The 97,355-nt window shown below is 70.2% G+C and carries 84 protein-coding genes and 11 pseudogenes; 44 read left to right on the top strand and 51 right to left on the bottom strand.

Features of this window, described 5'->3' with window-relative positions:
• Both ACZ6KO_RS32995 and ACZ6KO_RS32990 read left to right on the top strand, forming a co-directional pair.
• Positions 1–388: DUF6000 family protein (locus tag ACZ6KO_RS32995; RefSeq protein ID WP_469307647.1), on the top strand; the 388-nt coding region annotated here is incomplete at its 5' end.
• A gap of 482 nt (positions 389–870) precedes the next feature.
• Positions 871–1,011 (top strand): hypothetical protein, encoded by a 141-nt coding sequence (locus tag ACZ6KO_RS32990; protein ID WP_469307646.1) that lies wholly within the window; start codon positions 871–873, stop codon positions 1,009–1,011.
• Between the two features lie 12 nt (positions 1,012–1,023).
• Here the strand turns inward: ACZ6KO_RS32990 and ACZ6KO_RS32985 are convergent, their stop codons facing one another.
• Positions 1,024–1,407 carry a barstar family protein gene (locus ACZ6KO_RS32985; protein ID WP_469307645.1) on the bottom strand — a complete coding sequence of 128 codons (384 nt, stop codon included), beginning with the start codon at positions 1,405–1,407 and terminating at the stop codon, positions 1,024–1,026.
• A gap of 96 nt (positions 1,408–1,503) precedes the next feature.
• Positions 1,504–1,789, bottom strand: a pseudogene (locus tag ACZ6KO_RS32980) (ATP-binding protein); the annotation flags it as partial.
• A gap of 3 nt (positions 1,790–1,792) precedes the next feature.
• Here ACZ6KO_RS32980 and ACZ6KO_RS32975 point away from each other — a divergent pair.
• Entirely contained in the window at positions 1,793–1,963 is a 171-nt protein-coding gene (locus ACZ6KO_RS32975; protein ID WP_469307644.1) for a hypothetical protein, read from the top strand.
• A 30-nt stretch (positions 1,964–1,993) separates the two neighbouring features.
• On the opposite strand, the gene ACZ6KO_RS32970 is transcribed toward ACZ6KO_RS32975, so the two are convergent.
• The 3 genes and pseudogenes from ACZ6KO_RS32970 to ACZ6KO_RS32960 form a co-directional block, all read right to left on the bottom strand.
• Complete coding sequence (locus ACZ6KO_RS32970) at positions 1,994–2,260, bottom strand: helix-turn-helix domain-containing protein (protein ID WP_469307643.1); 267 nt, start codon at positions 2,258–2,260, stop codon at positions 1,994–1,996.
• A 515-nt stretch (positions 2,261–2,775) separates the two neighbouring features.
• Positions 2,776–3,132, bottom strand: coding sequence for a VOC family protein (locus ACZ6KO_RS32965; protein WP_469307651.1), 357 nt, complete (start codon positions 3,130–3,132; stop codon positions 2,776–2,778).
• Positions 3,133–3,224: 92 nt separating this feature from the next.
• A pseudogene (locus tag ACZ6KO_RS32960) lies at positions 3,225–3,560 on the bottom strand (ATP-binding protein); the annotation flags it as partial.
• 108 nt (positions 3,561–3,668) lie between these two features.
• On the opposite strand from ACZ6KO_RS32960, the gene ACZ6KO_RS32955 reads away from it, so the two are divergent.
• Positions 3,669–4,277 carry an SMI1/KNR4 family protein gene (locus tag ACZ6KO_RS32955; protein WP_469307642.1) on the top strand — a complete coding sequence of 203 codons (609 nt, stop codon included), beginning with the start codon at positions 3,669–3,671 and terminating at the stop codon, positions 4,275–4,277.
• Positions 4,278–4,322: 45 nt separating this feature from the next.
• Here the strand turns inward: ACZ6KO_RS32955 and ACZ6KO_RS32950 are convergent, their stop codons facing one another.
• Complete coding sequence (locus tag ACZ6KO_RS32950) at positions 4,323–5,333, bottom strand: helix-turn-helix transcriptional regulator (protein WP_469307641.1); 1,011 nt, start codon at positions 5,331–5,333, stop codon at positions 4,323–4,325.
• A 126-nt stretch (positions 5,334–5,459) separates the two neighbouring features.
• On the opposite strand from ACZ6KO_RS32950, the gene ACZ6KO_RS32945 reads away from it, so the two are divergent.
• Positions 5,460–5,894: a VOC family protein gene (locus tag ACZ6KO_RS32945; protein WP_469307640.1), complete on the top strand. Its 435-nt coding sequence runs from the start codon at positions 5,460–5,462 to the stop codon at positions 5,892–5,894.
• A 339-nt stretch (positions 5,895–6,233) separates the two neighbouring features.
• Positions 6,234–6,521 (top strand): hypothetical protein, encoded by a 288-nt coding sequence (locus tag ACZ6KO_RS32940; protein WP_469307639.1) that lies wholly within the window; start codon positions 6,234–6,236, stop codon positions 6,519–6,521.
• Positions 6,522–6,561: 40 nt separating this feature from the next.
• Here the strand turns inward: ACZ6KO_RS32940 and ACZ6KO_RS32935 are convergent, their stop codons facing one another.
• From ACZ6KO_RS32935 to ACZ6KO_RS32915, 5 genes and pseudogenes are all read right to left on the bottom strand, one after another.
• Positions 6,562–6,705: a hypothetical protein gene (locus ACZ6KO_RS32935; protein ID WP_469307638.1), complete on the bottom strand. Its 144-nt coding sequence runs from the start codon at positions 6,703–6,705 to the stop codon at positions 6,562–6,564.
• A 428-nt stretch (positions 6,706–7,133) separates the two neighbouring features.
• Positions 7,134–7,667: a GNAT family N-acetyltransferase gene (locus tag ACZ6KO_RS32930; RefSeq protein WP_469307637.1), complete on the bottom strand. Its 534-nt coding sequence runs from the start codon at positions 7,665–7,667 to the stop codon at positions 7,134–7,136.
• 300 nt (positions 7,668–7,967) lie between these two features.
• Positions 7,968–8,763 (bottom strand): annotated as a pseudogene (locus ACZ6KO_RS32925) (IS5 family transposase); the annotation flags it as partial.
• A gap of 26 nt (positions 8,764–8,789) precedes the next feature.
• Positions 8,790–9,478, bottom strand: a pseudogene (locus ACZ6KO_RS32920) (IS5 family transposase); the annotation flags it as partial.
• Between the two features lie 310 nt (positions 9,479–9,788).
• A complete protein-coding gene (locus ACZ6KO_RS32915; protein ID WP_469307636.1) occupies positions 9,789–10,190 on the bottom strand; it encodes a winged helix-turn-helix transcriptional regulator in 402 nt (133 codons plus the stop codon).
• Here ACZ6KO_RS32915 and ACZ6KO_RS32910 point away from each other — a divergent pair.
• Positions 10,189–11,055: an NAD(P)-dependent oxidoreductase gene (locus ACZ6KO_RS32910; protein ID WP_469307635.1), complete on the top strand. Its 867-nt coding sequence runs from the start codon at positions 10,189–10,191 to the stop codon at positions 11,053–11,055. The genes ACZ6KO_RS32915 and ACZ6KO_RS32910 overlap by 2 nt on opposite strands.
• A gap of 211 nt (positions 11,056–11,266) precedes the next feature.
• Here the strand turns inward: ACZ6KO_RS32910 and ACZ6KO_RS32905 are convergent, their stop codons facing one another.
• Complete coding sequence (locus tag ACZ6KO_RS32905) at positions 11,267–11,428, bottom strand: hypothetical protein (protein ID WP_469307634.1); 162 nt, start codon at positions 11,426–11,428, stop codon at positions 11,267–11,269.
• A gap of 1,352 nt (positions 11,429–12,780) precedes the next feature.
• On the bottom strand, positions 12,781–13,662 hold the full coding sequence (locus tag ACZ6KO_RS32900; RefSeq protein ID WP_469307633.1) for an AraC family transcriptional regulator: 882 nt from the start codon (positions 13,660–13,662) through the stop codon (positions 12,781–12,783).
• 259 nt (positions 13,663–13,921) lie between these two features.
• Between ACZ6KO_RS32900 and ACZ6KO_RS32895 the strand changes: the two genes are divergently transcribed.
• On the top strand, positions 13,922–15,037 hold the full coding sequence (locus ACZ6KO_RS32895) for a serine hydrolase domain-containing protein (protein WP_469307632.1): 1,116 nt from the start codon (positions 13,922–13,924) through the stop codon (positions 15,035–15,037).
• A gap of 243 nt (positions 15,038–15,280) precedes the next feature.
• Here ACZ6KO_RS32895 and ACZ6KO_RS32890 read toward each other — a convergent pair whose 3' ends face one another.
• Positions 15,281–16,423, bottom strand: coding sequence for an FAD-dependent oxidoreductase (locus ACZ6KO_RS32890; RefSeq protein WP_469307631.1), 1,143 nt, complete (start codon positions 16,421–16,423; stop codon positions 15,281–15,283).
• Positions 16,424–16,547: 124 nt separating this feature from the next.
• On the opposite strand from ACZ6KO_RS32890, the gene ACZ6KO_RS32885 reads away from it, so the two are divergent.
• On the top strand, positions 16,548–17,123 hold the full coding sequence (locus ACZ6KO_RS32885; protein WP_469307630.1) for a TetR/AcrR family transcriptional regulator: 576 nt from the start codon (positions 16,548–16,550) through the stop codon (positions 17,121–17,123).
• A 393-nt stretch (positions 17,124–17,516) separates the two neighbouring features.
• Here the strand turns inward: ACZ6KO_RS32885 and ACZ6KO_RS32880 are convergent.
• The 3 genes and pseudogenes from ACZ6KO_RS32880 to ACZ6KO_RS32870 form a co-directional block, all read right to left on the bottom strand.
• Positions 17,517–17,663 (bottom strand): annotated as a pseudogene (locus ACZ6KO_RS32880) (carboxymuconolactone decarboxylase family protein); the annotation flags it as partial.
• A 39-nt stretch (positions 17,664–17,702) separates the two neighbouring features.
• Positions 17,703–18,518: a hypothetical protein gene (locus tag ACZ6KO_RS32875; RefSeq protein WP_469307629.1), complete on the bottom strand. Its 816-nt coding sequence runs from the start codon at positions 18,516–18,518 to the stop codon at positions 17,703–17,705.
• 430 nt (positions 18,519–18,948) lie between these two features.
• A complete protein-coding gene (locus tag ACZ6KO_RS32870) occupies positions 18,949–19,071 on the bottom strand; it encodes a hypothetical protein (protein ID WP_469307628.1) in 123 nt (40 codons plus the stop codon).
• Positions 19,072–19,333: 262 nt separating this feature from the next.
• On the opposite strand from ACZ6KO_RS32870, the pseudogene ACZ6KO_RS32865 reads away from it, so the two are divergent.
• Positions 19,334–20,647: pseudogene (locus ACZ6KO_RS32865) on the top strand (S41 family peptidase).
• Between the two features lie 47 nt (positions 20,648–20,694).
• Here the strand turns inward: ACZ6KO_RS32865 and ACZ6KO_RS32860 are convergent.
• Complete coding sequence (locus ACZ6KO_RS32860; RefSeq protein WP_469307627.1) at positions 20,695–21,771, bottom strand: oxidoreductase; 1,077 nt, start codon at positions 21,769–21,771, stop codon at positions 20,695–20,697.
• A 182-nt stretch (positions 21,772–21,953) separates the two neighbouring features.
• Here ACZ6KO_RS32860 and ACZ6KO_RS32855 point away from each other — a divergent pair, with 182 nt between their 5' ends.
• The 3 genes from ACZ6KO_RS32855 (at position 21,954) to ACZ6KO_RS32845 (ending at position 25,321) form a co-directional block, all read left to right on the top strand.
• The gene (locus ACZ6KO_RS32855) at positions 21,954–22,511 is read left to right on the top strand and encodes a TetR/AcrR family transcriptional regulator (RefSeq protein WP_469307626.1); all 558 of its coding nucleotides are present in this window, start codon (positions 21,954–21,956) and stop codon (positions 22,509–22,511) included.
• Positions 22,512–22,730: 219 nt separating this feature from the next.
• A complete protein-coding gene (locus ACZ6KO_RS32850; RefSeq protein ID WP_469307625.1) occupies positions 22,731–24,005 on the top strand; it encodes a hypothetical protein in 1,275 nt (424 codons plus the stop codon).
• A gap of 347 nt (positions 24,006–24,352) precedes the next feature.
• On the top strand, positions 24,353–25,321 hold the full coding sequence (locus ACZ6KO_RS32845; RefSeq protein WP_469307624.1) for a hypothetical protein: 969 nt from the start codon (positions 24,353–24,355) through the stop codon (positions 25,319–25,321).
• Positions 25,322–25,425: 104 nt separating this feature from the next.
• Here ACZ6KO_RS32845 and ACZ6KO_RS32840 read toward each other — a convergent pair whose 3' ends face one another.
• Entirely contained in the window at positions 25,426–26,241 is an 816-nt protein-coding gene (locus ACZ6KO_RS32840; protein WP_469307623.1) for a sulfite exporter TauE/SafE family protein, read from the bottom strand.
• Positions 26,242–26,436: 195 nt separating this feature from the next.
• Entirely contained in the window at positions 26,437–26,679 is a 243-nt protein-coding gene (locus ACZ6KO_RS32835; protein WP_469307622.1) for a hypothetical protein, read from the bottom strand.
• 41 nt (positions 26,680–26,720) lie between these two features.
• Here ACZ6KO_RS32835 and ACZ6KO_RS32830 point away from each other — a divergent pair, with 41 nt between their 5' ends.
• The gene (locus tag ACZ6KO_RS32830) at positions 26,721–27,608 is read left to right on the top strand and encodes a hypothetical protein (protein WP_469307621.1); all 888 of its coding nucleotides are present in this window, start codon (positions 26,721–26,723) and stop codon (positions 27,606–27,608) included.
• Positions 27,609–27,712: 104 nt separating this feature from the next.
• On the opposite strand, the gene ACZ6KO_RS32825 is transcribed toward ACZ6KO_RS32830, so the two are convergent.
• From ACZ6KO_RS32825 to ACZ6KO_RS32815, 3 genes and pseudogenes are all read right to left on the bottom strand, one after another.
• Complete coding sequence (locus ACZ6KO_RS32825) at positions 27,713–27,838, bottom strand: hypothetical protein (protein WP_469307620.1); 126 nt, start codon at positions 27,836–27,838, stop codon at positions 27,713–27,715.
• Between the two features lie 347 nt (positions 27,839–28,185).
• Positions 28,186–29,349, bottom strand: a complete 1,164-nt coding sequence (locus ACZ6KO_RS32820) for an ATP-binding protein (protein ID WP_469307619.1) — start codon at positions 29,347–29,349, stop codon at positions 28,186–28,188.
• Between the two features lie 307 nt (positions 29,350–29,656).
• Positions 29,657–29,808, bottom strand: a pseudogene (locus ACZ6KO_RS32815) (Tn3 family transposase); the annotation flags it as partial.
• Positions 29,809–30,394: 586 nt separating this feature from the next.
• On the opposite strand from ACZ6KO_RS32815, the pseudogene ACZ6KO_RS32810 reads away from it, so the two are divergent.
• Positions 30,395–30,586, top strand: a pseudogene (locus ACZ6KO_RS32810) (ATP-dependent Clp protease proteolytic subunit); the annotation flags it as partial.
• 156 nt (positions 30,587–30,742) lie between these two features.
• Here the strand turns inward: ACZ6KO_RS32810 and ACZ6KO_RS32805 are convergent.
• Entirely contained in the window at positions 30,743–32,827 is a 2,085-nt protein-coding gene (locus ACZ6KO_RS32805) for a tetratricopeptide repeat protein (RefSeq protein ID WP_469307618.1), read from the bottom strand.
• Positions 32,828–34,026: 1,199 nt separating this feature from the next.
• On the opposite strand from ACZ6KO_RS32805, the gene ACZ6KO_RS32800 reads away from it, so the two are divergent.
• Positions 34,027–34,338, top strand: coding sequence for a hypothetical protein (locus tag ACZ6KO_RS32800; RefSeq protein ID WP_469307617.1), 312 nt, complete (start codon positions 34,027–34,029; stop codon positions 34,336–34,338).
• A 44-nt stretch (positions 34,339–34,382) separates the two neighbouring features.
• Here ACZ6KO_RS32800 and ACZ6KO_RS32795 read toward each other — a convergent pair whose 3' ends face one another.
• Positions 34,383–35,027, bottom strand: a complete 645-nt coding sequence (locus ACZ6KO_RS32795) for a hypothetical protein (protein WP_469307616.1) — start codon at positions 35,025–35,027, stop codon at positions 34,383–34,385.
• A gap of 214 nt (positions 35,028–35,241) precedes the next feature.
• Between ACZ6KO_RS32795 and ACZ6KO_RS32790 the strand changes: the two genes are divergently transcribed.
• From ACZ6KO_RS32790 to ACZ6KO_RS32770, 5 genes and pseudogenes are all read left to right on the top strand, one after another.
• Positions 35,242–35,652 (top strand): hypothetical protein, encoded by a 411-nt coding sequence (locus tag ACZ6KO_RS32790; protein WP_469307615.1) that lies wholly within the window; start codon positions 35,242–35,244, stop codon positions 35,650–35,652.
• A complete protein-coding gene (locus ACZ6KO_RS32785; RefSeq protein ID WP_469307614.1) occupies positions 35,649–37,175 on the top strand; it encodes an NB-ARC domain-containing protein in 1,527 nt (508 codons plus the stop codon). Before ACZ6KO_RS32790 ends, ACZ6KO_RS32785 begins: the two co-directional genes overlap by 4 nt.
• Entirely contained in the window at positions 37,144–37,863 is a 720-nt protein-coding gene (locus tag ACZ6KO_RS32780) for a tetratricopeptide repeat protein (RefSeq protein ID WP_469307613.1), read from the top strand. The genes ACZ6KO_RS32785 and ACZ6KO_RS32780 overlap by 32 nt, the downstream gene beginning before the upstream one ends.
• Positions 37,824–37,955 (top strand): annotated as a pseudogene (locus ACZ6KO_RS32775) (tetratricopeptide repeat protein); the annotation flags it as partial. The gene ACZ6KO_RS32780 and the pseudogene ACZ6KO_RS32775, both read left to right, overlap by 40 nt.
• A 90-nt stretch (positions 37,956–38,045) precedes the next feature.
• Entirely contained in the window at positions 38,046–38,222 is a 177-nt protein-coding gene (locus tag ACZ6KO_RS32770) for a hypothetical protein (protein WP_469307650.1), read from the top strand.
• A gap of 280 nt (positions 38,223–38,502) precedes the next feature.
• Here ACZ6KO_RS32770 and ACZ6KO_RS32765 read toward each other — a convergent pair whose 3' ends face one another.
• From ACZ6KO_RS32765 to ACZ6KO_RS32730, 8 genes and pseudogenes are all read right to left on the bottom strand, one after another.
• Positions 38,503–38,958, bottom strand: coding sequence for a hypothetical protein (locus tag ACZ6KO_RS32765; RefSeq protein WP_469307612.1), 456 nt, complete (start codon positions 38,956–38,958; stop codon positions 38,503–38,505).
• Between the two features lie 489 nt (positions 38,959–39,447).
• Complete coding sequence (locus tag ACZ6KO_RS32760; protein WP_469307611.1) at positions 39,448–41,538, bottom strand: heavy metal translocating P-type ATPase; 2,091 nt, start codon at positions 41,536–41,538, stop codon at positions 39,448–39,450.
• Positions 41,531–41,938, bottom strand: a complete 408-nt coding sequence (locus ACZ6KO_RS32755; RefSeq protein WP_469307610.1) for a helix-turn-helix domain-containing protein — start codon at positions 41,936–41,938, stop codon at positions 41,531–41,533. Before ACZ6KO_RS32755 ends, ACZ6KO_RS32760 begins: the two co-directional genes overlap by 8 nt.
• Before the next feature lie 51 nt (positions 41,939–41,989).
• Entirely contained in the window at positions 41,990–42,820 is an 831-nt protein-coding gene (locus tag ACZ6KO_RS32750; RefSeq protein ID WP_469307609.1) for a ZIP family metal transporter, read from the bottom strand.
• Between the two features lie 265 nt (positions 42,821–43,085).
• Entirely contained in the window at positions 43,086–43,565 is a 480-nt protein-coding gene (locus tag ACZ6KO_RS32745) for an SCO family protein (RefSeq protein ID WP_469307608.1), read from the bottom strand.
• A 191-nt stretch (positions 43,566–43,756) separates the two neighbouring features.
• Entirely contained in the window at positions 43,757–44,182 is a 426-nt protein-coding gene (locus ACZ6KO_RS32740; RefSeq protein ID WP_469307607.1) for an ArsR/SmtB family transcription factor, read from the bottom strand.
• 37 nt (positions 44,183–44,219) lie between these two features.
• Complete coding sequence (locus tag ACZ6KO_RS32735; RefSeq protein WP_469307606.1) at positions 44,220–44,780, bottom strand: vitamin K epoxide reductase family protein; 561 nt, start codon at positions 44,778–44,780, stop codon at positions 44,220–44,222.
• Positions 44,781–44,860: 80 nt separating this feature from the next.
• Positions 44,861–46,090, bottom strand: a pseudogene (locus ACZ6KO_RS32730) (DsbA family protein); the annotation flags it as partial.
• Positions 46,091–46,307: 217 nt separating this feature from the next.
• On the opposite strand from ACZ6KO_RS32730, the gene ACZ6KO_RS32725 reads away from it, so the two are divergent.
• Positions 46,308–47,525, top strand: a complete 1,218-nt coding sequence (locus ACZ6KO_RS32725; RefSeq protein WP_469307605.1) for a hypothetical protein — start codon at positions 46,308–46,310, stop codon at positions 47,523–47,525.
• A 188-nt stretch (positions 47,526–47,713) separates the two neighbouring features.
• Here the strand turns inward: ACZ6KO_RS32725 and ACZ6KO_RS32720 are convergent, their stop codons facing one another.
• The gene (locus ACZ6KO_RS32720) at positions 47,714–48,115 is read right to left on the bottom strand and encodes a VOC family protein (protein ID WP_469307604.1); all 402 of its coding nucleotides are present in this window, start codon (positions 48,113–48,115) and stop codon (positions 47,714–47,716) included.
• Positions 48,116–48,348: 233 nt separating this feature from the next.
• The gene (locus ACZ6KO_RS32715; protein WP_469307603.1) at positions 48,349–48,942 is read right to left on the bottom strand and encodes a TetR/AcrR family transcriptional regulator; all 594 of its coding nucleotides are present in this window, start codon (positions 48,940–48,942) and stop codon (positions 48,349–48,351) included.
• A gap of 342 nt (positions 48,943–49,284) precedes the next feature.
• Between ACZ6KO_RS32715 and ACZ6KO_RS32710 the strand changes: the two genes are divergently transcribed.
• Both ACZ6KO_RS32710 and ACZ6KO_RS32705 read left to right on the top strand, forming a co-directional pair.
• Positions 49,285–49,608 carry a TfoX/Sxy family protein gene (locus ACZ6KO_RS32710; RefSeq protein ID WP_469307602.1) on the top strand — a complete coding sequence of 108 codons (324 nt, stop codon included), beginning with the start codon at positions 49,285–49,287 and terminating at the stop codon, positions 49,606–49,608.
• Positions 49,609–49,684: 76 nt separating this feature from the next.
• Positions 49,685–49,822 carry a hypothetical protein gene (locus ACZ6KO_RS32705; protein WP_469307601.1) on the top strand — a complete coding sequence of 46 codons (138 nt, stop codon included), beginning with the start codon at positions 49,685–49,687 and terminating at the stop codon, positions 49,820–49,822.
• A gap of 106 nt (positions 49,823–49,928) precedes the next feature.
• Here ACZ6KO_RS32705 and ACZ6KO_RS32700 read toward each other — a convergent pair whose 3' ends face one another.
• Positions 49,929–50,237, bottom strand: a complete 309-nt coding sequence (locus tag ACZ6KO_RS32700; RefSeq protein ID WP_469307600.1) for a hypothetical protein — start codon at positions 50,235–50,237, stop codon at positions 49,929–49,931.
• A 205-nt stretch (positions 50,238–50,442) separates the two neighbouring features.
• Here ACZ6KO_RS32700 and ACZ6KO_RS32695 point away from each other — a divergent pair, with 205 nt between their 5' ends.
• The 9 genes from ACZ6KO_RS32695 (at position 50,443) to ACZ6KO_RS32655 (ending at position 57,276) form a co-directional block, all read left to right on the top strand.
• Entirely contained in the window at positions 50,443–51,261 is an 819-nt protein-coding gene (locus tag ACZ6KO_RS32695) for a hypothetical protein (protein WP_469307599.1), read from the top strand.
• Positions 51,258–52,709: a hypothetical protein gene (locus ACZ6KO_RS32690; protein ID WP_469307598.1), complete on the top strand. Its 1,452-nt coding sequence runs from the start codon at positions 51,258–51,260 to the stop codon at positions 52,707–52,709. Before ACZ6KO_RS32695 ends, ACZ6KO_RS32690 begins: the two co-directional genes overlap by 4 nt.
• A 403-nt stretch (positions 52,710–53,112) precedes the next feature.
• Positions 53,113–53,922: a hypothetical protein gene (locus tag ACZ6KO_RS32685; RefSeq protein WP_469307597.1), complete on the top strand. Its 810-nt coding sequence runs from the start codon at positions 53,113–53,115 to the stop codon at positions 53,920–53,922.
• Positions 53,923–54,028: 106 nt separating this feature from the next.
• Positions 54,029–54,346, top strand: coding sequence for a hypothetical protein (locus ACZ6KO_RS32680; RefSeq protein ID WP_469307596.1), 318 nt, complete (start codon positions 54,029–54,031; stop codon positions 54,344–54,346).
• A gap of 47 nt (positions 54,347–54,393) precedes the next feature.
• Positions 54,394–55,320, top strand: a complete 927-nt coding sequence (locus ACZ6KO_RS32675; RefSeq protein WP_469307595.1) for a DUF2199 domain-containing protein — start codon at positions 54,394–54,396, stop codon at positions 55,318–55,320.
• Between the two features lie 70 nt (positions 55,321–55,390).
• A complete protein-coding gene (locus ACZ6KO_RS32670; protein WP_469307594.1) occupies positions 55,391–55,843 on the top strand; it encodes a hypothetical protein in 453 nt (150 codons plus the stop codon).
• A 111-nt stretch (positions 55,844–55,954) separates the two neighbouring features.
• Entirely contained in the window at positions 55,955–56,215 is a 261-nt protein-coding gene (locus ACZ6KO_RS32665) for a hypothetical protein (protein WP_469307593.1), read from the top strand.
• 196 nt (positions 56,216–56,411) lie between these two features.
• Entirely contained in the window at positions 56,412–56,552 is a 141-nt protein-coding gene (locus tag ACZ6KO_RS32660) for a hypothetical protein (protein WP_469307592.1), read from the top strand.
• Positions 56,553–56,871: 319 nt separating this feature from the next.
• On the top strand, positions 56,872–57,276 hold the full coding sequence (locus ACZ6KO_RS32655; RefSeq protein WP_469307591.1) for a hypothetical protein: 405 nt from the start codon (positions 56,872–56,874) through the stop codon (positions 57,274–57,276).
• A gap of 98 nt (positions 57,277–57,374) precedes the next feature.
• Here ACZ6KO_RS32655 and ACZ6KO_RS32650 read toward each other — a convergent pair whose 3' ends face one another.
• The 4 genes from ACZ6KO_RS32650 to ACZ6KO_RS32635 all read right to left on the bottom strand — a co-directional run bounded on the left by ACZ6KO_RS32650 (position 57,375) and on the right by ACZ6KO_RS32635 (position 61,030).
• A complete protein-coding gene (locus ACZ6KO_RS32650) occupies positions 57,375–57,938 on the bottom strand; it encodes a hypothetical protein (RefSeq protein WP_469307590.1) in 564 nt (187 codons plus the stop codon).
• A gap of 855 nt (positions 57,939–58,793) precedes the next feature.
• On the bottom strand, positions 58,794–59,189 hold the full coding sequence (locus ACZ6KO_RS32645) for a hypothetical protein (RefSeq protein ID WP_469307589.1): 396 nt from the start codon (positions 59,187–59,189) through the stop codon (positions 58,794–58,796).
• A gap of 162 nt (positions 59,190–59,351) precedes the next feature.
• Positions 59,352–60,173: a hypothetical protein gene (locus ACZ6KO_RS32640; RefSeq protein ID WP_469307588.1), complete on the bottom strand. Its 822-nt coding sequence runs from the start codon at positions 60,171–60,173 to the stop codon at positions 59,352–59,354.
• A gap of 677 nt (positions 60,174–60,850) precedes the next feature.
• Positions 60,851–61,030 (bottom strand): hypothetical protein, encoded by a 180-nt coding sequence (locus ACZ6KO_RS32635; protein ID WP_469307587.1) that lies wholly within the window; start codon positions 61,028–61,030, stop codon positions 60,851–60,853.
• Between the two features lie 124 nt (positions 61,031–61,154).
• Between ACZ6KO_RS32635 and ACZ6KO_RS32630 the strand changes: the two genes are divergently transcribed.
• Positions 61,155–61,628 carry a diadenosine tetraphosphate hydrolase gene (locus ACZ6KO_RS32630; RefSeq protein WP_469307586.1) on the top strand — a complete coding sequence of 158 codons (474 nt, stop codon included), beginning with the start codon at positions 61,155–61,157 and terminating at the stop codon, positions 61,626–61,628.
• Between the two features lie 33 nt (positions 61,629–61,661).
• Here the strand turns inward: ACZ6KO_RS32630 and ACZ6KO_RS32625 are convergent.
• Positions 61,662–62,296 (bottom strand): annotated as a pseudogene (locus tag ACZ6KO_RS32625) (transposase family protein); the annotation flags it as partial.
• A 172-nt stretch (positions 62,297–62,468) separates the two neighbouring features.
• Between ACZ6KO_RS32625 and ACZ6KO_RS32620 the strand changes: the two are divergent.
• Positions 62,469–62,918 (top strand): hypothetical protein, encoded by a 450-nt coding sequence (locus ACZ6KO_RS32620; protein ID WP_469307585.1) that lies wholly within the window; start codon positions 62,469–62,471, stop codon positions 62,916–62,918.
• A gap of 176 nt (positions 62,919–63,094) precedes the next feature.
• Here ACZ6KO_RS32620 and ACZ6KO_RS32615 read toward each other — a convergent pair whose 3' ends face one another.
• A complete protein-coding gene (locus tag ACZ6KO_RS32615) occupies positions 63,095–63,778 on the bottom strand; it encodes a TetR/AcrR family transcriptional regulator (RefSeq protein ID WP_469307584.1) in 684 nt (227 codons plus the stop codon).
• A gap of 91 nt (positions 63,779–63,869) precedes the next feature.
• Between ACZ6KO_RS32615 and ACZ6KO_RS32610 the strand changes: the two genes are divergently transcribed.
• Positions 63,870–64,295 carry a DUF4345 domain-containing protein gene (locus tag ACZ6KO_RS32610; protein WP_469307583.1) on the top strand — a complete coding sequence of 142 codons (426 nt, stop codon included), beginning with the start codon at positions 63,870–63,872 and terminating at the stop codon, positions 64,293–64,295.
• A 1,248-nt stretch (positions 64,296–65,543) separates the two neighbouring features.
• On the opposite strand, the gene ACZ6KO_RS32605 is transcribed toward ACZ6KO_RS32610, so the two are convergent.
• On the bottom strand, positions 65,544–66,326 hold the full coding sequence (locus ACZ6KO_RS32605) for a sporulation protein (protein WP_469307582.1): 783 nt from the start codon (positions 66,324–66,326) through the stop codon (positions 65,544–65,546).
• A 289-nt stretch (positions 66,327–66,615) separates the two neighbouring features.
• On the opposite strand from ACZ6KO_RS32605, the gene ACZ6KO_RS32600 reads away from it, so the two are divergent.
• A complete protein-coding gene (locus tag ACZ6KO_RS32600; RefSeq protein WP_469307581.1) occupies positions 66,616–67,182 on the top strand; it encodes a hypothetical protein in 567 nt (188 codons plus the stop codon).
• A 174-nt stretch (positions 67,183–67,356) separates the two neighbouring features.
• Here the strand turns inward: ACZ6KO_RS32600 and ACZ6KO_RS32595 are convergent, their stop codons facing one another.
• Positions 67,357–67,725, bottom strand: a complete 369-nt coding sequence (locus ACZ6KO_RS32595; protein ID WP_469307580.1) for an Mth938-like domain-containing protein — start codon at positions 67,723–67,725, stop codon at positions 67,357–67,359.
• A 261-nt stretch (positions 67,726–67,986) separates the two neighbouring features.
• On the opposite strand from ACZ6KO_RS32595, the gene ACZ6KO_RS32590 reads away from it, so the two are divergent.
• The gene (locus ACZ6KO_RS32590; RefSeq protein WP_469307579.1) at positions 67,987–69,108 is read left to right on the top strand and encodes a hypothetical protein; all 1,122 of its coding nucleotides are present in this window, start codon (positions 67,987–67,989) and stop codon (positions 69,106–69,108) included.
• A 375-nt stretch (positions 69,109–69,483) separates the two neighbouring features.
• Positions 69,484–70,281, top strand: coding sequence for a maleylpyruvate isomerase family mycothiol-dependent enzyme (locus tag ACZ6KO_RS32585; protein ID WP_469307578.1), 798 nt, complete (start codon positions 69,484–69,486; stop codon positions 70,279–70,281).
• A 260-nt stretch (positions 70,282–70,541) separates the two neighbouring features.
• On the opposite strand, the gene ACZ6KO_RS32580 is transcribed toward ACZ6KO_RS32585, so the two are convergent.
• Positions 70,542–70,724 carry a hypothetical protein gene (locus tag ACZ6KO_RS32580; RefSeq protein WP_469307577.1) on the bottom strand — a complete coding sequence of 61 codons (183 nt, stop codon included), beginning with the start codon at positions 70,722–70,724 and terminating at the stop codon, positions 70,542–70,544.
• Positions 70,721–71,095, bottom strand: a complete 375-nt coding sequence (locus ACZ6KO_RS32575; protein ID WP_469307652.1) for a hypothetical protein — start codon at positions 71,093–71,095, stop codon at positions 70,721–70,723. The genes ACZ6KO_RS32580 and ACZ6KO_RS32575 overlap by 4 nt, the downstream gene beginning before the upstream one ends.
• Before the next feature lie 255 nt (positions 71,096–71,350).
• On the opposite strand from ACZ6KO_RS32575, the gene ACZ6KO_RS32570 reads away from it, so the two are divergent.
• The 3 genes from ACZ6KO_RS32570 (at position 71,351) to ACZ6KO_RS32560 (ending at position 78,646) form a co-directional block, all read left to right on the top strand.
• On the top strand, positions 71,351–76,105 hold the full coding sequence (locus ACZ6KO_RS32570; RefSeq protein WP_469307576.1) for an RHS repeat-associated core domain-containing protein: 4,755 nt from the start codon (positions 71,351–71,353) through the stop codon (positions 76,103–76,105).
• Positions 76,102–76,776, top strand: a complete 675-nt coding sequence (locus ACZ6KO_RS32565; RefSeq protein ID WP_469307575.1) for an Lsr2 family DNA-binding protein — start codon at positions 76,102–76,104, stop codon at positions 76,774–76,776. The genes ACZ6KO_RS32570 and ACZ6KO_RS32565 overlap by 4 nt, the downstream gene beginning before the upstream one ends.
• 133 nt (positions 76,777–76,909) lie before the next feature.
• The gene (locus ACZ6KO_RS32560) at positions 76,910–78,646 is read left to right on the top strand and encodes an immunity 49 family protein (RefSeq protein WP_469307649.1); all 1,737 of its coding nucleotides are present in this window, start codon (positions 76,910–76,912) and stop codon (positions 78,644–78,646) included.
• A 79-nt stretch (positions 78,647–78,725) separates the two neighbouring features.
• Here ACZ6KO_RS32560 and ACZ6KO_RS32555 read toward each other — a convergent pair whose 3' ends face one another.
• The 3 genes from ACZ6KO_RS32555 to ACZ6KO_RS32545 form a co-directional block, all read right to left on the bottom strand.
• Positions 78,726–78,989: an Imm32 family immunity protein gene (locus ACZ6KO_RS32555; protein WP_469307574.1), complete on the bottom strand. Its 264-nt coding sequence runs from the start codon at positions 78,987–78,989 to the stop codon at positions 78,726–78,728.
• An 83-nt stretch (positions 78,990–79,072) separates the two neighbouring features.
• The gene (locus ACZ6KO_RS32550; RefSeq protein WP_469307573.1) at positions 79,073–86,035 is read right to left on the bottom strand and encodes a polymorphic toxin-type HINT domain-containing protein; all 6,963 of its coding nucleotides are present in this window, start codon (positions 86,033–86,035) and stop codon (positions 79,073–79,075) included.
• 116 nt (positions 86,036–86,151) lie between these two features.
• Positions 86,152–90,537, bottom strand: a complete 4,386-nt coding sequence (locus ACZ6KO_RS32545; RefSeq protein ID WP_469307572.1) for a LamG domain-containing protein — start codon at positions 90,535–90,537, stop codon at positions 86,152–86,154.
• Between the two features lie 473 nt (positions 90,538–91,010).
• Between ACZ6KO_RS32545 and ACZ6KO_RS32540 the strand changes: the two genes are divergently transcribed.
• Positions 91,011–91,751 (top strand): ATP-grasp domain-containing protein, encoded by a 741-nt coding sequence (locus tag ACZ6KO_RS32540; RefSeq protein ID WP_469307648.1) that lies wholly within the window; start codon positions 91,011–91,013, stop codon positions 91,749–91,751.
• Between the two features lie 86 nt (positions 91,752–91,837).
• Here the strand turns inward: ACZ6KO_RS32540 and ACZ6KO_RS32535 are convergent, their stop codons facing one another.
• A complete protein-coding gene (locus tag ACZ6KO_RS32535) occupies positions 91,838–94,561 on the bottom strand; it encodes a DNRLRE domain-containing protein (RefSeq protein ID WP_469307571.1) in 2,724 nt (907 codons plus the stop codon).
• Positions 94,562–95,113: 552 nt separating this feature from the next.
• Positions 95,114–95,995, bottom strand: a complete 882-nt coding sequence (locus ACZ6KO_RS32530; RefSeq protein WP_469307570.1) for an NAD(P)H-binding protein — start codon at positions 95,993–95,995, stop codon at positions 95,114–95,116.
• A gap of 85 nt (positions 95,996–96,080) precedes the next feature.
• On the opposite strand from ACZ6KO_RS32530, the gene ACZ6KO_RS32525 reads away from it, so the two are divergent.
• Positions 96,081–97,079: an AraC family transcriptional regulator gene (locus ACZ6KO_RS32525; RefSeq protein ID WP_469307569.1), complete on the top strand. Its 999-nt coding sequence runs from the start codon at positions 96,081–96,083 to the stop codon at positions 97,077–97,079.
• The last annotated feature ends 276 nt before the right edge of the window (positions 97,080–97,355 follow it).

Genomic DNA, 97,355 nt, shown 5'->3' with positions numbered 1-97,355 from the left:
CGTCGCCCGCAGAACTGAGTTCCGCGAACGCCTCGGCGAACTCCTGCTTGCCAGCGAGGTCTGCTACGCGGGCACCGCCTACTGCGTCACCTTCGGCACCCCTGCCGACGCGGACCTGTTGGCTGCCTACCTCGATCGCTACCTGCGACGCCCCGATCTCTACTACGACCAGCCAGCCGCCATGGGTGCACTCCTGCACCTCGATGCCAAGCTCCGTGCCGATCAAGCGGCCCGATTCCTGGCCCGAGACGGCCTCTGGCATCAGTGGATCGACGGACCACCGCGCAAGGAGCACCACGGCACGCCGGACAGCTATCGCGAGATCATCAGCCAGTTCTGCGTCCTCGCCGATGAGGGCACCGAGCACTGCACGGCAAGGAAGCGATGACACCGCCCCCAGCAGAGTGACACCTGATCGGAGGAACCCACCGCCGCACAACTCGAAGTTGTCCAGATAAACGTCCTTTTGATTCTGCCGCTTGTGCGTAACGTCTTCGCCTTCGCTCATTCTTCCCCCTCGGATCGCCGAGCGACCTCCAGGGTGACCGGTCCGAATCGCCCCCGGAAGCCCCTGTGCGCATCACGGCCTCTGACCAACCCGCACAGCGAACAGCTGCTGGAGTACTACGCAGCGAGGGCGTCTGCGATGACGATCACCGATGTCGAGTCGACCGAGCAGTCGGACTCGAGGTGCGGGTGAGTACGTTATCCGCAACGGAGCTGAGCACGCTCAGCTGTACCTCGTTGAGCATTTACTTGGGTACGCGGACACCCGCCGACGCGGGGGTGAACCGGTGGCGACCTCCCCAACGCTGCCCAACGACCGGTGCTCCCCGCCGACGCGGGGACGACTGCGGCTGCCCGCCCCGGGTGATCCGCAGCACCCGTCTGGTCGACCTGGTGAACACCCTGGATCCCAAACTCGTCGCCGCCTCGTTCGGCATGGACCCGCAGGCCGCGCTGATCTATCTCGCCGACCACGTCGACGAGGTCCGATTGCCAGCCTTTTGACGAGTGGCCCGGCTAGCGAAGACTCAGCCCGCCCGGGAGTTCTTCTTCGATGATCTCGACCAGCCAATCGAAGACGGTCGGGCCACGTCCGGCACGGGCCTCTGCGAGCCTGGCTCCCACGCTGGACCTGTGCGTCGGATGACACCGCCCGAGCATCAGCTCAAGCTGCCGCGCGGTCTCGGGGTGTCCGAGATTCTGACGGGAGGCTTCGTGGTCACACCACTCGATCAGATAGTCGCCGTCGTCGGGTGTCCCGAAGCCGCCGCGGAGGCAGTCAGCGAATGCATCGAGGTTCCGGCCGAAGTAACCGCCGCAGCCGATGCTCTCGCCGGCAACCCGCCAGAAGTCCTCCAGCGCCCTGACCTGGCTGCCGTCCAACACGTATCTCACCGTCACAGCCCGCAGACTACGTCCGCTCTGGCGGCCTGCCTATCCGTTTCGAACCCGTGCTGTTCAGGCAGCACCTCGCACGGGTTCGCCAGAACATGTGCGCTTACTGAAGGGCTTGTTCGAGGTCAGGATGATCGAGCCCTTTTTCATACCGCTGTGAGATCACCTGGAACACCAGGTTGGCCTCGGCTCGCTCCAAGGGCTGGTAGCCGACCTCGTCAACAACGAGGACGCCCGGCCGAAGGTACGTCCGGAGCTTGCTGTTGAGCCGGCCGGCAGCTTCGGCGGCCTTCAGCCGGCGGACCATGCCGTCGAGGCTTGTGAAGTAGACAGAGAAGCCAGCTCGGTAGGCGGCGACGGAGAGAGCCACGGCGATGTGTGTCTTCCCGCGGTGTTCGCCCAGGCAGACGGTCCGCAGTGGGCACGGGGCGTGTGCGAGGCGATGGACCTGGACCCGGCTCCGAACAACATCAACAACGTCCGTTTAAAGCTCAAGCGCCTGACCGCGCGCAACATCCTGGCCGAGGCCGAACCGGGCCTGTTCGCCCTGCCGCGACCGTAGCGGTCCGGCAAGCAGCCCTGACCAGCGCGCCTACTCGAGGGCTGAGTTCGAATCGGCCGATGACTCAAGGCCCGTCGCCTCGGGCGGCGTGGCCTTGATGCTCCCCGGAGCCCAGCCGAGGACTTCCTCGAACCTGCGGGCAACGGTCGGAGTGGGCAGGTCCCCACGGTCGCGTTCGAAGGTCCTGATGGTCGCGTGACTCAGCCAGGTGCGTCGTGCGAGCTCGCGCTCCGAGATACCTTCGGCTTCACGGAACTCGACGAGGGCTCGCGCCAGCCGTGCCGATTCCTCACTCATGACCGCAGTATGTCGCAGAGCCCTGGTTGTGACAGCCTTCTGTCTCGATCCCAGGCCGCGAGGGCAGCGGGAGTCCCGCTAACTGCCCTGCCCTGCACGTCGATCCCGCGACAGAGAGAAATCCGGCAAATCTTTGCTTGCCGCACTATAGGTCGACGCGGGGGTGAACCGTCCACGGCGTCGGGGTTGCCGACGATGCCGCCGTGCTCCCCGCCGACGCTGGGGTGAACCGGAACTGGCGGACGAGGGCCTCGTCGTGACGATGTGCTCCCCGCCGACGTGGGGGTGAACTGATCGCCGGGGCGTGCCGGGCACGGCATGTGTCGGTGTACGGCCTAAGCTTCCCAGCTGCGTACGGATGAACGTCCCCAGCTATGTCGTGGGCAGGAGCACGGCTGAGGATCCTGGTTGTCCTGTTTCCGCGGTGCAGGCGCCCTTTCGAGTTGCCGGCCGCGCATTGCTCAGTACGACCCTTGAGGCCACAGCCCGACGCATCGAGACCTTCTTGTCCCCAGTCAGCCCCTGACGATGCAGAAGGGATGTCCAGCCGGATCGGTGAGGACCCGCCACCTGTCCTCATGCGGCTGGTGATCCGACTTGTCTGCGCCCAACTCCAGCAACCGGGCTTCCGCCTCGTCCAGGTCCACGACGCCGAAGCAGAGGTGAAGCTGCTGGGGAACGGCCTGATCAGGCCAGCTCGGCGCCTGGTAGTCGTCGACCCGTTGAAAGCCGATGAGGAGACCACCCTCACGGTTGAGACCGGCAAAGTCGGCGTCCGACTTCGGGTGGGCTTCAAGAGCGGTGGCCTGCTGATAGAACGCTACCAGAGCCAACGGATCAGGGCAGTCGAATGCTATCGCGCTCAACTTCATCCGCAAGGGCACGGCACCTCCGAGCTGATCAACAGACTTCCCTGATGCACACCCTAGAGGTACTGCCCCGGTAGGTTTCACGAAATGGCCTGTCAGGCCAGGTCTGTGTCCCGCTCGATGGCCCTGAGCCGGTTCTTGAGCCGGCGGCTTGGTCCGTTGATGGAGATTACGTCGCAGTGGTGCAGGAGACGGTCGAGGATGACGGTGGCGAGGACCTCGTCGCCGAACACCTGTCCCCATTCACTGAAGGTCTTGTTCGAGGTCAGAGTGATCGAGCCCTTTTCATGCCGCTTTGAGATGACCTGAAAGACCAGGTTCGCCTCTCCACGTTCAAGGATCTCGTAGCCCACCTCGTCGACCACGAGGACGCCCAGCCGCAGGTAGGTGCCCAGCTTGTTGGCCAGGCGCCCGGCGGCTTCAGCGGTGCGCCGACGCGGGGGTGAACCTTGGACGGTGAATGGTTCCAACACAGAGGGCGGGTGTTCCCGCGTGAGCGCGCACGCCCATAAGGCGTCCGCGACGAGAGAAGCAACCCAATGGATTCCCGTATACCCCGCGTGCGACGCAAGCTGGCCGCCGCCCCGTTCCAGCCCCTCCGCAGCCACTCCTTCGGAGAGGAACAACATCAGTTCCGCCTCGGGCCACGGCTGACCGAAGCCCGGATTGCAGAGTTCGAGTCCGAGCACGCCATCGCTCTACCCTGTCCGTACCGGCAGTTTCTCCAGCATGTTGGCGGATCGGGAGCTGGCCCCTTCTACGGCTTCATGCCGCTGGAGAAGTGCACTGTGCTTGTCATGCAGCCCAGCCTGGGTTCCGGTGCCCCGCGCGGCTTCGACGACGCGGGCCCCGGGGAGGAAGGCGACCTGTTCCTCCACGTCATCGAGAGGGGGTGTATGGACGTCTGCGTCGTGGGTCTCACGGGCCCCCTTACCGGCCGCGTTGTGATCGGCAACAGCGACGGGCACCGGGGACCCAACGTCCATTCAGGCAGTCCTCACCACGACCTACACGTCCGGAGTCGTGGCAGGAGAAGTCCTCGACGACGACGTCCTGGACGACTGGCTGGAACGGGGCCGGGAAGCCGCTGCCGGACTTCCGCCGAAGTAGCCCCTCCACGATCACCAGGTGCCCCGACCGGGAGGTGACCCCAGCGGTCGGCTGTGGACGCCCGGAGCGCCGCGGGTGGCCGCTCAGCGGTTCTCCGTGGTGGAGGGCTCGGCCGGCTCGCCGGCGGTGAGCGCGCGGGCCACGTCCTGCAGGAGCTGCGCGAACGCCTCCAGGTGCGGGGCGAGGTCGGGGCTTCCCTCGAAAGTGCTGCCGGGGCCGGGGGCGAGGTCGAAGAGCTGGAGGGCGATGCGGCGGGGAGTGTCGGCGGCCAGGTTGATGGTGCTGGTGTGCGTGCCGGTGCTCCGTACGCGGTCGGGCAGGACCTGGGTGCGGGCGAGAACGGTGGCGGCGTCGGCGGGGACGGTGACGCTCAGGGTGTAGCGGGCGGGGGCGGCGGCGACGCGTGCGGCGAGGAAGGCGACGGGGTCGGTAGCGGGCAGCTCGCGGGGGGTGACGCGGTGGCCGGTGGGGGCGGGTTCGGTGAGCCGGTCCACGCGGAAGGTGCGCCAGTCATTGTGGCCGGTGTCGTAGGCGATCAGGTACCAGCGTGTGCCCGCGACGACCAGGCTGTGCGGCTCGACTCGCCGGGGCGCGCTGCCGCCGCTCCTGGACGCGTAGGTGAAGGCGACGATCTCGTGGTCGCGGCAGGCCGCGGCCAGGACGGCCAGCGCGGAGGGGTCGGCCCCCGGTCCTCTGTCCCAGGGGACGGTGGCGGTGGCGGCATGGATCGCGGCGACCTGGTGGCGCAGCCGGGCGGGCAGCACCTGTTCCAGTTTGGCCAGGGCGCGCACCGCGCTCTCGGCGATGCCGCTGACGCCGCTGGTGGCGGTGCGCAGGGCGGTGGCGATGGCGACGGCTTCCTCGTCGTCGAGGAGCAGCGGCGGCAGGTCGGCCCCGGCGGCCAGGCGGTAGCCGCCGGTGCGGCCGGTGGTGCTCTGGACGGGGTAGCCGAGCTCACGCAGCCGGTCGATGTCGCGGCGGACGGTGCGCAGGGTGACACCGAGGCGGTCGGCGAGCTCGCCGCCGGTCCAGGCGCGGCGGGTCTGCAGCAGGGCCAGCAGGCGCAGCATGCGGGCGGGCAGGTCCAAGGTCATGGCTTTGAGACTGCCAGGAAAGGGTGACACGAGCTGTCCTCATAGGGACCTACCGTCGAAGACGTCCAAGCGGTCAAGGGACCGCCTCGCGGACGTTCGGATGTACCTCACACAAGGAGAGAAGTCATGATCACTGGAGTGAACACGGTCGTGGTCTGGGTGCTGGACCAGGACTCGGCCAAGGCGTTCTTCACCGAGAAGCTCGGCCTGGAGGTGCGCATGGACGTGCCGGCCGGCGAGGACCCTCGCTGGCTCACCGTGGGCCCGGAGAACCAGCCGGAGCTGCAGCTCAGCCTGATGGTTCCGGGAGCACCGCTGCAGGATGCCCAGTCCGCCGAGCAGCTGAAGTCACTGCTCGCCAAGGGCGCGCTCTTCGGCTGCACATTCACCGTCGAGGACTGCCACGCAGCCGTCAAGGAACTGTCGGCGCGCGAGGTGACCGTCCTCCAGGAACCGCAGCAGAAGCCCTGGGGCATCTCCGCGCTCATCCGCGACGACTCCGGGACCTGCCACGAACTCCTGCAGCCCCAGCACGGCATGCCGGCGGACAGCACCTCCTGACCATCCTCCCCGGTAGCGGCCCCTCCCATCCGAAGCCACAGTGACGAGCGCCGAGCTCCACCCTCAAGATCCCGCCGCCGGATCACGAAGGTCGCCGAGCGGTCGCCGGGGGCAGGTCCAAATCTGCGGCCCAGCCGAGGACGACCCCGGGACGTCGTGACCCCCTGGGGCTTTCGTCTTGGCTGCTGGCACCGGACGGCGGCGCAAAGGAGCCCACCGCCTCATGACCGACGCCGCGAACACCCCTCCGACCACCCGTGCCGCCCGGGTGATCACGGTCGTCGCCGTCGTCGTCGCCGTCGTCGTCGCCGTCGCCTACATGGGCTTATGCACCTTCCCATGGCTCAGCGAACCGAGTACGACGAGGCCCAGGCCGCGAAGCGGCTGCACACGACGGTCGTGGTGCTGTGCCGGGCGCGGCACGTGGGCGTGGTCCCGGATCCGGACGTGAGCGGCTTCACGTGGTCGAGGTCGGCGGTGGAGGCGATGGACACGGACGCCGTGCGGGCCTCGATGCCACGCGAGGCGATCTCGCGGTACGAGGCGGCGAACCGGATCGCGGCCTGGGCACGCCGACCGAGCACGGCCAGCCGCCGGCGGTGCCCTCCTACGCCGTGGAGCCGCTGATCGCGCTCGGCCTCCTGACCGACCTCAGCGGCCAGCGCCGCTACAGCTCCCTCAACCCGATCAGGTCGACCAGGTCGCCGCCCGGGAGAGCCTGGCTGGGCTGCTGGACCGTGACGCGCCGCTCGGGCCTGAGCAGGCCGCCGCCCGACTCGGCGTACGCCGGGTCAATCTCGAGTGGATGCACCGTCTGGGTTGGATCGCTCCGGTCTCCTGGGGCCGCGTCCAGTTCGGCGCGAGCAAGGCCGGCGCCGAAAACGACGTACCGCGCTTCGCCGCCGGGCCCGCAGAAGGCTGGAAGCGCCGAGATACTCGCCCGCGCCGTCAGCAACTCCCCCACTGTGTTCACCGGCTCGGGCGAGATCCTGACCGTCACTCTCGACCAGCTCTCCGGCGACCGTGCCCACGTCTCTTTCACCAACTCGGGGGGACAGAGCCTCCAACCGCAATTCGCCGTGGCTGCGCGAGGACAAAGCCTGGAAGTACTGCGAATGCTGATTCTGCGCCTGGTAGTGCTTTGTTAGCTGGTGTCGTGCGGCTGCGGTGGGATGGTCTGCTGACAGGTGGGGCAGGTGCGGTCCAGGTGGCGAGGGCGTGTTGGAGCAGGTCTAGGGCTCAGGGAGCGAGCCGACTGGTCAGTTTTCTTTCCCAGAACACTTCGTCGTGCCATGCGCCGTCGGCATAGAAGTGATCATGGGCGATACCCCAGGAACTGAATCCGTGCTTGCGGAGGATCGCCTGAGACGCGAGGTTCTCCAGTTGGGTGTGCGCCTCCAGTCGATGCAGGTTCAGCTCGTCTTCGGCGATCCGCAGTGCCAGGCCAACAGCGCGGCTCGTATGCCCGAGTCCCTGGTGGAGAGACGAGATCCAATAGCCGAGGAAGCCCTTCTGGAACGGGCGGGGCAGGATCGAACTGATGGTGATTTGCCCGATGACGATCTCATCGGAGACCACGACCCCGGGCCACGTGAGCCCCGCGCCATGGGAGGCCAGAAGGGATTCGATGGCCGTGGACTGCCCATCGGGCGTGTAGAACTCTGCGGGCCTCGCGGGCAGCCAACGCGCGTACGCCCGCTTGTCCCGGGCGAGCAGGTCGGCGAGTGCGGGGCCGTCTGAGGGCTCGATCAAGCGAATCGACGTGGAGCTCAAGGGTGTTCAGCTGCCTTGTCAGTTGTCATGGTCGGACGGCTGCGCGGGAGTCTTGTGGGGGGTGCGCTCGGTGATCGGCTCAAGGATACGCTCGACGGCCTCGGCCTCCAGCTCGAACTCGGAGGCCGTGGCACACCACCGCCTCACTCCCGAACAGCGCCGCCACTTCCGCCAGGCCGTCACCGCCTTCGTCGACGTCCTCCGCACCAGAGGCCGTTCCGCGCCGGCCTCCGCATCAAGGGCGTACGGTGCGCACCTGGCGTCTACGAGCTCACCTGGGCGGCGCTGAACTGCGGCCAGGCGCCGCCAGCAGATGAGTGCGCATCCAAGGGTGAGGAAGGCTTCGTGAATGTCGTCGCGTATCTCCCAGCGGATCCGCAGGCGGCGGTACCAGTGCAGGTGGGCGAACGCACGCTCCACTACCCAGCGTTGGGTTCCCAGGCCGGAGCCATGCTCGGTGCCGCGGCGGGCGATCAACGGCTTCACACCGAGGTCCCAGACGAGACGGCGATACTTGTCGTGGTCGTAACCGCAGTCTGCGAGGACTACGTCTGGACGGTACCGGGGCTGGCCACGCTTACCCCGTACGGACGGCACGGCCTGGAGGAGTGGGATCAGCTGGGTGACGTCGTTGCGGTTGCCGCCGGTCAGGGTGGCGGCGAGCGGAATGCCGGTGGCGTCGGTGATCAGGTGATGCTTGCTGCCCGCCCTGCCCCGGTCGACGGGACTTCGTCCGGTCTTGGAGCCCCTTTTGACGCCCGGATGTGGGAGCCGTCGACCGCCGCCCGGGAGAAGTCCAGGGCGTTTGCGAGGCGGAGCCTGGCGAGGAGGGCCTCGTGCAGTCGCGGCCGCACCTCGGCCTCGGTCCACTCGGCCAGCTGGCGCCAGCAGGTCATGCCCGAGCCGAAGCCGAGTTCCTGCGGCAGGTGTTCCCAGGCGATCCGGTGTGCAGGGCGAACAGGATGCCCTGGAACACCAGCCGGTCCGGATGCCGCTTGCGTCCCGGATGCCGGGTCCGACGCTCGACCTTGGGCAGCAGCGGCTCGATGACAACCCACAACTCGTCATCGACTTCCCACGGCCTCGGCCGAGCCACCCGACGGCCCGGTCGAGCCGGCGGAGGCTCTCGCCTCTGCGGAACCGTCCGTTGATCTGGTCGATCCGCTCGGGGATCGTGGCCGCGATGCCGCGTCGGCCGAGGTAGGAGCGGATCTTCAGCGACGAGTAGCCCTTGTCCGCGACCACCCGCCCGGGCCGGGTCCGGGGCCGTCCGGGCCCGCACCGCTGGATGCGGATGCGGGCCATGACCGCTTCGAGCTGGGTGCAGTCATTGACGTTCCCGCCGGTGAGCGTGAACGCGAGCGGCAGGCCACGGCCGTCGCAGGCAAGGTGGATCTTCGTGGTCAGCCCGCCGCGGGACCGGCCGATCGCCTCGCCCGGCCAGGGCCCCCTTTTCGGGCCCCGGCCGCGTGCTGATGGGCCCGCACGGTGGTGGAATCCACGCAGACGACCGACCAGTCGACGGTGCCGACGGCGTCGGAGTGCTGCTGGACGTGGGCCAGGAGCCGGTCCCAGGTGCCGTCGGCCGACCAGCGGCGGAAACGTTCGTAGACCGTTTTCCAGGGCCCGTAGCGTTCGGGCAGGTCACGCCAGGCGGCCCCGGTGGAAAGCTTCCACAGGATCCCGTTGACCACCTGCCGGCGATCCCGCACCGGACGGCCCATCCGAGACGGGACCAGCAACGGGGCGATCACCGCCCACGACTCATCGGTCAGCTCATGACGACGCACCACGAACCGACCAACGACCAACCCACTTTGCGGACACGCCTCAGGGCCGGCCGCCGCCCTGCCCCCGCTCCCGCACCCCGGCGGACACCGCCGACCGATCGGGCACGGAGATGCGATGAAGGACTTCCAGGACTTCACCGGTTCCGTTCCACCGTGACGACCTGTGCAAGAACCTCTGACCTTGAGGCAGTGGTTCGTTTTTGTAGTGACTGAGCGCTTCACTTGGCCAGTTGAGCGGATGGCGCCCCTCGCCCGCCTCGGGCGGGATGGCGCCGGGGACGCTGCTGGCGCCGAGCCGGGACGTGGCACGTACCTGAAGGTACGTACTTGATCAAGAGCTTGCGCCCGGGGATTCTGGTTCAGGCGCGCCAAGCCCCTTGTCCGTTGTCGACCCTTCCCTTGCGGCCAGCTGGTCCCGGCCCCAAGCGGAAAGCAGTTCCAGCAGTTCGTAGAGCCGACGGCCCTGCTCGGTCAGTGAGTACTCGACCCGGGGCGGAACCTCTTCGTGGTCTTCCCGGTGCACGATCCCGTCCGCCTGGAGTTCCCGAAGTTGCTGGGTCAGCACCTTCTCGCTGATGCCGGTGACCAGTCGTCTGGTCTGACCGAAACGGCGCGGGCCATCAGCCAGCGCCCACATGATGAACGACTTCCATTTGCCCTCGAACGTTCCGACGGCCACGCCCATCCCGCACGTGTGCGGATCGGTCACCGTCACGATCTCGGAGTCCTCCATGTCTGCTTCCCCCGTCACCGTTCTCGGCCTGGGCCCCATGGGCCGGGCCCTGGCCTCCGCGTTCCTGGCCGCGGGCCATCCAACAACCGTGTGGAACCGTACCCCGGGCCGGGCTGAAGGCCTGGTGGAGAAAGGTGCCGTCGAAGCCCCGACCGCCGCTGACGCGATCGCGGCGAGCGATCTCGTGGTGGCCTGCGTGCTGGACTACGACGCCGTCCGCGCCATCACCGCCCCGCACGCCGTCGCGCTCAAGGGCCGCACTCTGGCCAACCTCACCGCAGGCACCCCCGACGACGCCCGCGTGACCGCCGATTGGGCCGCCTCGCACGGCATCGGCTACCTCGATGGCGCGATCATGGTTCCGACGTACCTCGTCGGCGGCCCGTCCACCCTGGTCCTGCACAGCGGCCCGGCCGATGTGTACGAACGCCACCGCGACACCCTCCAGGCCGTCGGCGGCACCTGCGTGTACCTGGGGACGGACCCGGGCCGCGCCGGGGCGCACGACGTCGCGCTGCTCGACATCTTCTGGACGGCGCTGACCGGCGTCGTCCACGCCTTCGCCCTCGCCGGGGCCGAGGGCGTCACCGCCGGCGACCTGGCCCCCTTCGCCAGGGGGGTCGCCGGTCTCCTGCCCGATGTGATCGACGAATTCGCCAAGCAGGTCGACACCAGCAGCTACCCCGCCGGGGGCTCCAACCTGCGTTCGGCGGCGGCCATCATGTCCCACGTCCTCGATGCCTCCCGCAGCCGGGGGGTTGACAGTACGGTCATCTCCGCCGCCCACGAGATCGCCAGGCAGGGCATGGCGGCCGGTTACGGGGACGCCTCCTACGCTCACGTCGCCGAACTGCTCCGCGGCTGAACCGGCCTCACGACCGGGTCTCGAGGGAGGCCCCCGAGGAAGCCCAACTCGACGGCGATCCGGGCGGCTTCCTCTTCCGGCGCCTGCACAACCAGTGGCGCGCCGTCCTGCACGGCGTGCTGTGACAGCCCATGACCCCGCAGGCGACCAGGATGTATGCGGAGCGGGTCCCGGTATCGCGACCGGGACCCGTTTCCACAGGTCAAGCGGTTCAGAAGAACCTGTTGGCGGCGATGGTCACGCAGACCATGCCCACGGCGCTGGCGGCGCCGAGGGCCGTACGCCAGAGCAGGGCCTTCGCCCGCCGCCGGTATCGCCGCCCGCGCCCATCCGGGACGGAACGGCACGGACCGGCGGCAGTAGGATCGGACATGTCGTTTCCTTCGCTTGAGGTTTCGATATCAGGGAGCCACCACCCGACCCTTTGTGCTTGCCGGCGAGAGGTTCGGTAGGTGGCTCTCTGCGTTCAACATACCTGCGGTTTCTTCGGCGTTAAAACGCATGACCACGTACTTTAGTGTGTCAGAGGTTGATCCCGCCTTGGATTCCAAGGTTATATGTGGGTTGACAGGCTCTGGCGAACGGCGAGTGGAGGGCGATCCCTCCCGTACCCGCCTAGGCGGCATGTGGTGCACACCACACGCGGCAATTGACTGCCGTCCCTCGGCGGGGAGTTGTCGTGCGTCCGGTACCGCGGGTGGGCCGCTCGGACGGCCGGACATCCTCCCCGCGTGCTGGCGCCCGCCGGATCCGTTTCGAGTGGGCGTTCAGGCAGCCCGGCCGTTATCTGACGGCATCCCAGGTCTGGCAGCCCGGACTGGAGGTGGAGTATGCCCGCGATGATCTGGAAGAGGTCATGCTTCACCTCCCTTGCGGTGCCCGGCGCGATCTCGGCCGGCTGGTTGCTCGTATCGACGATGAGTTCGAGCGTCGCACTCTGCCGAACCCTGGGCCGGTAAACGCCTTCACGGTGGCCGGCTGGTGGTGGTCAAGGGTCCGTGAGCACTGAGGATGCTCACGAAGCCTCGTCCCCCCAGGTCAGCTCGCGGCCAGCTGGTGTTCGGCGCGTGCGTGGGTGGTGGCGAGGCGGTTGGAGAACCACTCATAGCCGAGCCTGGCGCTCTCGGCCTCACCAGTTGGATCAAGACCTACTCCGATCCTGGGAAGCCGACCTTCTTCGCGGCGAGCGGAGACAGAGTCATGGGTCCGGCCCAGCCCTGCTGAACCAGAGCGACCTGCGAGGGCAGGGGCAGGACCGGCTGGATTCCACGCCTCGCGACCAGTTCGCGAGCAGTCCCTCGGTGGTGTCCACAGCGGAGACGACCATGGTGACGCGGACCTGCCCCTTGCCCCAGGTGTGTTCCACAAGGCCCACCCTTCCACGCGGGGCTCGACCCCTATGCGCAGGCAGGCCTGCGCATAGGGGTCGTTCAGTTCGGACGGCATGATTCCCGGCCGGATGATCAACACGCCCGCTTCAAGCCGGATCAGTCGCGGCCTCACTCACGAAGTGGCGCCAACTCGAGTCGGAAAGGTGGGGCCAGTTTCGCCGTTAACGCCAAACGGTCCTGTTTCCGCAGGTGAGGTGTACGCATTTACCGCGACAGAGCTTGACGGGCCGTCGCCCTGGGCTGCCGGAGTCACCCTCAGCCGAGCACCGCAATCAATCGTCAAGATCCATGAGCGTCACGTGTGCCGGCCTCGGCCGGTGTCCCCCGTGGGCGTTCACGCCTCGGCGCTGGCGCTGCCCCGCTCGACCGGGATCCACAGCTGGGAGTCGGTCTCGGCGCCGATCTCCACCGGCTGCGTCCGCAGGAGCTCAGGACCTGTCCGGCTCGTGTACGGGTTCGAGGGGAACCACTGCGTGAACACGTCTCGCCACAACTCCTGGAGGGCGCTCGGATAAGGTCCGTGGTTGTCGAAGACCGCCCAGGTCCCGGCCGGTACGTCGAGGGCGTCGAGCTCCTCGGCGGCTACCTCGGGACTGGTCACCACGCCGATCCAGTAGTCCGCCTCGGCGCCCTCTTCCCGGCTGTCGGTCAGGTACACCACCGCCGACAGGATCCCCTCCGGCTCCTGGTCGGCCAGCTCCTTCATCCGCGTGATTGCCTGCTCGTCCAGGCTCTCCACGTGCGCCGCGGCGGCCGCGTTCACCCCCTCGCGCACGAGCGGGAGCCGGGCCTTCCTGCCGACGACCCGAAACGACTCCTTCTCCACGATCCGGTAGCGCATGGTCGTACTCCCTTCGACAACGACACGGAAGGACATGCGCGGCTGCGCCGTGAGCACCGCACCTGTACGCCGGGCCTCTCCCGGCCCGATGCCGTGCACCGAACGGAATGCTCGGGCGAACGCCTCGCCCGAGCTGTACCCGAACCGCACCGCGACATCGAGCAGCTTCAGCTCCCCGGCCAGCACCTCGGCACCGGCGAGCGTCATGCGTCGCCGCCGCACGTAGACCGGCAGCGGCATCCCCGCGAGCGCGGAGAACAGCCGCCGGAAGTGGTACTCCGACACCGCGGCGATCCGGGCGACCTCGGCCATGTCGACCTCCCGGTCGAGGCAGGCCTCAAGGTGGTCCAGCGCCTGATTCAGCCGCTCCAGCACGCGTATCCGTCCTTCCTTCTTGCATCTCCACACAGCAACGCCCACCCTGCACAACAGCCGCAGGAGCCACAGCGGCCGCCCGAGTCCAGGCCGGAGCCGTTCGCCGCGCCTGGTGGCCATCGGCGCTGGGCTCCGGGGCGCCGACCGGGCCATCAGGCCGCCTCGCTGGAGTAGAGAAGATTTGATCGCGCCCCGCCCGACAAAACCAGTGCGGGAACTGTTGGGCACGAAGCCGTGGCGTTGCATGAGGCTTACGCCCATGACTGATGTCAAGGGGTTCTGCGAGCCGCGGTTCGAGGCAGTCCGGGCGGCCCTGGCGGCCTTGCTCGGCAAGGACGACGTGGGTGCCTCGGCGGCTGTCTTCGTTGACGGCGAGCCGGTGGTCGATATCTGGGGCGGGTACGCCGATGCGGACCGCTCCGTCAGCTGGGAGCGCGACACCCTCACCGGGGTGAACTCGACGACCAAGAACATGACCGCCCTGTGCGCGCTGATCCTTGCCGACCGAGGGGAGCTCAATCTGTCTGCGCCGGTCGCCGCCTACTGGCCCGAGTTCGCCGCGGCCGGTAAGGAGAACGTGCTGGTGCGGCACGTGCTGTCGCACACCGCGGGGCTCCCGGACCTGTCCGGGCTGACATCGGTCGAGGACCTCTACGACTGGGAGAGCGTGACGGCAGGACTGGCCGCACAGGCACCCGATTGGGAACCCGGAACGGCCGCCGGCTATCACGCGCTCACCTTCGGCTTCCTCATGGGTGAGATCGTCCGCCGCATCACCGGCCGCAGCCTCGGCGAGTTCTTCGCCGAAGAGGTGGCCGAGCCGCTCGGCACAGACTTCCACATCGGGCTCTCGACCGAACATGACCACCGCGTCGCACCGCTCATCCCGCCGCCGTCACTGACCGACGAATACGCCGCCAGCGCACCGCCCGGACCGGATGGCACACGCCGGGAAGACACCGGTGTGGCGATCCGGGTCGAGGACGCCAACTCCATGGCCTGGCGCCGGGCGCAGATCCCTGCGGTGAACGGTTTCGGTAACGCTCGCTCTGTCGCCCTTGTGCAGTCGGTACTGTCAAACCAGGGTTCGGTCGGCGGGGTGCGACTGCTGTCCCCCCGGGGTTGCGAGCCCGCGTGGCAGGAAGTGTTCCGCGGTGACGACCACGTGCTGGGCACCCCGATGTGCTGGACGGTGGGTTTCGGCAAGTTCGGCAACACCTTCGGCTGGGGCGGCTGGGGCGGCTCGCTGGTCGTGAGCGATCCCGGTTCACGCATGACGGTGGCCTATGTCATGAACCAGATGATCGACCGGGACCGGCAGGAGGACAACCGCGGCATGGAGATCGTGATGGCCGCCTACAGCGGACTGCGCTGACAGGCGACGGGCGGCCTGGGCCCGCACAGGCCGCCCCTTCTCCTACCGCTCGACATTCGCAGGTGGGCGGGGCTGCTGCCACACGCTCGACGACTCCTTGTCGGAGCCGGTCAGGTCGCCGTCCATGCCGTAGACATGATCGCCGCAGGTGGACCGCCGCGTAGTCACCTGTTTCGCAGGGAACCGCTCATGAAACACCTTCGGGCGGGTAGGGGGTGGTGCCCCTGCTCTCCCTGGTGGTGGTCAGTGGTTCTGGGTCATGTGGGCGAGGGTCTGGGTGGCGCTGTCGGGGGCGAAGGCGCTGTCGATGCCTTCGGCCGCTCCTTCGGCGGCTTCGCTGGAGCGGGGAAGGAGGATGTCCTCGTAGGCGGTGATCGCGTCGTCGGTGGTGGGGTGCTCGATGAGGGCAAAGGCGAGGTCGGCTCCGTCGCGCAGGGCGAGGTTGGCACCCATGCCGGAGAACGGGGACATCAGGTGGGCGGCGTCGCCGAGGAGGGTGACGCCCGGGGTGTGAGGCCAGGTGTGCGGGACGGGCAGGGCGTAGAGGGGTCGGTTGATGTAGCCGGTGTCGGTGTCCGTGATGAAGCCGAGCAGGTCGTCGCTCCATCCGGCGAATTCCTTCAGCAGGGCTTCGCGGACGGCCTGGCTGTCGTTCAGGTCGAGGCCGCGCCGCTGGTACCAGTCCTCGTCGGTGCGCATGCCTACGTAGGTGCGGATGTGGCCGCCGCTGTTGCGCTGGGCGACGAATCCCTGGTTGTTGTCGAGGGCCATCATGGTGCCGTTGCCGGTGAGGGCGGCGCGCTCGGGGTGGCGGTGGTCGGCGTCGTCGAGGCCGGTCTCGACGAAGGTGACGCCGGTGTAGAGGGGTGTCGCGTCGGACACCAGGCGGCGGACATGAGACCAGGCGCCGTCGGCGCCCACGACGAGATCGGCGTCAGTGGTGGAGCCGTCGGCGAAGTGCAGGCGGTGGGTGCCTTCGCCGAGGGGTTCGGCGTGGGTGAACTTGTGGCCCCAGTGCACGGTGCCGGGGTCGAGGGAGTCCAGGAGGAGGTCGCGGAGCTGTCCGCGGTCGATTTCGGGTTTGCCTTGGCCGTCCTGGGCCGGTGCGGCGTCGAACACGACCTGGCCGTTGCGGCTCACCAGGCGGATCTGCTCGCCTTCGGGGCGGGAGAGCGCGGTGAACGCGTCCCACAGTCCGGCTGCGTGCAGCGCGTGCTGGCCGGTGTCGGGGTGCATGTCGAGGGTGCCGCCCTGGTGGCGGCTGGTGCGGGAGGCGTCGAGGTCGTGGACGGTGACCGGGATGCCGTGTCGCTGAAGGATCCGGGCGCAGGCCAGTCCGCCGGGGCCGGCCCCGATGATCGCGATGCGGGGGGCGGGAGTGTTCATGGTCGTTCTCCTTGGTCAGGGCCGGGCGTCGCCTCATCGGCCTGCATTACGAAAAAACCACACCCATGCAAAAAGTGCAACGACACAACTTTTTGCATCGCACCGGATTCTGTATGATGCGGGCATGAACACACCCGTCGGACGCCGCGAGCGGAAGAAGGCCGCCACCCGCCAGGCTCTGGCCGACACCGCCCTGAACCTGTTCCTGGAGCACGGCTACGACCGCGTCACCATCCGCGACATCGCGGACGCCGTGGACGTATCGACCACCACGCTGCTCAAGTACTTCCCCACCAAGGAAGCCCTGGTCTTCGACCAGGACACCGAGCAGGAGACCGCCCTCGTCGCCGCCGTCCGCGACCGGCCGGAAGGGCAGAGCATCCCCCGGGCGCTGTGCGCGCACATCAAGCGAACCCGCACCGACGCCGGGGGTTCCGACCCGCGGTTCGCCGCCTTCCGCCGCCTCGTCGCCGACACGCCCGCCCTGAGCGAGTACGGGCACCGCATGTGGATGCGTCATCAGGACGCGCTCGCCCGTGCCATCGCCGAGACCACCGGCAGCCGGCCCGACGACTACCGGTGCGCCGCCCTCGCCCACTTCGCACTGCAGACCGCGGCCTTCGCCGATGGCACCGACAACGCCGAGCGCGCCGTGGACACCGCGTTCGCGCTCCTGGAACACGGCTGGGACGCTGCATAACGGATCGCGCCGGGCACGGGATCAGTGCCCTCGCGCGGCTGCGGCTGATTTCTCGACGGGGTGCGGGGTCGGGGGACGGCGGCGGCCGGCCCAAGGTCGAGGCGCTGAAGTCGATGGCTGGGACCTTCACCAGATCCGCGACGTACTCCACCGCGGCCCGGGGGGACGTCTTCCAGAACATCGAGGAACCCGTCTTCCAGCTCGAAGAACTTCAGCGAGAGGCTGAAGCCGAGCCGGGGCATCCCGCTCTTGTTTCTCGCCGAAGCCGACGCGGCCGACAGCGCCGAAGAGTGGTTCCGGGCCCTGGTATGAAGGCCCCTCGCCAAGACGTCGAGATCATCTCATTGCCCTGACCCGTGTCTCGGCGATACCCCAAGCAGACCAGCGCACACCGACCTGGTCGTCGCCGTAGTGCATGCGGACCTCGGCCCAGGTCTCGTCGGACACGCCGTGGTCGCCGAGCCGGGTGCCTTCCTCAGCTGGCGCCAGCACGGCCGGCTCGGCCCCGGTGAACACGGTGCTGTGCCGCCAGGCGGCCAGATAGCGGGGACCTTAAAGACGGTCAGTCTGTGTTGACACTCATGCGCGGGCGGGACGCGTTCGAAGCCAGTACGAGCGGGCCGCGATGGTCAGGGCGATGCCGTAGACGGCGAAGGCGAGCAGCCCGATCCAGCTGACCAGCAGCGCGTCGCCCGAGGTGGGGAAGTCGCCGCGCCGCATCGTCACCACGCCGGACGTGGCCAGGACCAAGTATCCGACCCCCACGACGCCGTACGGGGCGAGCGTGGCAGCGCCCAGGAGAGCTGGGGCGAGCGGGAGCCAGCGCGGCACCCGGCGCCCGCGCAGGAACAGTGTCCAGCGCGGGAAGACCTGCCCCCACGGGCGGACCAGGCCCCAGAGCAGGAAAATGCCGAGCACGGCCAACAACACGGTGGGGTCCAGGCCCCAGGACGCCAGGGTGAGGAAGATCCCCGAGGCGCCGTTGCGCTCCGAGACCGCGAGCATCTCCTCACCGGTGATCCCCGCGAACGTCCCGCCGGACGCCCAGACCAGCTTCATCGCCGCGAACGGGACAAGGGCCAGCGTCCCTGCCCAGGCGGCGCGTTGGGGGCGCTGCGGTGCAGCGGACGGCGCTCGTGCCGTGGTGCCGGCGGGCAGGCGATCGGACCGGGCCGTGGCCGCGAGCAGGACCGCTCCGACTGCCGCGAGGGCCTTGTTCGCAGCGGAGGCCCGGCTGTCCACTCCCTGACCGAGCATCAGCGTGATCACATCCATCAGCAGGCTGAACGCGGTGAGCCCTGCCAGGCCGCACACCACCCAGAGCAGCACCCGCAACGGTGGCAGCAGCCCGTACAGCACCACCGCTCCGCTGACCAAGGTCCCCAGCGCAGCCACCGCCACAACGGCCCAACCCAGCCATGAGGTTCCTGAGTCACCGCCGTGGGGAAGCAAGGGAATCCCGCTCAGCGCGCATGCCAGGGCGAAGCCGGCGTACAGCACCGCCCACAGCATCGTTGCCCGGGCCACCCAGCGCGGCCATCGCTGCCACCAGGCGCTCCAAAGCGCCCTTGTCGTCCGTTCAGCAGTGGTCATGTTCTGAAGGTCGCATCGACCGTGGCGGGGTGGCGTCGGCCGCCGGAACGATCTCCCTCCCCCAGCCGGGTGAATGACCTCTGAGGCCACGGTATGAGCTACGGAGCGTGGCTTCTCCACTGGCCGCCCGTGCGGAATCCGGGTCTGGCAGCCTCTACGCCCTCGGCGGAGACGGTCACGTCTGTCGTGAGGCACTACGTCCTTGAGCGGGAGGCACACCTCTCATCCTTATCTACAGATCCAGCTTGCCGGTCATGACACTTGGGGCGAGCGCGATGTTGTAGCCCGGCTTCCAGCGCTTGCCGCCGTGGAGGGCGAGCAGGCGGTGGAGTTCGGAGCGCTGGTGGTCTGTCATCGGGCCGAGGACACAGGCTGCGAAGAAGTGCTGGCTGAGCTTGATGGTTTCGGCCATACCGCCGCGGCCGAGCCGCTCGACCAACTCGTATCTGCCGGCGATCAGATCCCCGTGGTCGACCGCTCCCCCTTTGCCGTGGTCCGTCAGGATAGAAGCAGCTGGCCCCACCACCGATCAACCGGACAGCCGGATGGTCGGGAGAATGCCGTGTCGGCGACGGTTGGCCTGTCCGGAGCAAGCAGCCCACAGAGAAGGCACCAACGTGCGCATTGTCACGGCCACCGCCGTCGCGCTGGCCCTCGCCGGCCAGGCCGCGCCGGCCGCCAACGCCCAGCAGCCGACCACCGACGGAATCTGGCGCATGGACGGCTACGGCACCGCTTTATCCATCCAGAACGGAACGTTCCAGGAGTACCAGACGACCGCCGTCAGCTGTCTCAAGGGCGACTCCGCGCAACGGACCGGTCCCGGCACCTACACCACGCCCGACGGCGTCGTCCTGACCGTACGCGCCCGAGAAGACCGTGACCGCGCGGTCCTGCGCGCACCCGACGGCCGAGGACCCCCGTACGGCCTTCGATGTCTTCTGGCGGACCTTCGCGGAGAACTACCCCTTCTTCGCGTCCAAGGGCATCGACTGGCGCAAGGTCCGCGACCAGTACCGCCCTCAGGTGCACGACGGGACGACGAGGGATGAGCTCTACGCCGTCTTCAGCAAGATGGTCGAGCCGCTCCACGACGCCCACGTCGCCGTCCAGGACGGCAGCCGCGTCTTCTCCCGGGTCCGCCCCGGCACCGTCGTGCCCACGGGGGAACTGGACACCAAGGTCAAGAAGTTCATCGTGGAGCGGGACTTCAAGGACGCCCGGAACCTCCAGGACTTCGCCCACGGGCGGATCACCTACGCCGACCTCCCCGGCGGGCAGGGCTATCTGCGGCTCTCCGCCTTCGGCGGGTACGCGGGCGAGGAGACCTCCTACGCCGCCCAGTTGGCCGAGCTCGACAGGGCACTGGACACGGTCCTCGGCCAGGAGCGCACCGAGCGCCTGAAGAGCCTGATCATCGACCTGCGCATCAACGGCGGCGGCTCCGACGCCCTGGGAATCCACATCGCCCAGCGCCTCACCGACACCCCGTACCTCGCCTACTCCAAGCGGGCTCGCAACGACCCGCCGACCCCACCCGGCACACTCGCCCCCAGCCCGTGTACGTCACGCCCGCCCAGGGCGCACGCCACACCGGGCCGGTCGCCGTGCTAACCGGCGGCTCGACCTTCAGCGCGGGCGAGACCTTCACCCAGGCCCTGATGAACCGACCGGGCAACACGGTCCGGATCGGACAGCCCACACAGGGCGTCTTCTCGGACGTCATGCAGCGCAGGCTCCCCAACGGCATGTCGGCCTGGCTGCCCAACGAGGAGTTCCTGACCCGGTCGGGCAGGACCTTCGACGGCACAGGCATTCCGCCGCACCTCACCGAGCCGGTCTTCACGCAGGAGGAGTTCGACAAGAAGAGGGACTCGGCCTTCGACAGGGCCGTGAACGTCCTGCGGAACTACGGTGGTGCCACGAGCTGACGCAGGAACAGCGGGACTGGTCTGCAGTCGTCCTGCAGATCACGCCCTCATTTCTGAGAAGGCGGTTCTACGAACAATGAGTAGTGCACGTCGGTCAGCTGTTCCGAGAGCATCCACAACTGGTGGGCCGTAGGGAGGTCCCGGATGGCGCGTTCCCGGCTGCGGAGGACGGGTTCGCCACGGAGTTGGAACGGCCCGTCGGGCACGACGTAGCTTCCCCCGGGCAGGTCGGGGGCGGTTGCGGCGTACAGGGAGGTCTTGGCACCGTCTGGTGTGGGGCGGAAGGCTACGCGCAAGAGCAGTCGCGTGAGGATCCCGTATGCGCGACCCCGGGTGCTGTTGGCGCCGCCAGTGAGCACGTTGGAGCGCGTGAGTCCGGGGGCGACAGCCATGCTGCGCAACCTCAGCCCGGCGATGTCGGCCCTGCGCTGCAGTTCCATGGCGAAGTAGAGATTGGCCCGCTTGGACTGCACGTAGGCGAACACCGCTCGGTAGCGGTGCTCCGCATTGAGGTTGGCCATGTCGAACCGGGCGAATCGCTGACCCTCGCTGCTGACCGTGACCACGCGCGGGTCGGCGGCGGCCAGCAGGTGGGGCATGAGCAGGCCGGTGAGGGCGAACGTGCCGAGGTGGTTGATGCCGAACTGGGACTCGAAGCCGTCGGCAGTCCGGGAGAACGGCACCATGGCGACGCCGGCGTTGTTGACCAGGAGATCGATCCGGTCATGACTCCAGCACTCGGCGAAGCTGCGGACGGATTTCAAGTCGGCGAGGTCGAGCATGCGCAGTTCGGCGCGGGCGTCGGGGACTTCGGTTCGCAGCCGCTCCACTGCCTCCTGCCCGCGCTCGCGGCTACGGCAGGCCAGGACGACAAGGGCACCGCGGCGGGCGAGTTCACGAGCGGTGACGTAGCCGATGCCGCTGTTGGCGCCGGTGACAACAGCCACACGCCCCGACTGGTCAGGAATGGAATCCGGCGTCCAGCTCGTGCGCGGAACCGCCTGCGACACCGGGTTCGCGGAGCGATGGCCGATCAGGCGAGGGTCGTGGTCGACGTGGCACGGGGCTGTGTCGCCGGGGTCGGGCACTGAGGTGCGGGTGGCTGCCCGGGAATCACGGGTCATGGAGGCCTCAATCCGTGGGTCAGTGGTGTCTGCGGCCCGAAAGGCGCAGCAGCGGCATTGCAACTCAAAGTTGCGATATCCTGATCGTGCCGTACGTTCCGCCGTCAACGCAACCAGGAGTTGCAATGGAGTCTGTTGGGTCGCCCTCAAGGCGCTCCCCCGCTGTCGGACGAGGCAGCAAGATGCGCGCCGCCGTGCTGGAGGCAACCCTCACCGAACTCACGGAAACCGGGTACGCGGCACTGACCGTCGAAGGCGTCGCCCAACGGGCCGGCGTACACAAGACGACGATCTACCGGAACTGGAGTGACTCCGACGGCCTTGTCGCCGACGCGCTGGCCAGCCACTTCGCCACGGACATCCCGATCCCCGACACCGGGGCGGTGGAGAGTGACCTGCGCGCGCTGGCCCGCTCCCTCGTTGCCACCATGACGACGCATGCGGGCCGGGCCTTGCTCACGACCGTCCTCTCGGACGCCGTACGCCTCCCTCGGCTCGCCGAAATCAAGCACGCGCTCTTCGACGACCGGTTTCGGCGGGCGGAACCGGTGGTCACCCGAGCCATCGAGCGTGGCGAACTACCCGCGGAGACCGACCCTGCGGAACTCCTCAAGGCCCTTGCCGCGCCGATCTACTTCCGGCTCGTGTTCACTGGCGAGCCGGTCGACGAGGCCACCGCGGACCGGGCTGTGGACGTTGTACTGGCCGCCGCGCACGCCCGGGTGCTGCCGGCCAGGTGACCGCGGTCCTGGTCTCGTGGCGCCGACCCGCCATCGCACCGAACCAGCCGGGGGCGGCGGCCGCGCGGCCGATTGCGTCGGGCTCACGCCGCCTGGCGCGCTCGCCGAGCACCTCACCACCGCCCACGGCCTCATCTTGGATATGCTCGCCGGCCCCCCCTGCCCGGCATCTACGGCCCCACCGGGCCGGGCAAGCTGCTGTTCGCATGCTTCGCCGCGATGGCGGAGACCGAGGCGGTCGAGCAGGCCCACGCCGACTTCGCCGCCCTCACCGGCAGTGAAGTTCCTGATTCCCGCACAGGAATCAAGGCCCTGAGGATGCGCTGGGTTGGTTGTCACTTCGTGGCAGCTTCGGGAGACCGGGCCGTGTCGGCAGCGCACGCTAAGTTCGCGACCATGGACAGAGTCGACCTCGAGCACCGCCATCGCACGTACGACGGCTGGATACCGCCCACCGTCGCCGCGCTCCTCCACGAGCACGGCCACCACGACATCCTGCGCCAGGCGGCTGCCCACGGCGACTGGTTCTGTGCCCGCCGGCTCGCTGAGGCCGCCGCCGAGTCCGGCCCGGAGGGACGGGCGACGGTATTGGCATGGCTCGAGCCGTTCGCGGCCACCGGCTGGTGGCCTGCCGTGGACACCGTCGCCGGGCTGCTCGCCGAGTGGGGGCGGCACGACGAGGCCATCGTGCTGCTGCGTCCGCTCGCCGACACAGGACACCGGTACGCCCAGCGCGACCTGGCACGGCTGCTGGCTCGGCAGGACCACCTCGACGAGGTCATCGCCCTGCTCGGCCCGCGGGCCGCAGACCTCCTGCTCGCCGAGGAACTGGTGGAGCTCGCCGCGGGCCACGGCCGCGATGCCGAAATCGCTGCGTTGCTCCCCGATGTCGGGCCCGGCCCGACGGACCCGTACGAGTCCTGGAGCTCGGACGCCGCAGACACCATCCCTCTGCATGCCAGGTTCCTCGAACTCCAAGGCCGGATCGACGAGGCAATCCACCTGCTGGGCAGGCACGTCTGTGTCGACGGTGTCGTGTACGCCGGCCACGCCGAACAGCTCGCCCGTCTCCTGCAACGCCACGGACGTGAGGGCGAGCTGCGCGCGTTCCCGGCCGACGGCGGCGAGGAGTACGCCCTGGCCGCCTTGGCCCAGTTGCTGGAAGAGCAGGACCGGATTACGGAAGCGGTTGCCCTGCTCGGGCAGTCCACCGGGACCGGAAACCCCCCTGCGGCCTTCGGCCTCGCTGAACTCCTCGCCCGTCACGGCCGCCACGATGAGGCGAGGGCCGAGGTCGTGAAGTTGAGCGACCGTGCCGTGGATGCCGAAGCGGAGCTGTCCGAGTTCGTCAGAAGCGACGAGGAGCTTCTTCATTCCGGAACGGTGGACGGTGCCATCACACTCGCTGAACGCCTGGTCCGGCGTGGCGAACCGCAGAAGGCCGTCGCTCACCTCCGCGATCGTCTGGACCGCGCGAAGGTGCCACTCGGGTAGTACCTGCGCTCGTTCCGGATCACGGGCGCAGCCAGGATCCTCCGTGCGGTGACTCGGGAGGTGGGCAGGTCGCCGTCAGCCGCGGTGAGTGAGGGATCGGTTCCGGTCGGCCCGCGAGCGGCTGCCCTTTCGGTCCGGACCTCCTCAGAGCCGCGTTGAGTTCGACGTCCGTCTGTTCCAGGCGGGAGACCTGACGCCGCGTGCGCGGGCCCGGCCCCGTGTCGTCAGGAGTCACCCGATCATCCACACCGGGGTCGGCTCGGCGCGCGCCGGCGCACGGGACGTGCGGTCGGGAACCGTGGCCGGGCCGGGGCACGTCCCTTACCCGGACCGTGGAAGGGACGCCCATGAGCATCGACGCACCCCACCCGTCCGGGCCGTCGCCGTACGACGGGCCGCCACCCGCGAGCGACCCGCGGCCGCCGTACACGCCGCTGTGGCGACAGCTGCGTGAGGACGAATGGCCGCCGCCGGGTGAGGTGTTGCGGGGGCGGCGGGAGCAGATCCGCCCCGGGGTGGTGCTGGTGCTGGTCTTCCCCTGCCTGTGGTGGCTGACCGTGCCGCTGCTGGTCGGCTACCAGCTGGCCCGTACGGCCCGCCGCACCGCGCGCCGGGTTTTCCCCGTACGCCCGGAAGGGCACGTCGAGGACCCCGAGGTGCTCCGGGTGCAGCGGATCCGGGCCTGGCTCGCCCTTGCCATGTCGGGCGTGCTGGTGGCCGTGTTCGGTGGCTGGCAGGACGTGGCAGAGGCACAGCAGCAGTTCCTGCAACGGCTGCTGTTCGCCCCCTGGTTGGCACTGTTGAGCGCGGCGGTGGTGGTGGCGCTGCTCCTCGGGACGGCCCGGCCCGCCACGCGGCGGGCCATGCGAACGCAGCTGTGGCCGGCCGGTAGGTCGGCCCTGTGGTACTTCGGTGCCTGGATGCTGGTGCCGCTGTTGTTCATATCGGCGGGCGAGGGGATGAGTCTGCTGCCCAGCGGCGCCGACGGGCTGCTCGGGCTGCTGCTCTGGGTGTCCGTGATGTTCGTGTGCTGGGCGCCGTTCTGGTGGGTGGTCTTCTTCCTCTGCTTCGCTTCCGGTCCGGCGCTGCGCCACGCCTTCAACCTGTCCACCCTGCATGCGGCGCTGCCCGCGCTGGTCACCTCCGTCCTGGTCTGGGTGTTCGCCTTCCTCGGCCTGTCGGCGGGCGGTCTCCCGCCGGGCCCGGTGCCGCTTGCGGTCTGTGCGTTCCTCGGTGGCCCGGTGTCGGTGACGGCGGTGGCCTGGTGGGAGGTTCGACGGTTGCGGCGGCGGCACGGGGTGCGGTGGCGGGGGTAGCGCCGCGGACCTGGGCGTTCCGTCCGGCCGGACTCTGCGGCCCGACTCTGTCATGAACACAGGGGCCCGCTCCGCCCCCTGCCGCCGCGCCCGCCTGCGGGTGGTCAGTCGTGGCGGGCGAGCTTGACGGCCGAGACGAGCAGGATCACGGCCAGCAGGGGGATGAGGACGATGTCCGGGAAGACGCCGAGGAGGAGGCCGCCGAGGATCGCGCCGGTGATGGAGCCTGCGGCCATGAGCGCGGCGAAGCGGAGGTTGGCGCCGAGGACGGCGAAGCTGCCGTCGCGGCTGTAGCGGGCGAAGGCGACGAGCATGGTGGGGAGGGAAACCAGAAGAGAGAGGCTTCCGGCGGTCTTGATGTCCTCGCCGAACAGCAGCACGATCGTCGGGATCAGCAGCTCGCCTCCGGCCACGCCCATGATCGCGGCGACGACGCCGATGCCGAAGCCGACCGCGACTCCGGCGGGGATCTGGGCCCAGAGGGGCAGTGCGAGGGTGTCCAGGGTGGTGACGTGGGTGAGCACGAGGGCTGCGGCCATGAGGACCATGAGGGCGGCCAGGACGTTGTAGAGGGTGGTGCTGCGCATACGGACCGCCCAGGACGCGCCGGCCCAGGCCCCCAGCAGGCTTCCGGCCAGCAGGTTGACCGCGACGGGCCAGCGGGCGGCGACGTCCGCGGCTGGGACCGCGGCGAGGCGGGCGGGCAGGGCGACCAGCACCACGACCAGGCTCATCGCCTTGTTCAGGATGACGGCGGAGAGTGCGGCGAACCCGAAGAGGCCGATCAGCAGGGGCAGGCGGAACTCCGCGCCACCCAGGCCGATCATCCCGCCCAGCACTCCGATCGCGGCTCCAGCGCCGAGAACGACGGGTGCTGAGTGGGTCGGGCGGAGTGAGGTGAGGTTCTGGCCGCTGGTCATGGCAGGCATCCTGACTGGTGGCGGCCCGTTCCTGCCATGGCACGAAGCCACCGGGTGTCCCGTCCGGGTTCGTCCGGATCTCCGATCTTCAGCATCTCCGTCAGGCCGACGGACGGTCGGGGGCGGTCGGATGGTGATCGGCTTGAGCCGTGGGCCGGTCCCCGATGGACCGGCCCACGGCTGTGGCCGGATCCGTCACCGGGCGGGCCCGATCAGGGTGCGCAGTACGGGCACGGATACACCGGCCGCCGTCAGGCCGGCGAGCACGGCGGCTGCTGGGGACACGCCGGTGAGTGCGGTCAGGCCGCCTGCGACGAGCCCGATGAGGAGCGCGGTCAACAGGACGACAGCGGTGTGCAGGGTCAGGAACGGCGGCGGCTCCGCAGGCGCAGAGCCGTCCTCCGAGCCGCTGTTCGGCGGCGGCGTCATCTGGGTCATGCCGTGAACCTTCACCCCGCACAGGGCCATGACCTGCATGAATGGAACAACCTCGGCGATATTCGGCGACATTCGATCGGGCCGCGGATGGCGTCGAACGACCCCTGCCGTGTTCCATCGTGTTCCGACTCGTTCGGGGTGTTCCGGCCCACAACGACGGAGAGGAAGGCAGGCCGCCCGACCGCCGGGATCCCCGGCTCGAGGCGTGGCGCGAGCGGTGGAAGGTGCTCGAGGACCTGCGCGCCGTCGCCCGCCGTCCATCCGACACGCGGCCGCTGCGGACCGTACGGACGGTGCCGGACGTAGAGCCGGCGCAGCCACAGACGCCGCTGCCGTCAGTGTCGCCGACGCCGGCGCCACCGGCACTGACAGCCGACGACATCCGGTCGGCACTCGATGATCTGGTCGCGTTCGTCTCGGGACGGGCGAAGGACGGGGCGTCCCCGGTCACGACCATGCTCATCGCCGGTGGGACCGTCATCAACTGGCTCGACGAGTGGCTGCGGACCCAGGAGGCCCCGGACATCACCGAGATGGCCGAGAACGCCCTCGTCTCCGACCAGGATGCTGCCGCGCCCATACGCCTCGTCGTGTCGAAGTACGTGGAAGCCACGAGGCCCGGCCCCCGGCCGGCCGGGAACGCTCCCCGCGGGTCCGCACACCGGTGTTCCTTGTGCCATGCCCCCGCCCCGAACGTGACGTCCGTGTGGTCCTGCGAGGTCTGCCGGGCCTACAACGAGGTGACTGCGGACGGTGCGATCCGCCCTGCTCCGGCTCTCGACTATCTGCTGGTCAGCGACGTGCGTTGCACGATCTGCGGTCTCTTCGTCAACGGCGCCGCACGGCCGGGGCAGGATGCCCGCTCGCGGGGGTGGCGGGCGTACCCGTGCCCGAGGTGCGGCACGGGCATGACCCTGCCGTGGTCGTGAGGCCGGCCACGGCCCACGCCGCCTCCGCCTCCGCCTCCGCCCTGCCCATGCGGAGCGGTGCCCAGCCGGCAGGCGCGGTCCCGTCCGTTCGCAGGGCGGTGCCGTTACGCCGCGGGGGACTTGCGGCGGTGGGGCGCGGCGTCGAGGACGGCCCGGACGCGGAGGCCGTCGTCGGCGAGGTCGTCGCCGCAGCCGTCCACCGTGGCCAGGACGCGGAGCCCGCCGAACACATCGGCCGCTGCTCGTCCACGGCCTTGGGCACAGCGGTACAGCGGTACAGCGGTACAGCGGTACAGCGGTTTACGCCAAGCCGGTGATCACGGGCTCGATGCAGGTCGGGAGCGGGTCTACCGCAGCTCGACGGTCGGGTGGGGCTGGGCCTGGAGCCATTCGCGCAGCTCGACTTCCGCGGCGGTGAGCGGCTCTCCGGGGCGGCGGCAACCTGCGGAAACGTGGAGTGGTCCCAAGTTCGCACGCGCGGTTGGATGGCCGTTTCTGAGCTCCGATCGAGCGTCTGCATCCTTCCAACGCCCCGCCGATCGCGTTTTTCTCGACCGGCAGGGCGGTTCGTTGTTGGTCAGCCCCGGCGGGCGCTCTGGACGATCCGGTCGATGACGGCTGCGGCCCGCTCCGGGTCTTTCCTCAGCCACTTGCCGAGGTGGTCCTGGACGGCCTGTCCGACGCAGTCGCGTACTTCGGCGTTGCCCAGCACGCCGAGCGTGGAGCCCACGAACTCGGGACGGTCCAGCTTCACCGACACGACCGCTGTCAGGCCCTCGCCGATCCGATCGGCGACAAGGTCGGGGTCCGTAGCTGTCAGCAGCCCCTGCTCCCGCGCGTAGGCGGTGACCGCGGCCGTCATCCCGTCGCGGAAGCCCACCGCGTGTGTGCCGTTGACGGTGGGCCGGCTGTTGGCGAAGCTCCGGACCCGCTCCTCAGGGCAGCTGCGCCAGCGGAAGGCCACCTCCATCATCCCCGCCATTCGAGGGTCCTCGTGTTCGAAGGCGATGGTGTCCATGGGGGCGGACGCCGCGGCGTGGCCGTCGAGGAAGGCGACGAAGTCCCGCGCCCCGCCCGGGAAGCGGAGCCGCACCGAGCGGGACTCATCCGCACGGCGCAGGTCGGTCAGGGAGATCCCCAGGCCCTGGTTCAGGAAGGCCAGTTCCCTGAATCCCTCTTCCAGTCCGTCGAACGAGAACTCCGCAGTTCCGAAGATGTCGGCGTCGGGCCAGAAGGTAATGGTGGTCCCGCTTCCGGTCGCCGTCCCCGCCTCGGTGATCGGGGTGGTGGCCACGCCGCGCGCGTACTCCTGGACCCAGCGGACTCCCTCGCGCCGCACCTCGGCCGTCATCCGTTGCGACAGGGCATTGACGACGGCGGGCCCTACGCCGCAGAAGCCGAGCGTTACGTCGTAGCGGCCTCCGGCTCCCGCCCCGGCCCGCATGTGGGTGAGCAGGGCTTCGAGCCCGGGACCGCCGACGGCCCCCGTCTTGTCGATGGGAATGCCCGGCCCGTCGTCGGCGACACGGACGCCGCCGTCGGGCGTGAGAGTGACGTCGACGGAGGTGGCACGGCTGGCCAGAACCTCGTTCACCGCTCGGTCCGCGACCTCGAACACCATGTGGCGCAGGCCGTGTTCACTCGTCGAGCCGATGTACATTCCGGGCCGCTTCCGAACGGCTTCCCACCCCTCCAATACCTGGATGTCGCTGGCGTCGTATCTGGTGGCTTCCTCGCTCACGATGTCCCCTCCGATGGTGTCCAGCAGAGCTCCCCATGCTAGGCGAGTTCCAGGAAAACACCAGGTCAGAGCCGTTTGTCCGGTGCCGCTGGTGGGCGTGTGAGCGGCTGTCCGGAGGCGGTCGACCCAGGGGTCGCGAATCACCGCCGGAGTGCCGCCGCGGCCCCATCGAGGGCGTGAACGGCACCCTTACCAGCGGCCCCGAGGCCCCAGTTTCGACTCCGGCAAGATGACCCTCTGTCCGGCACCTCTCCCCGGGCAGCAATGCGGCTTCCGGGGAGCTGCCATGGTCCCGTCCACTCCTCGTCCAGAGCACCACGGCGTTGAGGACCAGGCCGAGCGAACCGAGCTGATCCTCCATCCCGTCACGGTACGCCTGGTGGATGGTGCTCTCTTGCCGTGGCACACGTCGCGGGCGAGCTTGTGGCGGGACTCCTGCACGGTGAGCTGGCGATTCATCAGCGTGGATGGGCGTTCCCTTTCCGTGGCCCGCTTCCCCGTACTGATCAGCCGGGTCGCCATCAGCACCTGGAAAGGTCCAGCGCCTCGTCGATGGCCTTCGTCGCGGCCCACTGGTCCGCCCGGAGGGTCAGGACGGCGGTCTGCCGGTTCCGGATGGGGGGGCGGCACGCTGGGACTTCGGCCTGGTGACCGGTTGGGGCCTGGGGGCCTCGACCGGCTTCTTCTGCGGCGGGGGCGTCTTCGGCGGGTACGACGGCGGAAGCTTGGGCCCTGCGGCCTCAGGAATGCGCACCTCGTCCTCCCGGAAGACGGACATCACGTGGTACTGCCCATCCTGGCAGTGCCCTCGGCGGCCGGGGGCCGAAATCCCTCCGAACGCGAGGGAGACGGCCGCGCCTGCCTCGAATCGTTCAAGGTCGAATGCCGATCCGCCGGCTCGACACGGGCGGGCCGTACGCACCGCATCAGGGCGGACGCCACTGTCCGGGGGCCCGGCCGATCCTGCTCCCGCGTCGGGCGAGGTTGAGCCGTTCGGATGCAGAGCGTGACGAGCGCGGGCTTCGAGGGAAACCAGCTGCGTGGTGCCACCAACGACGAGACCGCCGATCGCATCACCGCCCAGCTGCGGCTTCTGGACGCCGAAACCGACCACCCCGTCCGCCTCTACATCAACTCACCCGGCGGCTCCGTACCCGCGGGCATGGCGATCTACGACACCATGCAGCACGTCAGGAACGACATCGTCACCATCGGTCTGGGCTACTGCGCCTCGATGGCCCTGTCCTGAGGGGCAACCGGCTACCGCCTTCCCTCGGCAACCCAGTTCGACAAGGCCTTGAGCATCACGCTCAACTCGATGGTGTTCCGCTCCAGCGGACAGGACCCGACCACCACCGGCACCTCCATCGCGCACCCGCCCGGTGCCGGACCGCTACAAGGGCCGCGCCCGGGCCAGGTTCGCCCGTACCACCGCGGTCGACGGGTGGTCTGGGCCCAGGATCCGCTCGCAGTCGGCCAGAACCCGCTCGAACAGCGGCACCGCGCGGTCCGGATACCCCGCCCGCTGGTACGCGGCCGCAAGGTTGTTCCGGGAGGACAGCGTGTCGGGGTGGTCGGATCCCAGCACCCGCTCCCGGTCCCGCAGGTTCCGCTCGTGCAGCGGCACCGCGCGTCTCGGGTCCCCCGCCGACTCGTACGCGCCCGCCAGGAGGTGGCGGGAGCCCAGCGTGCCCGGATGGTCGGGGCCCAGCACCCGCTCCCGGTCGCGGAGCGTCCGCTCGAACAACCGGACCGCCCGCCCCATGTCCCCCACCGACTCGTACGCGCGCGCCAGAGCGTCGCGTGAGGCCATCGTGCGGGGATCGTCGGGGCCCAGCACCCGCTCGAACTCCTGCGCGGTGCGCTCGTGCAGCGGGATGGCCCGGTCCAGATCGCCCACCGCCTGGTACGCGTAGGCGAGGTTGTTGCGGGAAGCGAGCGTGTGGGGGTGATCGGCGCCCAGCACCCGCTCGGAGTCCGCCACGGTGCGCTCGTACAGCGGCACCGCCCGGTCCAGGCCCCCTGCCGCCTGGTACGCGTGGGCGAGGTTGTTGCGGGAGGCCAGGGTTTCGCGGTGCTCGGTGCCCAGCAGCCGTTCGCGGGCGGCGAGGGCGCGTTCGTAGGCGTGCACGGCCGGGGCGAGCGTGCCTTGTTCGGCCTGGTAGCTGGCGGAGAGGTTGAGGGCGTAGGCGGTGTCGGCGGTGTCGTGGTCGGGGGCGTGGTGGCGGGTGAGGGCCTCGAGGTGCGGGAGCAGCGCCCGGCAGCGGGACCAGTTCGCCGGCAGGGTCACGTCGGCGGGGAAGGCGTGCGCGAGGCAGGCGGCGGCCAGGTCGCGGGCGTGCGCGACGTCGGCGGGGAGGCGGTGCGGGTCCTGCGGGTCGGGGGTGCGCGCGAGGGTCTGGACGAGGCGGTGCACGGTCAGGGTTCCGTCGTGGTTGTCGGTGACCATGCTGTACGCGACGAGCCTGCCGATCGCGGCCGCGAGTGCCGGCGGTTCGGCTCCCGCGTCCAGGAGATCGCGGGGGATGCCGGCGGGCGCGTACCAGGCCAGGATGCGCAGGACCTCGCCGGCCAGGGGCGTGTCGGCCAGGCGGTCCAGGGTCAGACGCCAGATCCTCGCGACGGTGCGTTCGGAGTCGCCGCCCTCGGCGGTGGCGGCGAACATCGTGGCGGGCCAGCGGGCCAGCATGCCCAGGTAGGCGCGGGGGGTGGTGCCGGTCTCGGCGCAGTACGCGGCGGCCTGCTCGACGGCGAGGGCGAGGTGCCCCAGTTCCTCGCACACGGCGTCCGCGCCATCGGTCCCGCGCGGGCCGTCGTGGGTCAGGATGCGGGTGAAGAGGGCGAGGGACTCGGCCGGTTCGAAGACGTCGAGGCGGATGGTGGCGGTGGTGGTGTGCCGGTGCCAGCCGGTGGCCCGCCGGGTCGTGACCAGGACCCGGCCCCGGCCGGCGACCCGGTCGACGACCGCGCCGACGTCGTCGACCCGGTCGACGTTGTCCAGGACGAGCAGCCAGCCGTCGTTCGTGGCGAGCCACTGCAGCGCACGCTCGACCTGCAGCTCGGCGGGCAGTTCCCCCAGCCCCGGCTGGAGCGCGCGGGCGAGCCCTGCGAGCCCGGCGGCGACCGCGTCCGGGCTGTCGGCGGTGATCCACCACCGCACGCGGCCGGTCGCCCGGTGCGTGGCCCAGTGCGCGGCCAGCGCGGACTTGCCGACCCCGCCCAGCCCGTGCACCGTGTGGAGCACGACCCCGCCGGCCCCGCCGGCGAACGCGTCGTCCAGGGTGTCCAGTGCGGCCTCGCGGCCGACGAAGCCGGCCGTTGCCGGGATGTTCGCCAACCCGCCGTGACCGGGGGCACCGGCGGGGGCGTCGGCGGGAATCGGCGCGTACGCCTCGGGCGGCAGCGCCCGTTCGGCATGCACGGCCACCGAGCCGACCACGTCACGGCCCGCCGCGATCGACCCTTCGTCGGCCGTCACACCCGGGGGTGCCGAGGCGGTGCCGGGGGCTGGCGCGGCGCGCCGCCACCAGGGGCGCTTCACGGGCCCCGGTGGGCGCTGGCCCCGTCGACGTCCCCACCCGCGGCGACCGACCCGCCGCTCGCGGAGATTCCGGGCCGGGTCGCCGCTGCACTCGCCGTGCTCTCCGCACCCGAACCCGTGCCCGCGCCGGGGGCGGTGTCACGTCCACGCGCGTTACGGACGGTGCCGCCCGCCGAGACCGACCCCCCGTCCGCGGACACCTGGGGCGGCACGGGGGCCACAGGGGATGCGGGCGGCGTACTCCTGGCAGCGTGTGTGGTCAACCTGAGCTGCCACAACGCGACTCCCAGGGCCGCGATCCCGGCCACCGCCCCGGCGATGCCCCAGCCCTGATCGGCTCCCTCCGGATGCCCCACGGACACCCACACCACCAGCCCGATCGCCGTGACCATCCCGATGACCGCCAGCCCCCACCAACACGCCCTCAGCCATGCCGCCATGACTCCATACTCGCCTGCACCGCTTGATCAAATCCAGGATTCCTTCAAGTCCGGCCGACAGCCTGTTCCCGTACTGCTACGGATCCTGTACCGCTACGGCGCGCGGGCGTCCAAAGACCTCCCTGATCAATTCCCCTATTCCGCCGCACAATCAGGATCCTGCTCGATAACCTTCATCGCGTAGGTCTTTCGCAGCCGGCTCTCGTCACGGTGCCGCTCGTCGGCATGCCTCCCGAAACGGGGAGTCGTGCCGAGGCGTGCGCACGGTGCGCAGCCTGCTCGGAAGGAGGGCGCCTTCATGGGTCCTGACGAAGAAGGAAGGTCGCCGCGGCAAAAGCGCTGGTGGCGGCGGTTCTTACGCGCGCGTCGCGCGTTCGGGGCCGTCGCGCCGTTTGCTGCCGTAGCTGCCTCGGGCGCGACGATCCTGCGCGCCATCCTGGGGTAGCCGCCTCGGACGTGGGCGTAACACGCCCGAGGCGGCAGCCTTCCAGGACGAGCCCGTTGCGGGGAAGTTCACCGCAACGGGCTTTCCGCCGTCACCGCAGAACCACACGCCGCACTTTCCCGGACTCATGTCCGCGATTCCACGCTACCGCAACAGCCAGCGGGGTGTGTAAGTTGAACGGTAATTCGCGGCCTGATTTCCGGCGATAATTCGGGGCAGAGGACGGGAAGGGTAATCCCGGACGGTACCCGGTGCCCGGTACCTGGCACGCGACACCCGACACCAGGTACCGCCACCTCGCCGAGGAGCATCTGATCTCGTCCCGCCACGATGCCCCGACCCGGCGCGGGGCCCTCAACCGCCGTATCGAGCTGGCCGATCTGGACATCACCGACGTCGAGGTCGAGGACGCCGGCGTCGACCCGACCCAGCAGGGCCGCTGGAAACCCGGGTCGGCCACGGTCAAGCGCGAGTACCTCGACCGCGCCCAGTCCAGGTCCCAGAACCCCTGGCACCAGGTCCAAGCGGCGCACCGGAGGACGGACCGGCGTGACGGCCTGTAGCTCGGGCTGCGCAAGCAAGCATCAGGGGCGGGTCCGTGTGGTGACTACGCCGGCTCCAGTACGACAGCCGGCAGGGTTCCGTCCACGATCGGGGCCTTCGGCAACGAGAGGCCGAAGAACCGCTCCACGACCCCCAGCGCGATGCGGTGGGCCTCCCCGCGCTCGCTGTCGTGGTCGGGCAGGCCGGCGGCGGTCAGCAGATCCTGCAGGCGAGCGGCTGTCGCAGGGTCTCCGTCGACCCCGTCGTAGCCCCACGAGGAATCCAGGTGCAGGTTGCACGCGCTCAGCAGGCGGTCGTCGTGGGCGTACGCGAACTGGGGCGGCACCGGCTTGCCGTTCTCCTCCTCGTACTCCAGGAGGCAGGCGTGCACACCACCGCGTGACACCGCCTCCACCGAGTCGAACTCGCCCTGCCAGCCCCCGTACGCGACCGCGTAGACCCAGTCGCCCGCGTGGCCGAGGCGCAGGCCGATGCCGTCGTAGAGGCTTCCGAAGGTGTCGTCCAGGAGCTCCTCGAGGGAGGCACCGGTGTGCTCCCCGACCGCCACCGCCGTGCAGCGCTCGTCTCTCAGGTTCTCCGCGAGGCGGTCGGCGAGTTCTTCCGTAGTGAGCCCTCGGGCCAGGACCACGTGGTAGCCGCCGAACGTGATGGACTGGGGAGCGGCAAGCCAGGTTATTCCGTCTGTCATGTCGGCCATCCTGGCCTGTCTCTCTGACAACCGAGGGGGTGGGTCCTGGCCGCGAAGTCCAGCAGCCAGTGGAAGCCCGCCGCTACAGCGCTGTCTCCGCCCGCGCGCCCCTTCGGGGTGAACCCCGCCCGTCCGGCCCGGTTGGGCGTTAGGTTCGGTGAACGGCCCGGGGACGGGGCCGGTTTGGAAGGACGGCGCGACGAGGGGTTCGGGGATGGTGGGGCGGAAGGTGTGGACGGCTGTCGCGGTGGTGTGCGCCGTGGTGGTCGTGGGGCTGGTGCTGGTCGTGGGACTTGCGGATCTGGAGACTGCGGACAAGGTCGCCAGCGTGGTGGGGGCCGGTGTGGGAGTGATCGGGCTCGGCGTCTCGGTGTTCGTGCTCACCCGCGGCGAGGCCGCTCCGCCGGTGGCCGGTGCCCGGTCCGTGCAGGCCGGCGGCGGAATCGGGCGGGCGGTGACCGGCGACAACAACCACCTCACCGGGCCTGCCCCCACTCTTCCGGCAACAGGCTCAGGTGGCAGTCCGGGCGGGGGCGGTGGCCTGGCCGTTCCCGGGGAACGCGGCGTGGCCGCGGACGGCGGGATCGGCGAAGCCGTCACCGGCGACGGGAACCAGCAGCCATGAGCACCTTCCGACGCAGCAAGAACGAGAACGAGAACGGCGCCGGGCCGGGGAGGACGGTGCCGGGCGAGCGCGGGCTGTCGGCCGGCGGGGACATCGGGCTCGGGGTATCGGGTGACGGCAACGAGACCACGGTGCGGGACATCGTCACCGGCCACAACAACTCCATCACGCACCAGTACCAGTACCACCTGCCCGCGAAGGGCGGCGCGGTGTGGCCGCACCAGGTCGGTGTGGTCCCGTCCCCGGCACGGTCGTTCCAGCACCGCGGGGAGGCGGATCGGCTGCGGGCGGCGGTCGAGGGCGGGGGCACCGCGGTGCTCTCGCAGGTGCTGACCGGGATGGGCGGGGTCGGTAAGACCCAGCTCGCCGCCGACTACGCCCGCGCCGCCTGGGACGACGGCGACCTGGACGTCCTGGTCTGGGTGACCGCCAGCGCCCGCTCGGCCGTGGTGAGCGGACTCGCTCAGGCCGGCGTCGAGCTGTGCCGGGCCGACCCCGACGACCCGGAGCGGGCCGCGAAACAGTTCCTGGCCTGGCTGGCCCCCAAGCCCGGGCAGCGGCCGTGCCGGTGGCTGATCGTGCTCGACGACCTCGCCGACCCGGGCGATCTGATCGTCCACCCCGACGACCCCGCCCGCCGCTACAGCCTGTGGCCGCCCGCCAGCCCGCACGGCCGGGTCCTGCTCACCACCCGCCGCCGCGACGCCGCCCTCTTCGGCGAAGGCCGCAGCCGGATCGATGTCGGCCTGTTCACCCCCGACGAATCCCTCGCCTACCTCACCGCAGCCCTCAGTTCCCAGGGCCGCACCGAGCCCGTCGACCAGCTCACCGCCCTCGCCCACGACCTCGGACACCTGCCCCTGGCCCTGGCACAGGCCGCCGCCTACATCGTCGACTCCGGCGAAACCACCACCGCCTACCGGCACCTGCTGGCCGATCGCGCCACCACACTCGATCACCTCACCCCCGATGCCCTGCCAGATGAGCAAGCCACCGCCCTCGCGGCCGCATGGTCCCTGTCCATCGACCGGGCCGACACCCTGCGCCCCGCCGGCCTGGCCCGCCCGATGCTCCACCTCGCCGCCCTGCTCGACGCCAACGGCATCCCCCAAACCGTCCTCACCAGTCAGGCAGCCCGCACCCACCTCGCCACACACCTCGCCTCCACCGCCACCGGCCCGCAGCCGGCCCCCGTATCCCCCGCGGAAGCGGTCCGCGCGCTGCGCGCCCTGGACCGGCTCAGTCTCATCGACCACCAACCGGACACCCCTCACCAGGCCGTCCGCGTCCACCAGCTCATCCAGCGCACCACCCGCGACACCCTCATACCCCACCAGCACGACCCAGGCCGCGCACACCGCCGCCGACGCCATCCTGGCCACCTGGCCCTCCGTCGAACGCGACAGCGACCTGGCCCAGGCCCTGCGCACCAACACCGACACCCTCACCCACCACGCCGAAGACGCCCTGCATCGGCCGGACGCACATGCGGTGCTGTATCGCCTCGGCCGCAGTCTCGGTGAATCCGGTCAGGTCACCGCCGCCATCGACCACTTCCGGCACCTCGTGACCGCCACGACCATCCGGTTGCACGAAGACCACCCGGACACCCTTGCCGCCCGGGGCAACCTCGCTGCCTGGCGGGGGCAGGCGGGGGATGTGGCCGGCGCAGCGCAGTCCTTTGCCGACCTGCTGGAGTCCATGTCCCGAGTGCTGGGCGAAGACCACCCCGACACCCTCACCACCCGGAGCCAACTCGCAACCACGCAAAGGGAGGCGGGGGATGCGGCCGGAGCGGCACGAGCCCTCGCCGACCTCCTCCCCGACCGGATCCGAGTACTGGGCAAAGACCACCCCGACACCCTCACCACCCGGAGCCAACTCGCCGTCACGCGGGGGCAGGCGGGGGATGCGGCCGGGGCGGCACGAGCCCTCGCCGACCTCCTCCCCGACCGGATCCGAGTACTGGGCAGAGACCACCCCGACACCCTCACCACCCGGGGCAACCTCGCCGTCATGCGAGGGGAGGCCGGGGATGCGGCCGGGGCGGCACGAGCCTCGCCGACCTCCTCCCCGACCGGATCCGAGTACTGGGGAAAGACCACCCCGAGTCCCTCACCACCCAGGGAAACCTCGCCAACTGGCGCGGGCATGCAGGGGATGTCGCCGGTGCCGCCCAGGCCCTCGCCGATCTCCTGGAGTCCATGGTGAGAGTGTTGGGCGAAGACCATCCCCGCACCCTCACCACCCGGAACAACCTCGCCATCATGCAGGGACAGACGGGGGATGCGGCCGGGGCCGCACAAGCCCTCGCCGCCCTCCTCACCGACCGGATCCGAGTACTGGGCGAAGACCACCCCGACACCCTCACCACCCGGAACAACCTCGCCATCATGCGGGGGCTGGCGGGGGAAACGGCCGGAACAGCACAGGCCTTCGCCGACCTCCTGGAGTCCACGGTGCGGGTACTGGGCCCGGACCACCCTCACGTGCGGATCATCCGCCAAAACCTCGACCACTGGCGGAAGGCGGAGAGGAGACCTGGGACGTCGAATATCGATCATTCGTGAGACCCCAGCTCGCTCGGTGTTGTCGCAGGGCGTGCCGGCGCACGCTCGCCCTCCCTTGTGGCTGGTGGCAGCGCCCCTACCGGCACCCCATTCGGCGAGCCGCGTGTCGTCCAGGCGGGCGTCGCCGGGGTCAAGGTCGCCCCGCTGATCTCGTACGGGACCCGCCAGTGCCTGGCGTCCGTCCGGCCTGATCGCCTCCGTCATCTCATCGCCGGCGGCGTACTCGCGCTCGCGCGGGCCGTCGCCGGTCACCCAGTCCCAGCCGAGCCCGTAGGGGCCCTCACCCTTGCGGCCCGGGGTAGGGGTCCTGGCCGTGCATGATCCGGGTGAAGGCGTTGTAGTCGTCGCCCTCGCTGATCTTGTTGGTGGTGTCGATACTGCTGTGCTGGGGGCTGCTGTTGAACCACGTACCCAGCCCGACGTCCGCCATCAGGGCGAAGGCCATGTTCTGGTCGGCGACGATGCCCCGCTTGACCAGGTCCGCCAGCTCCCGGGCGGCGCTCTCGACGACTTTCGCGTCGGCGGAGCCCTTCTCCATCACCTTGCACTCACCGCCGACGGTGGAGGGCGATACCTCGCCGTCGGCAGAGATGTGCAGGCCCTGCTCGCCGGCGCGGCGCAGGAAGTCCTGGAGCGCGGCCTTGACGGCCTTCAGTTCGCCGAGGGCATCGTCCAGTACGCCCACCACCCCTGCTGCGACCTTGGTGGCCTGTTCCCAGCTGTCGCTGGATGTCATCGATCATCCGCCAGGCGTAGGGGGCTGCGGCACCCTCCCAGTAGACCTTGTCGCGCAGAGGGCTGAGCATCTCGTCGTGCACCCGCCGACCGAGGCCGCTGATGTTCTTGTGCGTGGTGCGCCACTGATCGGCGACTTTCTGCAAAGGGGCGAGATCGGTGTCCAGGACCTCGCGGTAGAAGGAAGCCATCACAATCCTTCGATCAGCGACTTGCGCGTGCGCACGCCGCGGAAGGCCTCTTCGATGGCGGCGTCCGTCTTGGTGTAGTCGCGGGCACCGGCGCGCAGACTCTCGGCGATGTGGGCGAGCGTCGCCCAGTTGCGGCGGGCGTTGACCGGCGTCCGGCGACGGTCGGCTGGTGCTGGCCGTGGACGTCTCGCCGTGGTTGCGGCCGGACGCCGACGCCTCCTCGGACCGCTCCTTCGGCCGGGAGAGCGGGCCTCGGTGCGATTCCGCGGCCCGCTTTGGTGGAGGGTGTGAGCGAACGGTCAGCTGCCGCAGCCTTCGCAACAGCCGCCAGTGGCCTTGGGTGTGGCTGTCCGTGCGGGTGCGGTGGTCAGGGGAAGCAGCATCCCCGTGTTCGGGGCGGCGAGGGCGAGGGTGTCGGCGGTCGGCCGGGCCGGGACGTGGAGGCGCGGGGCGGCCTTGTGTGCCGTGCGGAGTGCGGGGTGGGTGGGCAGGCGCTTCTTGCGGCCGGCACGGATGCCGTTGCCGATGACGAGGACTTCGGCGAGTTCGTGGGTGGCGACGACGGCGGCGAGGCCGAGGGCGCCGGTGGCGGCGAGGGGGACGAGGGCGACGAGGATGCCGCCGGACATCAGCAGGTTCTGGGTGAAGATGCGGCGGGCGGCGCGGGTGTGGGCGAGGGCGTCGGGCAGGCGGCGCAGGTCCTCGCCCATCAGGGCGATGTCGGCGGCTTCGATGGCGACGTCGCTGCCCATGGCTCCCATGGCGATGCCCGCGTCGGCGGTGGCCAGGGCGGGGGCGTCGTTGATGCCGTCGCCGACCATGGCGACGGGTCCATGGGCGGCGCGGAGTTCGGTGACGATGCGGGCTTTGTCCTCGGGGAGGAGTTCGGCGCGTACGTCGTCGATGCCGGCGCTGGCGCCGATGGCGGCGGCGGTGCGGGCGTTGTCGCCGGTGAGCATGACGACCCTGACGCCCTGGCCGCGCAGGGCCGTGACGGCCTCGGCGGCCTCAGGGCGTATCTCGTCGCGGACGGCTATGGCGCCGAGCAGCGTGCGGTCGTGTTCGACGAGGACGACGGTGGCGCCGGCGTCCTGGAGCCGCAGGACGTCGGCGGCGAGGGGGCCGGGGGTGATGAAGCCGGGCTTGCCCAGGCGGGCGTTGGCACCGTCGACGGTGCCGGTGAGGCCGTTGCCGGGGACGGCTTCCACGTCCTCGCCCGGGGTCAGGGCCGACGTGTCGACGGCGGCGAGGACCGCGGCGGCGAGCGGGTGCTCGCTGCGGGCCTCCAGCGCGGCGGCCACCGACAGCACGTGGGCACGGTCGGTGCCGGCGACCGGGACGACGTCGATCACGGCGGGCTCATTGCGGGTGAGGGTGCCGGTCTTGTCGAGGGCGACGACCTTGACCTTGCCCAGGGCCTCGACCGCGGCGCCGCCCTTGACCAGGACGCCGGCCTTGGAGGCGGCGCCGATGGCGGCGACGACCGCGACGGGGACGGACAGGGCGAAGGCGCAGGGGGCGGCGGCGACGAGGACGACGAGGGAGCGTTCGATCCACACGCCGGGGTCGCCGAAGAGGCTGCCCAGGGCCGCGATCAGGGCGGCGAGGACGAGGACGCCGGGGACGAGGGGGCGGGCGAACTTCTGCGCGAGGCGCTGGCTGGCGCCCTTGCGTTCCTGGGCCTCGTGGACGATGTGGACGAGGCGGGCGAGGGAGTTGTCCTCGGCCGTGGCGGTGATGGTGATCTCCAGGGCGCCGGCACCGTTGACGCAGCCGGCGAACACCTCGGCGCCAGGGCCGGCTTCCGAGGGGACGGACTCACCGGTGACCACGGAGGTGTCGAGCGCGCTGCGCCCGGCGGTGACGACGCCGTCGGTGGCTATCCGCTCTCCGGGCTTGACCAGCAGCGTGTCGCCGACCCGAAGATCGGCGGCGGCCACCTCGGTCTCCTGGCCGCCGCGTCGGACGGTTGCGGTGGGGGGTACCAGGTCGAGCAGGGCGCGCAGGCCGTGCTGGGTGCGGGCGACGGCGTAGCCTTCGAGGCCCTCGGCTATGGAGAACAGGAAGGCGAGCGTGGCGGCCTCGCCGTACTCGCCGAGCGCGACGGCGCCGACGGCGGCGATGGTCATCAGCAGCCCGACGCCGAGCCGCCCCTTGAGCAGCCCGCGCAGGGTGCCGGGGACGAAGGTGGCCGCGCCGACGAGCAGCGCCGCCAGTTCACCGGCCGTGGCCCAGGAGCCGGGCAGGAAGAGGGAGACCAGGAGCAGGACGCCTGAGGCGGCGGCCGCCTGGAGTTCGCGGACCTGCCATATCGCGGCCGGGGAGACGGCGGGCTCGGCGGCGGAGGGAGCGGGGGTGGGCGCGTCGGTTCCGCAGCACGCGTCAGCCATGGAGAGCCTCCCGGTCCGTTGCGGTCGCGGTGTCCGCGTCGTCGCAGTAGTCGTCGGGGGCGCAGGCCTCGTCTGCGGCACCTTCGGAGTCGACGAGCAGGACCAGTGCGGCCAGGTCCGCGAGGGCGTGTGCGAGTTTGGGGTCGGCCAGTTCGTAGCGGACCCGCCGGCCGACGGGGACCGTGCGTACGAGACCGCAGCCTCGCAGACAGGACAGGTGGTTCGACACGTTCCCGCGCGTCATGCCCAGGGACTCGGCGAGATCCGAGGGATAGGCGGGTGCTTCCAGCAAGGCCAGCAGCAGCCGGCGCCGGTTCTCATCGGCCAGCGCGGTGCCCACCCGGGCCAGCGCGGCAGCGTTCACGGCGATCGCGGGGCCGCCGAAGCGTGTCGTCTCCATGGCCTCGACGATACAGCAGATCCTGAATTAAGCGCAGCCTGTATCTCGCTGCTAGTGGGCCAGGGTCATCAGCGCCGCCAGTGCTGAGGCGGTGGTGACGGATGCCGCCATGTGCCACGTACGCAGTTCCCCGGACCGGCGCTTGGCGGCGGCGAGCCGGAGACCCACCATCGCCGTGCGCAGCAGGACGCCCCCCACGGCGGCCAGCAGGACGAGAGTGGCGGGAGGAGGCAGGGGGTGCAGCGCGGCGAGGCCCACGCCGGCAGCGGGGCTGAGGGCGGAGACCAGCAGCCATGGTGCGAGCCTGCCGTTGGCCTCTTTGATCAGCCCGGCGAGGGCGAGGCCCTCGCCGGTCGAGTGCAGCACCAGGGCGAGGATCACGGGAAGGGAAGCCGACAGCGCGAGGGCGCTGCCTTCGACGATGTGGTGGGTGGCGACGGCGGCCGCGGTGCCCATGCCGCCGAACGTCGCCGCGCCGGCGGTCGGCCCCGTCCGGTGTCGGCGGGCGGCGCCGGCAGGTGGGCGGAGCGTGCCTCGGCCAGGCCCGCATGCGCGGGTCCTGCGGGTGAGGCAGGCGATCAGCAGATAGCCGGTGGTGGCGGCCAGCGCGCACCACCACAGCGATACGCCGGTTTCCGTGGCGCCGTGCCGGACCTCCGGGCCGATGTCGGTCAGCGCGGTCACCAGCATCACGGCAGAGGACAGCGACAGCCACAGCCCCATGCGCCGTTCGTACCGGCGGGCCAGCCAGGCGCCCAGCACGGTGGCGGCGCAGATGACGGCGGCTGCCGCCCAGGCGCCTTCTTGGGCGGCATTCCCCTCGTGGGAGCCATCGGCGAGACGCAGGAACCCATGGGCGGCATGTCCGGAAGCGACGATCATGGGACCGTCCGTACCAGCGAACGCCCCCGGCTACACGCGGACCGGGCGGCGCCCCGCCGCGGAATTGCCCGGCGAGTACGGGAAAATCCCCTGTTCAGGCCGGGTGCGGGCGGGGCTGGGGCCGTCACACCGTTGGGTGGCGTCCCCGTTGGGTGGCGTCCCCGTTGACGCTGCCCTGTCGAAGTGACGCTGCCTCGTTGAAGTTGACGCTGCCCCGTCGAACCGAGCCTGGCCGGACCGGGTCCGGGACCGGTGCCCGCTGGCGTCAGCTGGCGATCTTGGCCAGGAGGGGCAGGTCGTGGGCGTAGTCGTCGGCTGTGGTGCCGGCGGTGTAGATGACACGGCCCCTGTCGTTGTTCGGGGTGAAGGCGATGACCTGGGTGCCGTGCTCGGAGGTGACGGTGCCGCCGTGCTGGTGCTTGGGGTCCTCCACCGAGATGCCGATGCCGAGCGCGGCCTTCTTCACCTCGGCCAGGTCGCCGGACAGCCCGGTGAAGTTCGGGCCGAAGGACTTCAGCCACGCCCCCAGGCTCTCGAGGGTGTCGCGTTCGGGGTCGGTGGTGACGAACAGAACCTGGACGTTGTCCCGGACGCTCTGCGGCTGGCGGGCCAGGGCCACGGAGATGTCGCCCATGGTGGTGGGGCACACGTCCGGGCAGTTGGTGTAGCCGAAGAAGGCCAGCGTGGTCTTGCCGGCGGTCTGCTTGCGCAGGTCGTAGGGCTTGCCGGTGGTGTCGGTCAGCACCAGGTCCGGCTTGGGGAAGCCCGGGTCGACCGCGGTGCCGCGGTAGGGGGATTGGCTCTTGGCCGAGGTCGTGGCGGGCTTGTCGGCGGTTTCGTGGTGGGCGCCGAAGGTGCCGCAGCCGGTCAGGAGGGCCGCGGCTGTGAGGGCGGTGGCGGACAGGCGGAGAACGCGGGAGCGGGGGATGGCGGGTGTCAGGTCCGATGCGTGGTTGGGCCGGCGGCCGGGACGGGGTTGGCAGTCAGGGCGGGGCCGGCAGTCGGGGCGGGACCGAGAACAGCGTGAGTCAGGGCGCGGCCGCGGTCGGTGAGCGTGTACATCACCAGTCGTCCCTGGCGGCGTGATGCGGCAAGGCCCGCCTGGCGGAGCTGGCGCAGGTGGTGGGAGACGAGGTTCTGGGCCTGGCCGATGACCCAGGCCAGGTCGCACACGCACAGCTCGCCGGCCTCGGCCAGGGCGGCGGCCACCTTCAGGCGGGTGGGGTCGGCCAGGGCCTTCGCGGCCGCCGCGGCCGCCTCCAGGCCGGGCAGGGGCGGCACACGGCTGCGGATGGCCTCGGCCACCGGCAGGTCCAGGCACAGCAGGTCGCAGGAGTCGTCGTGCTCCTCGCTCACGTCCATGTCTCGTTTCGTCGTTCGGAGCCCTGGCGGGCGAGGGTCAGAGCAGGGTGGTCCAGTACAGCCAGAACCGCTGGAGGATCAGCACCACGATGATCAGGTACCAGGCGGTGAGGACCACACCGTGGTAGCCGGCCACCGCGCCGGCCGCCCGGTGCACCCGATCCGGCACAGGCAGGTGCCCGCGGGTGAGGGTGTGCACAGTGGTGTACCAGAAGACGGGGATCATGACCGTCCACACGACCATGCAGTACGGGCACAGGGCGTCGATCCGGTACAGGCTCTGGAAGATCAGCCAGTGGACGAACACGACACCGAAGACGACGCCGGCCTGCAGGCCCCACCACACCCAGCGCGGCAGGACCGAGCCGGTCAGCAGCACCACCCCAAGGGTCGTGACCACGGCGAAGCCGGCGATCCCGAGCAGCGGGTTGGGAAAGCCGAACACCTCCGCCTGCGCCGTGCTCATCACCGACCCGCAGCTCAGGACGGGGTTGATGCTGCACGAGGGACTGTAGGAGGGGTCCTTCAGCAGGGCGATCTTCTCGACCGTCAGCGTGAAGGCGGCCAGGAACCCGATCGCGCCTCCCACACTCAGCACCCGCGCCAGCATCTGCTGCCCCACGGGCACACTGCCAGTCGCGTTCACCGCCGACGGCGCGGCAGCGGGGGCGGTTGCGGTCACTTCGCGAGCTCCGCCTCGATGGCCGCCTTGAAGTCCTGCGCCGAACGGATCTCCGGACGCTTGCCGTTGATGAAGAACGTCGGCGTGCCCTGCACCCCGAGCGCAAGACCGTCCTTACGGTCCTTCTCCACCCGCTCGGCAGTCGCCGGCGCCTTCCAGTCCGCCTCGAACTTCTCCATGTCCAGCCCGAGCTCCCTGGCGAAGCCGCGGAAGGTCTCCTCGTGCGAGACCCGCTGGTCCCCCCAGCTCTCCTGGGTCTCGTACATCTTCTGGTACATCGCCTCCAGCTTGCGGACCTCCAGCAGCTCCAGCGCGCGCAGCGCGTACCCGGCGGCGGCCTGCGGCTGTCCGGCTGCGGCTTCTACGGCGCCGAGGTCCCCGAGGATGACGGTGCGCTGCTTGTCGTCGTCGGCGGTGAGCCCGTCCAGGGCGCCGAGCAGGGTCTCCCGGGCCTGCGGCAGGTGCCCGGCCTTCAGCTGGGTGTTGCCCTTGAACGCGGCGAGGCGGACGGCCGAGAACCAGTCCATCCATGCGGGGACGGGCCGGTCGGTGTCGTCGATGACGCTCTCGCCGTGCGCGATCAGGTTCAGCGCGGACCGCGTGTCGCCGCAGAGCGTGGCGCATTCGGCCTCGACGGCGTCGAGCCAGGCCACGAAGTAGCCCGGCGCCTGGGCCCGGCGGGCGTAGGTGCGGGCCGCGGTCATGCGCTCGGCGACGGGCTCGCGCCGGCCGGCCCATCCGGGGATGAACGCCATGTGGGCGAGGACGGCGCTGCCGAGGAGCGCGTCGTCGGCCTCTCCGGCCGCTTGCAGGGCACGGACCCAGGTGTCGCCCGCGCGCGCGGATTCGCGAAGGTCGAAGAACTCGATGCGGCCGGCGAGGAGGTAGGACTCGGCGAGGGCCGCGGCCAGGGTTCGCCGGGTCTGGCCGGTGGTGGCGTCGAGGAGTTGCCCGCCGAGGGTGGCGTGCGCGGCGACGGCGGGGTGGAGGGTGGCCGGGGCGACCGTCCAGTAGAGCCTGCGGTGGGCGCGGGTGACGGCGAGGAAGTCGGCTGCCGCGGTGGCGGGCTGTAGGGCGGTCGGGGTACGGAGGGGGCCGCGGTTGGGCGGGGCGAGGAGGCTGCCGCCCGCCACCTGCGGGCCGCTGCCCGGGGGCACGTTGAAGCCGAGTTCGTCGAGCGGGCGGCCGAGGAGGTCGACGAGGGCCTGGCGTACGTCGGGCTGCGGGAGCCCGCGGGCGGCTCGACGCGGCGCTCGCCGAAGCCGAACGGTTGAGCGCCGAACGGGCCACGGCCGCCGAGGCGTACGCGTGACACCGCGCGGGCGGGCCGGGACGGCGTACGGGGTGAGGAGTTCCCGCGGAGCTCCGTACGAACCGGTTCGGCCATGACGTCACCGCCTTCGCCCTCGGTGAGGGCCGAGTCCCTCGAACACCGGCGGGTCGATGGATCCCGCCTACTCCGAGGCCACGAGGCTGGCCGATGAGGCCTTCCGGCTGGCGGACATCGGCAGTGATCACCAAGCCAGGCAATACCTGAGGAAGGCTCTCGTCCTGCTGCCGGAGGCCGGGCGGGGTGCCCAACAGGGGATGTCCTGGCTGTTGCCCGACCTCGCCGGTGCCCTCGTACGGGCCGGACGCACCGAGGATGCCGAGGCGCTCGCCGCCGCAGGGAACGGCGGCCCGCGCGACCTGCTCCTGGTCCGAGTGGCCATGTCGCTGGCACACGCGGATTCGGGGCGTGCGGTGGAGGCACGGACCCATGCCCGTGCGGCGGCAGTGGCCGCACGAGCTGCCCTTGAAGGGCCGGAAGGCCGGGGCGGCGGCCGATGGGCATGGCCATGGGCGGCACAGGCGTTGGCCTGTGCGGGGCAGGGGGACGCCGCGCTGGACCTCATCGAGGCGGCGAAGCCGACGGAGCGCACCGAGAGGTCGGCCTGGAGGAAGGCGGCCCGGCAGGCGCGCATCGCCGTCGCCGTGGCGACGGCCCCGAGTGATCCGGACACTGCCGGCCGGCTCGTCGACGAGGAACGCGAGCGCCTGCTGGCCGGCCGGAACAGGCCGCGCGGACGGGAGGACCTTCTGGCCCGGCTCGCCGCACTTCTGCCCGCTGCGGCCGACCTGCGGGAGGACTGCCGGGAGCGGCTTCACCAAGCGGTCCACGAAGGGCTCGCGTACGCAGACGAGCCGCCGCAGACCTGGAAGGCCGAGACCGTACTCGTGCACGCGCTCCTGCGGATCGGCGAGGGGACGGACGCCACCCTTCAGCTGGACTGGCTGGACCGTGACATGCGCGCCCTCGGTCTGGAGCACTCGCTGGCGGGCGCACTCGCGGTGATCCACGTGCTGCGGGGCGACACGGCCGCGGCATGGCAGGCGGCCGACCGGATCTCGGACCCCGAATGCCGGTCGGCCGCGTTCGCCACGGTCGCGGGTCACTTGGCCCGGGTGCCCGCACGGGTACCTCCGGAGTGGCTCCCCGGAGACGGGGAAGCCTTCACCCTGGTGATCCGCGCCCTCGCGCTGGCCACCGCCCCGCACACCCCTGCCGACCATGCGGCCGCCGCCAGGTTCCTCGAGGAAGCCCTCAAGGGCCGGGGGGTGGTACTACGCCTTGGCGGTCCTTCCCCAGATCGCGCCCGAGGCCGTCGCACGCGTCCGTGACATCGCCTTCGCGTACCTCTGGACGGACACCTCCACCTGAACTCCCTGGCGTGCGGGGAGGGCGTCGCCGGCCGGAATGCCCCGTTGCAGGTCGCGGGGGTCACCGTAGAGGCTCCGCCGCAGTAGGTCCGGCATGCGCTGCGGCACCACCCTGACGGGACACCAGGCGAGAGGGGTGCCGGGCGGGGTCAGATGCCGACGTACTGGTGGAGGAACCAGGTGTTGCCCCAGGGGTCCTCGAAGACCGCGACCTTGACCGGGCCGGTCTGGCGGGCGGGAGCGGCGATGGTGCCGCCGTTCTTCTCCACGGCGGCGAGGGTGGCGTCGATGTCGTCGGTGCCCAGGAAGGGCACCGGCCTGCCCGTCTTCCAGAACTTGGACAGGTCGCCGGACTGGGGATTGCCCTCCCACATGAGGCCGACCTGGCTGCCGCCGTCACCGGTGCCCATGATCGGGTAGCCGGGGATGTCGACCTCGACCTGCCAGCCGAACGTCTCGGTGTAGAAGCGCTGGGCCGCCTCATGGCCGGCCTTGGGGACGGTGACGTCCACCAGGTTGCAGGGGTTCACGGCCGTCATGGTCTTGCTCATGGCGTTCTGCCTCTCTCGTCTCACAGGCGCCCGATATGGACAATCCAGCTCGTTTGCGACACTCTCACCATAGCTCATTGTTACGGACGTCCGTACCAATGCGAGTCGAAAAAGAGACCCACGCCACATGTGTGGCGTGGGTGCGCGAGAGGGGCGCATCCTCCTCACGGAGTCCCAGCCCGGCGGCACACCAGCCGGACAGCGGCATTTGCGGGGAGGACGCGCTTCCCTGTCTACGTGCCGGAGTCGTCCATGACGCTGCCCAGGACGCTGGTGAGGATCCCCAGGACGTACGTCCGGCTCGGCGGCTCGGGCGCGGTCATCGCCTGCAGGCACAGCCCGTTCATCAGCGGCGGGATCGCGGCCGCGGCCGCCGCGCCCACGTGCGGCGTCATCGCCTCGACGCTGTGCCGCGTCAGGCGCGCGGCGACATCCCGCAGCTCGGGGCGGCGCAGCGCGGCCAGGTAGAGCTCGAACTCCACCATCGCCTGGGTGCGCCCCTCGCCCAGGCAGGCCATCACGCCGTCGGCGAGCGCCTCGGCCAGTTGCTCGGGGGTGTCCTCGGCGTGCTCGGCGGCCCAGGTGGGCATGTAGGCGGCGAAACGGTCCGCGGCTCGCTCCAGCGCGGCCCTGATCAGCGCCTCGCGGTCCTTGAAGTGGTACGTCGTCGAGCTGAGCGACACGTCGGCGCGCTCGGCGATGGCCCGGTGGCTGATCCCCTCCAGCCCCCGCTCGGCGATCAGCTCCTCGGCGACCTCGGCGATCCGCTCGCGCCGGTTCGGATCATGCCGGCGAGGCCTGCGTGGGCGGGAGGCGGTCTCACTCACCCCGGCCCCCCGGCGGCCCGGCGGCCCCTGCCGCCGGATTCCGGCGGCTCCTCCCCCGTATCTGCCCGTCCATCGGGCCTCCTCCCACACATCGGTACGAACGTCCGTAACATTGAGCCTACCGGGAACCACCCGGCTCACGCGGACGCCGAGGCCGCTGCGTCGCGCCCGGCCGCCTCGCCCCACGGCGAGTACGCCCTCATCGGCGACGGCCACACCACCTTGTGCTCCGGCCAGGTCGAGGGCCACACGGCCACCCCCTGGCTGTACGACGTCGAGCAGGCCACCGCCCGGGCCGTCGACCTCGGCACCACGGAGCCCGGGGGCGGTTAGCGTGGGTTCATGGCTTTTGACGAGGTGCTGGCGGAGCGGATCAAGGAGCGGCTCGAGCCGGAGGGGGTGACCGCGAAGAAGATGTTCGGCGGGATCACCTTCCTCCTGCAGGGCAATGCGATGGCCAACCTGTACGAGGAGGGCCTGATGGTGCGTGTCGGGCCGGACGGGATGGACGAGGCTCTGGCCCGCCCCGGTGCCAGGCAGCTGGTGTTCCGCGGCAAGGGGCAGAAGGGCTGGGTGGTACTGGCGGAGGAGAACCTGGACGACGAGGTCCTCGACGACTGGCTGAGCTGGGCCATGGAGGTCACCGCGGAGCTCCCGCCCAAGTAGCCCGACCCGCCCGGCCACCTGCGGCGTCGAGGACTCATCGGTCATCGGCGCCGTTCTCGACGCGGCGAGCGAGGGCGTGGGCGGCACGCAGCAGGCGCCGCCCCGGCTGCTCTCGATCGCGATCTTCCGCACGTACAGCCCCGCTCTCAGTGTGTGGAAGTGCGACAGCTGCCGCGGCAGCGGGGACGGCAAGGCGTGGGACGGCCGCGGCTGACCGTGTGAACAGCGGGGTGACCTGGCCCGCTCCTCGGTGAGGGCTTGCGCCTCGCGGCACAGGCCCTCACCGCCGGAGACGGCAGAGCGGAGGATCGGGATCGGGGTCACCGGCGTGGGGGTCGGGTCCGCCAGGTGGCGAAAAGGCCCATGCCGACGCTGGTGACCGCGGTGAACGCGGCGGGCCCGGCCACCATGAAGACCGCGGCGGCGAGCGCGATGAGGATCAGGAGAGCCACGAGATCCAGCACCCGCTCGCTCAGAGCGGGGGTGTCCTCGGGACCGGTGGAGCCACGTGGCCGTGAGGGACGGGCGGTGCGGGCGGGCTGGGAGGGGCGGGTGGTGCGGGACGAGCGGGCGGAGGGGTCGGAGGAAGGTGCGGGGTCGGTGGGCGGGGTCAGCTCTTCGTTCGTCATGCCATCCAGCACACCCCGCCCCGCCCGCCGGTCCGAGCCTGCCGAACGTTTGCGAAGAAAACAGATCGGTGCAGGTCAGAGGCCGAACGGCGACGGTGTTCGGTCGGATCCGGATGCTGTTCGCGGCCGTTCGGCGAACTTCGGGACAGCACCGGTCCGCCGGAGCTACGCTGCTGCCCTCCCGGGGGAGGAGTTGATCGGCCGGGTGAACGACTTAGCGCCCCACGAGGCCTTCCGGAAACAACTGGCGGAGTTCGCGAAGGAGCTCGTACGTCTTCGGATCTCACACGGCAACCCGTCTCTCCGGGACATCTCCCGGCTCACCGGGAAACACGGCCGGCAGCTCGCGGTCTCCACGCTCAGCGAGATATTCAACGGTGTCCGGCTGCCGGAACGGGACTCCCTCATGTCCCTCGTACGGGCCCTGCTCGCCTGCGACGCAGCCCCGACGAGCCATGTGGGCAGGGACGATCCGAGGCTGGAGCGGTGGCGTGCGCGCTGGAAGGAGCTGAAGCTGCTCCAGACCGAGTCCGGGGGTGGGCCCTCCGAACGACCCAGCGGCGTACCGGAACCTGACGCACCGCAGGGACCTGCTGCAGAAGGCGCGGGGGCGGGTCCGCCGGCCATGGCCCGTGCCATGGTTCCGGCCATGGCCCCTGACGTGGTTCCGGCCATGGCCCCTGACGTGGTCCCGGATACCCTCCCGGCCGCGCTCCTCGACGCGTTCCGCCGCCAGCTCAGCACGCCGCTGTCGCAGGACGAGCACACACTCCTCGACGCGCTGGCGTTCCCGGCCCCCGCCCCGACCCCAGCCCCGGCTTCGCCGCCCCGCGGCCGGATCGACCTGCACCGGATCGCCGAAGCCGCGGCCGCCGCCCTGCCCGGGGCGTCCGCCGGCCACATCGTCTCCGTCCTGCGCTCCCTGATCGCCCGCCGCTTCCTGCAGGCCGGTCCGGGCGGCAACGACACCTACACGATCTCTGATGCCGCGCTCCGCGCGCTGGCTCGAAGGAGGATGCCGTGACCCGACGTTCCTTCAGCATCTCCAAGGTCTCCGAGACCGCCGGCGAGGGTGTCCTGGACATCCCGAGCCTGTCGGTCCTGCGCTACAAGGATCCCGAGGCCCTCCTGACCGACTTCCAGTCCCTGTGGGGCGTACGGGCCACCGCGGTGGCACTGCCCGTCCTCGAGCCCGACGGGCTGCTGTTCGACGTCGACGGCCTGCGCGGCGTACCGATGTCGAGCCACTGCAAGCCCTCCTCCAGGATCAGCGGCTTCGCGGAGGCGGTACGGGTGTTCCTGGCCGCCGGGCTCGACATCACGCTGACCCTCTATCCGGGGCACGGGTTCATCCCGGGAGACGGGATCCAGACCCGGGACATCGCCGGCGGAACCGCCAACCGGGTGTGCATCGCCAACCCGCGCACGAGCGAGATCTTCGGCGCAATCCTGGGCACCGGTATCGACATCGTCCGGGAGGTCGCGGCGGCGACCAAGGGCGGCGGCCGGCTGCGGGGCGTCGCGCTGGACGTCACCGAGCTGTGGGGCATGAGCGGGGAACTCGGCCGGGTCGAGAAGACGTGTTTCTGCACGGCCTGTTCCCGGCACTTCGACAAGAACGCCCCCGACCTCCTCAAGCACTACCGGACGTTCCCCAACCCCTGGAGCCTGCTGCTGCGCTCCAGCGGCGGGGGCATGACGTACGTGTCCGACGTCGCCCCGGAGATGAGCGCGGAGGAGATCGTCGGTCTCGCCCGCCAGGGGACGTACGACCAGCAGTTCCCCGATCACGACTACGCCGGTCTGCTGCGGATGGCCGAACTGCTGCTCCGCTACATGCGGGTGCGGCACTCGCTGACGGTCGCGGCCATCGGGGCGCTGTTCGACTACGCCTGCGAGGGCCTGGACGAGCAGCTCACCCGCGTCCTCATCCTGGAGGGCGAGCTCTACGGCTGGTCCTCGGGCCTGTGGCTGGAGGAGCTGGACACCGCGATCGGCAACGGCGAGGAGGCCGGCTTCGATGAGCTCTGGCTCGACTCGGGGATGTCCTACGTACCGCACCACGTGCCCTACCGCGCGTACATGTGGTCGCGCAGCCGCTACTACATCAGCCAGTTCTTCCAGCTGGCCGGTGCGCTCAGCGACGCCCGGTCCCGTATCCACACCGGGCTGCGGCACAAGACCGTGGAGGAGTGCCGGCAGATGATCGTCGAGCGGTGGCAGTCGGTCCACGGCTCCTCGCTCAGCGCCCAGGCGGCACTGCTGACGCTGCCCACGCCGCCGGAGGCCGCCTCCGACGTACGGCGCGGCTTCGTCGGTGTCGGTCTGCAGCAGGAGTACGGCAAGCAGTTCAGCGACCAGCTCACCATTCCGGCGACCAGCTCGGAGCGCAGGAACGTCCTGCCCAGCCAGGCGGGACTGGATCTGGCGCACTTCTTCGAGCGCCTGCAGATGATGAGCGACGACGAGTAGCCGGACGCCCCCTCCGGCGCTAGAAGGCGTCGGCGGCGGGCAGCCGGGCCAGGGCGTCGGCGGGCTGGCGCGCGGAGACCGAGCCCGCCATCCGGCAGCCCGGGCGTCCGCCCAGGCGCGGCGGCCCGGGCGCGGACCCGTCGTGAGGCCGCCGACCGGCGAGCCTCGCGACTGCGGGTGGAGCGGGCGGCAGGCCCCGGCACTGATGGACTACAGCACAGCCCTCACAGCCCCGGCCCGGACGACCCCGGCCCGGACGACCCCGGCTCCGGCAGCGACCGGCATCCCGGGCATGCCGGGCATGCCCGGCATGCCCGCGCGGCCCCCAGAGATTCCGCCCGCCCCACCACCCCTACTTCCAGAGATCACCCATGCCCGCGCACGGGCAGACAGGAGCACCACCGTGAGCGTTCCCCCACCCTTCGGCCCACCACCGGCTCCGGAACCGCCGTACGGCCAGCCCCACCCGGTGCCGCCGCAGCTCCCCGCCCCAGGGCAGGAACGCGGGCCCCTGACCCGTCGTCAGCGCATCGGCCTGTCCGGCTGCGGCATCGTGGTGGCCGGGTTCGTGGCCCTCGTGGCCCTCGGGCTCGCCCTCGGTCCGGACACGGTGACCGAGGTGAAGGAGAAGCCCGTACCCGGGCCGACCGTCACCGTCACCGTCACGGCGACCGCCTCCCCCGCCCTCCCGCCCGCGGGCATACCCCAGCTCGCCGGCGGTACGTGGAAGGACGCCCTGGCCCGCACGGTCAATGTCGAGGCCCGCTCGGCGTACTCGGACGTGACCCTTCCCGCCGACCACAACGCGTGGAAGGTGTGCGGGCAGGAGGGCGCTCCCGTCGACGGCGCCCCCGCCACTGTCGTCCTCCACCTCGCCGAGACCACCTGCCCGGCGAAGGTCGGCGACCGGCTCCGCCCCGAGCCGGCCCCCACCCCGACGCCGCCCGCCGCGGAACCGGCACGGGGGCCCGATACCAGCACCAACACTGGCGGTACAACGGGCGGAAGCAGCACCTCCGGCGGCTCGTCCAGCACCGGCGGCAGCAGCACCGGAGGCAGCAGCACCGGGGGTTCGACCGGCGGCAGTTCCTCCGGCACCGTCAACCCGGGCTCTTACTGCTCCCCGGCCGGTGCGACCGGCGTGACCAGTAAGGGAACGTCCATGGTCTGCGGCCCAGGATCCGACGGCCGCAACCGCTGGAAGAAGGCGTAGCCCGAGCGAGCGAACGGTGCCGTGCTCCCCATGGGGCCGGCGCCGGGGCCACGGCTCCGCCCGGCCACCGTCCGGGTCCGTGTAGCGTCAGCGCCGGGGGGACGGGATGAACATCGACTTCGACAAGAACGAACCGCAGTCCGTTCGGGAGGAACGCTTCGCCGCGGAACGGGCCGAACGCAGGGAGGGGCGCAAGGCCGCGGTCCTCGACTCGCGGGGAGCCCATGCCGGCGCGGCCATCGTGACCATCGCCCTGGTCATCCTCGGCTGGTACGGCAAGCTGGCCGCGCTGGGCATCGTCGGCGGTATCTTCCTGCTCTGGTTCTCCGCAGCCCTCGCATGGGCCTACGCCGACGGGGACCATGGCCGACACGCACTCCAGCGCCCGTACAACGTCACCTTCGGATGGGGCGACGGGATCTGAGCCGGTCCGGCGTCAAGGGCGCGCCGGTGGCTGCCTAGGCTGGCGGCGTGACGAACCACCTTCCCTCCTGTTCCTGCTGCGGCGACTCCCTGACGGACGAGCGGCGCATCGACGTCGGCTTCAACCTGCCCGACGCCGCCTTCGGCGCGCCCGAAGAGGCCCGGCACCGGCTCGGTCCCTCCGCACTGCTCCGGGTCGACGGCGTCGGCTCCTTCATCCGGTGCCTGCTGCCCGTCCGGCTGACGCACGAGACGGAGCTCGTCCTCGGCATATGGCTGGAGGTGGACGACGCCACTCTCCGCACGGCGCACGGGCTGTGGGAGGACCAGGGCTACGCGGATCTCTCCTTCACCGGGAAGCTCTCCAACACCGTCCGCCCCTGGGGCGAGGACCTGCTGGGCGCCCCGTTCACGGCACGGGTCGCCGACCCCGAGGAGCTGCCCCACCTCGCTGTGGGCCACCACCCCCTGGCCGCCCGCGTCCTGGAGGACACCTGGGACCGGGACTTCGTCCTCAGCCGCTTCCCGCACCAGCTCCCCGTCGACATACGGACCGACCTCGGCGACCACTGGTCCGTCGTCCGCAGCGCGGGGCTCACGGCCCGGTTCGCCGACGGGGCGGACCAGTTCGCGGGGCCGGACCGCAGCGTCGCCGTGACCGTGTTCACGGACGACACCCCCGGACGTACGCCCGAGGACTTCCTCTCCGTACTGCTCGCCGGCGCACCCGACACCGTTCCCGCGCAGCGGCTCACCGAGCCCCTGCCCGGCGGCGGTCTTCGCCACGCCTTCTGGCTCACTCCGCACGACCACGGGCGGGAACGGCACGAGCTGTACGGATTCACGGCGCCCGCCGCGGGCACGGCCGCCGGGGTGTTCTGCTCCCACGAAGACCCCGCCGGCCTCGACTGGGCCCAGCAGGTCTGGCGCTCCCTCGCCTGGGCCGACCCGTCCTGTGCCGGCGACGCGCGATAGCTTCGTCGGCCTCGCACGACAAGAAGACCAAGAAGACAAGAAGACGCGACGGAAGAACGAGGGAGACGGCATGCGGGTCGCCGATACCGAGGTCTTCTCGTGCGCCGTGTGCGGCGTCCGGTTGTCCGCGCCGGTACGCGAGGTGCCCCCGCCGGCGCAGGACGAGGCCTGGACACCGCTCGACTCCCCCGTGGACCCCTGCCCGCCCAGGATGGCGTCGGGCACCTTCGCCCGCGACCCGGAATCGGGGCGCATCACCTGGGGCGCGCCGCCCAAGGGATTCGGGCAGTCCCGGGCGGGGCACGCGCCGGGGGTGGACTTCGTGTTGAGCCCGGGAGACCTCGTCGGTACCACGAAGATCATGAGCCGCTGGGGCGGCTGCTGCGGGCCCGGCGGGAACGACGGGCCGAATCTGGCCTGCGCGGGGTGCGGGGCGGAGGTCGGGCTGTGGATCGGTGACTGCTACACCTGGCTGGAGGTCGTCCTCAACGGGCGGCTGGTCCGCCGTACCGGGTCGGCCTGAAGGGCTCCTCGCCGTCCGGCCACGCGGTGGTGCCCGGCCGGGTCCAGGTGATCCGGATCGCACAAAACTGCCCATGTGGCAGGCGCCGCAGCGCCGGCCACGGAGGACGGCTTGACCACCACCCGTGCGCTCCAACTGCTTCTGCGCGGCTACGCCGAAGCCCACATCACCATCGAGCCCACCGCGCTCAAGGGGCACGACCGCAGCGACAAGTTCGCCGAGATCCCCGCCGGGATCCGGGGCACCGCCGCCACCCGCGCCGGGCTCGCCCGCGAGGGCGGGAAGACCCAGGAAGCGCTCCCACGTGCCGTCGCCGAAGGCGCCGTCGCCCTGGACATTGCCGCCCTGTGCGAGACGCTGCTCACCGGCTAGGCGCATCGCACCGTCCACCAGATCGCCCCCACCGGGCACGCCTCCCTCACGGACGCGGCATGACCACGGCACCCGCTCCGGGCCACGGCCCCGGAGACGTTCCGCAGCCGCCAGCCACCCCCGAGGCCCTGCGCGCCGCCCTGGCCCGCATCGCCCGAGCCGCCTCGCGGAGTTCGACGCCGACCGCGCCGAGGCGGTGGCACTGGCCCGCGCCCAGGTCTCCCCCACACCCACGCACCACCTGCTGTCCTACTGGGCCGTCGAGGTCGCGCACACCCGCAACCCCGAACAGATCACCCTCGCCGCGCACGCCAAGGCCGAGTTCACCCAGGCCTGAGACGCCCGGTGAGCGATACCGAAGGCTGGCGGTGGAGTACGAGCCGGGCGAGGAACACGTCATCGCCAAGGCCAAAGGCTTGGGGAAGCCGTTCAGACCGTCTGCGGCTGTTGGCCGGACCGATAGATGCCGCAGCCCCGCGAAGCTTGCTTCGGGTTCCCACGGAGGTCGTTGTCGACCGCTTCGGGATGGGGTGAAGACCCGTGGGGATCTGCGGTGCCGTGGAAGACGAACCGCTGAAGGCCCAAACGTAGCCTCTCGTCGATGCATGGGCAGGGCCGACGTTCCCTGTTCGCGGACAGATGGTCACACTGGGCGTATGACGGAGGTGGACCCCGAGTGGGACGCGCGCATCCGGCACGCGCTGGAGACCGAAAGCCATTCCCGGTGGGGCAACTCGTGGGTGCCGCCGGTCGAGGAGCTGCTGTGGCGCACGGCGCGAGCCAGCACGCTCGCGTGCTTCTTCCCCTTCTCCAGCCACAATTCCCTACGCCTCGCGACGAGCTCCGATTTCGCGACCGCAAAGTACTTGGACCCTTGCATCGTGTACTGCTACGACGACTACATCCCGGACCGCAGACCGGAGTACTGGGTCTGGGATGTCTGGCCGCACGACCGGTTGCGTAAGCCCGTTCTGCGGACATACGACGTCCGCGACGCGGTACGCGAGCTGGAGCGGCTGGTTTTTCAGCGAGTTTCAGGAGGGGCTGCTGCTCGACCGTGAGAGCACCGACTTCGCAGTGAGAGCGATGTCGCCGAGTTCAGGAAACGTGTGGACGCTTGCTTCGGGAACGTGGGTGTGCGCTGCTCGAAGAAGCTTGGTCAGGGACTGACCTGAGTCACGCCGATGCTCCGGCGCATGGTGCGGCGCATCTCCGTGAGCGGCTCCCAGAGCCCCATGATCTGATGGTGTGCTCCGTCCAGGGAGTCGTCGTCCTCCCTGCCTGACGCGATCCCGCTGTCCAGACACTTGAGGACTCCGTAGATGCGGTTGAGCCAGCGGTGGACTCCGTCGATGACCGTGAGTACGTCGTCTGGTACCCGCATCTGCGCCTCGGAGTACCGTGCCCGGTGCTCGCGCCGTGCATCGTCCAGACGCGCCCTCACGTCATCCGTGACGCGGCCCGCCCGGAGCGCATGCCAGAAATGGTTCAGCTCGAAGTGGAAGTCCAGCGAAGCCGTGTTCAGCATGACGTAGCAGCTCCGAACGGTCTCCATCATCACGCGTTCGGTTTCGTGCTGCCGCTCCTGGACGCGCTGCCGTGCTGACTGCTCCAATTCCTTGGCCTTGGCTTTGGCGACGAGCCGCTGTGTCATGAGCCCTGATGCGAGGGTGCCGACGATCCCCAGGAACGCGATCACCAGCGGCACCACCGTGCTGCTCACCCGGTACCGCCTCTCTGGTCCGCTCCGCTCCGAGTATGGCGGCGCGACGCCGCACCGCGTTGTAGCCGCGGCACCCGTTCCTCCTTCTCACCGACATCCTGGGAGCCGTCCGTCCACCGCCGTTCTCAGAAAGCGCCGAAGGCGTTCCTGGTTCGGTGAAGGGCCTGAGCTGTACGCACGACAAGGCGCGGACACTGGTCTGCTCCGGCGTGTTCGCCGTCTCAGCCGGCTGAGGCGCGCAGGGCATCGAGGCGACGGAAGGTGCCCGGCAAGGCGATTCAGCCAGCGCTTCCTGGAGCACGTCCCCGCGGTGAGGCACGCGTGGCCCCGCCCAGGCCAAAGCCCTCGTCGAAGCCGGAGGGGCTAAGCGCCGGTTTCCGTTCCGATGTTCCTCAGACCCCGACTGCCAGGCGCCATGAGACGGCTGACCAAGCGCGCAGAGCCGGCCCTGCGAGCAGCAACCCCGACCGTGGCGCACCCGTACGGTCCGGTCGGTGCCCCACCCACCGACCGCGCGGCGCCGTGCCGGACGCGGACCGGATGCGCCTGGGCGGGTCCCTCCCATCCGGAGGCTGCGACGGCTGCGACACGACCGTGCCGGGCGCAGGGCACTGACCGTCACCGCCGCCTGGCACGGCCGCGTCTACGCCAAGGGCGAGGACGCCCCCGTCACCCTGGACGCCCGCACCGACAAGGACATGCCCACGAAGCCGGAGGCCGCGCCGGTCCTCGTCAACCAGTACGTCGGCCTCGTCCTCACCGAGGGCAGGCTCTTCAGCCACCCGGCCGGCGGCTGCGGACCGAGCGCTCCCTCAGCGTTCGCGCAGCAGGGCGTCCGTCGGCGGTCTGCGCGCGTCAGCCCTGCGGCGGGCTGTAGCGGTCGACACCCGCGAGGATCGGCCGCTTAGTCCATACCCAGGGGTCGGGCTGGGCGTAGCGGCGGAACCGGCCCGCGTACCGGATCTGCCAGGGCTCCACCGACGGCACGAGCGGGGCGGTCCCGGGCGTCCCGGCGGCGGCGAGGGCGGTGAACAGTGCGATCAGGTCGGGAAGCAGGCCTTCGCCTTCATCGGTCGGCGGTGTCCCGCCGCCGACCGTTTCCAGCCCGGCTTCATACCGCGCGCCCGCTTCGGCGTCCGCCGGGGAGGGGCGCCACTGCCCGGTGCCGAGGAGCTGCCGGACGCGCGCGGACTCCCGGGCGAGGGCACTTGTCCTCAGGATGCCCGGCCCCGTCACGTAGCCGCTCGCCAATGCGTCCGCCCTTCTCCACCGGGCCGACGTCCGGCCGGCCCGGTCAGCAGCCCCTCGGGCGACGATGGCCACAGACGTCACTGGCGCGTCGGCCTTTCCCCAGACGCTGTCCTCGAGGAGCACCGTACCGTTCCAAGACTCGGACGGTGACAAGAGGACGGTCTATCCCGGGAGACTGGTGACGTCCTGGATCTTCTGATCGAAGGTCACGCTCACCACAACCCGATACGGCACTATGTGCACCGATTTATCCGGAAGTAGCACACGGGCTTCGCCGCACTGCCAGATGCGCTTCCAGCCCAGCACTATCCGCACCGCAGTACGTTCGGGGACCGTGACGCTGATTTCCTCTTCGAACAGGTGTGTACTGCCAATTGCGAGAGAGAGCGTGCGCTGCAGTTCTGCTTCGATGCTTCCCTTTGCCGAGAGCCAGAGAAGGTTCGCGCCCACGTGGCCGCCCAAGGTCTGGCTGCGACTCTCGCCCAGGGTCAGGGTTCGGGTCCACTCTCGGCTGGCCTTCAGGCTGCGCGTAACGGCGGCAGGGCTGGCACGGTTGTCGATCAACCGCACGTCCTCACCGAGCCATTCCTCGGTGCGCATCATCTGTGTCACTTCCAGGACCCGGGCATCCGCAGCCCCGGGACCAGAGAGCGCGGGCATTGAGGGGTCTCCGAGGCGGCGCAGCAGGATCTGCTGCCGGAACGGCCCTTCCATGATGTCGCAGTCGAAGCTGATGACCTCACCCGGTTCTACGACGATGTGCAACGTTTCGCTGTTCAGACCGAGGCGGCCCCATATCCGTGACCAGCGCAGTTGCACGCGGTGAGGACCCGACGCCACCGGGACGGTTACTTCTCGGCGGTAGCGCAGCAGGGCCACCCGAACGTCGTCGATCCACACCCTGAAGGCATGAATGTCTCCCACGCGGTCTCGGCATATTCGCACCGTCCCGCCAGGCATGACCGACCCTTCCTGACTGCTCATCATGTAAGTATGGCGAGCGTCACGGGCCAATGTCGGCGAACCAGACAAAGGGCCTGTCAGGCCCGAGACGATCAAACTCTCGGCGTCTGACCGCGGGAATCCTGGCCGCTGTGGCTCCGGCTGGCACGTCGGCGGGCTCGGCATCGGTCAGGCGACAGGGGCGTCCAATGCCTGCACAGACGAGACGGGGACCCGACCGCAGCCCGTTGGCGCCACGACGACAGCACTCGGCGCCACGTCCGCGAACAACGCCGTAGACAGGCCCATCGACCAGATCGCGCTCAGCGCGGACATCTCCGACAGGCCACCGACACACACGACGCCGCTCTCCGTTCCCACCAACAATCGACGAGCCCGCCAGCCGGCATCCGCTCTCCAAACTCACCGACAATCGCTCTCCGCTCTCACCTACATAGCCAGCCGGGTGGCCAGGACTGCGGTGCGGAGCTGGAGTGCTGGGGTGTCCAGCCTGTGGTGGACGGCCGCTTGCGCTGGGACACGGAATCCAGGTGCCCGGCCTGCGGCGTCTCCATGACCGCGTGCGGTGGTGAGCCTCCCGCGAACTGCGAAGCCGCCTGCTTTCCGAGCGTGGACCGACCCGCCTGCAGGTGGACCCGTCAGCGAGCCTCGATCACGCGGGTGCTGCGGTCAGTACTCGGGCTGGAGCTGGCAGAGGTCTAGTCCGCGCTGCGGAACATCTTGACGGGAGCCCACTCGGGCACGCTGCCGGAGATGGAGTTCCTGGCCCGCAAGCTGAGGGCGTCGGGCATCGATGCCGTTGCCGCACGGCCGTAGCGGACCTGGCTGCATGGCACGGGCACGCCCCAGGAGTACGGCTCGTCAACTCGGCTGCCCATGGCCCGACGACACTCCACAACCGTGAGCGAGCGAGGCCGAAGGCACCTCGCTCGACCTTTGAGCCATGGGAGGAAGACGCAGGACGAAGCCCGGTCCGTGATCATCATCATGTAGGTTCCGGCCATGACGGACGACTGGCGGACGGACCGGATCGGAACGGCGCTGAAGGGCGAGAACCCGACCGTACTCCGGCGGCTGACGTCGGGATTCGCGGTGATCGGGGATGTGCAGTTCCTCCCCGGATACTCGGTTCTGCTCGTGGACGAACCCGGTGTACAGCGGCTGTCGGACCTGCCGAGGGCGAAGCGGCTGTCGTTCCTGTCCGACATGGACCTGCTCGGTGAAGCGGTCGAGCGTGCCTGCCGACGGCTCGACCCGGCCTTCCGGCGGGTCAACCTGGAAATCCTGGGGAACAAGGACCCGTTCCTGCACGCACACGTCTGGCCGCGCTTCGCGTGGGAGCCCGCCGACCTGGTGGGCCGTCCCGTAGGGCTCTACCCGCGGGAACGGTGGAGCGACGAGCAGTTCCGGCTCGGTCCGCAGCACGACGGGCTGCGCGCCTCGATCGGCACCGAACTGGACCGGCTGCGCGCGTGACCTGAGCCGTTGCGCGCCCGCCACCCGCTCACCGTGCACGGGGTTGTCCACACGATGCCGCTTGCGGAGGATCTTCCAGTTCTTCGTGCGGGCGAAGGCGTGCTCGACGCGGGCACGGACCCCTCGGTGTTCGGCGTTGTCCCCCTCCTGCCCACGCAGGAGCGGACGCCCGGCCCTTCTACGATGCGGGACGATCAGCCAGGTGCCCAGGTAGGCACCGTCGGCGATCACCGTCGTCCCCGCGGCAGCGGCGGGCAGGTCCAACTCCCGCCAGACGTGGGCATCGGCTTTGTTCCCCGGCGCCGGCCGGGCCGACGCGACGACCATGCGGTTGTCCGCATCGATGATGACCCGCACGTTCGCCGAGAACCAGTAGTTCCTCGACGAGGCACCGACCGTGCGGTAGCAGACCGGGATCAAGGTGCCGTCCACGATCCACAACCGGTCCACGTCGGCGACCGGCCGCGGGGCCGGCTCCAGTGCCAGCAGCGAACGCAACCGCTGAACGACCCGGCAGACGGTTGCCGGGGAGACCCCGAAAAGCGACCGAGCTGCCGCATCGTGAGGTTGGTGCGGTAGTACACGGCCACCAGCAGCACCCGGTCCGCCAGCGGCAGACACCACGGCCGGCCACCACCGGGCCCGTTCCCGCCCCGCTCCCGGACCGACCCTTCTGCAACAACCTTTGGAAGTCATCAACATTCCGGGCGCTGTCGGCCGACGGCTGTCCCTGGAACGCGTCCTCATCGCGTCCGGGTGCTTGCGGTCGAGGCACTACCTCAGATGGCATGGGCGCGTCTTTTGACATCGCCGGATGAACGCCACGGGATGGAGTGCGTCGTGGGAACGATTCTCAAGGGTGTGAGCCGAGTCCCGTGGCATGAGCTGACGCACGCGTACGGATCCGCGGAAGACGTTCCGGGCCGGCTGTCGCGGGTGGCGTGGGGTGACGCCCGGACGAGCGCCTCAGCGTTGGGTGACCTCGGCCTGTGGCTCGGGGAGCTGGCTGTCTTCGACGCGACTGTCGCGGCGGTTCCGTTTCTGTGGGACCTGGCGGTGACCGATACCGTCACCACCCGGGCCGGCGTGATCGAGCTGCTGCAGTCGATCCTCGAACACAGCCATCCATGCCGGACCGACGTGGAGCAGGCTGCTCACCGAGCCGTTCTCGGCGGCAGGAAACTGGCCGGGACGCTGGTCCACGACGAGGATCCCGTCGTACGGGCAGCGGCCCGCGATCTGGCGGCCGCCATCGACGGAAACCTCTGCACGTCCTGCCGCCCCGTGTGACCTCCCGCCGGCTATGAGGTGGTCAGCCCCACATACTGGCGTTCTTCTTCTCCGCGGCCGGGTAGTTTCTGCGCCCGCTCCCAGGGCTTCGCGGCCTCGCCTTCATGGTTTTCGGCGAGCTTCTGGATGAGGGACTTCACGTCGTCGTCGAGCTCGCTCTGCAGCCCGGCGGGTGGTCACATCTCAGGGTCTGCACCGCGGCCCGACGACGCCGCGCTGTCATCGGCCCCGGCTCCCGCGCCCGTTGCCCGTCGTTGCCAGTCCGGGGCGGGGTCCTCGGGCAGGAGGGGGCGCAGGGCGCCGAGGACGGCGCCGACGCAGACGTCGCGGAGCTCGGTGCGGGTGCAGGTCTCACGGGTCAGCCAGTCGACGCACAGGACCTGGACGAAAACCAGCCAGCTCCTCAGTACACCGGACACCGCCTCGCGGGCGTCGCCGTCCGCGAGCGGGAGGACGGCCAGCAGCCGTGCGCGGAGCGCGTCCAGTTCGTTCGTCATGATCGTCTGGATCACCGGGTCGCCCGCGAGGACACGGTTCGCGGCGAGCACGGCGTTGCGGTTCGCCACGAAGTAGTCGAGGTGCACGTCCATGCCCTGGATCAGCTGCTCCACCAGGGAGTCGGCGGGGTCCAGCCGGGTCTCGGCGAGCAGCTGGTCGGCCGCCTGCTGGTAGACGGCCGCGAAGAGGGCGTGCTTGCTCGGGAAGTGACGGTAGAGCAGGGCCCGGGAGACACCGGCCGCCACGGCGACCTCCTCCATCAGCACCTCGTCGTACGGGTGCGCGGCGAACAGCCGGGCGCCGACCGCCAAGAGCTGGGCGCGGCGGTCGGCGGGGGTGAGTCGGCGGCGGGGAGGCGGCATGACCAAAGTCTAGTTGACATACGTCTACTAGCGCGCGACCGTAGTAGACGCACGTCAACTAAGGATGTTCCGTGGCGGCTTGGAGGGGACTGTGGCCAGGGTTCTGCGTGTACTCACACAGCTGATGGGCTGGGCCTGCGTGGCGATCGGCCTGCTCCACGTGGCGCTCGGCAACGCCGCGCTGCCCGGGGCCACCTCCGCGGGGGCGACCGTCGACAGCTGGGGCCGGTTCATGGGCGCCGCCTTCACCGGCTACGGCCTGGCCTGGCTGTGGGCCGCGCGCCGGCACCCGATCCCGGCACGGGCGGTGCGCTGGCTGGCCGGTGTCCTCCTGCTCGGCGGCGTGGGGCGGCTGATCTCGCTCGCCGTGCACGGCTGGCCGCACGGGTTCCAGATCGCGCTGACCGCGATCGAGCTCGTCATGCCGCCGGTCTACTTCTGGCTGGCCGACGCGGAGGAGCGGGCGGCGGCCACGGGTGGCGGGGGCGGGACAGGAGCCGGGGCTGCTGCTCACTGAACGGCGGGCGGGGCGACGTCCGGGGGGCGTACGTGCGTACGGGCCCGACAACCCCTCCACCTTCGACGACTCCCCTCAGTCATGCCCCACCTGTTCCAGGCCGAGGTGCCCAAGACCGGTGACGTGCGGATAGCCGTGGTGGGCCGGCAGGTTTTCGCCAGCCGTGTGCAGGTCCCGGACGGCGCGCTGGACTGGCGCCGCGGCGACTGGAGCAGACCACCGCCCGCCACGGTAGCGCGCGTACCTGAAAGACGAAGGGAGAGTCGGCAGTGGTCGCTCCATGTCAGCGGTTGTCCGGGCGCAGCAGGGTGGCGGCTGCGGCGGTGAAGGCGACGGATGCTTCCTTGGCCGCGTGCCGCCGGGCGTCCAGGTCGGCCCGGTCGGCGGCCTTGCGCAGTGCGTACGTGGCGTCTGCGGCCAGTTGGGCGGGGCCGGCCAGCTCGGGGACCAGGACCTGAAGGCGGATGTGAGGGGCGGTGACGGCCGCCCGGGTGTCGTGGGACCTCGTCTGGGCCTCCAGCTGGTGTTCGGTGCCTGCCTCGGCCAGGGCCAGACGCTCCCGGTGGAAGATCGCCGAGCGGTGCGCGTGCAGTGCGTGCCGAACGGTGCGGGAGGAGTCCGGCGGTCAGGGCACCGGCGAGGGTGCCGAGTACGGCGACGATCGAAGGCCATATGGACATCAGCGTGGGGTCCTCTCGGGCAGTCGGCTGCGGCGGCGGGGCCCGCAACACGGCGGGCATGGCCTCGCCACCGCAGGTGGCGAGGCCATGCCCGCCGTGTTGCGGGCCATGTCCACGGCACGGCCGGGCACGTTAGGCGCGGCGCCCATCAACATCGCCATGGCGATGGCCATTCAGCGGGCTCGGCTGCCGATCAAATGGACCTCGTCGAAGGGGCGGCCCGCGGTCAGCAGCCGCTGCCCGACCGGAGCGTAGCCATCCTGCTCCGGATCCCCCACTCGCACGGGACCGTCCTGGACGTCCCCGCCCACGACCGGGGAACAGCAGCGGGTGGCTCACCGTACGCTCCCCATGTGGCAACGGTTACTTCGCAGAGCGCCCAGGGCCTCGCCGAACCGCCGCTCGGCCTCCGCGCCCCTGCATACCGCTGACCGCTGACCGCTGACCGCTGACCGCGAGCGTCACCTGGCGAGCACGTGGCTGTGGGACCGGCTGGCGCCGCCACCGCTACCACGGGATACATCGCGTAGCGGGTTACGCACGCCCGGAGGGGCTTCTTCGGAGTCGGTCAGGAGTCCACGATGGGGAGTTCGGCAAGCGCCTTGCGGACCCGCTCCCCGAATTCGTGTTGCCCCACCTCGTGGTGCGCGGCCGGGAAGGTGCGCGCCCGCGGCTTCTCGTTCCACTCGTACGTGCCTCTGGCCGCGCGGCGGACGTACACCATGGCTCCCACCACGTTCTGGTGGAAGATCACCTCCAGCTCGGCGAACCGGTCGGCCGGGCGCCCGCGGTCGCGCAGGAAGAAGATCTGGTGGGTGCCGCGTCGGGCCTCCGTGTCCGGGATGTACGCGTCGATCAGTTGCGACCCGTCAACGAAGTAGCCCTCGAGGGCGAAGGCGTCCAGGACGGCTTCGTAGAGGGGAGGCGCCGCGATGTGCAGGAAGTCCAGGTCTCGCACGGGAGAGGCGGACTCGTAGTCGAGGCGGGTGGTGAGGGAGACGTCGACGCCGAGGGCCTGACCGTGGAGTTCGGTGACGGGGCTTTCCCAGGGCAGCCGGCCGCTGAACGCGACAACCATCTCCTCGCCGGGCGCCAGTTGCAGGTTATGCCGCTTGGTACTCAATCCGGTGATCTCGTCGTCGTCGAGGGAGCCGTTGTAGGAGTGGGCCTTGGCGACGACGTCGAGGTTGAGCCATTCCACCTTGAGTCCCTTGCTGCCGCCCTTGAGGACGACCTGCCCCTCGATCGTCTGCCCGGGCTGCGGAGCGACCGTGGTGATCTGTGTGTCGATCTCCGGCGGCGCCTGCTCGCTCACGTCGTCCGCGATACCGAACAGTCTGCGAAAGCCCATCCGTGGACCCCTCCCCCGGTTGATGAGGTCATCATGCTACGAGAAACGTGTGGGGCGGCTGGGGCGGCTGGAGTGGCTTGCTGCGTCCGGCCGGGGCGGACGACACTCCGGTCCACTTCCCCCGGCGCGTCCAGCGGATGGTCGAACGGGGCCCTGGGGGCCAGGATGTACGCGAGCACGGGGGCGGATCATCCTCGTCGGTGGCAGCCGGTCCTTCACCGTCTTCGAGCGGTCGTATGACCGGCCGGGCAGGTCCTTCCCCGCTGTGGCGACTCTTTATCTTGGTGCCATGGGAGAGACGAACGCGAGGCGGCGGGTGGAGTGGACGCACGAGGATGTCCACGCCGGTGAGCACGGTACCCGCGCGCGGTGCCTGCCCGAGCCGTGGATGTGCAGTGTCTTCCTTCTCGACGGCAGCCTGAGGGACATTCGGGTCCTCGACACGACCCGCGGCGAGTGGATTGCGGTCCTCGAACGCCTGCGTGTTGTCGCCGACGAGACTGAGGTGGAGCATCCCTACCCCCGGCTCGATCCCGTGCGTCCGGCCTTCGTCGACCTCTTCCAAGCCTGGGCGGACGAGCCGGAGGGCGAAGGGACGAATTTCTCCTTCCGGGTCCGCTTCGGTGCTGTGTGGTTCGTCGCCCTGCCCTGCGACGAGGAGGAGATCGAGTTCTCAGTCCGGCCCGAGGACGTCCTCGACGGGGCGGGGGTGGCCGCCGTGCTGCGGTTCCTGGTCGAGGTGGCGACGGCCAGTCAACGACGGTCCCTGCTGACCGGTGAGACCGTCCGGTATGACCCGGGGATGCCGACGCTGATCTCCCACGACCCTGTCACCGGACTCACTTCGCACATGTGAGACTGTGCCCCTTCGGTACCGCGTCCCGGGCCCGCTCCAGGGCATGGGCCACGGTGCCGGCGCCGTCGTCACGCTGGCGGCGGGCCTCGGTGAGCTTCTGCCGGAGAGAACAAGCTGAGTAGGGTCGGGCACTGGTGCGGTGACTGCCGCTCCATTTCCAGTCCCCGACCCTGCTCAGCAGGTCGAGTGGAACAGGCCGCCGACGGGCTTGGCCTCGGCGGCCAGCCGGTTGTACAGGTCAACGGCGCCCCTCGTCTCCTCGACGTGCACGGCGACGCTCGCTTCTTGAAGCAGCCGCAACGTCTCCGGCATCGTCTTCAACCGCCGTTCCATGCCCTGGCTGAGGACGACGACCGTACATCCACGATCAAGGAGTTCTCGTACGTCCGCGGGCTGGATCCCCGGATCGTGCCGGGTGCCGTACTCGTTCCAGTCCCAGGGGTGCCCTCCCCCGGGATACAACACGAAATCCTTGTCTTCCGGGAGCCCTTCGACCTCCATCCGCCCCCATGAGACGTGTGTGATCAGTGGCGAACGATCCATCAGGCACCTCCCGTTGTCGAACGTAAGTTAACGCTTTGCCAGCCGCCGATAGGCCCGGAGGTGTGGTTCTGCGTCCAGCACGTTGCCCAGTCGGTACCTGGGGCCAACAGGGCTCCCGTCGAGGCTCCGAGGGCTTCGTCGCCCGCGAGGGAGTACAACCCGCCATGGCGACGTTGAAACCCAAGCTCAGTGGATGAGAAACACGTTGGCCGGTCAAGCACTGAGCTGCGACGATCTCCTTGCTTCTGTCGCGGAGGATTTTTGTTCGTTTTCGTGTGTGCCGGCTGTGGCGCCAGTCTGACCGTCCCGCTGTCCCAGGTCGCGTTGCCGGCCCACGCTCATCAGAGGTACGGGAACGGGGTCCAGTTGCCGGTGCTCATGGAGTCGGGCACCTTCGCCATGGACCCGGAGCCCTGGGGGCCGCCGTGGCGCAGGTGGGAGGACATCGACCCGGCCGAGGCGGCAGCTCGGGGTGTGTACGCGCCGGTGTACGCCCTTTCCGACGGCGCGCCCGGGGCGGTCGTCATAGCGCCGGGCGACGCCAGCAGCACGGTGCTGATCCCGGAGAGCCGCGGGGGCGGCTACTGCTGCGGGCTCGACGGTACCGACGGCCCCAACGTGGCCTGTGCGGAGTGTGGCCTGCCCGTGGCGAGCCGGATCGACGACTGCTCGCTCTGGCAGGCGATGTGGCTCGCCCCGAACGCCGTACGCCGCCGTCCCGTCGACGGTACGCGCGTCGAGCCGCTTTCGTGGTCGGATGTGCTGGCGCAAGGCAAGAGCACGCCCCCGTACGAGCCGATCGCCGCATATGGGTCTCGGATGGCGGCGGGCCACTGGTCGAACTACTGGTGGTCGTGGAGCCCGCGGTGGGAGGCGGCGGCCGGCCGGGCGCTCGCCCACCTGCTGGCGGCTTCGGAGGGACAACCGGTGATCGTCCCGGACGGCCTGGCCAGGCAGGTCTTTCAACGTGCGCTCGACACCCTGCTGCCCGCGGGTCCGCAGGCGCGGCGCGCCGTACTGGCCGGTCCGGGACTGCCGGCCCCCAGCGGAGACGTCCCCATCCTCCTCGTGCCGTCCCATCCTCAGACGGGGAACACCTGGACCCCGGCGGACCCGGCACCACACCTGGTTCCGCTGCCGTCCGGCGTGTGGCTGTGGCTGGCCTTCCCCCGGCCGGACCTGCCCGTCCCCATGTCAGGTGTCCTGCCCGCCGGCGTCCTCCGCGACGACTTCGACCCGCCCGCGCCGCGCCCACGTCACCTGTTCCGGGCCGACCCGGAAGCGTTCCGACACGCCTTGGTCCGGCTGCCGGCCGCCCGTAACCCGTGGCTGCGCGACATCCTCGACAACCTCACGCACCACATGCGCACCGGCCTCTTCTAGCCGACCGGCAGGGTGCTGCAGGGCACTCTCCGAAGGCCGACTTTTGTCGGCGGACAAAAGTCGGGCAAGTCCGTACCGCGTCCGCGGCCCGGCCGGTTCTCCCCCGCCGTCGTGACCTCCGCGTCCATCACATCGAACGGCAGCATGACCGCGCGCACCGGGTGGACGTCACGTCGCCGAGGTGCTCGGCCGCGCGGCGTGGCCGGAGCAGCCCACAGGCACGACGCCTGGCGGACCGCCGCCACCAGCGTCCTTGCAGCAGTGCGCAGCTTGTCGCCCGAGCGGTGGGAGGCGACGACGACGTCCGCAATGGCCAACCGGCGACGGCTGTGAAAATCGCTGTCTATCACCGGAGCACGGTGATAGACAGCCGGCGTGGAAAAGAATCTTGAGTTCCCTGAGCTGCTGCGACTGATCGATGAACGGTCGACCGCCTTCCGCTCCGCGGTCGCCGCCGCGCCCAGTCTCAACGCACGGGTGCCGACCTGCCCCGAGTGGACGCTGTTCGATCTGGTGAAGCACCTGGGTGGGGGAGACCGTTTCTGGGCCGCCATCGTCGGCGCGGGGCCTGCCGACGGTCCCCCGGCCGAGGCCGCCGCTGCGCGCGCCGCTCTGGAAGTGCCGCGGGAGCGTGAGGCCCTGCTGGCCTGGCTGGCCGCTTCGACGCAGCTTCTGCTGAGCGCCCTGCGCGAGGCGGGCCCGGACGCCGGCTGCTGGGCGTGGTGGAGTGCCCTGCAGACGCCGCGGACCGCTGGCGGAGTCGCCCGGCACCGGGTCCAGGAGAGCGCGGTGCACACCTACGACGTCCAGCTCGCCGCAGGCGCCCCGCAGCCGCTGCCGGTCGAGGTGGCACTCGACGGTGTGGAGGAGTTCCTGTTCACGTGCGTCGCGACGCCCAGCGCCTGGCCGCACAAGCCCACGTCCTTCGACTTCCACACCGCCGAGGGCCGCTCCTGGCGCCTCACGGTCGACGGCGACGGCGCACGCTCCACCCGCATCTCCGCACCCACTGCCGCGACCGGCGAGGACTCCGACGCAGCCGGCGCCTCCATCCATGGCACCGCCAGTGAGTTGGTCATCTATTTGTACGACCGTATCCCGGCCGAATCCATGCACGTTGACGGAGATGCAGGGCTGCTCGACCTGCTCCGCGCCTGGGAGCCGGAGGAGTAGGACGTAGCGGGGGGCGGTTGGTCGCGCCTCCGCCCGCTCGACCGTCTTGCAGGCGCAGTCCACCACGGTCCACGTTCGCGGCCCCGCCCGGTGGGCGCAAGGGCAGGATGTAAGGCCATGCCACCTCCTGTCGCATCATGTTGTTAAGGACCAGGCGAGAGGTCGTCAACAACAAGCGAGCGACTAGCGATGACGTCGTCGTACACGCCGTCGACGATCTCTTCAAGGGACATCGGAGTACCTTTCCTTCGTGTCGTGGATCACGCCGTCCGCACCGGGGTGGCGCGGCGGGACCGGGTACGGATGACGAGCAGTGCGCACGTCAGCGCGATGCCCCCGGCGATGTGCAGCAGATCGAGCAGCAGGAGACCGTCGGAGAGCTCCAGCAGCAGCCCGACGGCCTGCTCGCCGAAGCCGGAAACCATGCCCAGATAGAAGATCATGCTCGCTCTGACCTGCCCGAGCTGGTCCCCGGCGCCGGTTCCAGGATCCGGGCGTTGATGAAGTGGATCCAGTCCGCGTTGACGAAGGTCAGCACCACGAGCTCGCCGCCGTGCTTGGGCGGGCGGCCGACGACGTCGCGAACCTGTCCGGCGGTGACCGCGGCGATATCGGCGCCGGGCTCCAATCGGATCACGTCCACTAGCGCGGCCGAAGAAGTGCGGCCGGTTTCCAGCGCGGCGACGATCGAGTAGGGCCAGCCGGGGACCATCCAGACCTCTTCGGAGGCGGCCCTGACTGGATGGAGGCGGCCGAAAGCAACTCTCGGCCGCAGGTCGGTCGACTTCGACCCTCCCAACGGGTTGCAGGTCACGGCCGGCAGCGACGCGGTGGTGCTGTCCGTGCTGTATGGCCACGACCTTCGGCGTGGCTCGGACCGTCTCTCTCCGTGTGTGCGCGGAAGTGGCGGCTGGTGTGGCGCTCCGTCAAGGGGCTGCGCCTCGGGAGGCGGTGAGCGGGCGGGTGACTCGGACGGGCAGCTGAAGGCGTGGTGGCCAATCCGCCATCAAGATGGTCAGATGGTAGGCGTGTTCGATTCTTGATCAGTTCGTCACGGGGGTTTCGGGATATGGCGATCACAGTTCCGGACTGGGCCGACACGCTGCTGGATCTGGTCGGGGTGAACTGGCCCAATGTCGACGAGGACGCCTACCGCGACATGGCGGACGCCCTGCGGGAGTTCGCCGAGGATCTGGCGGACGACGGGCAGCTCGCCAATAACCACTTCGAGCGGCTGCTGTCCTCCGGCGAGGGCGAATCCATCAAGGCGCTCGACGAGCACTGGAACACCGTCAAGGGCAAGCACCTCAAGGACATCGTGTCCGCGGCGCGGACGATCGCGGGTGCCCTGGACATGGCGGCCGGGGCGATCGAGGCCATGAAGTTCAAGGCCGTGGCCGAGCTGGGCCTGCTCGCGGGCCAGACGGGGCTGGCGATGGCCCTGATCCCGGTGACGGGCGGGCTGTCCGCGCTGCTCGGCGCGGGCGCCATCGCCTTCACGAAGAAGCAGCTGCTGAAGCTGCTCACGGCGGCGGCCGAAGAGGCCGTCGCTCATATCGTCGCGGCCATGACGGAGCCTGCCGTGGCCGCCCTGGAAGGGATGGCCGCCGACCTCGTCGTCCAGCTCGGCTCGATGGCGGTCGGCCTCCAGGACGGGGTCGACCTCGACCAGACCAAGCAGGCGGGCAAGGACGGCTTCAACGACGGCGTCCAGTCCGGCAAGGAGTCCCTCAACCTGGCCTCCGCCGGCGGCAGCGGTGGCGGTGGTGGCGGGAGCGGGCTGTCCGATCTGTTCATCGACCACGACGAGCACGACCGCGCCCACACCAAGCTGTCCGGCGTCAGCACGAACATCCACGGCAAGACCACCTCCAAGCTGACCAAGGCCAAGACCGCCCACGGCCGAACCCGGGGCCGGGACTCCATCGCCTCGGCCATCGACCCGGTCGCCGACAAGGCCGTGGCCGCCCTGATGAAGGCGACCAAGCAGGTCGGCGACCACGTCGGCAAGACCCTGCCCAAGGCCGTCAAGCAGATCTCCACCGACCACAAGAACAACGACGACGACCTCGCCGCCCGCCTCGCCAAGGCCCGCGCCAAGGACGAGGACGGCAAGGGCGGAGGCGGCAAGGGGTCTGGTCCGGACCACCGCAAGGAGGGTCGGGACACCCGTACGAAGCCGGACTCGCTGGGCCTGGCGAAGGACGATGCCCGTCGCAACAGCATCCCGCTGAACAAGACCCGCTGCGCGACCGACCCGGTCGACGTCGCCACCGGGGAGATGCTGCTCTCCGACACGGATCTGTCCCTTCCCGGGACGCTGCCGCTGGTCCTGCGCCGCACGCACCTGTCCGCCTACGGCTACGGGCGGTGGTTCGGGCGCAGGTGGGCGTCCACGTTCGACGAGCGCATCGAGATCGATGCTGCTGGATCCGGCGCGGTGTGGGCGCGTGAGGACGGCTCCCTCCTGGTCTATCCGCACCTCCCGCTGCCCGGCGGCGAGGCGGTCCGGCCGTTGGAGGGCCCACGGCTGGCCCTGTGCCACGGTGGGGAGTTCCAGGACGAGACGACGTACAGCATCACGGATGCCGGCCACACCCGTCATTTCACGGGCAGCCCGTACCGGGCGTCCACGGCGTTCTGGCTGACAGCCATCGAAGACCCCAACGGCAACCGGATATCCATAGCGCGTCGGCCGGACGGCTCGCCCACGTCGGTCTCGCACTCGGGCGGCTACGTCGTTCAGGTGAGCACCCAGGACGCCCGCATCGACGCGCTGCACCTGCGCACGCCCGAAGGCCCGGTCCAGGTGAAGTCGTTCGGCTTCGACGCGCGCGGCAACCTGGATGCGGTGACCAACTCCTCGGGGCGGGCACTGCGGTTCTGCTACGACGCGGAGGACCGGATCGTCTCCTGGACGGACCGCAACGACTCCACGTACACGTACGTGTACGAGGGGGGCCGGGTGGTGCGGACGGTGGGGCCGGACGGTTTCCTGTCGTCGTCGTTCTCCTACGAGGACCGCCATCCCGAGACCGGGCACCGCTTGACCCGGTACACCGACTCCGTCGGCGCCACCACGGTCTTCCACATCGACGACGCGCTGCAGGTCGTCGCCGAGACCGACGCCCTGGGCGCCACGACGTACTACAGCTTCGACCGCGCCGACCGGCTGGAGTCGGTCCGCGACCCGCTCGGGCGCATCACCCGGTTGGACCGCGACGGAGCCGGTCGCCTCGTGGCGATGACAGCGGACGACGGCGTCCGCACCACGGCCGCGTACAACCAGTCCGGTCTTCCGGTCGAAGTGGTGGAGCGGGGCGGCGCGCGGTACGTCTACGCGTACGACGAGGCCGGCAACCTCACGGCGGCCGTGGCTCCCGACGGGGCGCGCACGGAGTACTCCCATGATGCTGCCGGAGCCGTCACCCAGGTGCGCTCCTGCGAGGACGGGGCGACGTCGGTCACCAATGACGCGGCAGGGCTGCCGATGGTGATCACCGCGCCCAACGGTGCTCGCGCGGTGTGCACCCGTGACGCTTTCGGGCGCGTCGCCTCGGTCACCGACGCGCTGGGCGGGATGCTCCGGCAGGGCTGGACGGTCGAAGGGATGCCGTCCTGGCGTGAGCTTCCTGACGGTAGCCGCGAGGAGTGGACGTGGGACGGCGAGGGCAACCTACTGACCCACACGGACCGCACCGGCCGGGTCACCAGCCATGAGCACACCCACTTCGACCGGCCCACCGGCCGGTCGGGCCCGGACGGGACGGAGTACGGCTTCGGCTACGACACCGAGCTGCGGCTGACCGAGGTCACCGACCCGCTCGGGCGCACCTGGCGCTACCGGCGTGACCGGGCGGGAAGGCTCCTGTCGGAGACGGATTTCGACGGGCGGACGCTGGCGTACGCGTACGACGCGGCTGGGCGCCTGGTCAAGCGCACGAACGCCGCCGGGCAGAGCCTGGCCTACGAGCGTGACGTCCTGGGCCGGGTGACCGGCATCCGCGCCGATGACGGAACCGCCACGGCCTTCACCTACGCGGCGACCGGGGAACTGGCCGAGGTGACCTGCGAGCACGCACGGATCACCTTCAGCACGGACGCGGCCGGGCGGGTCGTCGCCGAGACCGTCAACGGCCGGACCATGGCCTACACCTACGACGAGGTGGGACGCCTCACCTCACGCCGTACCCCGTCGGGAGCCGTCAGCAGCCTGGCCTACTCCGCGGACGGCCTGACCGCCTACCAGGTCGGCGAGCACGTGTTCCGCTTCGACCGTGATGCGCTGGGCAGGGAGACCGGCCGTACGCTCAACGGCTCCCTGAACGTGGCCCGGGAACTCGATTCCGTCGGGCGGCTGACGTCCCAGGCCATCACCAGCGCGGACGCAGCCGTCCTGGAGCAGGCCTTCACCTACCGGGCCGACGGCATCCCGGTGGAGGTCGATGACACGCTGGCCGGTAACCGCGTCTTCGCGCTGGACTCCGCCGGCCGCGTCACCGGTGTACAAGCACAGGGCTGGAGCGAGCAGTACGCGTACAACGCCGCCGGCGACCAGACGCAGACCGCCCTTCCCGCCCGGGCCCCCGGCCAGGACCACAACGGTGAACGCGCGTACGACGGCACCCGTCTCACCCGCTCCGGCAGGACCAGGTACACCTACGACGCGCAGGGCCGGCTGAGCACCCGCACCACCCGCACCCTCAGCGGGCAGCGCTTGACCTGGCGCTTCTCCTGGGACGCCAGGGACCAGCTCACCGAGGTCCACACCCCCCACGCCACCTCGTGGCGCTACGTCTACGACGGGCTCGGCAGGCGGATCCGCAAGACCCACCTCGCCACGGACGACGCGGTCCTGGAATCCGTCGACTACACCTGGGACGGCCCCCAGCTGGTCGAACAGCGCACCGGCGACATCACACTGACCTGGGACTACGCGGGCCTGTACCCGCTGGCCCAGCGCGAGATCCGCCATGACGCGGACCAGAGCGAGATCGACCGCCGGTTCTTCGCGATCGTCACCGACCTCGACGGCAGCCCCCACTACCTCCTCACGCCCGAAGGCGACGTCGCCTGGCAGGCCAGGGCCACAGCCTGGGGCGCCACCCAGTGGAACCGCGGCGCCACCGCCTACACCCCGCTGCGCCACCCCGGGCAGAGCTTCGACGCCGAGACCGGGCTCCACTACAACCTCCACCGCTACTACGACCCCCACACCGGCCGCTACATCAGCCCCGACCCCCTGGGACTGGCGCCGTCGACCAACCCGTACGCCTACGTCCCCAACCCGTTCGTCCTCAGCGATCCGCTCGGGCTGGCCGGCTGTTCCAGCGACCACACCTGGGGCGGCAAGGTCGTCTTCAAGCGCGACGAGCACGGCCGCCCCTACGAGATGCACGCCACCATCACCTTGGACATGCTCGACGAGGGCACCCACGCCAACAACGGCCTCCGCCCGCCAGGGTTCGTGCACGGCACCGACCACAACCAGGCCCGCGCCCACATGCTCGCCCGTATGCTGGGCGGCACCGGTGATCATCTGGACAACCTGTTCACGCTCACCCAGAACCCGACGAACTCGCCCCACATGCGCGACCTGGAGCAGATGATCTACAACGCCGTGGCTGGTGACCCCGCCAACAACGTCGCGGGACAGACCGTCCAGTACAGCGTCTACCTCGACTACACCGACGACCTGCCGGACTCCGTTCCCTCGCATGTCTTCATGCAGGCCGACGGCACCGACGGCTTCCGTATGGACACGGACTTCGCCAATCCCGACCACGCAGCGCAGCAGGACCGACGCCGACGAGGAATCCGGTGACCGACATCAATGCCCTGACCCGCCTGTGCGCGCCACCGGGCACCCCCGTGAACATCCACTGGGAGCCGGTGGAAGCAGCCCTCGCCATGGCGCTCCCCACCGACTACAAGCAGCTCGCCGACACCTACGGACCCGGCCGGTTCAACGACTACCTCGCCGTCTTCCACCCTCACGGCGTCACCGAGTACGTCAACCTGACCGGCCCGATGCCCGCCCGCATCCGCGGGCAGCTGCGCGAACAGGCTCGCCAGGGCCTCGTCCCGGTGCCCCACGACCCCGACACGCTGTTCGCGATCGGCTCCACAGACAACGGCGAGTACCTCTTCTGGATCACCGACCCCGCCGACGACCCCGACCGCTGGCGCATCGCCGTCAACGAAGCCCGCGGCCCCGGCTGGTACACCTTCGACGGAAACCTGACCGCCTTCCTCACCTCCGTCCTGTCCGGACAGACCCGCGTCCCCCTCTTCCCCCGCGGCCTCACCGACCAGACTCCCGGCTTCACCCCCTCCCAGCCCGTCCTGGTGAAACCGCAGCCCTTCCAGGACCAGCCCCCCACCGACACCGCCGCAGTCCGTGAATGGGCACGCGCCAACGGCTACGACGTCCCCCCGCGCGGACGCGTCCCAGCCCACATCCGCGCGGCATGGGAAGAGGCCCACAAGGCCTGAGCCCGGCCGTTTGTGCCAGACCACCAGCTCGGCGTCGACGACCGCCTGCTCCGTTCCGGCCTGTCAGATCCCGCGTCTAGGCTGTTGCGGGAATCGATCAAGGAGCAGGTCAGTGCATATAGAGCGTCACCAGGTGGGCGGGGCCGTCGTGTCGGCAGCGCGCGAGGACTTCACGAACCGCGTCGGGCGCCAGGTGCACTCGATGTCGAGGGCGGGCCGGATGACCACGTACGAATGGCAGTCGATCGCCGATGAGTTCCTCGACTACCTGGGCGCCCTCTCCGTCGAGACGCCCGACCTCGACACCCCGGAGGCCAAGGCCGCCCTCAAGGACGCCTCCGAGGCCGCGGCCGGCGCGGTCGCCTATGCGGCGTACCACCCGCACTGCAGCTTCCAGGTCTTCCTGGAGTACGTGAACTTCGGCATGAGCTACGACCCCGGTGACGATGAACCCGAGGAGAGCGTCACACCCGGCGAGTGGACCGACGCGCTCTGCCTGGCGGTCCTCAGGGACAAGGCCAAGTGGCACGGCGAGGCCTTCCACTTCGCCCGCGACAAGTTCGCCGCGCGGGCGCAGGGAACACCCGGCGGGGAGTTCGCCACCGGGCTGATGGCCGTGGTCCTGGACGACACGGGCGACGACGCGGAGTACCCGCCGAGCGCGCAGGCCAAGCTCGCCGCCGTCGACGCGGGCCTGGAGCGGATCCGGACCCGCGCCGAGGAGACCGGCGAGCCCCTCCTGGACCGGCCGGACAGCGCAGCGCTGCAGGCCCTGCGCGCCCTGGCCGCGGAGGACCGGGACGCCTTCGATGCCCTGCTTTCCGATCTCCTGACCCGGCACGCCACCCTGCACAGCCCTACGGCCTCCCCGCGCAGCCTTCTCCCGCTCGTCCCCCTCGCCCTCGCCGCCCTCGCGTACCGGACGCTGGGCTGGGCGCCGGCCGTCCATACGGACTACCTCCCGCACGCGCTGGTCACCGGCTTCGAGACACGGGGACCGCGGGTCGGGGGGTTCGGCCGGGACCGGCGGCCGGACGCTGTCGCCGCGCTCGCCGCGGGCCCGCTGGTGGTGGAACGGCCGGCCTGCGAGCGGGACGGGATCCAGCGGATCGAGGCCATGTACGAGGAACACCTCCAGGAGGCGTTCACCCCCGTCGACGGCAAGCCCCTTGCCGTCTGGCGCATGGGCAGCGTCCTGGGCGATCAGGAGCGTCTGTTCCAGTGGCGGGCGGGCAACCCCGGCGACGTCACGGACGCCCAGCTCGCGACGCTTCGGCTGGCCTCCCAGCTGGGGGCGTCCCTGTTCCGCATCGCGCTGGCGGAGCCGGACACCGAGGTCGAGGTGTCCATCGGCGGGCGCACCCTGCGCTACCCGGCCGAGCGGGGCGAGGAAGCCGGTGCCGGGAACTGGCAGACGGCCGTTGCCTTCGCTCTGATCACCGGCGTACGCGAGGACCTCGCCCCGCTGGTCCTCACCGGCCCCACCTTCGTCCGGCCGGACGGCTCCGCGTTCACCGCGTACCGCGAAGCCCTCCACGCCTACCTGAAGGGCGCCGAGCCCGAAGCGGCCGCGCAGCGGGCGCTGCAGGAGGCCGACCGGGCCAAGGACTGGGGCTTCGCGATGCCGCCCGCCGTGCTGCTGTCACAGCTCGTGGAGGGTGACGAGGAGAGCTTCAACCTCGCCCTGGCCGACGCGCTCGAAGCCCACCGCGCCTACTACCAGGTCGCCGACCGTGCCGACGGCCCGGAGGTTTCCGTCGACCTCGACGTCCTCGCCCTGGCCTGCCACGCCCGCCGCCGCGGCTGGACCATCCGCGTGGAGTCCCCCTACCTGCCACAGGACCTCCTGCGGGCTGCCGAACCCTTCTAGGGTGACCCACTGAACGCGTTCACCCCATGCAAAGTGGCCCCACCGGACTACGGTGGGGCCACTCGACGGCGTTCTCAGATCACTTGGCTTCGGATCGTTCGAGGATCAGGTCGAAGCTCGAATCGATCTCTTGATCTGCCGTGAGGTGAACATGCGAACCATCGCGGACCCCGTCCTGGGCCAGGGTCAGCAGGTGGCGCGCCAGAGAGGTCAGGCCGGCCCGGTTCGCCTTGATGGAGACCTCGTTCGAACTCACCGTGAGTTCGATCTCGAAATCGTCATCCCAGGCGAAGTGCAATCCGCTCTCAGGGTGCACTTCGGGTACATCGATCACATGCTTCATCATTCACCTGCGGTCTCACTGAGGTTGGTCAGGGGAAGCCGGTCGGGCATGGTGCCGCCCGCCCGGCTTCCGCCCTGTCGATGCTATCCGAGATAGACGTGGCGATTCTCGACGACCATGGGCTTGCCGGGCTTCTTCGGATTCGGTGCCAAGCGCTCAAAATTCATGTGAGGGCCGCCACCGTGTTGCCCCGTGATATCGGTCTCGCCCATTCTGGCAACTCGCGTACCGTCCTTCGACATGTAGCGTCCGCTGCCTGCCTTGGTCTCGTAATACCCCTCGCCCAGCCATTTCTGCGCCGCGTCGAGCGCGTCATTCGTGGGGATCTTGGTGCCGTCCACCGGGTGGCCGTCCGCGTCGTACTTCCCGACCGACGTCCACGGCTCACACGGGGTTGAGTTGTGGACCAGGACGGGCGTCTCACCGGCCAGCACGTAGTACGTGTGGACGACGTCGACGGTGAGGTTGTACGTCTTCACGTGCCGCGTGTGCGCGCGGTTGGCCGTTATCACGGCCGTGTCGCCGGCGTCCGTCCGCAGGGTCATGCCCGGCTTCAGCCTGGACGCGTCGACCCAGTCGTTCTCCGACGGGGACCAGAAGGGGTGCTCGTGGGTCGCCGTCAGCTTTTCGATGCCCGAGTGCGTGGCGATCGACAGCTCGTTGAAGTGCTTGTCGTCCTCCGTCTCGATGAGGCGGGTGACCTTCTGCGGAGCGGTCTCGCCCGTTTCCGGGTCGGTCGCCAGGACCGTGTCGCCGGCCTCGACGTCCTCGATGTTCTTCGTCGACTCGTCGGCCATCAGCACCTTCGTGCCGGCCAGGAAGCACCTGCAGGTGGTCTTGGCTGCATCGGCGATCCTGTCGAGTGACTTGGGCAGCTTGAGGAAGTCACCGAGCGGGAGGAACGCGATGATGCCGGCCGCGACGCCGACCTTGTCGTCCTCGTCTGCCGCGCGCTTCACGTCGTAGGCGTCGCAGCCCGACCCGAGGACCGGGATGAACGAGCAGCCGAGGATCAGCAGCTCCTTCACGACCTCCGGATTGCCCTGGTCCTTCATGCATTCCGGGCAGGCGGGATATCCGCCGGAGTAGCCGCCGGTGTAGGCCTTTTCCCTCTCCTTCACCTTCACCGGTGCGGCCGGGCCGTTGACCAGTTTGTACTGGGGCTTGCTCGTGGAGCAGCCGCCCGTGCCCATGGCGTAGTAGCAGGTCTGCTTTCCAGGGGTGACCTGGATGTGGGACCTGCCCTCCTTGATGTCCTTGTAGAGGCGGACGCCCCGCTTGATGGCCCCGAAGATGCCGCCCGGACCCGAGAACAGGTAGTCCAGCAGCCAGTCCGCGATGGACGCGCCGCTCGGGTCGCTCAGCGTCGCCGGGTTGTTGGCGGCGTAGGTGTACCCGTTGAGCGTCTGGGGGCGGTCTGCCTCCAGCATCGGGTCCGCGCTGATGAAACGGCCGGTCGTGGGGTCGTACTCGCGGGCGCCGATGTGGGTCAGGCCGGTGGCGTCGATGGTGCCGCCGACGAAGCCCTTGGTGCCGGCCCACTTGGCGGGCTGGTTCCCGCGCGGCACTCCGAACGGGGTCATGCGGCGGTGCTCGACCGCCCCGGTCGCCGCGTCCACCGACAGCATGCCGGTGTTGTGGTGGTCGCTCACCTGGAAGGAGAGCGACCCGTTGTCCTCGCGCACGGCGTTGGCGCTGCCGAGCGCGTAGTACCGGGTGGCCGTCGGCTTCGCCGCGCCCTTGCGGAGCACCAGCTCCGTCGAACCCAGGTAGAGGGTGGTCCGGGTGGCGTTGGGGTCGGCGTTGTCGGTCTCGTGGGCGAGCATCCGGGTGCCGTTCGCCGAGTACACGTACTCGGCGGTCTTCATCGAGGTGCCGTTCGCCGGAGTGGTGACCGTGTCCTGGAGCTTGCTGAGCTTGCCCTCCGTATTCCAGGTCAGCGCCTGGTTGCTGGTGGATCCGGGAGCGGGGGCGAGGCTGCGGGACGTGGTGTTGCCCGACTTGTCATAGCCGTAGCTCTGCGTCACCGGCGTGCCGGTGCCCGTCCGGGTGCTGGTGCCGAGCAGGGAGTGCGGCTGGGCCGCGCCCGCCGCCGGGTACTGGTAGGTGCGGACGGCGTTCTTGGCGGTGTCACCGGACAGGTCGTGCCGGGTCTCCGTGTTGCGGGTGCCGTCCGCGTTGTAGGTGTAGCTGTTCCAGTACGGTGCCGGGCCGCCGATGTCCGCCGCCGTGGGCTGGGCCGGGCAGGCGGCCGCCTTGGCGGTGAACTCCTGCGACACCCGGGCGAGGTAGTCGTGCTGGAAGCACTGGGTCTCGGTGCCGGAGCGGGAGACGTCGGTGATGGACTTGACGTTGCCGACCTGGTCGTAGCCGTACGTCAGGACGCTCGCGGCCTGCGCGATGCCGTACTGGTCGGTGCGCCGGGTCGCCAGCCGCTGGGTCCCGAACTCGTAGCTGTCGGTGATCCAGGTGTCCTGGCCGTCGGCCTTGAGCGTGGACTGGAGCGGCTTGCCGGTCAGGGTGTACGTCTGGCCGGTCAGGTAGCTGCCCATGCCGCTGCTCACACCGGTGAGCTGGTGCAAGGCGTCGTAGTCGAAGGCCAGCGTCTCGGCCGCCAGGCTGCCCGCCGCCGGGAGGCTGACGGTCTTCTGCGTGCCGTCGAGGTTGAACGTGCCGCCCGTGACGTACGAGCCGGCCAGCGCCTCCTGACCCGGAACCGAGGGAACGGTGACGGTGGTCCTGCCCGGACGCAGCATCGCGTCGTAGTTGGCGAGGGTCGTCTTGTACTGGTACGTCGTGCCGCCGACGGTGTGGTGCCGGGTGCTGCTCGCCAGCTGGCCCTGGGCGCCGGTCGGGTCCCAGGTCTTCGAGGTGAGCAGCGGACCGGTGGCCGACCCCTCGCGGGTCTCCAGCTCGCGGCCCAGGTTGTCGTAGACGTAGGCGACGATCTTGCCCCGGCCGTCCTTCACCGAGGACTTCAGGCCGCGGTCGTTGTACGTGGTCGTGCTGGTCCCGGTGTCCGGGTCCACGGCCTTGACCTGTCGGCCGAACTGGTCGTAACCCCAGGTCCAGACGCTGCCTCCGGCGTCGGTCAGCCGGACCATGTTGCCCAGTGCGTCGTAGGACCGCAGTGTGCCGTCGTACGGGCCGGTCGCGGTGGCCGACTTGTACTCGCGGACCTCGGTCGGCTTGCCGGCCGCGTTCGAGAACGTGGTCGTCGGCGTGCCGCCCTGCGGCGGCGTGACGGTGATGTGGTCACCGCCGTACTCGGTGGTGGTCACCGCCAGCGGGGTGCCCACGCCGTTGCCCTTGAGCAGGGTGGACTTCACCGGCCGGTTGAGGCCGTCGAACTCGGTCGCGGTCTGCGTCTCGACGCCCGTCGCGTCGTCCACCTTGAAGAGCGTGGTGGAGGGGGCCTTCGTCGCGTAGTACGGCGCGTACTCCAGCGAGACCTGGCCCATCGCGTTGTAGAAGCTGTCCGTCAGGACCATGCCGCCGGCCGTGCCCGGCGCCTGGGTCTGGCGGGGCCGGGCGAACCCGTCGTACAGGGTGTAGCGGGACTCCTGCGAGCCGTCGTTGCGCAGGCTGAGCGTTTCGACGGCCGTGATCGCGCCTTCCACCGTGTGGTAACGGAACTCGGCGTTCGGGGTCTGGCCGCCGGCCTTGGAACGGTTGGGCTGCCACACCTTGCGGGTCCGGCCGAGGGCGTCGTACTCCACCTCGGTCTTGCGGCCGGTGGTGTCGGCGACGACGACCGGCGCGGCACGCAGGCTGTCGTAGGTCGTCGTCGTGATCTGGGCGGTCGCGGCCTGCCCCACCGTTGCCGGCGGGCTGGTGAGCTTCATGCTGGTCGGCCGGCCGGTGGCCGGGGTGTAGGCGGTCGTGCTGGTCTGAGCCTGCGCGTGCGCCGTGGTCGTCGGCGCCGCGGACTCGTTGGCCGGGTTGAACACGCTCGTGGACGCAAGGCCCGTCACGGTCAGCTGTCGGCCGTAGACGTCGTACGTGGTGGCGTTGTCGAGGTACACCGCCTGCGTGGCCGAGCGGTCCTTGAGCGTGCTGGTCAGGGTGGCCAGACCCTTGGTCGGGGCCGTCCCGTACGCCTGCCCGTCGTAGCGGGTCCGGATGTCCGACAGCACGTCGGAGGTCCCGTCGGCGCGGGTGGTGCGGTCGACTGCCTTCGCGCAGTTCCCGACCACCTTCTCGGTCCGGATGGACCCGGTCAGGATCCACGCGGAGGTGTTGTCCGCGTAAGTGGTGCGCGTGCAGGTGTCGTCGGCCGGGGTCGCGGTGTCACCGAGGTCTTCCTCGGTGGTGGGGCGTCCATACCCGTCGAAGACCGGGGTGTTCTTGCGGATCTCGCGCCAGGACGAGCCCGCTCCCTTGTCGAGGGAGACGAACTGCCGGGTGGAGCTGATGCCGGTGAGGTCGGCGGTGCTCGTACCCCAGTCGCGTACCCGGCTGGCGGTCTCCTTCTTCCAGGGGGTGTTCACCTGCTTCTGCAGGATCTTGCCACCGGGCCGGTCGTACTCCTCCTTGCGGTACTCGAATCCGCGCCACGCCTCGTGGTCGGTGAGAGTGGTGCCCTCACCGTCGGGGATCTGTACCGAGCGAGTCCTGGACTTGTCGGAGGGGTCGCTGCGGTCCCCGTGCATGCCGCGCAGGAAGTAGTGGTCCTCCTGGGCGGTGAACGCCTGGGTGGAGCCCGTCTCGACCCGGGTGTGGCCGTAGCCACGCCACTGCGACCAGGTCTTGAGCTTCTCCGGGGTCAGGCCGTCGTCATCGTCGAAGTGCCAGGCGGCACCGCCGACGTAGGTGTACTTGGTCATGGTGTCCGGCGCACCGCCGGTCCGGTCGGTGGCCAGAACCGATTCCACGACGTACTTGTTGAACCACTCGTTGGTGATCGGACCGTCGTCCACCGGCTGGTACTTGACCGGGAAGCACCGGGTGGTGTTGTCCTCCGGCTTGGGCAGCGACGACCAGGAACAGGCCGCGGCGGAGTAGTTGGCGTCGATCTGCCCGCCGAACTCGTCGGCGATCGAGGTCAGGCGCTGCTTGTGGAAGGGCAGCCGGCCGTCGTCGTCCTTGTCCAGACGGTTGGGCATGGCCTTGTACGAGAAGGTGGTCGGCGGCACGGGCAGGGCCGTGGTGCCGGCAAGGCCGGTGTGCTGCACGGAGGACAGCAGCAGCTGGTAGTCGTTGTCGGCGGTCCCCCAGTGGTGCTTGAGGTCCCACCGGTCGATGTCCTTGTACGTGCCGTCGCCCTGCAGGGTCTGGGTGACGACGGCCGTCAGGCGGTGGCGGGAGAAGAAGGTGGGTGCGAAGCGGCCCTTGTCGCAGTCCGTTCCCGCCTTGCAGTTCATGTCCCAGGGCGTGTCGTACCAGTACTGGCGATTGGTATCGATCTTGGCCGGGTCACAGAGGCCGGCGGTCGTCTCCAGGCAGCGCTCGGCAGTGGTGAAGTTCACCCGGGCCATCGGCTTGACCGTGGCCGAGTGGATCTCGTTGCTCCGCTGCCCGTATTCGATGTGCTCCAGCCAGCCGCCGCGCACGTACGGGGTGTCGTCCGCCGCCTTGAGGTTGCGGCCGTAGGAGTTGGCCTCCTGCTTGTACCAGTAGGTGATGTCGTTCCCCTTGGGGTCGATCACCAGGTCCAGGTTCCAGCGCCAGCCCTGCTGGCACCAGGAGGCCGCGAACGTCGAGGCGTGGCAGGGCTCGCCGGAGTCGTCGCCGAAGACGGGCACCGTGAAGACGGACTTGGTCTCGGGCTTCCCGGTGGCCCAGTTGGGCAGCCGGTTGTAGCCGAAGAAGTACTGGGTGCCGTCCGGGAGGGTGGCCTTGAAGTACTCACCGTCGTTGTCGCCGTTGCCGCGCGCGGTGTCGCGGACGCGGACCACCTTGGTGTTGTCGTCACCCTGGATGCGCCACTCGTCGGCGGAGACCGGGATCAGCTCGCCGGAGTGGCCGGCGAAGCTGATGGTGGCGTTGTCGTAGCCCCAGCACAGGTCACCCGGCGTGTTGATGCCGTCCTTGACGCCGTCGTCGCCGCAGGACTTGTACGAACGCTCGACGAAGCCGGCGGCGGCCATGCCGAAGCCGTCACCGGCCCAGGAGGCCTGGTTGTTGCTGTTGGCACTGCGTCCGTCGATGGAAGCCGAGGAGTACGAGAGTCCGAGGTCCGGCTTGTGGTCGCCCGGGACCGCCGGGACGGCGATGGGGTAGCTCCAGTTGAAGGAACCGCCGTTCAGGTCGGCGCTCCAGCGCCCGGAGGCGGCCAGCGGAGTGGCCGTGAAGTTGCCCGAGGGGCCGGCCGCGGCGGAGGTGGCGGCCAGGACCACGGGTCCGGCGCTCGCACCCGCGGCGAACGCGGACCGGGCACCGGACGCGGACCGGGGACCGGACGCGGCGACCGCTGCGACGGCCGGCACCGTCACGTCCTCGGCGATGAGCTGCTGGGACTCCTGGTTGTTGACCGAGCGAAGTGGCGTGGCCTTGCGGCACTCGGGATCACTGGGCGTGGTCAGGACGCAGGAGGGCAGCTGGACCAGGTTCAGACGCTGGCCGTAGCCGGCGCCTGCCGCCCGGGCGAATCCGGCGTAGTCGAGGCTGACCCGGACGTTGGCGCTTTCCGGCGTGGAATCGGTACGGCCGACGGTCAGGAGCACACCGTCGATGCCCGCCCGCTGCGCGGCCCACCGGTCGAGGACCTTCGCCTTGACCTGCTGCGGGGCGGGGGCGCTCGGGCCGGGCACCTGCCGCTTGCCGGGCGCGAGGAACATCTCCCCGGCCCGGTGAGGCGCCGTGTTCGAGGCGCTGCCCGCGGTACCGGCCTGAGCGGCTGCCTGGACCGTGGCGGTGGCGGCCTTCGGCCAGTTGATCTCAGGCTTGGGCACTGCCGACGGCGTCTTCGTGACGCGTGGCCTGGTCTTGCCCGCGGTGCCCTTCACCGCACGCTCGTGGGAGTTCGCTGTGGGCGGTTTGGAGTTGGCGAGGGCGGGAGTGCTCGGCACGGCTTGCAGGAGGGTGGCGGCGAGTGCGCCGCTCACCACGAGCGCTATCCGGGCTGTGCCGCGTCTGTGGCGGCGGAAGACATTCATTCTTGGATACCTCATGGGTCCGTCCGGGCCCGTGGGCCCGGACGGACGACTTGTGGGAAGGGGAACTAGAGCGCTGTGGCCGTGCCGAGTTCGGCGGTCGGGTCGGCCAGTACGGTGATCTGCGCCGGGCTGAGGACGCCCTGGTAGACCCAGACGTCGTCGATCTCACCGGTCAGCGGCTTCACCCAGGCGCCGCCCGCGCGGGCACGGCCGAACTGGAGGCCGCCGCCGGCGGTGAACGGAGTGGGCACACCCGCGAAGGAGACGTGCTCCACGCAGCCGGGAGCGGCACCGTCCGAGCAGATCTGGTTCTCCAGGTTGCCGTTCACGTAGAGGCTCAGCTGCTTGTCGAAACCGTTGTAGACGACGGCGATGTGGTTCCAGTCGCCGATCCACAGACTCTGGTCGAAGGTGTGCGTCACCGTGGTGTACGCCGCGGTCGCACCGTCTGTGCCGGTGACCTTGGCCTCCCACCAGCCGGTGGCCTGGCCGTCGACGAGTTTGTCGAAGTGCCAGCCGACGGTGACGGCGGACTCGTTGGTGCCCGCGACGGACAGGACGGTCATGTCCGACGTGGGTGAACCGGCCGAGGCCCAGCCCGCGATGGTGAAGCTCTCGTTGGTCCGCGGGGCCGCCGTCGAGCTTGCGTAGCCGCCGGGCCCGGTGAGGCCCAGGCTGCCGCTCCCGGTGACTCCGCCGCCGGCCACGATGGCGGCACCGCCGGCGGACAGCGAGGCGAAGGCGCCCGAGGGCTCCCCCGGGGTCTTCCCGGCCGTGGCCTCGTTGAGCTTCCATCGGCCGACGAGCTGCGGACGCTGGGTGATCATCTCGCGGACCTCGGGCTGGGTGACGACCCGGTCGAACACCCGGACGTCGTCGATGTCCCCACCGAAGTGGCTGCCCACGGTGGCATCGTCCCGGCCTGCGCCGATCATCAGCGGGCCCGGCGCGGACCACGGCGCGGTCTGCGTGTAGTCGGCCTCGGCGACGAGGTGCCCGTCGACGTACAGACGGTTCTTGCGGGCCACCGTGTCGGAGACGCCGACCAGGTGGGTCCACTGACCGCCGGTCTCCCCGATGCAGGGCGCCCCGTTGACCTGGGAGCCGACGGTGCAGGCAGGCTGCATGGCCCGGACGATGTCCGGCGTGCCGGCGTCCTGCGGGTACCGCCCGAAGACCCACTTCTTGTAGTAGCCGGAGTAGTAGAGGGAGAACTCCGAGCGCTGCGTCCCCGCCTGGGCGATGACGACCTTCGACGAGTGGTCTCCGGCGGCCAAGGCCGGCCGGCGTACCCAGGCCGACACGGCGAAGCTTCGGGTGCCGTCCACGACCGGGCGGCCGGCCGTGGCGTAGCCCGTCGCGCCGGTGCTGAGGGCCTTGCCCTGGACTCCGGCCGTACCGGTGGTGGCAGAGCCGACGAGCGTCAGCCCGGGGGACTCGGTGCGCCCGGCCATGGTCGTGCCCGAGGTCTCGTCGAGCGACCACACGCCCTTGGCGCCCCGTCCGGCCGTCAACGGCTTGTCCGCGGCCAGGTCCGCGGCCTCGGCCGGGGTCAGCGCCCGGTCGTAGGCGTGGATCTCGTCGAGCGAGCCGAACCAGGGGTCGGTGTAGGTGTCGCGCCAGCGCATCTGCCCGAAGTACATCGGGCCGCGGGCGTTCCACACCGTGGCCGGGACGGACGAGGCCTCCTGGCCGTTCACGAACAGCTTCAGCTGCTTGGCCGTGGCGTCGTACACACCGGTCAGGTGGGTCCACTGGCCCGCCACCGGCAGGGTCTCACTGCTCGCGGTGGTCCAGGTGTAGCCACTGCTGGCGTCGGCGCTGGCGACCTTGATCGCCCACTTGCCCGCCGAGATGCCCATCTGGAAGGAGGCCATGTGCTCGCCGCCCTGGCTGACGACCGCCTGGAACTGCGGCGTCAGGGTGGCGGCCTTGACCCACGCGGAGACGGCGAAGCTCTTGTCCGTCTCCAGTACGGCGGTGTCCGTCGCGAGGTACTGCAGCGGGGTCGTGTCCGCGGCGCGCTGACCGCTCAGCTCGACGGCGGTCCCGGTGTGGCCGGGGGCGCCGACCGTGCCGGCGGCCAGCGTCGCGGGCAGGTCGGACCCGGCGGGTGCGACCGAGGTGCCGGTGACGTCGTCCATGGTCCAGCCGGCCCGCTGCGGGTGGCCGCGCTGGACGTTGAAGTAGTACGTGGTCGGCTCGGAGGCGTTGCCCGCGGCGTCCAGCGCCCGAACGGACACGAAGTGCGGGCCCTCCTTCTGCATCAGCAGCCTGACGGTCTGGGGCGCGCCGCCGGTGGTGGCTACCTCCCGGGCCGCCGAGGGCAGTTGGTCCAGGCCGTACTGGTACTTCACCGCGTCGGTGGAGGCGGTGTCGAAGGTGAACGTGCCGTACTTGCCGACGCCGTCGGTCCAGGCGAGGGGCGCCTGGGCGTCCGTGGAGCCGGGGAAGTCGGGCGAGGTGGTCACCGGCCCCGCCGGCGCCGAGGTGTCGATCTTGAAGTAGCAGGCGGTCGGGGTGCCGTCGTAGCTCCACGGCCCCCATTCGGCGCCGTCCCAGCCCCGCACCGCCCAGTTGATCAGCTTGTCCTTGGGGACGCTGGTGGGGAGGGTGACGGAGAACTGCGAACCGGAGGCCTTGAAGGTGTTGGCGGGGGGCGCTGTGCCCATCGCACCCGTGGAGAACCACTTGCCGCTCATGCCGGTGCCGTCGCCGTTGTCCCAGGACACGGCGAACTGCACGCCGAGGGGCTCGTTGTCGGGGTCGGACACCTTCGCGGTGACCTGCGGATGCTTGGTGATCACCACAGCGCTGGTGGAGCACACCGAACCCGGGGACATCGACAGGTCCGACATCGGGGCCTGCCGGGGCGGCAGGTTGTAGGTGACCTGGAGGCCGGCGTTGCTGTTGAACCGCTTCCAGGCGTAGCCGTCCGACTCGTTCTCGGCCTTGAGCCCGAGGGTGAGGTCCACCCAGTTGTTGTCGGCCGCCTGCTGGACCTTGTCCCGCAGGGCCTTCGAAGAGCTGCCGCCGAACTCGACGTAGCCCGCGGCGCAGCCGTCGTAGCCGCGGGCGGCGTTGATCGTCTGGAGGTGCTGCACCCAGAAGGAGGAGGAGCTGGAGTTGCGCCAGGTGGTACCCGAGCCGATGCGGTTGGTCGCGTACAGCTGGAGGGGCTTCTTGGTGCAGCTGTAGGCGTGGGTCTCCCACACGTTCAGCTTCGCGTCCATGATGCGCTTGCCGACGAAGCCCCAGCCCTTGACCGGGAAGGCGTACAGGACGCGCTTGACGTCGTTGGAGGCACAACTGGATGCGATGCACAGGCCGTTGCCGAAGTCACCGGTGAACTTCCAGTACGCGTTGTCCTGCCAGTGCCGGGAGATGCCGGCCCAGCCGTTGGCGCGGGGCGTCTGGATGTTCGGGTCGATGAGGACCGGGAAGACGGTGCCGGGCGAGTCCAGCAAGGCCTGGTCCGGGGTGAGGACGAGGCTCTTCTGGTCGGCGGGCACGGAGACCTTGACAGCGGCCGAGTGCGAGCCCGGCGCGTTCGCAGCGGCCGCTGCGAAGGAACCCGCCGCGGGAGCCGACTGCGGCAGGGAGCGGCCCGTCGGGGCCAGTACGGCGGCCTCCGGGACGGCGGAAGGGACCACCGAGCCCTCGGCCTGGCCGGACGCGGAGTCGAACATGACCGGCTTGGGCGCCTCGAAGACCGTCCCGCCGGCGGAGTCGGTCATCTTCAGTACGCCATCCGGGCCTTGACGCGTGGTCAGGCCCGGCGCGGAGAGCCCAAGCTTGAGCTGGTCCAGCTGCGGGTTCTTCGCCGCGGCCGGCGTCTTGACCACGATCAGCTGGGTGAACCCGGTCTCGGTGGCCGTCAGCCGCAGGTCCACGTCGGGCAGGATCGAGCGGTACTCGGCGGTGTTCCCGTCGAGGACGGGGGCGGGCAACGGCTTCGGCCAGGTCAGCCGTACTTCCTTGCCCGCCTGCGCGATACGGACCAGCGGCTGGCTGCCGCCGCCGGAGAAGGCGAGGTCGGGCAGGGTGGCCGCCGGGGCCACGCTGCCGTCATCGGCCTTGCGCAAGGTGGTGTCGATGTCGTGCCACTCACCGCCCTTGAGAGTCCGGACGGGCTTGGTGTAGACGGTGGCGACGAGCGAGCCGTCCGGCTTCGCGACCACGTCGCCGGTCTCCCGGCGCATGGCGGCGACGGATACGTCCTTGCCGGTCTTCCTGGCTTCCGCCAGGGCCAGCGTCTCCGGCGTGTCCTGCGACGCGGCGGCGCTGCCGTCGGCACCGGTGGCGAACGGTGCGGCGGCGGCAGCGGCCGGGGCAGTCGGCAGCCAGGTGGTCAGGGCCGTGACGGCCGCAAGGCTGAAGACCGCAAGACGTGATGCGGCGCGTCCGCGCCGCCGATTTTGAGCAGGCCAAAGGCCCGGCGGATGAACCACCGCGCTCCCCCCACAGGAAAGATAAAAGATCAGTAAACATGCGAATCAAAATGAGATCTGACCTGCATGGTCAACATGAACTGCATCACCTCGTCCTCGGCGGCTCGTCCGCCCAGGCACGCGAAGGCAGCCGCTCGATGGACTTCACACCTCCCTCCTGCCCATCAACTGCAGTCCATTGGATGGCAGTTGACGCGAAGGGCACGGAGGGCACGGACGCCGTCATGCGGATGCCGGACGCTGACTGCCCGCCAAGTCCGGCACCGAGCAAGGATTCTTTACCTTCTGTTGACCAATCGGTGCGTCGCTTGGCCGACTGGTCGGCCCCGAGGCGTGGGCGCCCGAACGTTGTGGACCGTACGGCCGAATCGGTGGCATCGTCAGTCATCGTGACGGATCACGGTTTCCTGGCGTTGGCGCCGCAATACACCACGACATCCGAGCTGCTCTCCACGTCGGCGCGTCGGCGGGGCATGGATGTAGAAGTACTTCCTGCCCATGGCGGTGCGGGCACCGCCATGGGCAGGCGTGGTGGCCACTACTACGGCGGACCCGCCTTCGCGGCACGCGTCGTGGATGCCCTTGAGGTCGCGCTCTTGCAGCCATCTGACGACTGGCTGACCACATTGCCGTACGAGTGCACCGGACGGCGCATCACCATGGCGACCCTGGGCGAGGCGCGCCGTCTGTCCCGCCCGGCCTTCGTCAAGCCGCCCAGTGACAAGAGCTTCCCGGCCGCGGTCTACGCCGGCGGTCGTTGCCTCCCGGGAAGCCCGGAGCTGTCGCCGGACGTGCCCGTACAGATCAGCGACGTGGTGACCTGGGCGGCGGAGTTTCGGCTGTACCTCCTGGACGGCGAGGTCCGCACGGGTTCGCAGTACGCCACCTTCGGCCGTCTCGACGCCGAGCCGCTGGACGGGCACCGCCATGAAGACGCTGTCCTGGGGTTCGCGGGCGATCTCCTGGCCACGAGCGGCGGTGGCCTGCCCAGCGCGGTGGTGGTGGATGTCGGGCTCCTGACCACACCTGAGCACGGCGCCGCCGACCAGTGGGCAGTGGTCGAGGCGAACATGGCGTGGTTCAGCAATTGCTACGCCGCGGATCCGGACCGGGTCCTGGACGTCGTCCTGCGCTCAGCTGGTCCGCGCGGACAGATCGCCGAGCGGGACCGCCGGTTCTGCCGGCCGACCGGAGCGGTCAGCCCCGCCAGGTGAGGCGTAGTACAGCGGGGTCCGGAGAGACTGGTGTGAGCTGTCGTCTCCGGACCCCGCCCGGGTACGGGTCAGGCCGGAAGGTGCCTCTACATCTCCCACCCGCCGCCGAACTTGACACCGAGGTAGTACTTGTACGCCCACTCCTTGCACAGCGTCCGCTTGGTCCATGTCGCCCGGGGAACTGGTTTGTTGGAGTAGGCGTTGCAGACGTGGTCGCGCAGGGTGGTGTAGAAGACCGAGTCCGCCGCGTGCGCCTTGGCCGGCGTCCAGTAGGTGTCGGTCTTGCTGTAGTAGATGATGCCGTAGCCGTAGTCGTGCATGTCGCAGGCCCGGACGAAGTTGAAGCCGCCGGGGTAGCTGCCGAACGGTGAGGTGCAGTGGTCGTTGATGACGCCCCTGACCCATTTGCCTCCGACGGTCCTGACGTCCTTCACGGGGAGTTTCTGTGCGTTGTACATCATGGGGACGCCGTCCGTGACCGTGCACCCGTTCGTGCCCCAGAGGAACTGGCTCATGTACTTGCACCTGGAGACGGGCGGGAGGGCGGTCGCCGTGACTGTCGGGGTGTAGCCGCTGAGCTTGCCGGCCGCGGTGTAGGTCAGTGTCCAGCTGCCGGCCTCGGGGCTGGACAGCTTCGTGACGTTGCCCTGGGAGTCGTAGGTGTAGGTCGTCGTCCTGACCGGCTCCCCCTCTGTCGGTCGGGGGTCGGTGATCTGTCGCAGCCGTTTGGCGCTGTCGTAGGCATAGGCGGCAGCGGTGACGGGAGCGGCGTCGCCGGCAGCGTCGTAGGTGATCGTCTTCAGCTGCCCGGCGACGTCCCCGAATGCCGATGGGGTGGCGGTCGTGGTGGTGGCGTAGGCGTACTGGGCCACGGAGCACTTGGCCGCATCCGGCGTACGACAGTCCGTGCCCTTCGTCATGGGAGACGCCATCGCGGTGAGCCGGCCTGCGCTGTTGTAGGTGACGGCGGTCATGCCGGTCGCAGCGTCACCGGTAGCGGTGATCAGATGCGTGCTACCGACCTTGGTCCACACGTCGATCGTGTCGGTGCTGATCGGCGCTCCGGTCACTTCATCGGTGGTGGTGATGACGTGGGTGTGGGTGAATGTGCCGTCGGCGTTGCGTACGACGGTCCCGGCACCGTCGGGAGCGACGAACTTGTCGGGGTCGGAGGCGTCGACGAGGAAGCGGTCGGAACTGATGCCGCTGGAGAGCTTGATCTGCAGGTAACCGTTGGCGCTGTAGTCCTGGAGCCGGTCCCCGAGCTTCCCGCCCAGCGGTTCGAACCGCCATTTGGGCCCCAGTACCGCCTCGTTCGGCTGGGTCACGTCGATGCGCTGCCCCGCGCTGTGGCTGCGCGTGGTGATCAGTCCGTCGTCGGCGAGGTCGACGGCGTCCGTGATCCACACGCCCGTCTCGGGCTCGACCCTGCCCGGCTTGTACGGCTCCGCACCCGGATCCGCAGGGTCCTCGCCTTCACCTGGGGTGATGACTTCGTCGGAGGTCAGCTCCAGGACCGGGGGCTGCAGGCCATCGGTGTTCTCCGCGGAGGCGAAGACGCGGTAGTCGGCGTTCGCGGATTCCGTCGGCGACTGCAGGACGAGGCCGTGGTTCGGGGTGCCGGTGGCCCACTTGGTCACGATCGGGGTGACGTCCCACGCCATGGTGCCGCTGCCGCAAGAGCCGAGCTGGGAGCCCTCGGTGGAGGTGACGGCGTCCTCGGTGGTGTGGGCGGGTTGCGGGGTCCAGGTCTGTTCGGCGGCGTCCCAGAAGCCGGTGACGCGCCGTGCCTGGATGCCGGCTCCGACGATCGGACCGCAGGAGGGGGCATCGAGGTTCGTCAGGCGGAGGACCGCGCTCGTGGGGGTCTTCAGGCCCTGGGTGTTGAAGCGCAGGTACGTGCGCGCCTTCTCACCGTCGGCCTCGGTGCCGGCCTTCAGGTAGCCGCCGGAGACATTGTTCACGTCGAAGACGCTGTTGACGTCGGTGTCGCCGCCCAGCGGCAGCACGACGGAGGGGTCGACGGTGACCGGATAGACGGTGGCCGGGTCGGCGAGGAACTCGGGCGACGGCGTGAGGACCAGCGTCTTGCCCGCGCCGGTGTCGGCCACGTCCGTAGCGATGTCACCGACACGCCCCTGGCCACCCTGCACGGCCCGGGCCTGCCGGGCCTTTCCGGGGCGCTGGGCGAAGGGCGAATCGGCGTCGTACATCACGGGAGGGGAGGAGGCGGCCACGACCGTATCGCCGTCCGTGACCCTCAACCGGCCGCTGCTCTCCTTGCTCACCTCCAGCCCCTTGCCGATGACCGGGACCTCGACCTCGACCGGACCGTCGGGACGGCGGTTGAGGACGATGTCGAAGCGCAGGCCGGTGGGCAACGCGGTAGCCACCAGGTCACCGGCGCCCTGGGCGACTACGCCGCGGTAGACGGCCCTGCTGCCGTCGATGTCGGGCCTGGGGAGCCGCCCGGCCCAACCGAGCTCCAGCACGGCACCGGTGCTCTGCTCCACTCGTGCGAAGGGTCCGGCTCCGCCTGTGGAGAAGCTGACGTCGCTCTTGGCCGCCTTGGGCCGCAGAGTGGACCCATCGGCGACGAGCCGGGTATCGATGTCGGCCCAGCTGCCATCTGCCTGCTTGACGCGGATGGGGCCGGAATGCAGCTCGGTAAGGATCTTGCCGTTCGGCAGCTTGTACGCGGTGGAGGTCGCCGTACGGGCGACGACCGTCCGCTCGGCTCCGTCGGGCGGCACGGAGGAGACGGGCTGAGTCGTGGGCGAGGAGTAGGCAACCGTACTGGTGGCCCACACGGCTGCTGCGCTGAAAGCGCACGCCAACGCGCGGGTTCGAGATCGTGTCATCGGCTTCCCTAAGGGAGGGGATAGCTAGCTGACTGCCTGTGAACGTATTCGAACAGATTCACCCTGCCGAGTGACGTCGGAATGTCCCTTCGGTGCTCAATCACGCCTTCATATGTCCAGATCAGACCTCAACGCCTGCGCACCCGGGTCTACCGGCCGGGCAGCCTCGTCTGGCCGGAGGGCTACCAGGCGCTTCTGCGGTGGCGGACCGAATGAGCTGCCGTCTCTGCGGCGCGAGGCCGCGGACTTGGTCGGAAACCGACCGTGGCAGGTGTGGCCGTGCCGCATGGAGGAGATGGCCGGGGCCGGACGTCGCCGCGCTGGAGGACGATGCCGGCGGCCGAGAGGGCCGCTGGTGACCTGAGTGGCATGGATGGAGATAGGGAAACTCCCCACAGTGTGCTCACCCGGTCCCCGGAGCCGCTCGGGTTGTTCCCCGGTCTGGGGTCTGCTTGCCCCTCGCGATCCAAGCGGTGAACGATTCGGTCAGGCTGCGTCTTGCTAGCGGAAGAGCGCCACGTGGTCCGCGAGCCAGTCGCGGAAGGAACGCGGCGGACGTCCCGTGACCTTCAGGACCGTGTCCGTGACCGGCTCCGGCCGGCCGATGTGGTCGGCCATGAACCCGAGGGCGCCGTCGGCGACCGCGGCCGGCCAGCCGGCAGCGAGCATCTCGGCGCGGGCGGCGGGGCGCGGGAGTTCGTGCCACCGGAGGGGGCGGCCGAGGACGTCGGCGAGGGTGCGGAGCTGCTCGGACTGACTGGGGGACGACGGGCCGGTGAGGTCGTAGGCACGGCCGTCGTGTCCGTCCTCGATGAGGGCGTGCACGGCGACGGCAGCGATGTCGCGCTCGTCGATCAGATTCAGGCAGGCTTCGCCGCCGAAACCGCGGACCACGCCCGTGCTGCGGACGGCCTCGGCCCAGCGCAGGGTGTTCGACATGAAGCCGTGGGGGCGGAGGAAGGTGTGGGGGGCGCCGGAGGCCGCGATCAGCGCTTCGAGACGGGCGTCCGGGCGGCCAGGGGACTGCGGACCCCGGCCGGGGACGTCGCGTACGGCCGCGGAGGACAGGAACACGACGCGGGCGCCGTGCGCGGTGACCGCCGCTACCGCCTCGGCGGCGCGGTCGGCCACGGGGAACGGCCATACGAGGAACACCGCGTCCACGCCCTTCGCCGCGGCCTCCATTGACGCCCGGTCGGTGAGATCACCCGGGACGACGCGGACCTCGGGCAGGAGCCGGTTCGCCGCGCGGGCGGGGTCGCGGGTAGACGCCCGGACGTCGGCGCGGCGTTCGACGAGGAGGGCAGTGACGTGGCGGCCGACGGCTCCGGTCGCGCCGACGACGAGGACGCGGGGTGTGCGGCGGTGGGTCTGCTCGATCATGGTTCGAACGTACGCCGACCGGACGAGACGTCCCATGCGCTGGAATCTCGTAGAAATGCGCGAGCGTCTCGGTAGGGTCACGGGTGTGGACGTGCTGAGCGACGTGGTGGCGGTGACGCGCACCGGAGAACCCCGGTCCGCGCTGGTGCGGTGGTACGGCCCGTGGGGCCAGCGCTTCCCCGCCGTACCGGGCGCCGCCGGCTGCCAGGTCATTCTCGACGGCTCCTGCTGGCTCATCCGCGACGACGCCCCCGCCGTGCCCCTCGGCGCCGGCGACGTGCTGTTGCTGCCACGCGGCCACGGCCACGGCCTGGCCGACCACCCGTCGACCCCGCTCGCCGAACCCGCCTGCGATCCGCGCACCGCGCCCCCACGCGCCGTCGACGCGATCGGGGGCGAAACCACCGCAGGACCGCCCACCACCGTCACGCTGTGCGGCGCCTACCAGCTCACCCCGGACCGCGCGCACCCGCTCCTTGCCGAGGTCCCGGACGTCCTCCACCTGCCCGCCGTTCCGGGCCGCCATCCCGAACTCCGCGCCGCCGTCGACCTCCTGCGCGGCGAACTGGACTCGCCCCGGCCGGGCACGGACGCCGCCGTCCCGGCTCTCCTCGGCATGCTGCTGCTGTTCGCCCTTCGGGCCTGGGCCGAGCTCCGCCCATCCGAGGGCCGTACCAGCGGCTGGGCCGCCGCACTCGCCGACCCTGTCGTACGCCGCGCCCTGGACGCCGTCCACCGCGCACCGCACCACGCTTGGACCGTCCAGTCGCTCGCCGACCACGCCGGCCTCTCCCGCGCCGCCTTCGCCCGCCGCTTCACCGCCCTCGTGGGCCGGCCCCCGCTCGCGTACCTCACCTGGTGGCGCCTGACCACCGCCGCCCGCCTCCTGCGCACCACTGACGCCCCGCTCCATTCGGTCGCCGGCAGGGTCGGCTACGGCTCGGAGTACGCCTTCGCCCATGCCTTCAAGCGCCAGTTCGGCAGCGCGCCCGGCTACTACCGCCGCGCGGAACAGGCAGCCGCACGGCCCACAGTTCCCAGCGGGCTTCCCGACGTCGTTCCACTCGACGGGCCCCTGAATTGACTTCCCAGTCCTGCCGAAGATGCGGAAGGCGTGGGAGACGCTCGCGGGAAGGCCGTCCGCGACGGCCCTTTCCCGGCGCGTCTCCACAGGCAAGTACGGCGGCCGCGATACCTCGAACCACTCTCCACCCACGTGGGAGGAGGCGTGACACCAGGAACCCCGCAACAGGAAGAAACGCTCTCTAGGTGTATTGCCCAGTGAGGTTGGGGACGCGGCTGGCAGGTGGTTTGCCTGCGAGCGCGGTGTGTCCGCGGTGGTGATTGTAGGTGTGCAGCC

It is taken from the genome of Streptomyces sp. NPDC042102, from assembly GCF_055582305.1.
This window is presented reverse-complemented; position numbering and strand designations above follow the sequence as displayed.

Coding starts and splice junctions, on each gene's coding strand:
- ACZ6KO_RS32970 (WP_469307643.1), bottom strand. CDS start 2,260: ATGAGTGAGGAATCGGCACGGCTGGCGCGAGCCCTCGTCGAGTTCCGT.
- ACZ6KO_RS32965 (WP_469307651.1), bottom strand. CDS start 3,132: ATGAAGTTGAGCGCGATAGCATTCGACTGCCCTGATCCGTTGGCTCTG.
- ACZ6KO_RS32955 (WP_469307642.1), top strand. CDS start 3,669: ATGGATTCCCGTATACCCCGCGTGCGACGCAAGCTGGCCGCCGCCCCG.
- ACZ6KO_RS32950 (WP_469307641.1), bottom strand. CDS start 5,333: ATGACCTTGGACCTGCCCGCCCGCATGCTGCGCCTGCTGGCCCTGCTG.
- ACZ6KO_RS32945 (WP_469307640.1), top strand. CDS start 5,460: ATGATCACTGGAGTGAACACGGTCGTGGTCTGGGTGCTGGACCAGGAC.
- ACZ6KO_RS32940 (WP_469307639.1), top strand. CDS start 6,234: ATGGCTCAGCGAACCGAGTACGACGAGGCCCAGGCCGCGAAGCGGCTG.
- ACZ6KO_RS32910 (WP_469307635.1), top strand. CDS start 10,189: ATGTCTGCTTCCCCCGTCACCGTTCTCGGCCTGGGCCCCATGGGCCGG.
- ACZ6KO_RS32915 (WP_469307636.1), bottom strand. CDS start 10,190: ATGGAGGACTCCGAGATCGTGACGGTGACCGATCCGCACACGTGCGGG.
- ACZ6KO_RS32905 (WP_469307634.1), bottom strand. CDS start 11,428: ATGTCCGATCCTACTGCCGCCGGTCCGTGCCGTTCCGTCCCGGATGGG.
- ACZ6KO_RS32895 (WP_469307632.1), top strand. CDS start 13,922: ATGACTGATGTCAAGGGGTTCTGCGAGCCGCGGTTCGAGGCAGTCCGG.
- ACZ6KO_RS32890 (WP_469307631.1), bottom strand. CDS start 16,423: ATGAACACTCCCGCCCCCCGCATCGCGATCATCGGGGCCGGCCCCGGC.
- ACZ6KO_RS32885 (WP_469307630.1), top strand. CDS start 16,548: ATGAACACACCCGTCGGACGCCGCGAGCGGAAGAAGGCCGCCACCCGC.
- ACZ6KO_RS32870 (WP_469307628.1), bottom strand. CDS start 19,071: ATGACAGACCACCAGCGCTCCGAACTCCACCGCCTGCTCGCCCTCCAC.
- ACZ6KO_RS32860 (WP_469307627.1), bottom strand. CDS start 21,771: ATGACCCGTGATTCCCGGGCAGCCACCCGCACCTCAGTGCCCGACCCC.
- ACZ6KO_RS32855 (WP_469307626.1), top strand. CDS start 21,954: ATGCGCGCCGCCGTGCTGGAGGCAACCCTCACCGAACTCACGGAAACC.
- ACZ6KO_RS32850 (WP_469307625.1), top strand. CDS start 22,731: ATGGCGGAGACCGAGGCGGTCGAGCAGGCCCACGCCGACTTCGCCGCC.
- ACZ6KO_RS32845 (WP_469307624.1), top strand. CDS start 24,353: ATGAGCATCGACGCACCCCACCCGTCCGGGCCGTCGCCGTACGACGGG.
- ACZ6KO_RS32840 (WP_469307623.1), bottom strand. CDS start 26,241: ATGACCAGCGGCCAGAACCTCACCTCACTCCGCCCGACCCACTCAGCA.
- ACZ6KO_RS32835 (WP_469307622.1), bottom strand. CDS start 26,679: ATGACCCAGATGACGCCGCCGCCGAACAGCGGCTCGGAGGACGGCTCT.
- ACZ6KO_RS32830 (WP_469307621.1), top strand. CDS start 26,721: ATGGAACAACCTCGGCGATATTCGGCGACATTCGATCGGGCCGCGGAT.
- ACZ6KO_RS32795 (WP_469307616.1), bottom strand. CDS start 35,027: ATGACAGACGGAATAACCTGGCTTGCCGCTCCCCAGTCCATCACGTTC.
- ACZ6KO_RS32790 (WP_469307615.1), top strand. CDS start 35,242: ATGGTGGGGCGGAAGGTGTGGACGGCTGTCGCGGTGGTGTGCGCCGTG.
- ACZ6KO_RS32785 (WP_469307614.1), top strand. CDS start 35,649: ATGAGCACCTTCCGACGCAGCAAGAACGAGAACGAGAACGGCGCCGGG.
- ACZ6KO_RS32770 (WP_469307650.1), top strand. CDS start 38,046: ATGCGGGGGCTGGCGGGGGAAACGGCCGGAACAGCACAGGCCTTCGCC.
- ACZ6KO_RS32765 (WP_469307612.1), bottom strand. CDS start 38,958: ATGACATCCAGCGACAGCTGGGAACAGGCCACCAAGGTCGCAGCAGGG.
- ACZ6KO_RS32760 (WP_469307611.1), bottom strand. CDS start 41,538: ATGGCTGACGCGTGCTGCGGAACCGACGCGCCCACCCCCGCTCCCTCC.
- ACZ6KO_RS32755 (WP_469307610.1), bottom strand. CDS start 41,938: ATGGAGACGACACGCTTCGGCGGCCCCGCGATCGCCGTGAACGCTGCC.
- ACZ6KO_RS32750 (WP_469307609.1), bottom strand. CDS start 42,820: ATGATCGTCGCTTCCGGACATGCCGCCCATGGGTTCCTGCGTCTCGCC.
- ACZ6KO_RS32740 (WP_469307607.1), bottom strand. CDS start 44,182: ATGGACGTGAGCGAGGAGCACGACGACTCCTGCGACCTGCTGTGCCTG.
- ACZ6KO_RS32725 (WP_469307605.1), top strand. CDS start 46,308: ATGGATCCCGCCTACTCCGAGGCCACGAGGCTGGCCGATGAGGCCTTC.
- ACZ6KO_RS32720 (WP_469307604.1), bottom strand. CDS start 48,115: ATGAGCAAGACCATGACGGCCGTGAACCCCTGCAACCTGGTGGACGTC.
- ACZ6KO_RS32710 (WP_469307602.1), top strand. CDS start 49,285: ATGGCTTTTGACGAGGTGCTGGCGGAGCGGATCAAGGAGCGGCTCGAG.
- ACZ6KO_RS32700 (WP_469307600.1), bottom strand. CDS start 50,237: ATGACGAACGAAGAGCTGACCCCGCCCACCGACCCCGCACCTTCCTCC.
- ACZ6KO_RS32680 (WP_469307596.1), top strand. CDS start 54,029: ATGAACATCGACTTCGACAAGAACGAACCGCAGTCCGTTCGGGAGGAA.
- ACZ6KO_RS32670 (WP_469307594.1), top strand. CDS start 55,391: ATGCGGGTCGCCGATACCGAGGTCTTCTCGTGCGCCGTGTGCGGCGTC.
- ACZ6KO_RS32655 (WP_469307591.1), top strand. CDS start 56,872: ATGACGGAGGTGGACCCCGAGTGGGACGCGCGCATCCGGCACGCGCTG.
- ACZ6KO_RS32640 (WP_469307588.1), bottom strand. CDS start 60,173: ATGAGCAGTCAGGAAGGGTCGGTCATGCCTGGCGGGACGGTGCGAATA.
- ACZ6KO_RS32635 (WP_469307587.1), bottom strand. CDS start 61,030: ATGGGCAGCCGAGTTGACGAGCCGTACTCCTGGGGCGTGCCCGTGCCA.
- ACZ6KO_RS32630 (WP_469307586.1), top strand. CDS start 61,155: ATGACGGACGACTGGCGGACGGACCGGATCGGAACGGCGCTGAAGGGC.
- ACZ6KO_RS32615 (WP_469307584.1), bottom strand. CDS start 63,778: ATGCCGCCTCCCCGCCGCCGACTCACCCCCGCCGACCGCCGCGCCCAG.
- ACZ6KO_RS32605 (WP_469307582.1), bottom strand. CDS start 66,326: ATGGGCTTTCGCAGACTGTTCGGTATCGCGGACGACGTGAGCGAGCAG.
- ACZ6KO_RS32600 (WP_469307581.1), top strand. CDS start 66,616: ATGGGAGAGACGAACGCGAGGCGGCGGGTGGAGTGGACGCACGAGGAT.
- ACZ6KO_RS32595 (WP_469307580.1), bottom strand. CDS start 67,725: ATGGATCGTTCGCCACTGATCACACACGTCTCATGGGGGCGGATGGAG.
- ACZ6KO_RS32580 (WP_469307577.1), bottom strand. CDS start 70,724: ATGATCTTCTATCTGGGCATGGTTTCCGGCTTCGGCGAGCAGGCCGTC.
- ACZ6KO_RS32570 (WP_469307576.1), top strand. CDS start 71,351: ATGGCGATCACAGTTCCGGACTGGGCCGACACGCTGCTGGATCTGGTC.
- ACZ6KO_RS32555 (WP_469307574.1), bottom strand. CDS start 78,989: ATGAAGCATGTGATCGATGTACCCGAAGTGCACCCTGAGAGCGGATTG.
- ACZ6KO_RS32540 (WP_469307648.1), top strand. CDS start 91,011: ATGGATGTAGAAGTACTTCCTGCCCATGGCGGTGCGGGCACCGCCATG.
- ACZ6KO_RS32530 (WP_469307570.1), bottom strand. CDS start 95,995: ATGATCGAGCAGACCCACCGCCGCACACCCCGCGTCCTCGTCGTCGGC.